The sequence below is a fragment of the Nocardia callitridis genome (assembly GCF_039543305.1).
In the GTDB taxonomy this organism is placed as follows: Bacteria; Actinomycetota; Actinomycetes; order Mycobacteriales; family Mycobacteriaceae; genus Nocardia; species Nocardia callitridis.
On sequence record NZ_BAABJM010000001.1, the window covers coordinates 344,789 to 436,305 of the forward strand.

Genomic DNA, 91,517 nt, shown 5'->3' on the forward strand with positions numbered 1-91,517 from the left:
GAGGACACCTGTTGCACCAGGCTGCGCGCGTGACCGGTGAGCAACACGATGCTGTCCAGCCGTTCCGCGCCGGTGAGCCCGGTGTCGGCCGTCGCGCGCAGCGCCGCGTCCATCCACCCCAGTTCGTTGGGGCCGATCGGGTGGGCGCCGGTGGTCAGTTCGATCGACCAGGGGTGGGCCAGGTAACGCTCGAAAATCGTTTCCGCCCACCGGCGTAATCCCGTGCGCCAGCGTGGCTGCGCGGCCACGTCGAACAGGTCCGGTACCGGACCGAGAGCGCGGTCGAGCATCAGCGAGGTGAGTTCGGCCTTGCCTGGCACGTAGCGGTAGAGCGACATCTTGGTGAAGCCGAGGCGCACGGCCAGCCGCTGCATCGACAGGCTGGCGAGTCCCTCGGTGTCGGCCAGCGCGATCGCCTCGGCGACGATCGCGTCCAGCGAAAGGGCCGGTTTCGGGCCGCGTCGTGGGCGCTGCTGTAACCCCCAGAGCAGCTCGACCGCGGTGGGTGTCGCCATGGTCTTGTCCTAATCCGTTCTGGGAGTGAGCCATCCGGCACGCTCCGTGGTGATGGCCCCGGAGAGTCGATCGTGGCTGGGATGTCGTGCCCGTCCGTGGTGGGCGTGAGCACTGCTTGATCAGGTCACCGTTGGTCCATTCGGGACGTCTTGACTTTGAAACTGTGTCTACCATACTCTAATTTGCGTCCACCGGAAACAGATTCCACCAGACACAGATCCTCAGGAGTCGCCATGCCCATCCGAACCGTGCTGATCTCCGGCGCGAGCGTCGCCGGTCCCGCCCTCGCGTACTGGCTACGGCGCTACGGCTACGCCGTCACCGTCGTCGAACGCGCGCCCGCCCTGCGTCCCGGCGGACAGGCCATCGATTTCACCGGGCGCACCCAGTTCACCGTGCTCGAACGCATGGGTATCCGCACCGACATCGAACAGCGCAGAACCGGGACCACCGATATCCGCTTCGTCGACGACAACGGCACGCGACTGGCCGAACTGACCGGCGAATTCACCGGCGGTGACGTGGAGATCCTGCGCGGTGACCTGGCCAAGGTCATGTACGACCACACGGCGGCGACCTGCGAATACCGATTCGGGGACTCGATCAGCGCACTCACCGAAACCGACGACGGTGTCCTGGTCGAGTTCGAAAACGGCCCCGAGCGCACCTTCGATCTGGTCTTCGGCGCCGACGGCATCCACTCCAGGGTCCGCAAGCTGGCCTTCGGCCCCGAGCACGAATTCGTCGAACATCGGGGGTGGTACTACTGCGTCGCCGGCGCGAACCCGTGGAGCGCGATCGCGCACGGCGAGCGTGAACGAGCGATCGCATACGGATACAACACACCGGGCAGGCTCGCCGTCAGCGGCGGCTCGAAAGCGCAGCAGCTGTACATGTTCGCCGCGCCCGAACTCGATTACGCCCGCGACGACCAGGCCGCACTGCGACGCATCGTGACCGACGCCTACTCCGACGCGGGCTGGGAAGTGCCGAGGATGCTGCGCGAGCTCGCCGAATTCGACGACATCTATCTCGACTCACTCAGCAGAGTGACCATGCGCGACGGCTACACCAGGGGCCGCGTAGCGCTGGTCGGCGACTCCGCGTACGGAAGCACCCTCAACGGCTTCGGAACCGGATTCGCCCTGGTCGGTGCCTACGTGATCGCCGGTGAGCTCGCCCGCGCCGAGGGCGACCACACCGTGGCGTTCGCCCGCTACGACGCGATCATGCGCGGCTACACCAAGATCGCGGGCAACAGCGACGCCGGTCGATTCCTCGCCCCGAAGACCGCGCTCGGTATCCGGGTACGCAACTGGTTTCTGCACTCGTGGGCATTCCGGCTGATGCAGAAGTACGCCGAGCGCGCTCGCGAGGACATCGAGCTGCTGGACTACCCCGCGTTGGTCACCGGCTCGCACACGTCGTGAGCTCGGCGCGCCGATATTTCTTCCACGAATTCGTGATTCGAGGGAACCGAACCGGGGGTGGGTCGCGTCTATACAGATCGAACACCACTGACGGTAAGGGGCGGTGCCATGGTGAAGACCAGTACGGAAGCGGCGACGGCTACCGAGCCGGGGGCGGGTAGTCCCTTCCCCGGCTATACCGATGCCGCGAAGGCGGGGTCGTTGCGGGTGCGCATGGACCCGCAGGGGTTCGTCGATATCGACAAGGCGTGCGAGGAACTCATCGCTCGACTCACCCGCGCGCGCGACGACGCTCGCGCGCTCGGCGCGCAAGCCACCTGGGGACTCGGCGAGCAGAATCCGCGGTTGTTCTCCGCGGTCGAGCTGGTGCGGCTGTTCCGGGACAAGGCATTCGGCGGCGCGAACAACGCGAACGACACGGTCGAGCAATACCTCGCGGTGGCCGAGGACATCAGGGCGATGTTCCACGCGGCCTGCGAAAGCTATCAACGCGTCGACGCGGACTTCGCCGCGCGATTGCGGGAGATCACCGCATGAGTGCCGCGCTGCCCGACCACGGGCCGACCACGACGGGGGAACGAGCATGAGACAGTACGACGACGGGGCGATCACGAATCCTGAGAACGCGCACAGCTTTTCGTTCACCGAGATCGCACGGGCAGCCGACCAGATGAACCCGGCCGACCTCACCGGCGCACTCCAGACATGGTCGACCATCGCGACGACGGTGTCCGACGCGGGAAGCAGATTCGCGGACGCGGTCGGTCGTGTGATGGAGCAACATTGGGAAGGCGTGGCCGCCGACAGCGCCGCCTCGGGGGTGCGCGACTACGCAGCGCGGCTCGGCGAATTCGCCGAAGCGCTCGGCGCACAGGCCGCGCCACTGAGCGCGGCGGCCGCGGCGGCAACGAAATTCAAGGCGGCCATCCCGAATGTCGGGGAATCCTCGGATAACTCGTCCGGCTCACGCAACAGCCGTGAGGAGCAAGCGCGCGACGATATGATTACCCATTACATTCAGCCTTACGGGCAGGTCGCACAGGGTATTCCGTTGCTGCCGCCACCGCTCGGCGGGGGCGAACAAACCACGGTCGCCGGGGTCACCGGTGGTCGCCGCACCGAGGACGGCGCGTCGAACGGGCTGCGGGGTGCGCGCGGGAGTGGTTCGGACACCGACGGTTCCGATACCCAGGGCGCGTTGCTCGGCTCGCGGGCGGGTGCGGCCGCTGACGGGAGTTCGGATACCGAGGGGCACGGTTCGCAACGGGTACGTGGGAGCGCGGGTAGCGGCGACAGGGATGCGCAGGACACCGCGACAGGTTCGTCGAGTACCGGGTCCAAGGATTCGTCGCGGGAGGGATCCGGCAGCGAGAAGACCACGGAGCACACCGGATCCAACAGTCACGGCGACCGGGAGTCGCGAGATTCCGAGTCGGGCAGTGACAAAGCCCTGGGGGGCAAAGGTTCTGAATCACACGGCGATGACGAGGCCACGGACGAGGCATCCGGCGGCGAGTCGAGCACCCGCGGCACCGATGCGGGGGCGGCGAACACCGACGATGATCGCTTCACCGCGCACACGGACGGGTCCGAGAGCGGCGACGATCGGCTCGACGCTGCGCCGGGGTCGACGAAAGACGCCATGCGCGGTGACGCCAACGATGTACCTGGCGCGACCAATACGACAGCGGCAGGTGCTGCGCCGCAACAAGTGTCCGCACTTTCCGGCCCCTTCGCACCGGCGGCGGCACCCGGCGCGGCACCGGGATTCGTCCCGGGCGCGGGCTTCGCGGCGCCGACCTCGATGCCACCGGTAGGTGCGCCGAGCTGGTCCGCTCCGGCGGAGGGCATCGGCGTTCCCGGCGGAGCATCGACACTCGGTGCAGCACCACCGGTGGGCGGGCCTGGCCAATCCGTCGAGCCACAGCCGGGTACCTCACGGTCGGTGCCACCCGGATCGGCCGCGAGTACGCAGGGCAACGCACCGAACTCGACGCCGCTGCGCCCGAACACAACTGGCCCAGCGGGCTATTCGGGTGCGGTCGCGCCGAGTATCCCGCTGAATACGGCCGACGAGAAGCGCAAGGGGCCGAAATTCCTGCGGACCGAGGAACACGCGCGCGAACTGCTCGGCGAAGTGGAACCGACGGTGCCGCCGGTGATCGGCGCCGAATGACGACCGCGCAGTGGACGCTGTCCGCCGAGCAGTTCGCGGCGGCCTGGTTCGGAACGGGCTTGGATCGGTTGCCGTACCCGTTCCGTTTCACCAGCCGATTCCACAGCCGCAACGAATACCAAGAATTCCACCGGCAATTCGCAGCCGACTTGGCGGCCGAACATCGCCGACCACTCCGGCGCGCGATTTCGGTCCTCGCCCAACCGGATTGGCGCATCGAACTGCTCGGTTACCGCTCCGCGGACGGCGGCTCGGAGCTGCGCGCCATCGGCTGCGGAACCCGCGCGGGCTCCGCGATCATCGCCGAACAACGGCCAGCACCCGACGGCGGAAAGGTGCGGTTGCGCCGCTGCCGCGTCGACCAGTTGACCACCGAACTCGCACGCCTGCTCCCGGACACACCACCGGGCGACACCGGCGAAAAACGTTTCCTCCTGGAAGATCTCAACGACGAACGCCCCGACCCGTTCCAGAACGCACCCTCGCGCGAGGTGAAACAACGCTACCGGCGATTTTGGTCGCAACCCCACGACACCAGAGGCACCATCACCGTCCTACCCGGCCCCCGCAACGCCACCCCACCACGCACCGGCCGCCTACGCTGGATCGACACCCCCGACGGCCGCTACTGCGAGGCCCCCGCAAACCGAGCACTGATGATCCGCCCCGCAACCACCGCCGACATCATCCGCTACGTGGACGAGTCGACCGCACGAGCCAAACTCCGGCTAGACGCCTGACTCGCCGATACAGGCGTGGACCAAACAAGATCAGCAGGGCACCAGTGCGGTACCTACCGCATTACTCGCCTGTAGCGTCCTGGTGATCTTGGTTTGGGGCCGCTCAGCCGAGCAGGCGCCAATCCTCCAGACCGTCGTACAGCGGCACCGACTTGGCGAGGGTGCTCACGCGGGAGCGGAGGGTGTCGAGGTCGGCGCCGCCGCCGAGGGCGGTGGCGATGATGTCGGCGACCTCGGTGAATTCGGGGTCGCCGAAGCCTCGGGTGGCGAGGGCGGCGGTGCCGATGCGCAGGCCGGAGGTGGTCATCGGGGGGCGGGGGTCGAAGGGGACGGCGTTGCGGTTCACCGTGATCCCTACCTCGTGCAGCAGATCCTCGGCCTGCTGGCCGTCGAGGTCGGAGTTACGCAGGTCTACCAGCACCAGGTGCACGTCGGTGCCACCGGTCAGCACGCTGACACCCTTGTCCCGCACGTCGGCGCCGGTGAGGCGCTCGGCGAGGATCTTCGCGCCCGACAGGGTGCGCTCTTGGCGGTCCTTGAACTCGGCACCGGCCGCGATCTTGAATGCGACGGCCTTGGCGGCGATCGCGTGCATCAGTGGGCCGCCCTGCTGGCCGGGGAACACCGAGCTGTTGAGCTTCTTGGCGAATTCCTGCTTGGCCAGGATCAGGCCGGAGCGCGGGCCGCCGAGGGTCTTGTGCACGGTGGAGGACACCACGTCGGCGTAGGGCACCGGTGAGGGGTGCAGGCCCGCCGCGACCAGACCGGCGAAGTGCGCCATGTCCACCCACAGGTAGGCGCCGACCTCGTCGGCGATTGACCGGAACGCGGCGAAATCCTGATGCCGCGGGTAAGCCGACCAACCGGCCACGATCACCTTGGGGCGTGCCTCGAGCGCGATCGAGCGCAGCTCGTCCATGTCGATGCGGTGATCGTCCTTGTTCACCCCGTAGGAGTGCACCTCATACAGCTTGCCGGAGAAGTTCAGCCGCATGCCGTGGGTGAGGTGGCCGCCGTGCGCGAGGTCGAGGCCGAGCAGCTTCTCGCCGGGGTTCATCAGCGACATCAGCACCGCGGCGTTCGCCTGCGCGCCGGAATGTGGCTGCACATTGGCGAATTCGGCGCCGAAGAGTTCCTTCGCGCGGTCACGGGCGAGGGTCTCGACGACGTCGACGTGCTCGCAGCCGCCGTAGTAGCGACGACCCGGGTAGCCCTCGGCGTACTTGTTGGTGAGCACGCTGCCCTGTGCTTGCAGCACGGCGCGTGGCACGAAGTTCTCCGACGCGATCATCTCGAGAGTGTCGCGCTCACGATCGAGCTCACCCGCCATGGCGGCGGCGAGCTCCGGGTCGAGCTCACCGAGCGATTGGCTATTGACAGAGGCGGTCGTCTGCGTCACCGCCACAGTCTATTGGGCTGCGGTTCACCGACGATCGGCGGGTTGAGCGGCTGACTACCCGATGGACTCGGCCAAGCACACCCGGGTGCGCCGTGGCCGAGGAACGATCTCGCAGATCACCACCCCGCTCGATGTAATGACCACCCTCCGGCAAGCGGTGTACCTGGTGACCACCCCGTCCAAGGAGGCGATTCCCATGATCCAGCCGACCGTCGTACCGAGCGATCCGATCCAGGCATTACTGCTGAAGCTGTCCGCGCTGGTGTGCGGCCTGTCCTCCGGGCAGGGGTGCTTCACCATTCAGTAGGGCCGCCCCACCGGCTCAGCCATGATCGCGGTACTGAGAGCCGCCCCCATCCCGCATCCCCTCACGAGCCTGCGGTTCCCCGACCCGTCTCGGTCGAACAATCACCGACGATCAATGTGTGGCACAACACACACTATCGAACGCAAAATGTGATTCACATCTCTGGACAATTGAGCCCGACCGTCGAGGAAGACCGGAATTCCCGGCGAGATTTCCACGGCACACAGGTATGCACGGAAACCCCCGCACCGTCACGGAATTCGCTTTTCCGCGCGCGGTCGATGACCGGCACCCACACCGATCACCGCAGCCCACTACCGGTAACGCCATCTGCTACCGGCCGGTAGTGGCACCCCCTTATTCGACGCCGTATGGGCGCGGAGCAGAATTCGGTTATGCGGCGAGAGTTGGATCGAATCCCACAGCGCGGGCAGCGTATCTGTGCGTGTTTGCCGAACGGGAGCGTCGGGTAAATGGCACGAATGAGCGAGCCGAGTCCGTATGTGGAATTCGACCGTAAGCAGTGGCGCAAGCTGCGGAAGTCGACTCCACTGGTACTCACCGAAGAGGAACTGCGCGGCCTGCGCGGGCTCGGCGAGCAGATCGATCTCGAGGAAGTCGCCGAGGTCTATCTGCCGCTCGCCCGGTTGATCCATCTTCAGGTCGCGGCCAGACAGCGGCTTTTCGCCGCAACGGCCACCTTCCTCGGCGAGGCCCACCCCGACAAGCAGGTGCCCTTCGTGATCGGGGTGGCGGGCAGCGTCGCGGTCGGCAAGTCGACCACCGCGCGCGTGCTCCAGGCGCTGCTGGCCCGCTGGGATCATCATCCGCGCGTCGACCTGGTCACGACCGACGGATTTCTGTATCCCACAGCCGAACTCGTCCGTCGCTCGATCATGGAGCGCAAGGGCTTCCCGGAAAGCTACGACCGCCGCAAGCTGTTGCGCTTCGTCACGGAGGTGAAATCGGGCGCCGAGGAGGTGTGCGCGCCGGTGTACTCACACATCTCCTACGACATCGTGCCCGGTGAGCAGCACTGTGTGCGCCAGCCGGACATACTCATCGTCGAGGGCCTCAACGTGTTGCAGACCGGCCCCCGGCTGATGGTTTCGGACCTGTTCGACTTCTCGATCTACGTGGACGCACGCATCGAGGACATCGAAAAGTGGTATGTGAAAAGGTTTCTCGCGCTGCGCGCGACGGGCTTCGCGAACCCGGAGGCACATTTTCACCACTACGCGAATTTCACCGATGAACAGGCCAGCGCCACGGCCAAGGAGATCTGGAACTCCACGAACCGACCCAATCTCGTGGAGAATATTCTGCCGACGCGCCCCCGCGCGACCCTCGTCCTGCGGAAGGACGCCGATCACACGATCAATCGCCTGCGGCTGCGAAAGTTGTGATTACGCTTACATTTTCGATTCAAATACCGAAACGGCGATGTCGCGCGGCGAAGTCACGTAAGGCGCGCAGGAAATCCACCCGCCGGAATTCCGGCCAGTACGCCTCGGTGAACCAGATCTCCGAATAGGCGCTCTGCCACAACAGGAATCCGGATAAACGCTGTTCGCCGGAGGTCCGGATGACCAGATCGGGGTCGGGCTGACCGGAGGTGTACAGGTGCTGCCCGATCGCGTTCACGGTGACCGACTGCACCAGATCCTCGCCGGTCTCCCCTGCGGCGATCTCCTGCCGCATGAGCGAACGCACCGCGTCGGTGATCTCCTGCCTGCCGCCGTAGCCGACCGCGACATTGACGTGGACGCCGTCGCGGCCCTCGGTGTACTCGGCGGCGGTGCGTAGCCGCTTGGCGATCAGCTCGGGGAAGCCCTCGAGCGAGCCGACGATGCGCACGCTCCAGTTCTGCTCCGGCGCCGACAGTTCCTCGACGACGTCGGTGATCACCTCGAACAGCGTCTCGAGTTCCTCGGGATCGCGGCGCAGATTCTCGGTGGACAACAGGTACACGGTGACCATCTCGATGCCTTGATCCGCGCACCACCCCACGAGTTCGGCGATCTTCAGCGCGCCGACGCGATGGCCGTGGCTGACATCGGTGAACCCGTTTTCCCGCGCCCACCGGCGATTACCGTCGCACATCACCGCGACGTGGCGGGGATGCTGACTGCCTACGAGCTGCTTGGACAGCCGTGCCTCGTAGAAGCGATACGGCAGACCCCGCACCTGACTCGGAAGCTCCACGCGGGCAACCCTACGCCCCGCCGAGACGGCCTCGGCGCCGACCGCGTTTCCCGGTAAAGTGAGAACCGTCAGAAACTTACGGTCACGTAACTTACGGAGTAGTAAGTTACTGGCTAGTTCAAACCAGGAGGTAGCTCGTGTCGTCACCGATCGACCACACCGGCGCAAGCCCCATTGACGGAACGAGCACACTCCACCCTTCGGCCGACCCCGCCGATTCGGATTCCGTGCCAACGACCCCCCTCGGCAAGCCGAGCATGCGCGGCTGGATCCACACCTGGGCGGTCGGTATCGCCGCGGCCGCGGTGATCGTGCTGATCGCCGAGGCCGCGACCGTCTCGGCAACGGCGGGATGGTCGACCACGATCTACGGGCTCACCGTCTGCTTCCTGTTCGGTATCAGCGCGGTCTACCACCGGATCACCTGGGCGTCGGTGCGCACTCGCGTCAGGATGAAACGCGCCGACCACTCGATGATCTTCCTGTTCATCGCGGGCAGCTATACCCCTTTCGCGCTGCTGGGTCTACCCGGCCGCACCGGGGTGACACTCCTGATCGTGGTGTGGGCGGGCGCGTTGGCTGGCGTCGCGTTGAAACTGCTGTGGCCGACCGCGCCACGCTGGGTCGGGGTGCCGCTGTATCTGCTACTCGGCTGGGCGATCGTGCCGGTCGTCGGGCGCCTGCTCGACCACGTCGGCCTCGCACCCTTGATCCTGCTGCTCATCGGCGGCGTGATCTACAGCGGCGGCGCGATCCTCTATGCCACCAAGTGGCCCAATCCCTGGCCGACGACATTCGGGCACCACGAGTTCTTCCACGCCGCCACCGTGCTGGCCGCGCTCACCCACTACGTCGCGGTGTGGCTGGTCGTATTGCACTGAACCGTGCGCAATTTCACCTGGCTCCCCGGTGCTGCGCAGGCGCGGATGTCGACCCGCGATACTGTCCTACGACGAGAGGACGAGAGGCAGCGGCCGACGCGATGACGACACCGACGATCGAGCGCGGCGCACGGGCGACAGCGCGGATCCCGGGCGCACCGGGTTCGGGAGCACGCACCGCCGGTGGCTCGCCCCTGCACCGCGGCGGCACGTACCCGGCGTCGCGACGCGTATTCACGGTGTCGCGCAGCGTGTTCGCACCCACACGGCAGGTCGCACGATGATCGCGCGACTGGTGCTCTGGGCACTGAAGGCGCGCGCGGGATTGGCCGCGGTGGTGATCACCGCCAACCTCAGCGGGCTCGCGGTGATCGTCATGCAGCTGTGGCTCAGCGGGTTCCTGAGCCGCCTCGGCCCGGATTGGCTGCGGGCGCTGGCACTGGTCGGGATCTACCCGACGGTGGGGTTCCTGCTGGGTGTCGGTCTGGCGATCCGCGACCGCACCGTGTACTTCGGGTGGCTCGACAGCGGACGTAAGCCGACCGGGGTCGAGGCGCGCCGATTGCTGCGCCTGCCGATCGCCATCACGCTGCGCGCGCTCGCGCTGTGGTTTCCCGGCGTGATCATCGCGACGATCCTGTTCGCGCAGCTCACCCCGGAGAACAACCCCGCGGTGACCGCGTCGTTGTTCACCCTCGGCGCGCTCGAATCGGCGGCGGTGACCTTGCTGATCGTCGATCGCCTGATCCGCCCGACCATCCCGGTGGTAGCCGGGGTGCTCGGCGCGACCATGCACTGGAGTTCGTCGGTGCTGGCCAGGGTCGTTGTCACCTGGGCGGTCGCGGGCGCGCTGCCGATGCTCATCCTCATCGTCGTGCTCGCCGATCCAGCCGCCGCCGCACCCGACCGGATCAGGGCGGCGATCTACCTGTCGGTGGTCGGCCTCGGGGTCGGCGCGCTGGCTACCTCGTTCCTCGCGCGCGCCGTCGCCGCACCGATGCGCACCCTGCGCCGCGCACTCGACCAGATCGCCCATGGTGATCTGACCGTGCGGGTGCCGGTCGGCAGCACCAGCGAGATCGGCCGACTGGAGAACTCGGCCAATGAACTCGCCGCCAATCTGCGTGAGCGCCAACGCATGCGCGATGTGTTCGGCCGCCATGTCGGCGCCGAGGTGGCCGAGCGGGCATTGCGTGGCGGGGTGGATCTCACCGGCGATGTGCGGGTGGTGACCGCACTGTTCATCGATGTCACCGGCTCGGTCGAGCTGTCCTCCGGGCTCACTCCACAGGAATTCGTGGCCAAACTCAACCGGTTGCTCTCGACCGTCATCGCGGCGACCGAGGAGAACCGAGGGCTGGTCAACAAGTTCGAAGGCGACGCGGCACTGTGCGTCTTCGGCGCACCGATCGCCCTGCGCGACAACGCCACCGCCGCCTTGCGCGCGGCCCGCCGCATCCGCGACGAGGTACTGACCACCGGCGAACTCGACATCGGCATCGGCGTCGCCCACGGCCAGGTGTTCGCGGGCGACGTCGGCTCGGAGCTCCGCTCGGAGTACACCGTCATCGGCGACGCGGTGAACGAGGCGGCGCGCCTGACTACCGCGGCCAAACAGGTGCCACACCGGATCCTGGTGAGCGGCGCGGTGATCGACGCCGCGGCAGCGGAAGAACGCGCCGCGTGGCTGCGCTACGACACCCTCGTGCTGCGCGGCATGACCGAGCCCACCGAGTGTTGGACCGACCTCGACGGCCACGCCGCCGCACCCGACGACAAGCCCGGCAGCACCACGAACGGGCCGAGCACGGGGGATAATCCGGTGATCGAAATACGCACCGCGGCAGCGGAAAACGAATAGGTCCTCGAACAACTGTCGACGTACTTCACCACCGGCGAAGCCCGCGACCGACTCCCCCGAGCTGGACTCGAACAACGCTACCGCCAGACGCTGGGGCTCGGACAACGAACGTCGGGCACGCGTGAAACAGCTACCCAGAGATCGGAACTGAAATTCTCAGTCCACCTTCCGGGGACCAACTCACAGAGCCCTCCGCTTACTTTCTCGACAGCGCCACACGCAACTCGTCGACGGTCGTTACCGGGCGATCGCACACCACACCGCGACACACGTAGGCGGCGGCAGCACCGTCGAGCAGTGGTCGATCCGCGAGCATCGGCACCGAATCCGGCACCGCGGCGAGGACGAGCGCGCCGCCCGGCGCGCCGACACGCGCCTCCGACAGCAAGGTCGCGGCCTCGTCGGCGGACTCACCCGTGGCGATCGCCACCTGCACCGGGCCACGCACAGCCGCCTCGGCGACGGTCAACCAGTGTCCCGCCGATCTCGACGCCCGCGCGAGCACCACCGCGCCGCGAGTCAGTGTGTGGTCGGCCAACTCTCGGTATCGCAGCTCCCGTTCGGGGTCGCTGGCGGCCGCGGCGGTGAGCAGGGCCTCCGCCAAGGATGACGCCCCCGAGGGGGTGGCGCCGTCGATCGGGTCGCGCGGACGAGCCACGAGGGTTTCGGCATCGTCGGCGGTGTCGAACCAGTTGCCCGGCGTCTCCTGGTCCGCGAAGCGTGCGATCGCGGTGTCGAGCAGCTCTTGCGCGTCTTCCAACCAGGTTCGGCCACCGGTCGCCTGATGCAGCGCGAGCAGCCCGGTGGCCAACCACGCGTAGTCCTCGAGCACACCGGAGGAGGCGCCCGCGACACCATCGAGCGAGGTGCGGCGCAGACGGCCGTCGATCACGTGCTCGGACAACAGGAAACGCGCACAGCGCGCGGCGGCGGCGAGCCAATCATCGCGCTGGAACACCGCTCCCGCCTCGGCGAGCGCGACGATCGCCATCCCGTTCCACGCGGTAACCACCTTGTCGTCGCGCGCCGGTTGCGGGCGCCGATCGCGCACCTCGCGCAGTCCGGCTCGGACACGGTCGAGACGCGCGAGGTCATCGGGGTCCTGGTAGCGGGTCGGTACCGAGGTGCCGTGCTCGAAGTTGCCCTCGGTGGTGATGCCGAAAACCTCGGCGACCCATGCGCCGTCGGCGGGCCCGAGCTCACCGGCCAACTCGGCGGGCGTCCAGACATAGGTCGCGCCCTCCACCCCTGGCTTACCCGGCTCGAGGTGGGTGTCGGCGTCCAGTCCTGAGGCGAACCCGCCGTGTTCGGTACCGAGATCGTCCAGCAGGAACTGCGCGGTCTCCCGAGTAACCCGGTGCGCCAACGATTCCGCCGCCGACGATGGATTCCGCCGTGCCAGATGGGCGTACACACGCAACAATTGGGCGTTGTCGTAGAGCATCTTCTCGAAATGCGGTACCACCCAGGCGGTGTCGACGCTGTAGCGGGCGAAGCCGCCACGCAGCTGGTCGTAGATGCCGCCGCGAGCCATCGCGTCGGCGGTACGGGCGACCGTGTCGAACACCGTGGCGTCGCCGGTGCGTTCCCAGCTGCGTAGCAGCCCTTCAAGCAACGCTGACGGCGGAAACTTCGGTGCGCCACCGAATCCGCCGTGCGTGGGGTCCTCGTCGCGCAGGATCGCGGCGACGGCCTGGTCGAGCAGCTCGACGTTGATCGTGAACTCGGCGTCGGGCAGTCCTGCGGCCTGCTCGCGTAGCGCGGCGGCGACCTGCGCCGATGCCTGGTCTACCTCGTCGCGACGCTGCTGCCAGGTCTCGGTGACCGCGGTGAGCAATTGGGTGAACGAGGGCATCCCGCCGCGCGGCTGCTTGGGATAATAGGTACCGCAGTAGAACGGCTCCCCCGTCGGCGTGAGGAAGCAGGTCATCGGCCAGCCGCCCTGGCCGGTCATCGCGACGGTCGCGTTCATGTACACCGCGTCCAGATCGGGCCGCTCCTCGCGGTCCACCTTGACGCAGACGAAGTTCTCGTTCATCAGCTCGGCGGTGGCGGTGTCTTCGAAGGACTCGTGTGCCATCACATGGCACCAGTGACAGGAGGCGTAGCCGATCGACAGCAGAATGGGGACATCCCGCTGCTGTGCCTCGGCGATCGCCTCCTTTCCCCATGGCCACCAGTCCACGGGATTGGCGGCATGTTGACGAAGGTAGGGCGACGTCGCGTCGCTCAATCTGCCCATGCGAGCCAGGGTAGACCTGTCGGATCGGGTGCGGGGGCAACGACCTGAGCGGCACCGTCCGCGACTGTCGGCAACCCGCGAAACCTGAGTGCTACTGGGTAGATTGGGTTCATGTCGACCGATCCGATCGTCCACATGCTGCGCTTGTCCGACCTACGATCCTCCGAGGAGGCGATTACCTCCGCATCCCTGGCCACCGAGGGTTTCGTGCACTGTTCACCGGACGAGTCGACGATGCTGCGGGTGGCGAACACGGCCTTGCGCGACGAGCAAGAACCCATGGTGGCGCTGCTGCTCGATCCGGCGAAAATCAGCGCACCGATCCGGCGGGAGCGTGCCGATGCCGCGTCGCTCGCCGGAGACGGTTTGCTGTTTCCGCACGTCTACGGGCCGATCGAGCGTGCCGCGATCATCGAAATCCGCTATGCGCGTAGGGATGTCACCGGCGCCTACGTCGGCCTCGAACACCGCTCGCCGCTGCTCGACTCGCTGGATCTGCTGCCGCATCCCGAGGGCGGATGGTTCCGCGAGACCTGGCGAAGTACCCACACGTTCACCCCCGAGGGTTATCACGGGACGCGCGCGGCGGGGACAGCGATCTACTACGTGCTCAGGCGCGGCGAACAGTCCGCGTGGCACCGCGTGCGCTCCGACGAGCTGTGGTTGTGGCACGCCGGTCTCCCACTCGCCATGACGCTGGGCGGCGACGGCCCACAGCCGAGCGCCTCGGCGCCGCGCATCCTCGGCGGTGATGTACTCGCGGGCCAACGGCCGCAAGTACTGGTCCCGGCAGGCCGGTGGCAGAGCGCCGAGCCGCTCGCTGGCGACGCGGACGAGGCCCTGGTCAGCTGTGTTGTCTCACCAGGCTTCGACTTCGCCGATTTCGAACCGCCGCAACCGACGTGAACAACGGCCGCCGGCGTCAGTTTGCGCGCGGCGTTGGCGTTGCGGCGCGGCATTGGCGTTGCGCCGCAACACCCTCGATTACCGGCCGTGAGCCAGAGCCGAGAAGCGGGTCCGATGGCTGCTGCTCGGTGCACCGGTCCCCGGCGGCGTGATCGACGTCGCTACCAACAGGTGCGCCGATTGATCCAGCCGCCGGGGGGTCGCGCGCTCAGGTCGTCGAGCTCAACAGCGCTCGACCGACGTAAGCCAACAGTCGCCGATGACCGGGATCGCTCGGCACGGCAGGCACTTCGGCGCCGAACAAGCCCGATCCACGGAACTCGTCGATGCCGCCCTCTGCTTGCAAGGTGTCGAGCAGTTCGGCGCACAATGCGTTGTCGGCGAGATCGGGTCGACCGATCGCGATGGCGATATCGACACCGTGCGTTGTCAGCTCCGCCCAATGCAGCAGCGCGGCCCTCGGCGCGGGCAACGTACCCGCGGGGTGCCGGATCACACTGTCGAGCACGTCCGGCCGATGCCAGGCGGCGCGGTCGATCTCGGCGGCCGCGGCGTAGGCGCCGCGTGGGTCACCACCGAGCCAATCGGACTCCCGTTCCGCGCCGGAGTAGGTACCGCTCAGCACGGCCGCGAAGATGTGCATGGTGCCGATGGTGTGGTTGAGCTCGGTACGCACATCCCAGTCCTGGCGCGGCGTCGGCGCATCCAGGTTGCCGCTGTCGAGCGCGGCGACGACGGCACTGTTCACGTCGAGTGCGCGGTCGATCTGTCCGATCACATAGTCCATCAGCATCCTTCGCGTCGAGTGTGTGGCTGCATAGGTAACCACAGCTGGCAGCCACACGGACAGGTGTTATGAAAGCGGAATCGTTCACCGAGAAGCTCAACAGCAGTTGCCGACAGTGTGCTCGCGATCGCCGTTCGATGACGGTAGTCGGCGAGCAACCCGATAGCGACCGCGATCCGCCCCCATCTTCACCCGATAATCAGCAGTTCGGTCGCGGATCAGGGCGAACGCACACCGGCGCGGTTCCACAGGGTGGCCAAGCGCACTCGGGCCGACCCGGAGTAATCGCGCCCTGATGGCGCGACCGTCGCGGTTATCCCCTCTTGACAGCGGATCGCGTGAGCCTGCGTCGCACAGGACCGCCGCGGCACCAACCCCTCCTGCGGAGTCAGGCCGAACCCGCTCGTTTCTCCGGCTCGGCGCTGTCCGCCTTTTCCGCCGTGTCCGCATCACCGCGCACCTCGTCGTCCGGCTCCCGCGCGACGCCGTGCTCGGTGCCCTCGTCGGCCTCCTGATCCGGCTCGGGGTGCTCGGGTTCGAAGGTCTCCGGCAGCTTCTTGATGTGCTTGTTCATCGAACGAACGAGCAGCACCGTCCCTGCCAACAAGATGACGACGAGGACGAGGCCGAACGGCGAGGCCTTGCCGAATTCGGGTCCGGTCGGCTCACCGGTGCCCTGGGCGAGCAGTGTGATCAACATCAGCGGCGCTCGTCTTCGATACCGGCGAACAGGTCGGTTTCGGGTACCAACGACTCCACCGCACCGACCCTACTGACGGCCAGTTCGAACTCCTCGGTCGGCCACAGCCGTTGCTGCAACTCCATCGGAATCGCGAAGAAGACCCCGTTCGGGTCGATCTGGGTGGCGTGCGCGCGCAGGGCGTCGTCACGCTGCGGGAAGTACTTGGCGCAGTCGATCCTGGTGGTCACCCGCGCCGCGGTCGTGTCGCCGCGCTCGGAGCGGTGCTTGCGCACGCGCTCGAGCCATTCCTGCATCGGGAACGGTTCGCCATTGCGTTCGTACTCGCCCGCGAACGCTTCCATCCGCTGTTGGCTGAACCCGCGGTCGTAATACAGCTTCAACGGTGTCCACGGCTCGCCCGCATCGGGGAACCGCTCGGGATCGCCCGCCGCCTCGAACGCCGCGACCGACACCTCGTGGCAGCGAATGTGGTCGGGGTGCGGGTAGCCGCCGGTCTCGTCGTAGGTGGTCATCACGTGCGGCTTGAATTCCCGCACGACACGAACCAACGCTTCGGTGGATTCCTCGAGCGGAACCAACGCGAAACACCCTTCCGGCAGCGGTGGCAGCGGATCACCTTCCGGCAGACCGGAATCCACGAATCCGAGCCAGTGCTGACGGACGCCGAGCGCACTCGCCGCGGCCGCCATTTCCTCGCGCCGGATCTCGTTGATCCGGTCCAGCACACCCGGGGTGTCCATCGCCGGATTCAGGATGCTTCCGCGCTCGCCGCCGGTCAGCGTGACAACGAGAACCTCGTTGCCCTCGTCCGCGTACCGGGCCATCGTCGCGGCGCCCTTGCTGGACTCGTCGTCGGGATGGGCGTGCACCGCCATGAGCCGAAGACCGCTCACGTCTCGTTCACCTCATCACTCACCGTCTTGACCTCATGCTCTCCACCGCCAGGTGTCCGATCGTCGTTCCCTATAGTTCCATCCGACCCGCATTTGTTCCGACATACCCCCCTGGAGCGAAAAGCCATGAGCGATCCCGCGCCGGAAACCGCCGGTGACGTGCACGGCGCCGCCACGACGACGGCGTCGCGCCAGACCGACCGATACGGTGCGCCGCCACCGGTCCGCCGCAGGTGGATCGCCGCGGCGCTCGGCGTGGTCGTGGTGGTCGTCGGCCTCGCCATCGCCTATGTCGGCTACCGCAACTTCGGGCCCAAGCAGATCGAGCCCGAGCAACTCGGCTACACCGTTGTCGATGATTCCACGCTCACCGTGAACATCAAGGTGACAAGGGCCGACCCGCAGCGTCCCGTGGTGTGCCTGGTCCGTGCGATGGACCGGGACAGCAACGAGGTGGGCCGCCGCGAGGTGCTGATCGAGCCGTCGCCCACGAGCACCGTCCAACTCACCACCACCGTGCGCTCCACGTCGCGTCCTTCGGCGGGCGACATCTTCGCCTGCAGCGAGCAGGTTCCGGACTACTTACGCGCGCAGTGATCTGAATTCCTGGGTCGTCCGCGGTCGTCTGCGGTCGTCTGCGGTCGTCCGCACGCGCGCCGCGGAGCCCCCGTCGGGCGGAATTCAGCATCGTCGTCGCGTCATGTCTGGCGAGAAATTAACTCCGACCTGCATATTTATGATTCATGCTAAAATGGCTCCACACACGGTTCCGGGGCTCGGAGCCGTGTTTGCTGCATTGACGGCCAGCGCTGTCGTTTCGGACTACACGAGAGGTTGCCGAGTTCGCCTAGAACACGGTTGTCTCGCGACCGCCCGGAACTAGGGCCTGTCGGGGTTCGCTGAACTTCCCAGGATTGCTCTAGCCGTCGGCTGGCGCGCGTCTGCCTCCGGGTAGACGTCGCGTCGGTGATCAGGAATCCCGGTTCGCCGGGAACAACTACTAGGGAGTGATCGAGATGACCGAGACGCAAGTGACCTGGTTGACCCCGGAGTCGCACGACAGGCTCAAGGGCGAACTCGACGCGCTCATCGCCAATCGTCCCGTCATCGCCGCCGAGATCAATGAGCGTCGCGAAGAAGGCGACCTCAAGGAGAACGGTGGCTACCACGCCGCGCGCGAGGAGCAGGGTCAGCAGGAGGCGCGTATTCGCCAGCTGCAAGAGCTGCTCAACAACGCGAAAGTCGGCGTAGCGCCGACGAAAGCCGGTGTGGCACTCCCCGGTTCGGTAGTCAAGGTCTACTACGACGGCGACGAATCCGACACCGAGACCTTCCTGATCGCCACGCGGGAAGAGGGCTTGAACGATTCCAAGCTGGAGACCTACTCCCCGAGCTCGCCGCTGGGCGGCGCGCTGATCGATGCCAAGGTCGGCGACACCAGGGAGTACAAGCTGCCCAATGGCAATCTCATGAAGGTCACGCTGGTCAGCGCCGAGCCCTACCACAGCTGACACCTCGGGCCGTAGGCGTTCGCCTGGCCCGGTTCTCCCGGAACAACAGCGGCCGCACCGGAGTCTCCGGTGCGGCCGCTCGTTCATCTGGTTCCTCGCCTACTTTCGGGTTACGCCAGCGCTTGCTCGACATCGGCGAGCAGGTCGCTCGCGTCCTCGATGCCGACCGACAGCCGAACCAGGTCGTCGGGGACCTCGAGTACCGATCCCGCAGTCGACGCGTGCGTCATGGCGGCGGGGTGCTCGATCAGCGATTCCACGCCACCGAGCGATTCGGCCAGGGTGAACACCTTGGTTCGCGCGCAGAACCCCTGCGCCGCCGCGGCACCACCACGCAGGCGCACCGAGATCATGCCGCCGAAGCGGCGCATCTGCTTGTCGGCGACCGCGTGCCCGGGGTGTTCGGCGAGGCCGGGGTAGAGCACGTGCGAGATGGCTGGATGCTTGCCGAGGTACTCGACCAGCGATTCCGCATTGTCGCAGTGCCGATCCATCCGCACCGCGAGCGTTTTGGTGCCCCGCAGAGTAAGGAACGCGTCGAACGGGCCGCCGACCGCGCCCGCACCGTTCTGCAGGAACGCGAATGCCGCGTCGAGTTCGGGGTCGTCGGTGATCAGGGCGCCTCCGATGACATCGGAGTGGCCACCGAGATATTTGGTGGTGGAGTGCAGCACGATATCGGCGCCGAGCAGCAGCGGCTGCTGCAAGTACGGGGTCGCGAAGGTGTTGTCGACGACCAGCTTGGCGCCGGCTTCGTGGGCCACCTCGGCCAGTGCGGGGATGTCGCCGATATTGAGCAGTGGATTGGTGGGGGTTTCGATCCACACCAGCTTGGTGTTCGGGCGAATGGCGGCGCGCATTTCATCGACGTCGAAGACGTGGGCGGGTGAGTGCTCGATGCCCCACTCGCTGAACACCTTGTCGATCAGACGGAAGGTGCCACCGTAGGCGTCGTCGGGGATGACGATGTGGTCCCCGGGGCGAAGTAGTGCGCGCAACGCACAGTCGGTGGCGGCCATGCCGGAGGCGAAGCTCCGGCCGTAGCTACCCGATTCCAGCGCGGCGAGGTTGACCTCCAGCGCGGTGCGGGTCGGATTTCCGGTGCGACCGTATTCGAAACCGCCGCGCAACCCACCGACGCCGTCCTGGGCGAAGGTGGAGCTCGCGTAGATCGGCACGTTCACCGCGCCGGTCAACGGATCGGGGTCGAAACCCGCATGCACGGCACGGGTCGAGAATCCCAGCTCACTCATAGCCACAGACTAATTGGCGCGTTTTCGTGACAGCTTCCCGGTGGGGTGATAGCGAATTCGTCGCCGCAAGGGCGCCCCCGAACGCGGGGTTCGGACCTAGGCTGGCGGCATGGTGACTGTCGAAGAATTGTTCGCGATCGATGCCCTGGTGACCGAAGACGAGCGGGAGATCCGCGACACCGTCGCCGCATTCGCGACGCAGCGCCTGCGCCCACACGTCGCCGACTGGTTCGAGTCGGGCATCTTCCCCGCACGCGAGCTCGCACCCGAACTCGGCAGGCTCGGCCTTTTCGGCATGCATCTCGAGGGCTATGGCTGCGCGGGACTTTCCGCGACCACCTACGGACTTGCCTGCCAGGAGTTGGAGGCGGTCGATTCCGGGGTGCGCAGCATGGTGTCGGTGCAGGGGTCGCTGGCGATGACCGCGATTCACAAGTACGGCTCCGAGGAGCAGAAGCAGCAGTGGCTGCCGGAGCTGGCGGCGGGGCGCGCGCTGGGATGCTTCGGGCTCACCGAACCCGATTTCGGTTCCAATCCCGCGGGCATGCGCACCAGGGCCAAGCGCGACGGCGACGACTGGGTGCTCAACGGTTCGAAGATGTGGATCACCAACGGCTCGGTGGCGGACGTGGCGGTGGTGTGGGCGCGCGCCGAGGACGGCGACGCCAAGCCTGCGGTCCGCGGCTTCCTGGTCCCGACCGATACCCCGGGATTCACCGCACGGGAGATGCACCGCAAGCTGTCGCTGCGCGCCTCGGTGACCGCGGAGTTGGACTTCGACGACGTCCGATTGCCCGCCGATGCCGTACTGCCCGAGTCGCGTGGGTTGTCCGCGCCGCTGGGCTGCCTGAGCGAGGCCAGGTTCGGCATCATCTTCGGTGCGCTCGGGGCGGCGCGTGATTGTTTGGCGACCACGATCGAGTACGCGCGGACCCGTGAGGTGTTCGACAAGCCGTTGGCCGCCTATCAGCTCACGCAGGCCAAGCTGGCCGACATGGCGCTCGAATTCGGCAAGGGTCAGCTGTTGGCACTGCATCTTGGCCGGTTGAAGGATCGCGGCGAGGTGAGTCCCGAGCAGGTCAGTGCGGGCAAGCTCAACAGCACGCGCGAAGCCATCGCGATCGCGCGCGAATGTCGCACCATCCTCGGCGCCAACGGCATCACGCTGGATTACCCGGTGTTGCGTCATGCCAACAACCTGGAGTCGGTGCTCACCTACGAGGGCACCGCGGAGGTGCACCAGCTGGTCCTCGGCAAGGCACTCACCGACGCCAACGCTTTCCGGTGAGCATCGGCGCTCGGTGAATCCGCCCTCGGCAGCCGAGTCCTCCCGGTGACCGGGCGTTCACCATCGAGAGCGATTCACCACCAAAGAAACTCGTGCCGAGTATTTGCTGAGCAACCACAGCAACCTCCTTCGAATTGAGTAGAAGATCACAGTTTGATAAATGCTGCGTGATTGCTAGCCTGAGGGCATGTTTATGCTCGGCCCCGCGCTGCTCGAAGTGTCGGCACGCAAGATTCTGAACCGCCTACACGCGACGCACGGGGTTCCGGCTTTTGCTGCCGCTGCCGAGCATCCCGCACTGTCGGCGGCCATCGACCAGCACGCCGCCGCTGTCCGCGACATCTTGTCGATGGGCATCGACGGCGCGACCAAGGTGCCGCCGAATGTGCTGCTCGCCGGTTACGCGCGCGGGTTGCTCGATCAGGCCGACGAGCCTGCCGACGGCAGCGTTCCGGCGCTGCACGACCCCGCACCGCTGGATGTCGACGAGTGGTTGACGACGAACTGGCTGCATCTGCGCCTCGCGGGTGTGTGCCTGCACGCCAGCAGCTACACCACGGGGCGAACCCCGGCTTGACCCAGCTCATCTGAACAAAAGCAGCGCGTCCGCCACGGCTTACCGTGGCGGACGCGCTTGTCTCGCAATGATTCTCGGTTCTCGCGGCTCAGCTCTCGCGACTCAGCGCAGGTCGCCGGGCTCACGGAAGCCGGGGTAGTCGCCCGAACGCGGGTACCCGGACTGCGGGAAGTCGGGCCTCGGGTACTCACCACGCTGACCGGAGGTCCCACCTTCTCGAGTCGGGCCGCCCGGCCGCGACGGGCCGCCTTCCGGCCGCGACGAGCCGCCCTGCTGGTAGCCGCCCTGGGTGTAGCGACCGCTGCCCTGCACGACGCCTTCGTCTTCCCACTGCCTGCCCTGCGCGGGCTGGGCTTGGCCGCCGCGGTTGTGCTGCTCACGCCACAGCTGCTCGCGATCGGCGTCCTCACGGCCACGTTGGAAGGCCTGCGCGTGCCCCTTGACCGCGGGCATCTCCTCTTCCAGCCCGCTGAGCCAGCCTTCCCAGCGCTGCTGCATCGGCCGGATCAGACCGCCGCCGACACCGACGATCATGATGCCGCCGATGGTGGCGAGGACGGTGATGAGAATCGGTGCTGTGACCGAAACGGCCACACCGACCTGGCTCAACGCCGCGATGATGCCGATGCCCCAGATGAACACGGAGGCGATCTTGCCCAGGGTCGCGCCGTAGGACAGGCCGCCGAGCATGCTGCCGACCATCTCGTTGACGGCGTGCGCGATGGCACCCGCGATCACGACGATCAGGAGCGCGACGAACAGCTTCGGCAGCCAGCCGACGATGGCGTTGAGCATGTCACTGACCGGATTGGCCCCGAAGGTGCCGAAGCCCATTTGGAGGGCGATCAGCAGGATCGCGTAGTACACGACCTTGGCGAGGATGTCGGAGGCGTCGTAGTCGCTGCGGTCCAGCGCTCGCTTGATGCCGCCACGCTCGACGAGCCGATCGAAACCGACCTTCGCGAGTACGCGACTGACCAGTGCCGAGACGACCTTCGCGATGATCCAGCCGATGAGCAGGATGATGATGAATCCGACGAGCTTGGGGACGAACGTGGCGATGGAACTCCACGCACTCGATAGCCCCTGCTGGAAATCGATAGCCAAACTGGAGGTGTACATGCCCTTCCCTTCGCTATCCGAATGCGCCATGGCGGTTTGCCGAGGCTACTTCATGGCCGGTTATACCCTTAGCACATCACTTGAACCCACCGTTTGCAGCCAATTTGCTATTTCGATGCGTCGGCGTGCCGCACACGATCACACCGCGACCCGTCGGCGGGCAGCATCGCGTTGAGAACTCGCCGAGTCACCGACGTTCGACTCGTCGTCGACACTGTGATTCAGCTCAGTCCGCACCGGGATTCCCCATGGTGGAGGCATCGATCACAGCCGCGCGCGGCACGCGGCGGCGACGCACGGCGCGGGCGCCGAAGGGCAGTCTGAAATCGCTCCGACGCAAGGCTTTTCGTGGTCGCCGCACCGGCGATAACGGCGCGGGCCGAACCCCTCCCTGCCCTTCGACCGTAATTAGGTGTATGCCAAGCTGGGCGGCATCGCACCTGACGCGGGCCGATGCCGTAGCGCGAACACCCACGTCGCGATGATCGAATCCGGTTGCGGACCGGTCGATTTCAGGTCGATACCGCCATCGATCTCACATCGGGCGTGCCGGAACGAGGAGAAAATTGTTACGAGTTGTCATCGCGGTGCCATCTTCCTGTCACCGAAATGCCGAGATCGAAGGAGCACGCTATCTTCGGATTCGGCATCTGGGCAATGCCTCCCGACAACCACCCCGGAGGTGCACGATGACTGCGCGGACACACGACCCCGTCGCTCGAGCGACGGGCCCGAGTAATTCGGGAGATCGCCGTGTTCGTGCGTGAGCGCATCTCGGGCTCCCCGTCTTTGCCCGCGTCACCCGGTTCTGTCACCCGACTACCGCTGCCCGACCAACGGGATCTGGTCGCCGCGTTCGGCGGCCACCGTTGTGTGCTCGACGATCACCCGATGATCGCCTGGGCGCGCGCGCTCGCCGCGCTACACCGGCAACGCCACGCCGAACCGCTGAGCACCGCCGGAATAGATTGCCGCCGTGCGGAATTGGTCGCCGCGATCGACCGGTGGGTCGCCGGATTGCCACGCCGAGGTGCCACCACACACCTGTGCACCGAGCCGCTCGGCGCCACCGTGGATCGCATGGCCGCCGCGCACGTACACGCCAGCCACCTGCTGCACACCGCGGAAAAGGTCTCCGACGACCGCGTCCATGCCGCCTGGTACCGCCTCGCGCTGCTGGCCGACGAGTGGACCGACATGGTCACCGGCGCCACCCGATCGCAGGCACGGGAAGCGAAGTAGGAACAACTCAGCGCCGCACGCCAGCGATCACGCCGGTGCTCAGAAAACCCAGCAGGTCGTGGCGGGTGATCACGCCGACGGGCTTGCCGTCTTCCACCACCATCAGCGCATCGGTGTCCGACAACGCCTTGGTCGCCGACGAGAGCGGTTCACCGGAACCGATCAGCGGAAACGACGGGCTCATGTGCTGCGCCACGGAATCGGTGAGCTGCGCGCGACCCTCGAATACCGCCGAGAGCAGGTCGCGTTCGGACACACTGCCCGCGACCTCACCCGCCATCACCGGCGGCTCGGCGCCGACGACCGGCATCTGCGAGACGCCGTATTCGCGCAGGATCTCGATCGCATCGCGCAGCGTTTCCGAAGGGTGGGTGTGCACCAGGGCGGGCAACACACCCGACTTGTCGCGCAGCACGTCGCCGACCAAGGGTTCGGCCACCGATCCGTCGAGGCGCTCGCGCAGGAACCCGTAGGAACTCATCCACTTGTCGTTGAAGATCTTCGACAGGTAGCCGCGACCACCGTCGGGCAGCAGCACCACCACCACGGCGTCCGGGTCTCGTCGCGCCACCTCGATCGCCGCGACGACCGCCATGCCGCACGAACCGCCGACGAGCAGGCCCTCCTCGCGGGCCAGACGCCTGGTCATGTCGAAGGAGTCGGCGTCGGAGACCGCGATGATCTCGTCCGCGATGGCGGGGTCGTAGGCCGAGGGCCAGAAGTCCTCGCCGACGCCTTCCACCAGGTAGGGCCGACCGGTGCCACCGGAGTAGACCGAGCCCTCGGGGTCGGCGCCGATCACCTTGACCTTGCCGCCGGAGATCTCTTTGAGGTAGCGACCGGCGCCGGTGATGGTGCCGCCGGTGCCGACGCCCGCGATGAAATGGGTCACCGTGCCGTCGGTGTCGCGCCAGATTTCCGGACCGGTGGTCTCGTAATGGCTTTCGGGGCCGCCCGGGTTGGAGTACTGGTCGGGCTTCCACGCGCCGTCGATCTCGCGCACCAGGCGGTCGGAGACGCTGTAGTAGCTGTCGGGGTGGTCGGGCGGAACGGCGGTCGGGCAGACGACGACCTCGGCGCCGTAGGCGCGCAACACGTTGCGCTTGTCCTCGCTGACCTTGTCCGGGCAGACGAACACGCAGTGGTATCCGCGCTGTTGCGCGACCAGCGCGAGCCCGACACCGGTGTTGCCCGAGGTGGGTTCGACGATGGTGCCGCCTTCGCGCAGCAAACCCTGCTGCTCAGCGGCCTCGATCATCTTCACGGCGATCCGGTCCTTGGAGCTGCCGCCGGGGTTGAGGTACTCGATTTTGGCGGCGACCAGGCCCGCATTCGGACCCACCACCGAGTTCAATCGAACAAGGGGCGTGTTGCCGATGAGGTCGACGACGTGATCCGCGATGCGCATGCCTCCATCGTCGCAGACGCGCCCATCGCGGGTTCACACACGCCGTCTACAGCGCACTTCGGGCAACCGAACTCACCCGGCGGGCCACCGCGACAAGGCGGCGACCCGCGCTTAGGATCCCTGCCATGAGGCAGCCGAACGTCGCTCGTGTCGTAGCGGTCGCAGCCGTCGTGGCCGGATCGGCCATCGCAGCGACCATCGGATCGTCCGCGCAGGCAAGCGCGGCGACCGTCGCGTTTCCCGATGTCCCCACGCTCGCCAACGGCGGAGTGTGCTGGACCACCATCAACAGCTGGGCCGATACTTCCCCCGCGACGCCGGGGCGCGCGATCCTCAATGTCCGGGCGGCGCCGGTCAGCGGTGTCGGGTCGGGCCAGTACCCGTTCGCCCCGCTCTGCGAGGTCCGCACGACGGTGGCTTGGCACAATCTCGACACCGGGGCGGCGGGCCGTTTCGACAACATTGTCGCGACCGGCATCTACGGCAGCATCCAGTACTCGTTGTTCCAGGACACGGGCCCCGGCCGGGTCGAGGTCACCGTGTCCACCGACACCGCCAACATTCCCGCGCACGCCACCTTCGACGTTCCCGGCTGACCTCGCCGATCGCGCCACTTTTGCTTGCCGGAAACCCGCGCAACTGATTTCGTAGAGATATGGGCAATGCGTCGGGTGCACCCGGCTGGTCGGAAGGTTCGGTGCGGTGGTGAACGCGCCGAGAAGCAGGTGGCGTAAGGCCGCGGTCACCGGGGCGGCGACGGCGGTGGCCGGTTCGGGCGCTTACACGGCGTGGTGGGCGGTCACCAAACTGCTGATGGCACAGGCGGGTACGGCGCGCGGCGTCATCGGTCGCGACACCTCGAAGCCGCCGGAAGCCGACGGTATCTACACCAGAGCGTGTGCCGCGCCGCAGCGCTGGCGGACCGGCGAGCAGGCTGACGTGCATCTGATGGTGTTCGGCGATTCCACCGCGGCCGGTGTGGGCTGCCGCGTCGCCGAGGAGGTGCCGGGTGTGCGCATCGCGCGCGGCCTCGCGGATACGTTGGGGTTGCGAATTCGGTTGAGCACCAAGGCCATTTCGGGTGCGACTTCGAAGGGGTTGGCGGGTCAGGTCGACGCGATGTTCGTCGCGGGCCCGCCGCCGGACGTGGCGGTGATTCTGATCGGCGCCAACGACATCACCAAGAAGCATTCGGTGCGCGCCTCGGCGAAGCGTCTCGGATCGGCGGTCGCGCGGCTGCGCGCGGCCGACAGCGTCGTCGTGGTCGGCACCTGCCCGAATCTCGGCACCGTGACCGCCATCGCGCAACCGTTGCGCTCGGTGGTGCACAACTGGAGTGTGCGGTTGGCGCGCGCGCAGATCGTGGCGTGTACGGAGGCGGGAGGACGACCGGTTCCGATGGGGTATCTGCTGGCCCCCGAGTTCCGCGCGCAACCCGAATTATTGTTCTCCGAGGACGGTTTTCACCCCTCGGCCGCGGGGTACGCACTGGCTGCCGCGCAGTTGCTTCCGGTGGTGGTCGCGGAGCTCGGCGAGCGAGCCCCCACTTTCGATCGACCCGTGCGCGACGTAGATTCGATACGAACCCGCAAGTAACAAACCGGTTTCGCACAGTCCGTCCTACAAAGGAGACCTCATGCCTGAGGCCGTCATCGTTTCGACCGCACGCTCCCCGATCGGACGGGCCCGCAAGGGCTCCCTGGTCGACCTGCGGCCCGACGATCTGACCGCTCAGATCGTGCGAGCAGCGCTCGACAAGGTGCCCGCTCTGGACCCGGCCACGATCGATGATCTGATCCTCGGCTGCGGTTCCCCCGCCGGCGAGCAGGGCTTCAATATCGCGCGCGTGGTGGCCGTCGAGCTCGGCTACGACTACCTGCCCGGCACCACCGTGCACCGCTACTGCGCCTCGTCGTTGCAGTCGACCAGGATGGCGTTCCACGCGATCAAGGCGGGCGAGGGTGATGTGTTCCTCTCCGCCGGTGTCGAGGCGGTGTCGCGGTACGTGCACGGTTCGGCCGACAGCTGGCCGGACACGCAGAACCCGCTGTTCGGTGACGCCATCGCGCGCACCGCGAAGACCGCCGAAGGCGGCGCGGGTGTCTGGCACGATCCGAGGCAGGACGGCCTGATCCCCGACGTCTACATCGCGATGGGCCAGACCGCCGAGAACGTCGCGAACTCCACCGGCATCAGCCGTGCGGACCAGGACCACTGGGGTGTGCGTTCGCAGAACCGCGCCGAGGCGGCGATCGCGAGCGGCTTCTTCGAGCGCGAGATCACCCCGGTCACGCTGCCCGACGGGACCGTGGTGTCCAAGGACGACGGCCCGCGCGCCGGTGTCACCTACGAGGCGGTCAGCCAGCTGAAGCCGGTGTTCCGCCCGGACGGCACGATCACGGCGGGCAACTGTTGCCCGCTCAACGACGGCGCGGCGGCACTGGTGATCATGAGTGATACCAAGGCCAAGGAGCTGGGTCTGACGCCGCTGGCGCGCATTGTCTCGACCGGTGTCTCGGGTCTGTCGCCGGAGATCATGGGTCTCGGTCCGATCGAGGCGTGCAAGCGCGCGTTGGCCTTGGCGGGCAAGACGATCGACGACATCGATCTGGTCGAGATCAACGAGGCATTCGCGGTGCAGGTGCTCGGTTCGGCGCGCGAGCTGAAGATCGATGAGGACAAGCTGAACGTCTCCGGCGGCGCGATCGCGCTCGGGCACCCGTTCGGCATGACCGGTGCGCGGATCGCGACCACCTTGATCAACAACTTGCAGACCCACGACAAGCAATTCGGCCTGGAGTCGATGTGTGTGGGTGGCGGTCAGGGTATGGCGATGGTGATCGAGCGACTCAGCTGAGTCCGACCCACACAGAAAATGGCCGCCGCCGGAGTTCCCGGCGGCGGCCATTTTCTGTGTGTGGCGCGCGGTATCAGTTGCGCTGGAAGTAGCTCAGCAGTCGCAGGATCTCGACGTAGAGCCACACCAGGGTGACGGTGAGGCCGAGCGCGACGCCCCATGCCGCCTTCTCCGGCGCCTGGGCACGGATCAGTTGGTCGGCGGCGTCGAAGTCGAGCAGGAAGCTGAACGCGGCGATGCCGATGCAGACCAGGCTGAAGATGATGGCGAGCGGGCCGCCGTCACGCAGGCCGAGGCCGCCGTCGGTGAAGAAGCTGGCGATCAGGTTGCCGAGCATGAGCACGACCACGCCGATCATGGCGCCGACGATCATCCTGGTGAGCCGGGGCGTGACCCGGATGGCACCGGTCTTGTAGACCACGAGCATTCCGGCGAACACACCGAAGGTGCCGAGCACAGCCTGCGCGATCAGCGTGCTTCCGCCGACACCGCCGAATTCGACGTTGGTGAACATGAACGACAGCGCACCGATGAACAGGCCCTCGAACACCGAGTAGGCCAGCACGACGGCCGGATTGTCCATCTTGCGGCCGAAGGTCGCGAACAGCACGAGGCCGAGGCCGATCAGGCCACCACCGATGACGAACAGCGGCGCGAGGCTGTTGTTCATGTCCGTGAGGACGTAGGCGATGACCGCGGAGACGGCGAGCAGGCCGAGCGTCATGGCGGTCTTGGTCACCACGTCGTCGATGGTCATCGAGCGGGTGGCGGGCTGCTGGTAATCCTGGTACTGCTGCGGCGGATACTGCTGGCCGTATTGCTGACCAACCTGACCCGCGCCGGTCATGCCAGACCCGAAGTTCGCGTATCCGGCAGATCCACCGCCTTCCTGCTTGGGCAGGTTCTTGAAGACCGGATTGCTAGTGGTACGCAAGGTCGTCCCTTTCTGGGGTCGTTGCCGCTGTCACGAGTTTTCACGCCTCGTTGTCGCGGTACTCGGATCGCGTGCACTCGAGATCCAACTCATCGGTTCAACGTTCGGCGCAAAGTATGAGTTCCCGGACTCACTACGATCAGCCGGACAATTCGGACTCTACCGTTGCCGGACCTCGCGCAGGCCACGCACCGATCGAGTGACCGTGAATTTTCGGTTGCGACCGATCACCTCGGTGTGCCCGACCAGCCGCTCGACCAGGCTTCGGTAGTTGAGGTGTGAGTTGTAGACGATCCACAATTCGCCGCCCGGCCGAAGCACGCGCCCGGTCTCGGTGAACATCTTGATCGCCGAACCGGTGTGCACGGCGGCGCCGACATGGAAGGGCGGATTGCACAGCACCAGGTCGGCGCTGTTGTCCGCGGCCGAGGACATGGCGTCGTCACGCACCACGCTCACCCGGTCGGCGACGTCATTGGCGCGCACGGTCGCCGCGGCCGATCCCACCGCGGCACTGGATTGGTCGGTGCCGAGGACCTTGATGCCCTCGCGTGCCTTGGCCAGCGCGACGGCCATGATGCCGGTGCCGCAGCCGAGATCGATGGCGTCACGGGCGTCGGGCTTCATCCAACGCAGGTGGCGCAGCAGAAAACGGGTCCCGATGTCGAGCCTGGTGCCGGAGAACGCCGCGCCGTGCGCCACCACCGCTAGTTCGTCGAGTGGGACTCCACCGGCCACCGCGATGCCGAGATCGCGCAGGTGCTCACGCACCGGGAAGGGCGGCGCGTCGTCGACCGGTTTGGGACCGTGGACCAACAGGGTGCGGGATTTCTGTCGGCCTCGGCTCGCGCGGACTTCCGAGAACGATTCGGCCAGTACGTCGTTCATCGATTTGGTGAGATGTTTGTCGCGTCCGCCCGCGAATATCCGCACCTCGGGTGCCGCGTAGCGTGCGATGGCGTCGGCGATCTCGGCGAGCCCGGCCAACGCGCGCGGTAATCGGAGCAACACCACCTGGACACCGTCGAGCAATCGGTGGTCGAGCGGGTAGCTGGTGTAGCGGTCGGTGTATCCGATCGTGCGCGCGTTGTTGGCCAGCGCGCGCTCGCCCGTGAGCAGGTCTTGGTGCACCCGCAGGTCGCGTAGGTGGTGGCGAGCGATCGCGCCGAGGGTGAGCGCACCGTAGCCGTCACCGATAACGGCTACCTTTCCGCTATCGACGGAATCCAGCGCTTCGGCGGCCACGTCGAGGATCAATCGATCGGCGGCATCGACGGCGTAGAGGTTCTGCGCCTCCACATCCGGGTACCGGCGCAATCGACCCAGTACGTCTTCGACTTCTCCCACGCGTCAAGTGTGCTAGATCGTTGCCGTTGCCGTGCAGCGACCCCGCAGTATCGGCGCACGCGACCCCCGTCACGGGCGTATTCGCGCGGTATTACCGTGCCTCGCAGTACTTCTCGAGCAACCACCGAAGCCACACTCCGCCCGCGAACCGTCGCCCGAGACGGTTCCGGCGCCACACCACGGTTGGCGCACCCACGGGTAGGCCACCATCGATCGTCCCGGCCTACCTCGAACAACACGCGACCGTGCAACGACGACGCGATCATCGGCACCGATCTCCCACCCCGTGCTGATCACCGTGGCGTATCCGGCTTTTCGAACCGCGCACCCTGAAATCACCCGCGTTCGCCCCTGATCGGCCGCCCACGCACCGCGCGCAGGCGCCGCCGAGGGCAAACCTCGGGAGAATTTCGCCGACACCGCAAATCCCCGGCGTCGGCTACCGATGCGCCTAGCATCGGCCACATGCGCAAAGCAACGGTGTCCACGGCCGTCTCAGCTCTCGTTCTCACCGCGACGGCGGCATTGCTGACCAGCTGCGGCGAGCAACGAACCCCCACCGAGGCCCCCACGCCGAGCACGACGCAGAGCGGAACACTCGCCGAGGCGCCACCGACCCCGCGCGACGCGCTGACCAAGCGCGGCGACGCCTCCCCCGGCGCTGGCCTCACCGTGTCGAACATCGAGGTCGGCGCGCATCCCGGATTCGACCGTGTCGTCTACGAGCTCGGTGGCACCGGGGTACCGGGTTGGGTCGTGCAGTACACCGACCAGGCCACCCAGGACGGCAGCGGCCGACCCGTCGATGTCGCGGGCCGTTCCGTTCTCGAGGTCAGGATCCTCGGTTCGGCCTATCCGTTCGACAGCGGTGTCGAACCGTATTCCGGCCCCGACCCCGCGACCGGTGCTGACGCGTCCACCGTCGCCGGGGTCTATCGCAACACCGTCTTCGAGGGCACCACACAGTCGTTCATCGGCATCGAGGGCGATCGACCAGGCTTCTCGGTGTCCACGCTCGCCGATCCGACGCGACTGGTCATCGACGTGGCCACCGAGTAGTCCGACCGGTCGAGGCAGTCCCCACGTCAGGAAGTACGGTCGAAATGTCCGGCGTGCCGATTCGTTGTACTGTCCGGGTTTCGTCGAGGGGAAGAGAGACCGAAATGCGACGACGATTCGAGCGCGCTGGCCTGTTCGTGGCCGCGGCCGCCCTCGCTGGCGGAGTGCTGACGGTCGGTGCGTGCGCACAGCAGGTTTCCGGCAATGCCCAGGTCAACACCGCTGATCTGTCGGCATACACCTCCGAGGTGACCGCGTCCTCGATCGCCGCGTCGTCCTCGCGCGCCGCGGCCGTCGAAGACGCTACGGGCGCCGCGTGTGACGCCTTTCTCACCGCGAACGGTAGTTCGGTCAAGGTCTTCAACGAATACATCGACGTGAGCAACAGCAAGGGCCGTGACGACCCGGAAGTGAACACCAAGGCCGACGCCGCCGTCGGGGCATTGCACGACAACGCGAGTTCGGTCGACACCGCCGTCACCCCCGATGTGCCGAGCAATGTCGCCGACCCGCTGCACGCCTACCGCGATGACAGCAACGCGCTGGCCGACACCCTCGGCAGCCGCGCCGACACCGACACACTCAATGTCGCCGTCGACAAGTTCAACGCGACCAAGGACACCGCGCTCAACGCGTGCAAGGGCCACGGCAGCCGCTAGCGGCGTCGGCCCCACCGGGCGGTCAGGAATCGGTGTGCGGAGCTAGCGCGCGGGCCTCGTTCGTCCGTCGCGGTTATTCCTCGCGGGCAATCACCTGCCACGCGGAGGACTCACCGGGAGAGTCGAGTTCGGTGTCCGCGCGGCTGCGTCGACGCTCCAGCGCGATCAGGCCGAGACCACCAGCGAGCGTGACCACCGCGAGTATCCCGAAGACCACGGCGACGCCGACCGCCGAAGACCATCCCGCCACCAGGGTCACCAGTACGGCGACGAAAGCGATGCCGAACAGCACGTAGGCGGCCCAATTCCTGGTGTCGGCCAGGGTTTCTCCCGGCTGTAGCGCCGACTGCCTCGTGATGTCTTGCGCGTCGTCGAGCGGTGGAATCTCCCAGTGCTCATTCGATGTCATCTCATCACCTCACGCCACGGCCCGAGCGACCAACCGGTACCTCATGATCGAGAAGTGCCCGATTCGGCCGCCGCGAAACAACTACGGCGCAGACGTCATCGACGCAGACAGACTCAGTTGTAGGACTTGGTGACTCCGTCGATCAGGTGCTCCAACGTCTCATAGGTGGGCGGGGCAACCACATCGAGCAGGTCGGCGGCCACGGGCACACCGTGTTCGGCGACGACCGCGCCGAACTGCGCGGGATCGCCGGTGCGGAAACCGTGTTCGGCGGCAAGTCGCTGGAGGCCCTTGTCTTCCGACAGCAGTTGTCCGAGCCGGTCGCCGGAGTCACCGAGCGGAATCAGGGTGTGCCGCGACCACACCGTCGGCCCCGGATAGAGCAGCCGCATCTCGGGGGTGGTCTTGCCCTGCGCCGCGGCCTCGACGAACTGCGATTCGTAGATCCATGCCAGCGGTGTCGGCCCCATTCCACCGGCCAGGTAGTTACCGAAGGGGCCTTCGCTGGAGTTCTCCGTGTATCCCTGTCCGACGAAAAGCCTTGACAAGGTGGGTATCACGTCTTGTTCGGCGGGTGTGCCCTGCACGATGGTTTCGTTGTTGGCAACGTAGCTCGCGGCGGCGAGGTACAGGGCTGCGGAGTTGGAGCTGCGCGGGTCGGTGGTGGAGATCAGGATGTTCTTGCCGACGGGATAGGCGGTGTTGCCGGGCAGTTGGTCCCAACGCGTGTTGTTGCCGACCAGTTTCAGGTAGGCACCGACGTCGAGGGTCGGTGTCGGACCGGGACCGACCACACCCGCCCGCGTCAGCACGTCCACGATCGGCGCGAAGGTGGCGATCGCCATCGGCGAGGAGAACGGAATGTAGCGGGTGTTCACCTTGCGCTGGCGCTGGATCTGCTCGGCCGTGATCTCACTGGAGGGAAACGCGAAGTCGTACCGGTCGAGGTCGGTGGAGGTGGCGATCTGACGCGATCCCGCGGGTTGCACGTCGACCTGTAAACCGTTGCGTGCCAGGGTATCCACGACCTTCGGGTCTTGGAAGAACGCCATCTTCTCCGAGCCGACCACCCCGTGCACGACGGTGAGCGCCTGCGCGGGCGCGGCGGTCGGTGCTTCGGCGGCGGGCTTGCGCACCGTGAACCCCACCGCGACCACCACGAGTACGAGCGCCACGATCAGCCCGGTCGATACGAGCCGCCGATTCGCCGACCATGCGGCACCGAGGGCGGCAAGCACCCCGCCGGAATCATCGTCCGAGGCGTGCTTGCCTAGGCCGGGTTTCGTTGCCGTGGTTGATGTTCGGGCGCCGTTGGTGACACCGGTCGAATGACTCGGCACCGCGGGATCGGCCGAATCGACAACACCTTCACTGGCATCCGCATCGATCGAGCCGTGTGCGCCGGCCGGCCCGGCCGCGTGCGACGAACCAGTGTGGTCGCCGACGACAGGCGCTGGCGTCGAATCCGGTTGGGGCGCTTGCTCCGGGACCACCGCGTCGGATGCCTCGGTGGTCGCATTCGGCGAGGCGGACGTAGCGGGCGATCCCACGACCGACCCCACCGCCGAATCCTTCTTGCCCGCAAGTCTTCTGCGGGCGACACGCTCGACCAGGATCGGCACGAATTGCCGTACCGGATGTCCACCGAACTGTTGGCGCGCCACGCCCACCGCGCGTTCCACCTGCTCGACGGAATGGGTATCGGCGAAGTCTCGCACCAGCTGATCGGTCATCTGACGAATCGCCTGCTCTTCGCGGACGGTAGCGACAACCACGACAATCTCCTCGTCCTCGGCGCGCGAGACAGCGGCCAGCTCGCGCCGCCAAACCCTAACGCCGAATTCGCATGTCGCCCCAGCCGCGGATTCGGTCGATACGGTACTGAACAACGTCGATTTCCACTGTCGGCGAGCACTTCTCGCCACCCCATCGACGACCGAGTATTCGCACGTCATAACGCAATCGGAATCGCTGACAGCACCGCGACAACCCCGCCGGTGACCCCACCGACGACCACCGCCGAGACCTCCTGCGTCCCCGAAGAATTCAACCCGTCCTCCACTGCCCGACACCCCACATTGCCCACCTGTTTCCCGGACGCCCAGACGCCGGGCCCGAGATCCGATCATCACCAAGTCGACACCACCACCTCGACCGGCGAACGCCGCTGAGAAACCTCGACACCGCGGGGAGGGGTTAGGGTCGTAGCGGCGGATGGTTGTGGAGGAGAGGGCTATGGTTCGGACTGCGGTGGTGACGGGGGCTTCCTCGGGGATCGGCAAGGCTGTGGCGGCGGCGCTGGTGGCCAAGGGGTATCAGGTGATCGGCACCAGCCGTAAGCCCGAGTCGCTGCGTGACGAGCAGCGCGCGCCCGGAGTCGAATACCGCGCGCTCGATGTGACGGACACGGCGTCGATCTCGACGTTCGCCGCGGGGCTCGACGTGGTGGATGTGCTGGTCAACAATGCGGGCGAGAGCCAGGCGGGGCCGCTGGCGGAGTTGCCAGACGACGCGGTGGCGCGACTGTTCCAGCTCAATGTGCTCGGGCCGGTCGCGCTGACGAGGGCGGTGCTGCCGGGTATGCGGGAGCGCCGGTTCGGGCGGGTGGTGATGGTCGGTTCGATGCTCGGCAGTTTCCCCATGCCGTATCGCTCGTCGTATGTCGCCACCAAGGCGGCGCTGCGCGGGTTCGCGACGGCGGCGCGGTTCGAGGAGTCGCCGTTCGGTGTGTGGATCACCGCGGTGGAGCCCGGTCAGGTGAATACCGGTCTGCGGGAACGCAGGACGAAGTATCTGACCGAGAATTCCCCGCACACCACCGATTTCACCGCCTTCATGGCGAAGCTGGACCAGAAGCAGGGCGAGGGCATTACCCCGGCGAAGGTCGCCGAGACCGTCGTGCGCGCGATCGAGGCCAACCGTCCGAAGCCGCTGTACGCCGTCGGCAGCGCGGCCCCCGTGATGTTCCTGTTGCGCCGAGTCCTGCCCCGCTCTGTGATGGAACGACTCATCGCCCGCAGCTACGGCCTGTCCCGCTGAGTCTTTCCTGCCTAGGACACGCACGCGCCATCACCGCAGGGTGATAGCCGCGAGCAGCCTGCCGACTTCGGTCCGGCCGCGCACGGCAAGCCACGTTCACAGTGACGAAAGTCTGACGGTCCGGCGTGTGCGCTGTGGCCGACCACACCGATCAGGCACGATCGTCGCATGACTTGCGATGTGACCGCCGTGCGCGACGAGTCCCTGCGATGAGCCCTGTGCGGGTATTGCTCACCGGCGCAGCCGGTTTCATTGGCAGCCACATTCATCGGACACTGGCCGGTGCCGGGCACGAGGTGCTCGCCGTCGACACCATGCTGGCCGCCGCGCACGGCCCCGAGGCGCAGCTTCCCGAGGGCATTCAGCGGCTCGATGTTCGCGACGGCGCCGCACTCGACGACGTGTTGCGCGGCATCGATGTCGTGTGCCACCAGGCGGCGGTGGTCGGCGCGGGAGTGAACGCACAGGACGCGCCCGCCTACGCCAGCCACAACGACTTCGGCACGGCGACGCTGCTGGCCGCGATGGATCGCGCGGGTTGCCGCAGGCTGGTGCTGGCCTCGTCGATGGTGGTCTATGGCGAGGGCAGGTATGCCGGGCACAGCGGAGTCCCGGTCGAGGTCGGGGTGCGCGACACCGCCGACCTGGACAACGGGATCTTCGATCATCGCGATCAGCGCACCGGCGAGGTGCTCGACTGGACCTTGGTCGAGGAGAACGCGCCGCTGTGTCCGCGCAGCCTGTACGCGGCAAGCAAATTGGCGCAGGAGAATTACGCCTTCGCGTGGTCGCGTGCGACCGACTCGACGGTGACCGCTCTGCGCTATCACAATGTGTACGGCGCCGATATGCCAAGGGATACACCGTATTCCGGTGTCGCGGCGATCTTCCGGTCGAGCCTGGAAGCGGGAAAGCCGCCACAGGTTTTCGAGGATGGCGGCCAGGCAAGGGATTTCGTGCATGTCACCGATATCGCCTCGGCCAACCTCGCGGCCGTCGAGCAGCCGTTGTCGGGTTTTGTCCCGTTGAATGTCTCCTCGGGCCACCCGATCACGATCGGCGAGGTGGCGGCCACCCTCGCCGCCGCGCGCGGTGGACCGGACCCGGTGGTGACCGGGGAATACCGTTCCGGCGATGTGCGCCATATCGTCGCCGACCCGGCCGAGGCCCGACAGCTGCTCGGTTTCGTCGCGCAGGTCTCCCCGAAGGAGGGCCTCACCGAATTCGCCTTCGCCCCACTGCGTTCTGCGAAGGGCACCGGCGCGCCGACGGTCTAGCGCAGCGCCCCGCAACCCGGCGCAAGGTATCAACGCACGCGAACCTGCTCGAACATTCGCGAAAGCGCCTCGATATCAACCCGATCCACCGCGAGGCGAACCCGCCGTGTTCACCCCCTCGGCACCGCGGCACCCGGCAACGGTTGCTGCGATAACGGCAATCGCACCTCGAACCGGCAACCCTGTTCCCGGTTCTCGGCCGAGATGTCGCCCTGATGGGCCTGCATCAACCCCGCGGCGATCGCCAGACCCATGCCACTTCCGGTGGGGACACCGTCACCTGCGACGGGTGAGCGCGCGGAGGTGCCTCGGTAGGCGACTTCGAAGATGCGTGGCAGGTCGGCTTCGGCGATGCCGGGACCGTTGTCGTCGACCCGTGCCCAGGCGAGGCCGTCCTCGGCGCCCGCCGAGATCGCGATTTCACCGCCGGGCGGGGTGTGTGCGATGGCATTGGAGACCAGGTTGGTGAGCACGCGGGCCATGGCGTGGTCACTGGCCGCGACGACCAGCCGTTCTTCCGGTTGTTCGGCGCGCAGTCCCACCTGCGCGCGTGCGGCGGTGGGGCGGTTGGCGGCCAGCACTTCGTCGATGAGTTCGCGCAGGTCCACCGGTTCCAGCTCCAGCCGCAGCGCACCCGCGTTGATCTTCGACATCTCGAACAGGTCGTCGACCATGTGCGAGAGCCGATTGGTTTCGCTGCCGATCTGCTCGGCGTATCGGGCGACGTCGCGTCCGCTGACGACGCCGTCGGTCAACGCCTCGGCCATCGCCCTGATACCGGCCAGCGGCGTGCGCAGGTCGTGGCTCACCCAGGCGACCAGCTCCCGCCGTGACTGTTCGGCCGCGCGTTCCTGTTCCCTGATCTGCTTCTCCCACACGGTTTTTCGTGCCTGTTCGCGACCGAGCAGGATGGCGGCGGGCACGGTGACGGCGGCGACGACCGCGAGAACCACTGCGGTGCGCTGCAATTCGTGGGTGAACATCAGCCCACTGACGCCGATGATCCCCGCCAACGACGACAGCGTGGGAATGAGGACCAGCACTGCCATACTGGTGGTGAGCGAGCGGTTGCTGGTGGCGCGCAGGATCAGCGCGCCGATGAGCACCACCGGCACCGAACAGGCGAGGGTGAGCGCGATGAGTTGCGCGGTGTCTTCAGGCACGGGTCGCTCCGTTCGCGGAATCGGTACGCGCCCAGGCGTATCCGCGCCCCCATACCGTGTCGATTCGATGTTTGTCGCCGAGTTTCGCACGCAGGCGTTTGATGTGCACGGTCACGGTGGAGAGGTCACCGAAGTCCCACCCCCAGACCTGGGCGAGCAGATCGTTTCGACTGAACACCTCCTTCGGATGACTCAGCAGGAAGGTCAGTAGGTCGAATTCGCGCGGCGTGAGTTCCACTGGGATCGCCTCGACGAGAGCGAGCCGGAACGCGGGCCGCACTTCGATGACGCCGTCGCGCAGTATCTCGCGCCCGGTGTCGGGTGTCACCCGCGCCCGGCGCAACACCGACGCCACCCGTAAGGCCAGCTCGCGGGGGCTGAATGGTTTGGTGACGTAGTCGTCGGCACCCGCTTCGAGCCCGAGCACGCGATCGTCTTCGTCACCCAGGGCGGTGAGCAGGATGACCGGGGTGTCGGGCCGGGGACCGCCGCGGATCACCCGGCAGATCTCGATGCCGTCGGGCTGCGGCATCATCACATCGAGGACGGCCAGCTCCACCTCGTCGTCGGGGTTCGCCAGCGCCGCCAATGTGGTGGCGCCGTCGTCGGTTTCGCGGACGGTGTGGCCGTCTCGTTCCAGGTAGCGGCGCACGACATCGCGCACGACCGGGTCGTCGTCGGCGATCAGAATGCTCATGTGTTCACCAAATCGTCAGTAGCAGATGAATGATCGCGAGCGTGCCGATGCCCTGCACGGCCAGCCAGAACCGTGCGGTGGCGCGTGGGAGGAACGCGGTGGCCACGAGCACCCAGAGGTCGAACGGTAGCCAGATGCGTTCGGTTTCGGCTTTGCTCAGGCCGCTCAGGTCGGCGGCGAGGATGGCGCACACACCGGCGAGGGCGAGCAGTGCGGCGGGGTCGCGGCCGCGCACCACGCTGGGGACGAGCGTGCGGTGTAGGGCGGCGGCGGTGGCGAGGCCGAGCGCGCATACCGTGGCCGCGAGGTTCGCCCAGAACCAGTACGCGTACGGGCGTTCGGAAGCGATGCCCTGGTAGTAGCGCTCGACCACCAGGTGGTAGCCGTCGAACCACCAGAATCCCGCGAGGGTGAAGGCCGCGACCACCAGTAGCGCACCGAGTATCGCCGGGAGCAGCGGTCGGAGGGTCTTGCCCGCGATCAGCACCGCGAGCGCGGGCAGCGCCATCAGCGACAGTCCGTAGTTGAGATACATACCGCAGCCGAACAGCACCCCGGCCGCGACCGCGCTGGCGTAGTGCCGTCCCGGTCGCGTGGCCAGCGCCAGTAGTGCCACCGCCCACGCGGTGACCCCCGCGAACATCGCGTCCGCGGAAACGCCGATCCAGATCGCGGCGGGGGCGAGGGCCAGGAACGGCAGTGCGGCGCGCGCACGGTCCTCGGCACCGAGCGCACGCAACGCGACCGCGACGGCCACCACCGCGCTGGTGCCGATCAGCACGCACGCCAGGCCCGCCCACGTGCTTCCGCCGAGACCGATCCGGTCCAGTGAGACGAAGAACAGCAGCGCGCCGGGCGGATGTCCCGACACGTGGGTGGTCCAGGAGTCGGGTTGGAAGTCGAGGATGCGGTCGGAGAATCCGCGCAGCATGGCGGGGATGTCGGTGACGCCGTCGACCTCGCTGAGGTACTCGTGGCCGTCGGCCAGGCGTGCGACGAATCCTCGTTGCCAGCCGTCGACCATGACCAGCGCGAATGTCCATGCGAGCGCGGTGAGCCACGCGGAAGCGAGCAGCTTCGGCCAGGCGAGTCGTTGCGCCAGTGTTGGTCCCCACGCGACCACCGCGACGACGAGCACGATCGCTGGCCCGGTCCCCCAGCCGACGTGCGGCAACCACCCCGCGTAGAGGGGTGCGGCGGCGGCGTACAGGGTGGCGCGGAACTCGGGAGTGGCCAGTCGTGGCACGACGAAGGCCGCGGCGACCAACAGGGCGGCGACCAGTGCGCCGATGACGTCACCGCGCAGCCGAGTCCGTGGCGGCGCGATGGTCTCGGTGTCGGCGGCATCGGTGAGGTCATGCACCAGACACACGATAGGTCCGCCCTCGGCCACCGAGCACCGTTCCTACCGGCTTTTTCGGCGCCGTCATTGTTTCGTCACAGGGATTCTCCTATTCGCGCAGGAAAATCGGCATAGCGTCGGTGCGGTGACCGAATCTCACATCGAGCAGAACGCGGTAACCGTGGTGATCCCGTGCCGGGACGAGGCCGAGGCGTTGCCGGGGGTGTTGGCCGCGATTCCCGCCGAATATCACGCCCTGGTGGTGGACAACGGTTCCACCGACGACACCGCCGCCGTCGCCCGTGCGCACGGCGCGACGGTGGTGGGCGAGGAACGCCCAGGCTACGGCGCGGCGGTGCAGGCGGGGATCACCGCGGCGGGCACCGAGTTCGTCGCGGTGCTCGACGGCGATGGTTCGATGGACCCCGCGGAATTACCCGGCTTGGTCGAATTGGTTCGCGCGGGTGCCGATCTCGCGGTAGGGCGGCGCAGGCCCACCGAGGCGGGCATCTGGCCGTGGCACGCGCGGCTGGGCAATCAGGTGATCGCGCACCGCTTGCGCAGCACCTATGGGCTGCCGGTGCACGACATCGCGGCGATGCGGGTGGCAAGGCGCGCGACCATGCTTTCGCTCGGGCCGTTGCATCAGCGCTCGGGTTATCCGTTGGCATTGTTGGTCGGCGCGGCGGGCGCGGGATGGCGGGTGGTCGAGCGCGACATCGCCTATCGGCCGCGCGCGGGTGGCACCTCGAAGGTGTCCGGCTCTGCGCTGGGCACATTGCGCGCTACCAAGGATTTCTTGGCGGTGTTGCGATGAGCACTGAGCGTGCTGAGTGTCCTGACAACCCCGGCACCCCGAATACCACCTCGCCACCACACGAGGTGACCCTGCTGGTGATCGCGAAGGCACCGATCGCGTGGTTCGCGAAGACCAGGCTCACACCGCCGCTGGCGCCGGTGGATGCCGCCCGTGTCGCGGCCGCGGCACTGCTCGACACCTTGGACGCGGTGCGCGACTGCACCGTCACCCGCCGGGTGATCGCCTTCACCGGCGACCTGGACCGCGCCGAGAGTGGTGACGAAATATCCAGGGCGATGGAGGATTTCGAGGTTTTCGCGCAGCGTGGCGGCGATTTCGGCACGCGCTTGGCCAACGCGCACGCCGATGCCGCGCGTTTCGGCGCCCCGGTGCTGCAAATCGGCATGGACACACCGCAGGTGGGCGCGAGCACGCTCATCGAGGCGGCGCGTCGGCTCACCGACGCGGGGACGGCGCTGCTCGGCCCGGCGGAGGACGGCGGTTGGTGGGCGCTCGGTCTGCCGAATCCGCAACCGGCGCGGGTGCTCGCGCAGGTGCCGATGTCCACCGCGCATACGGCGACCGCGACCCGAAGCGCGTTGCGCGACTGCGGGTATGGGGTACGTTCGTTGCCGCGGTTTCGGGATGTCGACGACTTCGACGACGCGCTCCACGTCGCAGACCATTCGGGTGGTCGTTTCGCCGAGGTGGTCCGCGCGCTGCGCGCCGGGCTGGTGCCTCGGTGAGCGGCCGGATTTCGGCCGCCACCACGCAGACGGTGACCGATGGGATCGAGATGTTCGACCGCGCGTTGGCGGGTGAGGCCTCGTGGGTGCGCACCTCCGACGGTGCGCGCCGCAGGCTCCCGACTCAGCGGTGGCTCGCCGACGCCGACGCGCTCGCCGATACCGCTATGACCTCCTGTTGCGACGGCCCGACCTTGGATCTCGGCTGCGGCCCCGGTCGCCTCGTCGCGCATTTGTTGCGGCGCGGGGTGGTGGCGCTTGGTGTGGATATATCGCCGATGGCGGTGGCGGTCACCAGGTTTCGTGGTGCGCCCGCGTTGCGCCGCGATCTGTTCGGTCAATTACCCGGCGCGGGACGATGGCATTACGCGTTGTTGGCCGACGGCAATATCGGCATCGGTGGCGATCCGCATCGGATTCTGCGCCGCACCTGCGAGCTGCTCGCGCCGAACGGCACCGCGGTGGTCGAATTCGACCCGCCGGGAACAGGTTTGGTATCGCTGCCGATTCGTTTGGAGTCCGAGACCCGTGTCGGTTCGTGGTTTCCGTGGGCGCATGTCGGCATCGAACGAGCGCGGGAGTTGGCCGAAGCGAATGGTTTCCGCGTGTTGAACACCGAAGAGGTGGACGGGAGGCATTTCGCTTGGCTCGGCCCGACGCCGATGTGATCGGGTTGTCGGTGGCGGTGCGGGACAAGGGATGAGCTCCGGCAAGGCTGTGCACCGGCGTTTCCGGGACGGCACCGGCGATCGAGATTCGAGATTCGGTGCGTGACACCGGTTCTCACGGTGGCGGCATCGGCACCATGCGTCGCGACTCGATCCGCCCGGCGTGCTCGACGAGGGTCGCCGCGGCTCCGGTCGGCGGTGTCGCCCGGCGCCAGATCGCGCGGAATTTCCTGCTCAGGCTCACCGAGTCGGCCACGCGCACCACGCGCAACGCGCCACTCACCAGGTCGGGTGTGGCGATCAGGTTGCTCAGCACCGCGGGCGCCACACCGGCCCGTGCCGCCGCGCTGATCGCCACCGCCGACCCGAGCTCGGCGGCGGGTCGTGCCGGTTGACATTCCGCGCTCAGGATTTCCCACACGGTGTCGCGGGTGCCGGAGCCGGGTTCGCGCCACAGCAGCGGTGTGGTGGCCAATTCGCGCAGGGTCACCGGCTTTCGGCGCCGCGCCCACGCGTGCTGCGGGGCCACCACCACGACCAGGTCGTCGCTGCCGAGTACCTTGCTGCCGAGTCCGGCGGGTGGGTGCGGACCCTCGACGAATCCGAGATCCGCTTCCGCCTCGCGGACCATGGCCTCGACATGCTTGGTGTTGTCGACTTCCAACGCCACCGCGAGGTCGGGATAGGAATCACGTAAAGCGCTCAACCACTGAGGAATTCGATGATCGGCGATGGTTTTGGACGCGGCGACCCGCAGCCTCGGCGCCTCGGCGGCGTGTAACGCGGCCACCTCGACATTGAACGAGCGCGCGGCCTCGAGTACCAATCGAGCGTGGCCGACGACAGCGCGGCCGGAGCCGGTGAGCGCGGAACCGGTGGGTCCTCGGTCGAGTAGCCGCAGGCGTAGTCGGCGTTCCAGGGCGCTGATGCGCATGCTGGCGGCGGGTTGACTGACGCCGTGTTCGCGGGCGGCCGCGCCGAGGCTACCCAGCTCGGCGACGGAGACCAGCAGGTCGAGTACGTCGAGGTCAGGCAGCCGCGTGAGGGAGGTCATCGTTGTCGAGTATGACGGCAGCGCACCAGCGCTTGTCGCCGACCCCATCAGCGCGGCTTATGAGGTCATGTCGATTCGACGGCTACCCATACCCCCGCGCCCCGGCGATTCTCGAAGACATGAACCTCGCCACGCTGATCCCTCGGCACGGCCCCGGCCTCGCGCTCTCGGCGCTCGTGGCTACGGCGGCGACCTTGCTCGCCAAGCTGGTACCGGTGGTAGGCGCGCCGGTGCTCGCATTACTCGGCGGAGTGTTGTTCGGTGCGCTCGTGCGGGGAAAAACCACCGCGACAGAGCTTTTCGCGCCGGGGTTCGAGCTCGCGCGCCATCATCTACTCAGTGCGGCGATCGTTTTGCTCGGGCTCGGGTTGCCCGTGGGCGCGGTGCTGAGTGTCGGCCGCGACACCGCGGTCGTGCTGGTGGGCACGGCGGCGGTCGGCGCGGTGGCCGCGCTGCTGTTGGGTCGGGCGTTGGCGATCGACCCGGATTCCGCGGTGCTGGTCGCCGTCGGTACCACCATTTGCGGCGCCTCGGCCATCGCGGCGGCGACGGCGGTGCTGCGCCCCGAACGTCACCGGGTCGGCTACGCCCTCGGCACGATCTTCTTGTTCAATGTGCTTGCGGTACTGATTTATCCGCCGTTGGGTCACCTGTTCGGTTTGTCGCAGCCCGCCTTCGGCCTCTGGGCGGGTACCGCGATCAACGACACGTCCTCGGTACTGGCGGCTGGCGCGGCCTACGGCGCGGTCGCCGCGCAGTTCGCGGTCATCGTCAAGCTGGTGCGCAGCCTGCTGATTGTCCCGATGTGCCTCGGCCTGCAGCTCACCCGCCGCGACACCGCGACGAAAACCCCGCTGTGGCGGATCTTTCCGCTATTCGTCGTGCTGTTCGTGCTCGCGTCGGTGATCGCGGGAACGGGGCTCGTACCCGTCGCGCTGACCAGCCAGTTGGCCAGCGTCAGCGGCTGGCTGATCGCCGCGGCACTGGCCGCCATCGGTGCCGCCATGAACTGGCATCAGGTCCGCACCGCCGGTCCGCGACCGTTGCTGTATGGCGGCCTGCTCAGCGTAGTTCTCGCGGTTTCCAGCCTGGCACTCCAATTTTTCACCGGGTGGCGGTGAGCGGCGATGCGCGAAACACCCAGCCTGTGCACCCGGCATACTGCTGGGACGTGCGTCGGGCCTGCGCGGCGACCTGGTGCTGCCGATCTCCCGTGAGTGCGAAGAAACCGCTGGCCTCGGCGAGACACCGGCCCATAGGCGCGAACATGCCTTGTGTTCAGAGTTCCGTCGCGGTCGACCACGATTCGTCAGCGACGACGACATGGTCGAGAAATCGTAAGCCGACGATGTGCGCCGCTTCTTGCAGCGAGCTGGTGGCCCTGCGGTCGTCGAGACTCGGGGTGGGTTCGCCGGACGGGTGATTGTGGGCGACGGCGAAGGCCCGCCCATCATGCCGCAGCACGGTATTCATGATCTCGCGGATCGGAACGGCGACCCGATCGACCGCACCCTGGGCGACGAACACCTTGTGCCGCAGTCGGTTCTGCGCGTCACACACCAACACCAGCAGTCGCTCCACCCGCGCACCTTCGAACATCGGCCGTGCGACGGCGGCCACCGCGGCGGAGGACGTCAGCTGGGTGACGGCCAGTGCGCCACCGCGCACACGGGAACCCAACTGGAACGCCGCGATAATCGCCGCCGCCTTCGCCGACCCGATTCCGCTGCGCCGCACCAGCTCCTCGGGTCGGGCCGCCGCGAGCTCGGCCAGCCCGCCGTACTCCACCACCAGTTCGGCGGCGAGATCGAGCGCATTGGCGCCGCGCCTGCCGTGCCGAAGGAGCAGCGCGAGCAACTCCACATCGCTGAGCGCGTGCGGCCCCAGCGCGAGCAGGCGCTCGCGAGGACGTTGTTCGACAGGCACATCGACAAGCGAAACCGGCATCGTTGCACCCCTTGCTCACGGCGACAGTGTCACGCACTCTGCCAGCCGACACCGACAGATTTCGCGACCGCGCACGCGATCCGGTCGTGCCACACTTGACTATGCCGTAGCGGCATAGTGGAGGGTCTTGCTGAATACAGCGATTCGAGGAGGTCACCGTGGCTTGGAGCACTCGTCAGCTCGCCGATCTCGCGGGCACCACGTTGCGTGCCGTCCGGCATTATCACGAGGTCGGCCTGTTGGCGGAGCCGGAGCGAAGCAGCAACGGCTACAAGCAGTACGGCGTCGCGCACCTGGTGCGGCTGCTGCGCATCAAGCGCCTGTCCGACCTGGGCTTCTCGTTGTCGCAGATCGCCGCGATGGGTGAGGCCGACGAGCACCCGGAGGAGGCCGTCGCGGTTCTGGATGCCGAGTTGGCCGCGACGATCGAACGGCTGCAACGCGTTCGCGTCGAGCTCTCCACGGTGCTCGGCAAGCGTTCCCCCACGGATCTGCCGCCGGAGCTGAGCACCGCCGTCGCCGATCTCCCCGCCAACGATCGCGCGTTCACCGTGGTGTTGAGCAGGATCTTCGGGCCGAAGTCGCTGGAGACCTGGCGCAAGATGATGGAGGACTACCACTACACCCCGAACGCGATCGAGTTCGACAAGCTCACCGACGACACCGACGACGCGACCAGACAGCGGATCGCGCAGGCACTGACCACCGAACTCGCGGATCTCACTGCGACGTACCCCGAGGCCGCCCAGCTGGGCATGGACGCTCCCTCTGGCGTGGCGTTCGCGAACGAGGCGATGAACGTCGCGTTGCTCGACCTGTACAACGAAGCCCAGATCGATGTGACGCAACGGGTGGTTCGACTCATTTCGGAGTCGAAGAAGAGTTAACCTTCGACGACTTCGGGTTCGGGGAGGGTGAACCAGGTATCGGCGGCGAGCTTTTCCAGATGGTGCAGTTGGCGCTCGTGCACGACGATGCGCCGCAGCGCCTCGTTGATGGTGGCCTCACTGCTCGACGTGCCCATGATGGCGGCGGCGCTGGCGAGTAGTTCTCGGTCCAGGTCCACCCGCACGGTGGCCCGGCGCGGCACTTCCTGTGCCCACGGCGGGGCCTCTTGTCTCATGCGTCCTCCTTTTTACATTCGCAATCTTGCGGCATGAACCTTTCATTTACCCGGTGAATCACGAAAAAGAGACACCCGAGCGGTATGTCCATATACGGTACGGGGGTATAGTCATCGCCATGGACCACGCCGGACACGACACCGGGAACACGCACCGACCTGCACCGACCAGCTGGCGCATGGCCGCACAGGCCACCGCGCACTGCCTCACCGGTTGCGCGATCGGCGAAGTACTCGGCATGGTGATCGGCACCACATTCGGGTGGAGCAACCTTGCGACCGTGGTCGTTTCGATCGCGTTGGCGTTCCTGTTCGGCTACGCACTCACCATGCGCGGCGTGCTGCGCGCCGGATTACCGCTCGCGGCGGCCGTCACCACCGCACTGGCCGCCGACACCGTCTCGATCACCGTGATGGAGATCGTCGACAATCTCGTCATCCTCGCCGTGCCCGGCGCGCTGGACGCGCAGCTGGACACGGTGCTGTTCTGGGCGACGATGCTCGTCTCGCTCGCGGTGGCGTTCGTGCTCACCACGCCGGTGAACAAAGCGATGATCAGCAGGGGCAAAGGTCACGCGGTGGTGCATTCGCTGCACGGCCACTGACCAACCCGCCGCCCAACTCGGCAATTTGTCTAGCTGCGGCGACCCTGGTTGTCCCGTCGTCGACTCGGTGCTTGCATCGACATATGTTCACCGAGGCTCAGCTGTATTCACCGGTGACCCGCTCCGACCAGGGCGAGGTGACCGTGCACCTGAGCGACGAGCATCCCGGCGTGCACGACCAGCGTTACCGTCGGCGCCGCAATGCCATCGCCGCGCTGGCACTGGACTACCACCGGGGCAAGCCGCTGCCCCATGTCACCTACACCAAGGAAGAGCAGCGGGTATGGCGGATCGTCTCCGCCGAGCTCGCGCGTAAGCACCGTCGGTATGCCTGCGCGGAGGTGCGCGAGTCCGCCGCCCGCCTCGCGCTGCCGACCGATCACATCCCGCAACTCGACGAGGTGTCGGCGGCGTTGGAGCCACTCACCGGTTTTCGGTATGCCCCCGCGGCGGGCTTGGTGCCGTTGCGGGAGTTCTTCGGCTCGTTCGCCGAGCGGATCTTCCATTCGACCCAGTACATCCGCCATCATTCCGCGCCGCTCTACACCCCGGAACCCGATGCCGTGCACGAGGTGATCGGCCACGCCAATCAGCTCGCGAGCCCGCGTTTCGCGCAGGTGTACGCCTCGGTCGGCGCGGCCGTCGAGCGGGTGCACTCGGAGCGCGCCTTGAAGTTCTTGGCGAATGTGTTCTGGTTTTCGATGGAGTTCGGTGTGGTCCGCGAACACGAGCAGACTCGTTGCTACGGCGCGGGATTGCTCTCCTCGTTCGGCGAGATCGAAGAGTTCCGCCACGCCGAGTTACGACCGCTGGATGTCGCCGAGATGGGTCGCGCCACCTACGACATCACGCACTATCAGCCGGTGCTGTACTGCGCGGACTCGGTCGACGAGATCGAGGACGTGATCGGCGGCTTCTTCGAGACCATGGACGACGACACCCCCGACCGCATGGCGGCGGTCAAGGCGAACGGCGCCCGGTAGCTTTTCCGAAAGGCATACCGGCGTCGAGGAACTCGATGACGCGGCCGATGTTCGCGGAGTCCATCACCGAGACGCTCGACACGGCCATTGCCGCGCCGGTGAGCGCGCCGGCAGCGACTCGGATTTCGAAATCGTCGGCCGCCCTGTCGATTCGTTCGGCGATCATGGTCGAGACCATGTCGAAAGTGTGGAGCAGTTGCTGGGTGACGGCCGCGCGCAGTTCGGGCTCGGCGCTCAACAGCGTTTGCCGCTCGTGTTCGAAGGCGGCCTGTTCCTCGGTCAGCGCCTGGAACACTTCGTCGCTGGCCTTGTGAAAGGCCGCCATCGGGGACAGCTCGGGGGGTTGCTCTCGGTAGGCGGCGATCATCAAAGCGTCGAGGTCGTCGGTGATGACCAGTTGCTCTTTGCTCGGGAAGTAACGGAAGAAGGTACTGGGTGAGACCTCGGCGGCGGCGGCGATCTGTTCCACCGTGGTCTCGCCGTATCCCTGTTCTCGAAACAGCCGGAACGCTTCCGTACGAATCGTCCGGCGGGTGCGCACCTTTTTCCGTTCCCGCAGGGGCATCTCATCGGACATGCGACGATTCTGCCGCATCGGGTGCCGGCATCGGCGCGGGCGGCTTCGGCCGCACCAGGAGCGCGGCCAGCGCGGAGGTGATCAGGCACAGTCCGGCACACACCCAGAGCATCGCGCCCATGCCGCTGACGAACGCGCTCTGGACCTGATGCAGCATGCTCGCGTCCCCGGCTCGACGCGCGACGGCGACACCGGCGTTCACACCGTCGGCGATCGGATCGCGATTGTATTCACCCAGGTCGGACCGGTACCGGGTGGCGAGCACCGTACCGAGGACGGCGACGCCGATGGTGCCACCGGCCTGCCGCAGCGCTTGCAGCAGCGCCGAGCCGGTTCCCGAGCGTTCGGCGCTCAGTTCGCCCATGGCCAAGCCCATCGCGGCGGGCATCACCATGCCCATACCTGCGCCGAGCAGCGTCGTCCAGAGCGCGGTGTATCCGTAGCCGCTGTGCGCCGTGGTCAGCGCGCCGAGTACCAGCGCGGCACCCAGCAGCAGGAAACCGCCGGTGATCACGACGCGCACACCCAGTTTCGGCAGGATCGCGTCGACCAGCCTGCTGCCCACCATGAGTCCGCCGATCAGCGGCAGCAGCCGTAATCCGCTACCGAGCGCGTCCACTCCGAGCACCGCCTGAAAGTACTGCGGCACGGTGAAGAACATGCCGAACATCGCGAAGTTGACGACGATGGAAAATGCGGTGCCCCAACGGAATCCCGGCGTCGCGAACAGCGCGAGTTCGATCAGGGGATGCTCGGCCTCGCGTTGCCACCAGACGAATGCGGCCAGCAGGAGCGCTCCGACCGCAACGCTCACCCAGGCGACCGGATCGCCCCAGCCGCTGTCGCCGAAGCGAATGAAGCCGTAGGTGAGCCCGAGCATGCCGAGTGCCGAAGCCGCGACACCGGGGAGATCTATCGGAACGCGTTGCGTACTGCGTGATTCGGGCACGAGCACGAAGACGGCGAGCGCGCCGATGATCACCATCGGCACGTTGATCAGGAACACCGAACCCCACCAGAAGTTGCGCAGCAGCCAGCCGCCGACGATCGGGCCGAGGGGTAACCCGAGCGCGGTGGCGGTGATCCAGATGGTCAGCGCCCGCTGACGTTCCCGCTGATCGGGAAACAGGCTGGGCAGCACCGCCATCGACAGCGGCATCATGGCCGCGGCCGCGACGCCGAGCACCACCCGTGCGGCGATGAGTTGGCCGGCACCGGCGGCGAAGGTGCACGCCACCGAGGCCACTCCGAACAGCACTAGCGCCGCCAGCAGGAATTTCTTTCGGCCGTACCGGTCGCCGAGCGCTCCGGCGGGCAGCATCAGCGCGGCGAGCGCGAGCGTGTACGCGCCGCTGAACCATTGCAGCGCAGCGGTATCGGCGTGCAGATCGACGGCGAGGGTGGGCAGCGCGACCGTGAGCACGGTGACGTCGAGCCCGATCGTCAACATCGCCAGCGCCAACGCCCCCAGCGCCAACCAACGGCGAGAACTTGCTTTCATCTCCCAGCCCTCCAAAATTGATAGTGACTACCAAATGATAGTAACTCTCATTTAGTAGCAGGTGTCAATATAAGATCGCGTGGGTCGCGTGCGTCGGAGAGCTGAGAGCGCGTGGAGCTGCCCTGATGCCGCCGAGCGGGAAGGCGCGTCCGAGTGCCGGGTCCGTCGGGATTTCGTGGCGACCGCCACGTCGCGAGTAGCCCAGCCTGGCCGGCGCGGGTAATCCGCGTACGCCGCGCGGGACGGACCGCGCCGCTCACGGCTGTCGTAACGCTTGCGTGCCGGTAGGGCGCCAACCTTCGCGAAAATTCACCATTCCGGACAAATAGGTCACGAATGTCTTCGGGGCAACTGCGCTGCGCCGCATAACTTTCGGGCAACAGCACCGTCGAGGACATATCAATTGTTCGACCATCCCCAGCAAGACACCGCTTCCCCGGAAATGACAGCTCGCTAACGTTCGAAATTCGGCGATCGCTCGCTAGGCTCGGTCCCGATGAAGATCAGCGAGTTACGCCGCAACGCCGCGCACTGCCTCGTCGCGGTGCTCGCGCTCGCGATGACCGGCATGGTCAGCGCGGCCCCATCGCTCGCACAACCGCCTCCGCCCGGCCCCCCGACGCCGCCGCCGTTCTCCACCCCCAATACCGATGACTGCCCGCAGAAGACGCAGCCGCCACCGCCGATCGACAATTCGGAGGTGCCGGCGCCGGGTGATTCCGCGCCCGCGCCGCTGCCGGTGCCTGACCCGCCGATCGGCGGGGACAGGCTCGGTGAATGCGGAGTCGTGTTGCCCGAGGGCGCGCCCCCGCTGCCGAAGGATATTTCGGCAACGGCCTGGCAGTTGACCGATATGGATTCCGGTGCGGTGCTCGCGGCCAAGGACCCGCACGGCCGGTACCGTTCGGCCAGCACCATCAAGGTGTTGCTGGCGATCATCGCGCTGCGCGAACTCGACCTGGACAAGGTGGTCACCGGCACCAAGGAGGACCAGAGCGTCGAGGGCACGCGCGTCGGCATCGGCCCCGGCGGCCGCTACAGCAACCGGCTGCTCATCCAGGTACTGGTGATGGCGTCGGGTAATGACGCGGCGCACGCGTTGGCCGCGCAACTCGGCGGCGACGAAGCCACCGTCGACAAGATGAACGAGTTGGCGAAGTCGTTGCACGCCTTGGACACTCGCGCAGCGACACCGTCGGGCCTCGACGCGCCCGGGACCAGCATTTCCGCCTATGACCTGTCGGTGGCCTTCCGTGAGGCGTTGACAATTCCGCTGTTCGGTGAGTTCATCAACACCGAGGAAGTGGAGTTCCCCGGCTATCCTGCGGACCCCACGATCCCCGGCGATCGAGATCATCCGAGCTTCCCGGTCGTCAACGATAATCAACTGCTCTACACCTATCCCGGCGCGATCGGCGGCAAGACCGGCTTCACCAACGACGCCAGGCAGACTTTCGTCTTCGCCACCGAGCGCGACGGCCGCAAACTCGCCATCACCCTGCTCAAGGCCGACGTCCTCCCGATCCGCCCGCCACTGCAGGCCGCCTACCTCCTCGATTACGGCTTCGCCCTCCCCCGCGACGCCCACGTCGGCAATCTCCCTGACGAGAACACCGAACCGAACGTCCCCACCCCCGCCGTCGCCTCGCCACCCGGCGCGGACCAGGACAACGCCGATTCCGACGACGGCGCCAGCGCGACCACCCGCAACACCCTCGCGGCGCTGGGTGTCCTCATCGTCATCGGCTTGTTGCTCGCGGCTCGCAAGGCCAGTCAACGGCGACGCTGACCGGACAAGCGGTTCCCGGATCGGTCAGGTATCGCGCGCACCGGGACCGGAAGCGAGCAGGCCACGCGCCGCGAATACGGCGCTGCCACCAAAGCTCAGCGCCAGTCTGAAGTTGCTCAGCGCCAGTCCGAAGTCCTCCGATAGGCTGCCCTGAGGCAGCAGCATATTCCGGCCGGGCCGCGTGGCGACGTCATCCGCCGCGCAACGCAGATCGATTGCGGTACCTCTGCGCTCTTCACCTCTGCGCTCTTCTCCTTGGACCGCGCGGCACCGTCCTGGATCATCGCCTCGCCGCACGCGCCGATTCTTCCACTCCGTCCTCTCCGGATTGATCAGCGGTCACGGGTGGTCGGCCGCGAACGCCGCTGTGTGGCAAGACAAATCGCTCCGACAACGGAGCCTGAATCCCACCGCCGCGCAGCCGAGAACCCTTGCTTGTGTCGGACGTTCCCCCTTGAAGTCGATCGCGCCGCCGACTCAGGTCTTTCACCCGGAGACCGACACCCGCCGCGTGCGCGCCTTCGCCGTACCCGACGCCGACTATTCGCGATCGCTACCCGACACAAACCCAGGCCCCACACCCAGAATGGAACGCAATACCTTGAGCAACAACGGAATTACCGACGGTACCGAACGAGCGGTCCTCGAGAACATGCTGGACCGCAACCGCCGAGAACTCATCGACACCGCGCGCGGCCTCTCCGAGTCGCAAGCTCGGCTGCGGCTCGTCGCGTCACTGACCACACCGATCTCGTTGATCAAGCATGCAGCTGCCGCGGAACGGATTTGGTTCCAACGCTTCTGGGCAGGACTCGAAGAGTCCGAATGCGATGGTTACTCCCGGCGCGACGAAGGCACCTTCACCGTCGCCGACGACGAGACGCTCACGGAGGTTATCGCCGAATACGAACGCGCGAGCGAACTCTCACGCACCATCGCCGCTCGCTTTACCCTCGACGACACCAAGGAAGACCCCGGCGTAGGAATCGTCAGTATGCGCTGGACCCTGCTCATGATGACCCAGGAGTTCGCCAGGCACGCGGGCCACGGCGACATCCTCCGCGAGCAGATCACCGCCCCTGTCAGGCGTTGGCGGGAGCTCTTGACAGGCCTCGGCCGAAAGCGGCGCGGAGTAGGCGAACCCAGGGGGACCAGCGAGCCGGGCGAGCTGGCGGATGACCGACGGCGATAGCGGCATTGTCGAGGAGGTCTTCCAGGAGCGCGTTGTGCATCCATTGGATGGCGCAGTACCAGGCGAGGAAGCCGGATATTCCGCTGGTGGTCGCGGCGGCGCTGTGGCGCAGTTCGCACTCGTTCGAGCCGCGCTCGAGGATCTCGAAGGTGTGCGTGCCTTCGAGAGGTCCTGGCGGGAAGGTGAATTCGACGAGCTTGCCGGGTTGATAGGCGGTGCAGCTGTAGCGGATCGAGCCGTGGCCACCGTCCGCGCCCACTCCGAGTGGACGGCCCAAGACCAGTGGCGGCCAATTCTCGCTCGGCCACAGTGGGTTACCCGGCTCGGCTACTTGTTCGAGCAGAGCGCCGACGCGGTCGGCGGGAACCGGTAGCACGCGACGGTGCGTATTGCGGATCATCACTGACTCCCTTCTAACATACGGTGCCGTATGGAACCTGATCAATACGGTACCGTATGGAGTCATGGCTGCAAAGAGACCGCGTCTGACTCGCGCGGATTGGACCGAGGCCGCATTGGCGGCCCTGGTCGAGGGCGGCGTGGCGGCGGTGGCGATCGAACCGTTGGCCAGCAAGCTCGGCGCGACCAAGGGCAGCGCCTACTGGCACTTCGCCAACCGGGAGGAGTTGCTGCGCGCGACCCTGGAACGCTGGGAACAAGACCGCACCGACGCCACCATCGAACTCGTCGACGCCGAACCCGACCCCGTCGGTCGCCTGCGCGCCCTGTTCTCGGCCGTCTACCACAGCCCCGAGTCCGCCCAGGTAGAGCTCGCCCTACTGTCGGCGGCAACCAACCCGACGGTGCAACAGACTCTCGAACGCGTGACCGAGCGCCGAATCGCCTATCTCGCAGAACAATTCACCCAACTCGGCTTCCCCCTCGACACGGCCCGCCGCCGCGCCGTCCTCGCGTACTCGACCTACCTCGGCAACGCCCACCTACGCCGTTCGGCACCCGCGACCCTGCCCACCGAACCCAGGGATTGGGCCAGCGTCGTAGACGACGCGTTGCACACACTCAGCCACAGATTGACGGAGTAGACGGCGAATAACACGCGACGCTTCAAGATCACCAGGGCATGCCGAGGGGCGCTGCCGCACCCGCGTCCTGACGACCGCCACCGGTCGGGAGACTCGCCGAGGACCCGATCTGGATGCCCGCACGCGCGAAACAACCGAGTTCGCTTGGATTCCGACCTGGTCCGTGAGCAGAACGTCGAAGCCGAAGGCATCGAGATCAGCCCCTCACCGGCCGAGGCGGACCACATCGCCTCCTTCGGTCTGCCGATCGAGGATCTGGATCTCACCGTCCGGTCCTACAACTGCCGCGAGCGCGCGGGTGTGCACACGGTGGGCGAGCTCGTCGCCCGCACCGACTCGGATCTGCTCGACCGCCCGGATTTTGACCGGCCACCGCAGCCACGGCTCGACCCGCCTGGCGGACAGACAACGGACCCCCGATCATGCCGCCCGCTGTCGCCGAAATGTGAAACATTCGATTCCCTGAAACAGGTTACTTCACAATATATTTCCCTGGCGCGATGTTATAGCGAAGGGTAATATCAAGGCATGGGGGAACAATCCAGCACACCGCAGCGCGTAGCCGCTGAGTTGTTGAATGCTGTCACGCAGTTACGCGATCGTGATTGCACAGATCTGTCGGATGAGCAGACGCTGGAACTGTTGCGCGACATCGAAACCGCCGCACGCATGCTGACAGCGATCGGCATCGCGACGCTGGTAGAAGCCTCGGATCGAGGGATTCCCGAACGTGTCGGCGCGAAGACACCGAAGAAACTGTTGACGCAGGCGCTCCGGTTGTCGCATGCCGAAGCGGGTGCACGGGTCGCGGCGGCAAAATTGTTGGGAACCTGGCACGCGCTCGACGGCAGCGCAAGGGAACCCGAATTGCCGCATACCGCTGTCGCGTTGACCGAAGGGGCAATTTCCGCCGTGCACGCCCGCGAAATCGCGGCAATGATGAAACGTATCCCGGCCCTCACTCCGATCACCGATGTGCAAGCGGCGGAGGAAATCCTGGCCGACTTCGCGCGCAACGGCACCCCCGACGACATCTCGACCGTCGGAGAAGCGATCCTGGCTCGCCTCGACCCCGACGGCACCCTCACCGACGACCACGACCGTCAACGCATGCGCGGCATCATCGTCGGCCGCCAACGCGCCGACGGCATGTCCCCCATCCGAGGCGACATCACCCCCACCTTGCGCGCACTGCTCGACCCACTGCTCGCCAAACACGCGCGACCAGGCATGAACAACCCGGACGACCCGGAAAGCCCCCGCAGCTTCGGCACGAACCCCGTACGCGGCAATGGCACGCGACCGGGCATCAACAACCCAGACAACCCCGAAAACCCCCGCAACTTCGGCACGAACCCCGTACGCGACAAAGGCACGCGACCGGGCATCAACAACCCAGACAACCCCGAAAACCCCCGCAACTTCGGCACGAACCCTGCACGCGACAAGGACATCGACAGCGGAGTCGGCAACAATGCCAACCCGAGCACTGACCGCGACGTGCTGGCCGCCGCAGCACGACGCGACCGCCGCAGTGCCGCGCAACGCACCCACGACGCCCTGCTCGCTATCCTGCACCCCGACAACGCGAGTGCCGCTGGTACACCGGGTGATTGGGGTTCGCACAGGGGCGTCCCGGTATCGACGATTCTCACGGTCAGCGTGGCCGACGTGGAGCGGGCCGCAGGAGTCGCGACCACCGCCACCGGCGGTACCGTCCCGATGAGAGAAGCACTCGAGCTCGCCCAGAACTCGCAACCTTTCCTCGCGGTGTTCGACCACGCCGGCGCCCCACTCCATTTCGGACTCGCCAAACGCTTCGCCACCCGCGAACAGCGCATGGCACTCATCGCCGCCGTGCGCGGCTGCTCACGGCCAGGATGTGACGCACCCGCGAGTCTGTGCGCCGCCCACCATATTCGGGACTACGCCAAAGGCGGCCCCACCGACATCACCAACGAAACCCTCGCCTGCGACGCTTGCCACGCGATGATCCACGACGGGCCGGGCGGTTGGAAAACCGTTGTCATGGATCAGAGTTCGGAGTACGCAGGACGAACCGGATGGATCGCACCATCCCATATCGACCCGTCCGGCACACCAAAGGTCAACTCCCGCCACCACACCGGCGAATTACTCGCGGCAGCGGTCACCCGGATTCATCACCGCCACGAACACCGACAACGACAACACCGCCAATGGCTCGAAAAACACCCAACGTCCCGCAGCACCGCAGGGTGAGCCGGGGAAGCATCTCAGCGCGAATACGCAAACACGAGAAAGGCAACGATCCAGACTCCCAACAGCGTCCACAGCGCATAGGCAAGCACCGCTCCCGCGTGCATTCGTGGTTGGGGACCGAGCATCCCGCTCGTGTCTCTGATCAGGGGCGAACGGTAGTAGACGTACGTTGTCCGGCCTTCGGTGACCGGAACCACCGAATGGTTCGACACACGAAACCCCAGGCCGGTGACCCCCACGTAGTGCTCCCCCGGCGGTAGCGGAATGAAATTCATCCCTTTGTCCAGCTCCTGGATCAAGCGGCCGTTCACCCTGACTTCCGCGCCGGAGAGACCGGACAAGTGCTCCACCGCGATCCCGGTTTCCCCCGGCGCACTGGTGTACCCGTCGGTCTGCTCGCGCCGCGGCCACGGCTGCTTGTCGTATGCCTCTGCCATCGGTCTGCTCCTCCCCGAGCTGCACGGCGACCGGCAGCACCGTTCATCGAAATCCCCGGTTACCCCACTGAACCAGCAGAATATTTCTGCGTACAGCCACCAAAACCTCTGGCGCAGTGACACTAGATTCGATCGGATTCGTGGTCCTCAAATGGATTAAGCAACCCTTCCTGGTGCTATGTGCTGGTTGCATGACAATCGGGGATGGGGTCGTGCTGGGTGGTCCGCTGGGGTGGTGATGACGACATCAACGACTATCCGGCGGTGCTTGGCTTCCGGCCTGGGGTCAAGCCGCACACACGCACTGCCAGTTCATGCCTCGCGTGCGGAGCGAAGGCGCCGCGTCATCGGTGCACTCGACGCGCGGTTCATCTGCTCAGTCCGCGCCCTACTCCTAGGCGGTGCGCTACTGCACTCGGGAGCGGGAGCGACCAGCCTCCGAGGCGCAACTGGAAGGGACAACGACTGCGGGACAGGTGAACATCGCGGCGAGGGCGGCAAAGATCCCCGATATAACAAGCAGGACGCCCCGAAACCGCCTGTGTACACACAGTATTCGTACCCACCGTTGCCGATGGGACGCCGTACACACACGCCACCGATCAACGCGGTAGGCGACTTCTTCGCAGTAGCCGAATGTTGCTGCTGCGCTGAGGTTTACTCGTCTACTGAGCGCACAGCAGTGTCGGAGTTGGACAGGAACTTCAACCAGGACAGCTCTGTCGAGAGAGACGGAACTGTCAACTCGCGAGTGCGCCGAGCGTCGTTGCGGTAGTGAAGGTCGGCTCACCCGGCGCGCAAAGGCCAGCATCCGAGCGGGACCAGACGTTCGAACTCAGCTCGGCGCAGTTCACCACTGCGTCGCTGCTGGTTACGGGACCGGTGCGATCGGATGTCGTCAGCGGACGATCGCCGTGGACTCCCAGCAAGGACGGCGGTCGTCAACTGTCGAAGTCGCCGCGTGCTGTTGCTGCGGTAAAGGTTGACCATGCGGTGGGGGTGAAGGTCAGGGCTGGGGCGGAAGGGTTCTTCGAATCGCGTACCGCTACATGGGTATTGGTTAGGAAGGCGACTTCGACACAGTTCTTGTCGCCGCCACTGCGACTACTCTTGAACCACTTCGCATTCGACAGGTCGATCATCAGGCCCCGAACTCCTTCGCCATCTTCCTGAGTAGGGCTCGGCTCGCCTCACGATTCATCGCGCAACGCCGGATGCCCTCGTACGCCTCATGATATCGCCGGATCGCATCCGGTTTCGTGAGATACAAGTCCCCGGTGTAACTCTCGATGTAGACGACTGGCGGCTCGGCGGGGTGCCCCTGCCTATCGTGGCCGAACCCTAGGATGACGAACGGCCCGGCCGATACTCCAAGCGGAAAACCTGCACTGAACGGCAGGATCTGTATCCCGACGTTCGACCGTGTATCCATATCCAGCAGGTACCTCATCTGGGCACCCATAACCTTCGCTCCTCCAACAACCCCACAGAGAGACGATTCACGCAGGATTACATCGAGCGCGGCGGGCTGGTGCTTCCGAGTAATCCTGATCTGTCTACGCATTCGCAGCTTCACCCTGCGCGCGTGCTCATGAGGGTCCTCATCCGGGTAGACGGACCGAATCATCGCGCTGGCGTAGGCAGGTGTCTGTAGCAGCCCTGGAACCAGCTCCGGCTCGTAGGTCGTCAACTGCTGTGCCGACGCCTCCAGTCCGACGTAAAAATCGAAGTTCTCCGGCAACAGGTCGCCGTACTCGTACCACCAATTCTGCTCATTGCCCTGTCTTGCAAGACCTTTCATAGCCACGGACTGCTCCGGACCGAACCCATAAATCTTGCACAAGGCTTCCAGATCAGGCGTGCGGATATGCGCAGCAACTCCCGTCTCCATCCGCTGCAACGTGCTGGCGCTGCGCTCGATCAGCTCCGCAACCTGCTGAAGCGTGAACCCGCACTCCTCCCGCCCATTCCGCAGATACTTCCCCAACTGCCGCCGCGCCAACGTCGACCCATCCTCCGACATGCCCGCCTCCCTTCAGGTTTCATCACCGGCCCCAGCAGACCACGCCACATACCCCCAGCACGACCCCATCCCAGATTCTCATGCAATCAGCACATAACACCAGGAAGGATTGCATATCTGGGCGCAATCAGAGTCAGTTACCCACAGCCACAACCTCGTTCGAGCCCGGCTTCGCCCCACCACCGCGTCCCGAACTACTCCCGACCCAACACTCACCGGTCCACAGACCAACAACGACACCAAACCCCCAGGACCGATCTCATCCGAACCGTTCCCCCATCCCGATGGAACCGATTGCCGCCCCCATGCGTCCAGTAAAGTAACCAGGCGTACGTCACGGGTAGGGCAGGTAGGGGGCCAGCGATGGAAGTGGGACAGTCAGCGGCGAACGCGCTGTACCAGCAGGCCGCCGGGGGAACGTTCCGGATGGACGCCGACGCCGCACGGCGGTGCGCGGAGGTCTACACCAGGTTCCTCGACACGACGTTAGATCCAGAGATCGCACGAGCGGTCCGTTTGAAAGAGCTTGCGGGGTTTGGTGGATTCGGCTCGGCCCAAGAGCTGCAATCAGGATTCGTCAAGAAGGCAAACGAGTTGATGGATGTTCTCACTGGCATGCGAGAGGCCGCGATGAAGATGGCTGCTGCCTACCTCCGTGCAGGCCAGTTAGTCGAGGAGGCGGACACGTTGTACGCGAATTCGATCAGCACGGCAACTGCGGAGGTTCAATAGCAATGCACGTAGCTCGCAGTGCGTTGCTGATCCTGTTGGCAGTGCCGATTACCGCACTCAGCGTGGGTTGTTCGAGCGAAAATACAGGGACAGCGCAGCCAGGTCCAACACAGGACGAAGCGGGCCAGGGCAACACGCAGTCCGCCCGACCGACGCTGACCAATCCGAAACTCCAGCCCCCGCCGCAAGACAAGAAGTCCGCCGTTGACAGCGACCGCCCGCCGGTCGTGTTCGATCCGTGCACGTGGATCAGCGACGAATCTATACAGAGGGCCGGATTCGATCCTAGCTCGCGCAAACGCGGGGACGATCTTGTTGCCGAGTATAGTTTCTTGACCTGCGATTTCTCCTCGCCCGAGCGGAAACTGTTGTTCAACTCAGGAAACGCGACGTGGGACGAGAATCTCGCGAAGGTCGGTTCGTATAGCGAGCCAATCACAGTAAATGGGCGCGATGCTCTGTGGGTTCATGACACCACGCTGCCTCGCACCTGCCAGATCGATGTGCGTACCAAGATCGGGTTCGTGCAGATATCCGCGGTAGGGACGTATCGTGCCCCGCAGTCGGCCGATATGTGCGAAGGACTCCTCGACCTCGCCACCGCGATCGAACCTGAAATCGGCAAGGACAACTAACCATGGCCGATCCCATCGACATCAACCAAAACCCGGCCGCGGTAGGCACCTTCCGGCCGGGCTTCAAACCGGATACCGCGCAACCGAGCCAGTCCTCGCGCGCCGAGCAGCAGGGTGCCGAGTCCGTGACCGTGGATTCGCATGGTCTCGATCCGAACTACATCACCCGCATGGAGCACTTCGAGGGCATCGCGCACGAGGAGATCTACCAGCACGCCCAGGACATGAAACCCGAACTCATGACTGTCGCGGCGGACACGTGGGTCAACATCTCCGCCAACCTCAGCGGCGGCCTGATCGGCGCACACCTGTCAATCCAAAAGGCGCTCGCCGATGGCGTGGAAGGACGGATGGCGGACGCCGCTGTTGCTGCCGCGCAGTCGTTCTACAACCAAGCTTCCGAAGTGGAGCGGGTGATTCTCGCCGTTGGCCATCGGATGCGGGGTGTCGCGCACGCCGCCGAAGTCGTGAAGATGTCCGTTCCGCCACCGGCGGGCCCCTTGAACGGCCCAGGGTCGCCGGACCGGATACAAGGGGTCCAGCTTGTCTTCGCCGCGAGGGAAGCTGGTTTGGCCAGCTCGGCCGACAGCGACGAGGTCTCCTACCAACGCGGCGTAGAAGCGTTGCACCGCACCGCGATCGACACCATGAACAACGCCTACAAACCCTCCTACGGTCCGGCGGGAACCGGCGTCCCCACTTTCGTTGCTGTGCAAGCACCGGGTGAGGACGGCACCACCGTCCCCGGCAACACGACCTTCGGCACGACGGGCACCACCGGCAGTACCGGCGACCAAGGCAGCGCCAACCCACCGGGCGAGGGCGAAACACCCGGCGGCGAACAGCCGACCGACACCACTACGGCGTCGGCGAATACCCCTGGGCAGGAACAGAATCCGACGGTCCAGCAGACCGGTTCACGCGCACCGGAATCGCCCACCACCCCGGTCGGTGCCCCGAACAACACCACGACGGCGGGAGTCACCTCGCCCGGATCGACGAACACCGGAACCCGCTCCGGCAGTCCGGGATCGCCGGGCGGTCCTTCGTCGCCGAATGGCGGTCGTCCCGGCGCACCGCAGCCGGGCAAGAGTTTGCCCGGTCTCGGTCAGCCTGGCGGCGTCAATGCTCCTGCGGCAGCAGGTCTCGGGTCCGCCGCCACGCAAGCAGGTCGCGCGCCGGGCATGATGGGGCCCGGCCCCGGCCCCGGGAAGAAGGACGACGAGTCGAGTCGGCAAACCCCCGATTATTTGATCACCAATCGGGAAGAGGAGTTGCTCGGTAGGCCGGATCCGACTGTCCCGCAAACGATCGGGTCGGACGCACCGTCGAATCATCCTGCTGCGCGGCAACCCGGTGAGCGCTCCTACGATTCGGACCAGCGCCGGTGAAATGGGAGTTCACCCCCGATGAGTTCATGCACCTGTGGAACGAAACCGGTACGGACCGTTACCCTTTCCCGCTGCGGTTGCTGGCCTCGGTGCGGTGGGAGGACGAGTTCGATCGGATTACCAGGGAGCTGAGACAGCGTCTGCCGCTCGGTGACGACCCTGACTTTTCGGCCGCGCTGCGCGTGGCCGCGCACCCGCAGACCACGCTGGCGCTGATCGGCACTCGTCGCCGCCCGGTGCGCGCCTACGGTGCCATCGACAGCGATATCGGCGTCACCTTGGTGCAACGTCCGGGCCCCGAACCCGCTTTCGGCGCCAACGTGGTGATCGAGGTCGGCAGTCCCGGTATCGTCCCGAAGGTGTTCGCCGCGGTACTCGGCAATGTTCCCGCGGGCCGCCACTCCCCCATCTTCGAAGACACCGAACGCCTACGCGAGAGCCTCGAATCCTGGCACGGCACCAAGGAAACCGCCGCAGACCGCATTCGCCGCCTGCTCAACGCCCCTCGCTCCGGCGCGGGCACCATCGAATGCCAACGCTCCCTGCGCGATTCCCCCGAACCCACCACCCAATACCTGAACTGGTTCGACATCGAAGACGACGGCCGCTACACCTACCGCCGCCAATACAACGAATTCCACATCATCCCCTGCGACCAAACCACCCTCACCCAGGAACTCACCCACATGATCCGCCCCTACTGACTCACACCCGCTGTTCGGTACCGGCTCCATGACCGACCTGAATACGGCAGCCCCATTTTCCCCTTTCGGGATCGGAGGCCGCACAATGATTCGAATCAGTAACTAACACCTACGCAACCCGCTCTCGACGGTGAGGACGCCAGTTCGATGTTGCCGCAGCGGCCGCACAAAAACTTGGACGACGATCTGGTCGCCATGGTGCGCAACCGAGTGGCCCAGGATTTCGATCGCCGCATTGTCGCCCACGACCTGAGTCACCTGGATCGCGTTGCGCGCCTGGCCAAGCGGATCGCCGAAGCGGAGGCACACGACACCATCGCGCCTCAACTGGTCGCCTACGTGCACGACTATCACCGCATCGCCGAATCAGAACTCGGCCGACAGGTCGACTCCACCGAGGTGATACCCCGGATCCACGACCTACTCACCGATTTGGCTGTCCCTGCTGACACCGTCACCGAGATCGAACACGCGGTGCTGTTCAACGAGAAGTACACAATCAAAGGCCACCAGTTGAGCGATGGCAGCACGACGGCGAAAATCACCCGTGACGCCGACAAGCTCGACGCGATCGGCGCCATCGGAATAGCCCGCGCCTTCATGTACGGCGGAGCCAGCAGCGCCGAATTATGGGATCCCACCGCAGAATTGCAAGAGACCTACAAGTCCGGCCCCACCACCTCGGTGATCGCCCACTTCTACGAGAAACTGCTCCGACTCCCGAACGAGATGCTCACCAACACCGGAAAACACCTGGCCGAGAAAAGAACCGCCTACCTGATCGATTTCCTACGCCGATTCCACCAAGAGTGGGGCGACGAGTCGAGCGCACCGATCAACCGTGAAGAATTCCGCACGCATCCAACCGCCGCATCATGATCACCAGGACACCGGTGCGGCTACAACCAGCTGTGCGCACCGGCAAGTCCTGGTGACCGTGCCCGACTGCTGTTGTTTCCGGTGAGGGCATCGGGGGCTCGTGTGGGGCGTTCGTCAGCTGCGAGGTTTGCGTAGTCCGACGAGAGCCAGCGCGGCGAGCGCACCCGCGCCGAAGTATGCCGCGCCCGCGCCGGCGGCGACCTCACGAGTGGTCACGCGCGGTGCGATGACAGCCGGTCCAGGCGCGGGGATTTCGGCTTCGGGTTCGTTGTCGGAGGCCGTCGCGGCCCATGCGGTGGCGAACAGCAGGATGCGGTAGGTGGTGTAGCTGAAGACCATGAGGCCGATGACCGAACCGAACGTCGCACCCGCGGGGCTGCTCAGGACCGCGCGCAAGTAGATCGCCGCGACGTATTTGAAGATCTCGAAGAACACCGCGGCCAGGATCGCCGCCTTGGCCGCGCTCCGGAAGGTGACGGGTTCGCGCGGTAGTCGAGCGATGATCCACACGAATACCGCCCAGGATGCCGCCAGTCCCAACACGATCGAGATCAGCGACAGCAGAAGGCGTGCGCCGGGCATATCGCCGAGGCCGATCTTCTCCAGCAGGCGCACTCCGAGCTTGCTCGACGCCACCGCGGACAGCGCGAACGACACGACGAACGCCACACCGAGACCGATCAGCGCGATGAGGTCCGACAGCTTGGTCATGAACCAGTTGCCGTCGGGGCTCTTCTGTTCCCACTGCTCGGTGAGCGCCGCACGCAGGTTCGACATCCACCCTAGGCCCGTGTACAGCCCGGCGAACAAGCCGAGGATGCCGACGGTGCCACGGGATTTGACGGCCTGATCGACGAGGTCGTTCACCTGATCGCCGAACGAGCCGGGGATCTTCTCCACGATCTTGTCCTGAAGTTCGTGCAGCAGATCAGGATTGCGGAACAGCACGAACCCCGCGACGGCGAAGGCCACCATCATCAGCGGAAACAGCGAAAGCACCGTGAAATACGTGATGCCCGCCGCGTAGTAGTCACCGCGTTGGCTTTGGAACCGCGTACCCGCACGGACCAGATGGTCCAGCCACGGCATCGACTCCACACGCCGCTGCAACGCGGCCTTGACATTGTCGATCACCTGCACCGTACGCCCCTTCGACCCACACGTGCCCTCGCAGGTTTCGGCCCTATCGCGTCAAGAACCCGACCCGGTCGTAAACCTGTGCGAGGGTGTTGCCAGCGATCTCCCGTGCCCGCTCGGCGCCTGCGTCGAGGATACGGTCTAGTTCGCCTTGATCCGACAAGTACTCTTGCACCTTCGTCCGCAACGGGGTGACGAAATCCGTCAACACGTCGGCGACGTCGGCTTTCAGGTCACCGTACCCTTTACCCGCGTAATCCGTTTCCAGTGTCGCGATCGGGGTTCCGGTGAGCGCGTTCAGGATCACCAGCAGGTTGCTGACGCCTGGTTTGGCTTCCAGATCGTAGCGGATCTCGCGCTCGGTGTCGGTCACGGCCGAACGCACCTTCTTCGCCGAGACTTTCGGGTCGTCGAGCAGATTGATCAGCCCGGCGGCGCTGGAGGCGGACTTGCTCATCTTCGCGGTCGGATCCTGCAGGTCGTAGATCTTGGCGGTGCCCTTCACGATGTGGGCTTCCGGCACCACGAACGTCTTCTTGTACCGAGTGTTGAACCGCTGCGCCAGGTTTCGGGTGAGTTCCAGATGCTGGCGCTGGTCCTCGCCGACCGGAACCTGGTGCGGGCGGTAGAGCAGGATGTCGGCGGCCATCAGCACCGGGTAGGTGAACAGGCCGACGCTCGCGTTCTCCGCGCCCTGCTTGGCGGCCTTGTCCTTGAACTGCGTCATCCGATTGGCTTCACCGAATCCGGTGAGGCAGCTGAGCACCCAGGTGAGTTCGGCGTGCTGGGGCACCTGGCTCTGCACGAACAGGGTGGATTTCTTCGGGTCGACGCCGACCGCCAGCAGTTGCGCCACGGCTGCCCTGGTGCGCGCACGTAGCTCTTTCGGGTCCTGGGTGACGGTGATCGCGTGCATGTTCGGGATGAAGTACAACGCGTCGTACTCGTCCTGCATGGTTACCCAGTACTGCAACGCACCAAGGTAATTGCCGAGGTGAAACGAGTTGCTGGTGGGTTGGATCCCGGAAAGAACACGCTGCTTGCGCTCAGCGGCCGGGGTCTGCGCAGGACTGGACATACCCCGATCTTTCCATGCCGCTCAAGCGGAATTTCGCTCTGCCCACTTTCGCGGGTCGACCCCCGGCATGCTCGGTCGGCCCGAGCCGACCAGTTCGTGTTCCCGCTCGGAGACCAGCTTGTATACCGGCGCGCTCGGTCCGGCAAGGGTGCCGCGCAGCAGGGGAGGGACCATCGGCGGTGGGGTGTGCGCGGTGCGCACGGCCTGTGCGAGCGCCGAGTAGGCGAGCTGATCGGCCAGGCGCCAACGCATTCCGTACATGTCGCGGATTCGCTTCGGTAGGCTGCCGCGCACCAGGAGGAAGAACGCCGAGGTGACCTGCTGCAACGGCATGCGCTGCGGGTAGGGCACGCGATCGCCCGCGAGATAGGAGCCGACCAGGCGCGCTTCCTCGGTGAGGAAGAGCTCGTCGGAGGCCAGATAGGCGTCGAACGAGGTGCGGAATTCGCGGTAGCTACCCGGCGCGGCATCGCGCGGCATACCGAACAGCTCACCCCAGCGCACGTAGTCCTCGTAGAGGCCCTCGCGTTCGCCGTCGGTCATCGGTTTCACCAGCAGGTCGTACATCACTTCGGCGCTGTCGAAGGTGAAGGCCATGGTCATGTACATCAGGTGCGGGTCGAGCGCGGAGTAGCCGGTACCCGCTGGGTGGTGCGGTCCCGCGTCTTCGGGGAGCGCGCCCAGCACCCTGGCGTGTTTCTTGGTGGTGTAGGCCAAGGCGCGGTCGGCTTCGGCTTTGCTGCCGAGGAACACGGCCTCGAAGAGGTGACCGGTGACCGCGAGCCGGGTGTAGGGCGTCATCCGATGCTCGGTGTTCTCGGCGGTACCCACGTACAGCAGCGGGTGTACGGCCCCGATCACCAGCGCGCGCTGGCCGTAGCTGAGACCGACCGCACGCTTGCTCATCACTCGTCGCGCCATGGAGTGGTCGCTGAAATAACCGGGTTCGGCGCAACGGGCTGACATGGCGTCTCCTCATCGAGCGTGCGTCGCGTCGTCCAACGCATCTGGCAATAGCATCTACCAGATTTGAATATCTGGCAATGGTTCATGCCAAAAATCTCGTCGGCTCGCGAACCGCGCCAGCGCACAGCCACTTTCGAGCACCGCACGTTGCGTGCTCAGCCGTCCAGGCGGCAACCGGCACGATGCTCGAGCGCTACCGCCCATCCATATCAGCGCTGGACGAACGCGCGGATCACCGGTCGTCGGCCACTCAACAGCGCAAAGGCCCGCGACCACGCAAAGCGTGCGGGCTCACTTTCCCAGCTCTCACCCCACGATGGCGCGGACGCTCACCCACCTGGCCGGCCAGTCCGCCTAGAATCAGGCGCGTGGCTGCGCAGCGGACGTACGGCGGGATCTCCGCGGATGAGCGACGCACGCAGCGGCGCGCGGCATTGCTCGACGCCGCGTTGGAGATCGTCGGCACCCAGGGGCTGGCGAAGATGACCGTCTCCGGGCTGTGTGCGCAGGCCGCGCTGAACGAGCGCTACTACTACGAGAACTTCGACAGCCGCGATGCCGTGCTCACCGCGCTGATGGACGAGATCACCGCCGAACTGGCCACGGCTATCACCGAGGCGGTGCGCGGTGCGCCACCCGACTCGCGCGCCACCGCACACGCCGCGATCACCGCCGGGATCCACGTGCTCACCGACGACCCACGCAAAGCGAAAGTCGCGCTCGTCGCCGGGATGGCGACGCCGGAACTGCGAGCGCGCACCACCGACACCATCCGCGCCTTCGCCACCATGGTCGCGACCGAAGGCATCGACTTCTATCGTGTCGCCGACCAACGCCTCGACCCCACCATCGAATTCCGCGCCACCTACCTCGTCGGCGGACTGGTGCAGGTACTCACCAGTTGGTCACAGGGCGAACTCGCGCTCACCAGAGACGAATTGATCGAGCACACCGTGGATGTGTTCGTGCTGCTCGGCGAGGATCTCGCACAGCGCATCGGGGGCCCAGCGGACGAGGGCTGACGAGAACGGCGACCGCACCACCTCCACCGCACCACATCCGCTCACACGAGCGAAGCCGAGAGCGTGCCACACTTCATCGGCACACTCTCGGCTCCGGTCGAGCACACACCTTCCGTGACTACGCGGGCAATTCCAACGTCACCGCACGCAACCCCGCCGGTTCGCCTTGCAGCACAACCCGAAACGCCGTGTCGCGCCGCCACCAGTAATCGGCACCGTCGCCGATCGCCTCGCCGAACCACTCGCGCTGATCGGGGTCGTCGGCCAACAACTGCGCCGAATCACGGATCACCGCAAGATATCCCGTGCTCGTGCCGAGGAAATCGTCCAGATCACGCAGGCATTCGTCGAAAGCGTCCTTGTTCTCGCCGAAGTAGTAGCCGAACTGGAACGCCGCGGCGAACTCGTCGAAAACGCCCGCGACCGTGCGCATCTTGGTGCCACGCAACTCACGCACCAGGTAATCCGACGGTGCCAGCGCACGCAACCCGCTCAGCTGCGCGGCATTCACCGCGAGTGAACCCATCGCGGGTGGCGACTCCGAAGCGGGCAACCCGTCGGACGACCCGCTCTCGGCGGGCCGAGCCAGGAAACGCGACCACCGCACCGTCGCCGTCATCAACGCATCCTGGTGAACGTCTTGTAGTGGTCGCCGGTGTACCACGCGGAACCGTCGCTACCGGTGACGATGCGTTCGGCATCGCGCGACTGTCCCTGAATCTTCGGATTCACATCCCACTCCTGGTAGGTGATCTTCTTGCCCGAATCGTCCTTGGCGGGCAGATCACCACCACGGTTCTGCCAAGGGCCGCCACCCTTGGTGCCCGGCGAATTCGCCGACTCCGGCCAGCGACCGGCATCGATCTCGGTCAAGGTTTTGAAGGCATGGTCGGGAACCCCGTCCACCTGCTTGACCGGTGTGGCAACCGAGCCGGGGTTCGGCCGCGCCGCCGAAGTCAGCGAGGTACCCGACGGTGTCGCGGTCGCCGAGGCGGTGTTGGTGCTGGCGCCGTCGTCACCGAGCAGTGCGAGCACACCCGCGACCACCGCGGCAAGCACCACGGCGCCGACCGCGGTCAACGTACGAAGGATCTTCGGAGAAAGTTTCATCGGTACTGCACCGCCACAGGCGCGTGGTCGGACCAGCGCTGATCGTAGGAATCCGCACGCTCGACCACGGCCTGCTTCGCACGCGAGGCGATCTCACCACGCGCCATCTGGTAATCGATGCGCCAACCAGCATCATTGTCGAACGCCCGGCCACGGTAGGACCACCAGCTGTACGGACCGGCTTCGTCGGGATGTAGTTCACGCACCACGTCCCGGTAGCCCGCGTCGAGCAGCTCATCGATCCATGCCCGCTCTTGCGGCAAGAATCCCGCGGATTTCATATTGCCCCTCCAGTTCTTCAGGTCGAGCTCGGTATGCGCGATATTCCAGTCACCGCACACCACGAATTCCCCGGTGCGCGACTTCAGGTATGGGCCGAATTCGCCCATGAATCGGTACTTCTCGTCCTGGCGTGGCGTGCCGACCTCGCCGGAGGGCACATACACGCTCGCGACGGTGACGCCGTCGAAATCCGCCTCGAGGTAGCGACCGCTGGCATCGAATTCGCCACTGCCACGCTCGATCCCACCGAACTCTCTGCTCTGCCCGAGACCGATCCGCACCGAATCGGGTTCGCGGCGCGACAGAATGCCGACACCGGCCCTGCCCTTCGCCTCCGGCTCGGCATGGGTCAACCACCAACCGTCGGCCAGTGCGGGCGCGAGCGCCTTCGTGGTTTGTTCGTCGGTGGCTCTGGTCTCCTGCAAACAGACAACGTCGGCTTCGGTAGCGGCCAGCCAGGCAAGCATGCCTTTGCCGGTTGCCGCGCGGACGCCGTTAACGTTCACAGTAGAGATGATTGTTGGCACCGCTCGACCGTACAATGCAGTCCAGATGAATTTTTCCGGACATCGGTGTCCAGGAAGGGGGATGGCGATGTCATCCGATCCCACTAAGTCGAAGTCGGCCCCGCGAGTAGGGGTGCGCCCCACCCCGCCGGACGCACACCCGGCGCCGATCACCGCGCTGCACACCGGTTCTGGCGATCCGCTACTGCTCCTGCACGGATTCATGATGTCGCCGCACTGCTGGGAGCAGACCGCCGCGCGGCTTTCCGCACAGTGCGAAGTGTTCGCGCCAGCCTTCCTCGGACACTGGGGTGGCGCGTCCGCCGAGGGGCGGACGGCGGACGTGCACGCGCTCGCTGATCATGTCGAAGCACAATTGGACGAACTCGGTTGGCGCACCTGCCATATCGCTGGCAATTCGCTCGGCGGTTGGGTCGGGGTCGAACTGGCGCGTCGAGGACGGGCGCGCACTCTCACCCTGATCGCACCGGCGGGCGGCTGGCACATCCCCTCGCTGGCGCAGTTCACGATCGCGGCGAAGTTCTTCTCGCTGGTGCCGGTGCTCGCAATCGGCAAGCGGCTGGGTGATTTCGGGATCAAGAACCCGATCGCGCGGCGCTTCGCGCTGCTGTGGTTGAGCAAGAACGCGGCGGCGGTCTCGCGCCGCGACGCCACCACCGCTATCCTCGCCGCGCTGCACTGCGACTCCGTGGTCTCGACACTCCTGGGCAGTATGCGCGGCCCCGAGCAAGCGGACCTGTCCACCCTCACCACTCCGGTACGCCTGCTGCTCAGCGAATACGACCGAGTCATCCCCAACCGCGTGTACGCACGCCGCTACCTCAAAGAACTCCCCCCGTCCGCCGACCGAATCCTGGTGAACAACGTCGGCCACGTCCCCATGCTCGAGGCACCCGACCGCATCGCCACCCTGATCGCGGAACACGTGTACGCCAGTCGAAACAGGTTGCGCGCGGTATAACCACGAGGACAACCGCGGCTACAACCGATCACCGACACCCCGAGCCCTGGTGATCACGAGTTTTCGCTGGTCGCGGGGCGACGCGCGACCCACACGGTGAACGTGAACAGCAGCACGCCGAGGACTGCCAAACCCGCACCGACCATTGCTGGAGCCGTGTAGCCGTACCCTGCCGCGATCACGATGCCGCCGAGCCAGGCGCCCGCGGCGTTGGCGATGTTCAGTGCCGCGTGATTGAGGGCGGCGGCAAGGGTTTGGGCGTCGGCCGCGACGTCCATCAGTCGCGTTTGCAGGCCGGGTGCCAGCGCGGAACCGGTGCTGCCGACCAGGAAGGCACCGACGGCCGCGGCGTAGGGGTTGTGTGCCGCGACGACGAAACCGGCGAGGATCACCACCATCGCGATCATGGCGAGGAAGATCGCGCGGTCCACGCCGCGATCGGCCAGCACGCCGCCGAGGATATTGCCGAACACCATGCCGAAACCGAACAGCATCAACACCAGTGGGACCAGGCCGATCGGCAGTCCCGACACGTCGGTGAGGGTGGTGGCGATGTAGGTGTACACGGCGAACATGCCGCCGAAGCCGATCGCCCCGACCAGCAGCGACAACAGCACCTGCGGGCGGCGCAGCGCACCGAGTTCGGTGACGGGGTTGGTCATGACGATCCCGGTCAACTGCGGCACATAACGCAGGAGCGCGAAGATCGTCGCGACCCCGATCACCGCGACCACCACGAACGCGTTACGCCAGCCGAGGTGCTGACCCAACCAGGTGGCGGCGGGAACACCGACCACATTGGCCGCGCTCAACCCCAACATCACCGCGGCGATGGATTTGGCGCGCTGCCCGGCGGGCGCGAGCGTTGCCGCCGCCAGGGAGGCGACGCCGAAATAGGCGCCGTGCGGAAGGCCGGTCAGGAAACGTGCGGCGATCAGCGTCCCGAACGTGGGCGCGAACACCGTCGCCAGGTTGCCGAGCGTGAAGGCGGCCATGAGCACGATCAGCAGCAGCTTGCGCGGGACCCGCGCACACGAGGCGGCGATCACGGGCGCACCGATCACGACACCGATCGCATACGCCGACACCGCGTATCCGGCGCTGGGTTCGGAGACCTTCATCGCCGAGGCGATGTCGGGGAGCAGACCCATGGTGACGAATTCGGTGGTACCGATACCGAATCCGCCAAGGGCGAGCGCGAGCATGGCCGGGATGTGCCAGGTGGTTCTCGGAGCCTCGTCGGGTGCTGTGGTCACGGTAGTCACGGGGCTGGTCACAAGTGCTTGTAACGAGCGAGTTCGCACAGGTCATCCCATGATTGGTGGTGATCTCGAACACGGACGGCCGCGACCTGCGAAAGGACCGACGAAAACAAGCCGGGCACCCGTTCCCCTCGGGGGGTGCGGGTGCCCGAATTCGTTCGTGCTGAGCGCTGTTGACGCAGCGCAACGCTGTTGGTCAGCGCAGGGCGCGGGCCAGGTTGGTGTCCAGTGCCGCGAGGAATTCCTCGGTCGAGAGGTAGCTCTGGTCGCCACCGACGAGCGCGGCGAGGTCCTTGGTCATCTGACCGCCCTCGACCGTCTTGATCACCACGTCTTCCAGCGTCTGCGAGAAGCCGATCAGCTCGGGGTTGTTGTCGAGCTTGCCACGGTGCTCGAGCCCGCGCGTCCAGGCGAAGATCGACGCGATCGGGTTGGTCGAGGTGGGCTTGCCCTGCTGGTGCTGACGGTAATGCCTGGTGACGGTGCCGTGTGCGGCCTCGGCCTCACAGGTTTGGCCGTCCGGGGTGAGCAGCACCGAGGTCATCAGGCCCAGCGAACCGAAGCCCTGCGCGACGGTGTCGGACTGCACATCGCCGTCGTAGTTCTTGCAGGCCCACACGTAGCCGCCCTCCCACTTCATGGAGGAGGCGACCATGTCGTCGATGAGGCGATGCTCGTAGGTGAGGCCCGCCGCGTCGTACTCGGTCTTGAACTCGGTCTCGAACACTTCCTGGAAGGTGTCCTTGAACATGCCGTCGTAGGCCTTGAGGATGGTGTTCTTCGTCGACAGATACACCGGGTAGTTCTGCTGCAGGCCGTAATTGAGCGAGGCACGCGCGAAGTCGACGATCGACTGCTTGAAGTTGTACATCCCCATGACGACGCCGCCGTCCTCGGGCATCTTCACGACCTCGTGCTGGATCGGTTCGCTGCCGTCGGCGGGCGTGAAGGTCAGGGTGACGGTGCCCTCTTGGTAGACCTTGAAGTCGGTGGCGCGGTACTGGTCACCGAAGGCGTGACGGCCGATGATGATCGGCTTGGTCCAGCCCGGCACCAGGCGCGGAACGTTGGAGATAATGATCGGCGCACGGAAGATGGTGCCGCCGAGAATGTTTCGGATCGTGCCGTTGGGCGAGCGCCACATCTTCTTCAGGCCGAATTCCTCGACCCTCGCCTCGTCGGGCGTGATGGTGGCACATTTGACGCCGACACCGTGCTTCTTGATGGCGTTCGCGGCGTCCACGGTGACCTGATCATCGGTCTTGTCCCGGTATTCGATGCCGAGGTCGTAGTACTCGAGGTTCACGTCGAGATACGGATGGATCAGCTTGTCCTTGATGAACTGCCAGATGATCCGAGTCATCTCGTCGCCGTCGAGTTCTACGACGGTGCCTTCAACCTTGATCTTGGACATGGATCTTCGTGTCCTCCTAGGATGGTGCCCTCGTTGCACGGCCAGGCGAACACGCTTGTGAGCGGACCCCAGCTGTTCCAACAGACAACGTATATGCCCCGCGTTGTCCGCGAGACAGGTGGTGCAAACAAGACAAGCGTACTGCTTCTGCATTCCCCACCGAGCGGGCATCCCCGATTACGAACGTCACAACCCTCATGGCGAAAAACTATTACTGATCGGTAGATTTCAACCGCCCAGGTCAGCACGGGGCCCGAACAACCCAGCCTGCCGCGACGGGACATAATCCACGAAAGTGATCGTCGCCACAATCCCCCGCCCGTGCGACCACCCGTTCCCGCGATGACCGCGCCGCTGGCCGACCGCCCCCACCCACCACCGCGCATGGACCGCGCCGAGATCACAGCAGGGATTTCGAGCGTCGACCCACCCCCGCTATGATGCGAAAAGGTCATGAGTGCCAGCGCCAAGCCCCGGCTCGCTGGCCGGCAACCCTCCAGCAGCGGGTGGGGTGCTCCGGGTGATGACCTGGCTCTCGAAGGTCGGGAGCAAGCGCGCTTGCAGGAGGTTTCCAGCACATGAGCGAATCAGCCACGCCATCGTCCGAGAACGAACCCACCATCGATCCCGCGCAATGGTCGTTCGAGACCAAGCAGATCCACGCCGGGCAGACCCCCGACAGCGAAACCAACGCTCGGGCCCTGCCCATCTACCAGACCACCTCCTACACCTTCCGCGACACCGATCACGCGGCCGCACTGTTCGGGTTGGCCGAGCCGGGCAACATCTACACCAGGATCATGAACCCCACCCAGGACGCGGTGGAGCAACGCATCGCCGCACTCGAAGGCGGTGTCGCCGCACTGCTGGTGTCCTCCGGGCAAGCCGCGGAAACTCTCACCATCCTGAATCTCGCGGCGGCGGGCGACCACATCGTGTCCAGTCCGCACCTCTACGGCGGCACCTACAACCTGTTCCACTACACGCTGCCCAAGCTCGGCATCGACGTGAGCTTTGTCGAGGACCCCGACGACCTCGAGCAGTGGCGCACCGCCATCCGGCCCAACACCAAGGCCCTCTACGGGGAAACCGTCGGCAACCCGAGCAGTTCCGTGTTCGACATTCCCGGCATTGCCGCCGTCGCCCATGCCGCGGGCCTGCCACTGATCGTCGACAACACCGTGCCGACGCCGTACCTGCTGCGCCCCTTCGAACACGGCGCCGACATCGTCGTGCACTCCGCCACCAAGTATCTCGGCGGCCACGGCGCGGCCATCGCGGGCGTGATCGTCGACGGCGGCACCTTCGACTGGACGGTCACCGACCCGTCGGGCCAGCCGCGCTACCCCGGCTTCACCACCCCCGACCCCAGTTACCACGGCGCGGTCTTCGCCGAACTCGGCGCACCGGCCTTCGCGCTCAAGGCCCGCGTGCAACTGCTGCGCGACCTCGGCGCGGCGGTGTCCCCGTTCAACGCGTTCCTGATCGCCCAGGGCATCGAAACACTGAGTCTGCGGATCGACCGACACGTCGCCAATGCGCACGCCGTCGCCGAGTTCCTCAGCGCCCAGCCCGAGGTGACCGCCGTGCATTACGCCGGGCTCTCGACCTCGCCGTGGTACGAACGCGGCAAGCGGCTGGCACCCAAGGGTGTTGGCGCCGTGATCGCCTTCGACCTGCGCGGGGGCGTCGAGGCGGGCAAGAAGTTCGTGGACGCGTTAGTGCTGCACAGCCATGTGGCTAACATCGGGGACGTGCGTTCTCTGGTGATCCATCCCGCGTCGACCACACATTCGCAGCTGACTCCCGAGGAGCAAGTGGCCTCCGGCGTCACCCCGGGACTGGTGCGACTCGCGGTGGGCATCGAAGGCATCGATGACATCCTCGCCGACCTGCGTGCCGGATTCGCGGCCGCGACGACGTGACCGTGAGCATCGAACCAGGCACCGCCCGTTCCGCGGAATCGGCAGCGAGTTTGCTACCCCCGCCCGACGGACGACTCGGCTTGATCGGCATCGGTGATGTCACGCTGGAAAGCGGCGCCGTCGTCCCCGACGTTCATCTCGCGGTCCAACGCTGGGGCGAGTTGTCCCCCGCGCTGGACAATGTGGTGCTCGTAGAGCACGCGTTGACCGGTGACTCGCATGTCGTCGGCATCCCCGACGACATCCACTCGCTGCCCGGTTGGTGGGACGGCATGGTGGGACCGGGCGCACCGGTGGATACCGACGAGTGGTGCGTGATCTCCACCAACGTGTTCGGCGGCTGCCAGGGCAGCACCGGGCCCTCCACCCGCGCGCCCGACGGAAAGCCTTGGGGCGCAAGGTTTCCGGAGATCTCCATCCGCGACCAGGTGACCGCCGAGCGGATCCTGATGGACCGGATCGGCATCGACCGCCTCGCCGCGGCCGTCGGCGGCTCGATGGGCGGCATGCGGGTGCTCGAATGGATGGTCACCACGCCGGAGCGGGTCGCGACGGCGTTGATTCTCGCCACCGGCGCACGCGCTACCGCCGACCAGATCGGCACCCAGGTCACCCAGATCGAGGCCATCACCTCCGACCCCGACTGGCAGGGCGGCGACTACCACGACACCGGCCGCGCACCGACTCGTGGACTCGGCATCGCCCGCCGCATCGCACACCTGACCTACCGCACCGAATTCGAACTCGACCATCGGTTCGCCAACAGCGCACAGGACGACGAGGACCCCCGCGCGGGTGGGCGCTACGCGGTGCAGAGCTACCTGGACCATCAGGCTGAAAAGCTGTGTCGCCGTTTCGATCCCGCCACCTATGTGCTGCTGACCGAGGCGATGAACCGCCACGACGTCGGCCGAGGACGCGGCGGCATCACCGCGGCTCTCGCCGCGACCCCGGTCCCGTGCGTGGTCGGCGGCATCGACTCCGACCGCCTGTACCCGCTGCGCACCCAACAGGAACTGGCCGACCTACTCCCCGGCTGTACCGGCCTGGAAGTGGTGCACTCCCGCTACGGCCACGACGGCTTCCTCACCGAAGCCGACGCGATCGCCAAGCTGCTGACCGACACCATGCGATTGGCACGCAAGGCGGATTAGGTCCCCGTTCAGGTCATCAGGACATGGCCCTGGCCACAATCACCTTGTTGGCGCACCGACACGTCCTGATGATCACGGTCCACCGGGGACCTAGGTCGCCCGTGCCGCGGTGCTCGATAGTCCCCCGTTCGGTCGCGTGGCTCAGCCTGCGATCAGCGGGCCCCACTGCGTCTGATCACCGCCCGATCCGGTGTAGCTCCAGTCAGGCTTGTCTCCAGCGCGTTGTGGGCCGGTCCGACGGCGACGCAGTTGGCTTCAATCCTCGCCGTCACCGAGCCATGCGTCGGCCGAGCGGCGCGCAGGACACCACACGGCAACCTGCGAAATTCGGGGCGCGACCGAAGAACTCAGCTGACGCCGAGTGAGTTGATGGTGGCGGCGATGAAGACTATGGCCGCGCCGAGGGCAGTGAGGGCGCCGACGTCGAATGGTTTGCTGCGCACCGCGAGTAGGCCGACCTGCGCGGTGGGCAGGCACAGGCGGAAGGCGGCGGCCAGCAAGGTCGCCCCGCCGAAGAACAGCGCACCGCGCCGCCACCGCTCGGAGGCGATGAACACCACCGCCACCACGATCACCAGCGCCACCGCCACCATCGGCAGATGACAGCGCAAGAACTGCGCCACCGGTCCGTGCTCGGCGGCCCGCTTCTCGGCGGTGGGGGGTTCGGCGTCGATCACGACACTGATTCTCGCAGACGCAGCCGTGCTGTTCACGATCCCTTCGGCAAATCTCCGTGCCGAAGGGCGAGCGGCTGATCACCGGGCGACGCGCTGCGACAGTCGAACAACGATCGAAAAGCGTGGTGGTGCGGGTTAGTTCACCGTGACGGCCGGTGTGGGATCAGGTTCCAGTGCCTCGTGCAGGTTTCCGATCACCGAGCGGCCGAGGGTGTAGTTGCCGATGCCGCCGACTACCGCGCCTACTCCGGCGGGGATCACCTTGCCGAACATGAGGGCGCCGCGTTTGACGAGGAACTGGGTGAGGAAGCGTTTGAAGGTGGAGTCGTCCATGCTGGAGAGCACGGGAATCTTGTTGGCGAGTGCGGTTTCCCAGTGTTTGGCCGAGCGTCCGGCCTGGCCGAGTGCCTGGGTGCCCGCGTCACCGAGGACGATCGAAGACACCAGGTGGCCGCGACGGGCCTCCAGTGCGCCTTTCTCGATCGTGGCGGCGCCGAGGGCGAGCACGGTGGACGCCTCGATGAACAGCAGGGCGTCGGCACCGGACGCGGCGAGCCCGACCAGCGTGCCGATGCCGGGCACGGCGGCGCTCAACCCGACCACGACACCGCTCGCGGTCACCGCCACCAGGTAGTGCCGTTCGAGCCGTCCGCGAACCTGCGCGGTGGATTCCCCGCGATGGGCGTCGCGAACCCAACCCGCATAGTGCTCGACCAGCGGAGCCTGCACCTCGGCGACCCGGTCGAGCACCGACACGATCCGCTTGTCCATGAATTCACGCAGCATCGAAACACGGCTCCTCTCGATTCCCGCCGCATCCACGGCGAGATGTGGTTCTACCCAGCGATTGACACCGAGGAAGGACAGTAATCACGCGCTCGAGCCTGTGGTACCCACCACCCGCCCCCGCGAATCCGCCTACGTCGCGCCGCGCTGTGCCGCAGAACACCTGATCGACCGGTCATCGAAGATGGCGAGAGGCCACGCTTTGCCCGCCAACGGCACGATCGTGCGCCCGACACCGCAGTAGCCGCGAAACAACAGGGAATCGCACGATGCGTCGGATCGCAAGCGCGGGAGGTCGTTCGACCACTGTGCTCGCCTACTGACCGCCCTCGATCGTGGCGACTGGCGCACACGCTTTCACTCCGCGAGCAGATCGTCCTCGGAGGCGCCCATGCGCCAGTATCCGCGAAAAGTTATGTCGGACTTGGCGATACCACGATCGCGGACCAGGTGGCGACGCATATCGCGGACCGTCTTCGATTCACCGGCGATCCACGCGTAAGGACGGCCTTCGGGCAGGTCGGCCGCACGCACCGCCTCGAGGACGCGACCGCGCGCGGTGGCGCCGTGTACCAGCCAGGTGATGTCGGCGTGCGCCTCGGTCCGCAGGTCGCACACATCACGGTCGGCGGGCACCTCCAGCCAGCACAACACCCTGGTATCGGCGGGCAGCGAGGCCAGGATGCTCGCCGCGGCGGGTAGTGCGGTTTCATCGGCGACGATCAGCACGTAGTCGGTGTGCTCCGGCGGGCGGAAAGCGACGCTACGGTTGTTCGCCTCGACCGGCCCGAGAATCGTGACGCGGTCGCCGGGCCGCGCGGTCGCCGCCCACTTGGTCGCGGGCCCGGTGTCGCCGTGCAGGACGAAGTCGATATCCAATTCGTCCACCCCGGCACCATTGCTCGCGCAGCGGTGCGCACGGGCGGTGTAGGCGCGCATCACCGCGCGCTGTTCGGGCGCGGTGGCACGCCACGCGGTGAACCACTCCTCGCCTTCGGCGACCGGCACCACCGGCTTGTCCTGGTCGGGGCCCGGCAGGAACAGTGACAAGCTCTGATCGCGACCGCCGCCGTTGAACCCGGACAGCTCGGGACCACCGAAGACGATGCGCACCATCGACGGGCTCAGCGCCTCGGTGCGCAGGACCGGCACGTTCTCGAAGAAGTGGAACGGCTTGGTACTGAGCGCGCTCATCGAGGGATTCCTTCCGTCGCGCGTGCCGTGGGGCCGCGCGGACTCGGTACGGTCGTGCGCCACCGGCGTGTGTTATCGGACGACGACCATTAGAACCGCTGAGCGATAATTAGGCAAGCCTTACCAACTATGAGGTCGCTGGCGCTGGGGGATCCGGCGCGATGGACGGTGCGCCCGCACGAGACCCGACGCAACAGGCCGCGCCCACACCCGACCCGACGCAACGGCCAGTGGCCCGCACGCCGCGACGGGCGTGCGGGCTGTGGGTCAGGACCACTCGATCATGAAGCTCGCAGATTCGGGTTCGGGCACTCTCGTCTCAGTCAGGCGACGACCGAACGCTGTGGCACGCCGACGTATTCGCTCAGTGGCCGAATCAGGGCGTTCGATTCCGCCTGTTCGATAATGTGTGCGGCCCACCCGGTGATGCGGCTCATCACGAAGATCGGGGTGAAGACCTCGATGTCGAAACCGAGCAGGTAGTAGGCGGGGCCGGTGGGGAAATCGAGGTTGGGCAGGATTCCGGTCTCGGCGCGCATAGTGCGTGCCAACTCCTCGTACATCCGCACCCACTTGCCGCCGTCAGTGGCCGCCGCGACGTCCAGGAACGCCCGGTGCATCGTCGGCACCCGCGAGTCACCGTTCTTGTAGACGCGGTGACCGAAACCCATCACCTTCTGTTTGTCGGCGAGCTTGGCGCGCAACCACTGTTCGGCGAACACGGGATCGCCGATCGCCAACATGTCGTGCATGACGGCCTCGTTCGCGCCGCCGTGCAACGAGCCCTTCAGCGCACCGATCGCCGCGGTGACCGCGCTGTAGATATCCGACTGCGTCGAGGTGACGACGCGGGCGGCGAACGTCGAGGCGTTGAAACTGTGTTCGGCGTACAGGATCAGCGATACCTCGAACGCCTTCACCAGTTCCTTGGCCGGCACCTTGCCGAAGCACATGTTCAGGAAGTTCTCCGCGAACCCGAGATGGGAATGCGGGGCGATCGGATCCAGATCGTGTCGACGTCGATGATCGGCGGCGACAATCGTCGGCAGCACCGCGAGCATGCGTAAAGCCTTGGCGCGGTTGGCGGTTGCGCTCGCATCCGCTTCGGCGGGGTCTTCCGCACCGAGATAGCTGATCACCGTGCGCACCACATCCATCGGATGACAGCTCTCGGGCATCTTCGCCACCAGCGACAGCAACGAACGGTCCACTCTGCGCGCGGCCCGCTCCTGCTGACAGAAGCGCTCCAGCTGCGCGTCGTCGGGCAGTTCGCCGTGCCAGAGCAGGTAGGCGACCTGCTCGAAACCGCAGTGCGCGGCGAGGTCCTGCACGGCATATCCGCGGTAAGTCAGCGAATTGGTTTCCGGTACCACCTTGGAGACAGCGGTGGTGTCTACGACGACACCGGCGAGACCCTTGAAGATCGTCGGTATGGCGGTATCCGTCATCACTGGTTCCTTCCCAGACTGAAAGTGAAGATGTCGGAGTCGAATTCGTTGTAGCGTTCGTATTCGAGGAGTTCGTAGAGTCGGCTGCGGGGTTGCATGCGATCGAGCAGGCCGGATTGTGTGCCTTCGGCGAAGATCTCCCGTAGACCCGCTTCGGCCGCCCACATCGCCAATCGCAGCGTGGAGACCGGATAGATCACCGCGTTGTAACCCAGCGATTCGAGCGTTTTCGCGGTCAACAGCTCGGACTTGCCGAACTCGGTCATGTTGGCCAGCAGGGGAATCGAGAGCGCCGACCGAAACTTCGCGAAGTCCTTCTCCTCGTACAGCGCCTCGGTGAAGATCAGATCCGCACCCGCGTCGGCGTAGGCTTTCGCCCGCTCGATCGCCGCGTCGATACCCTCGATCCCCGCGGCGTCGGTGCGTGCGCAGATCACGAAATTCGAGTCGCGCCTGGCAGAGACGGCCGCGCGTAACCGCCGCACCATTTCCCCGGTCGGCACCACCGCCTTGCCGTCGAGATGCCCGCAGCGCTTCGGATTCACCTGATCCTCCAGGTGACAGCCCGCGAGACCGGCGTCCTCCAGCATCGTCACCGTGCGCGCCGCGCTCATCGGCTCCCCGAAACCGGTGTCGGCGTCGATGAGCACCGGCAGGTCGGTGACCCGCGCGACCTGCTGACCGCGCCCCGCGACCTCGGTCAACGTGGTCAATCCGATATCCGGCAATGCGAGTTCCGCCGAAACCACAGCGCCGGAAACATAGACTCCCTCGAAGCCGATTTCCTGAATCAGCTTGGCCACCAACGGATTGAAGGCACCGGGAAACCGTTGGATCTCGCGGGAGGTGAGTCCGGCACGGAAGGCGGCGCGCTTGTCGGTGGCCGAGGTCGCGGCGGCGAGCAATCCACTCATCAGAACAGTCCCTTCGACAGGCGCGGTGCGCGGGCGAGTACGTCCTCGGACACCGTGAACGTCAAACCCGACAACTCATCGGCGCTCAATTGCGCTGTGCGTTGGGCGGTTTCGAGGAAACGATCCTGCTCACGCTCCTCGATCACCCCCTCGGAAAGAGTGCGGAACTTCGCGATGTACTGCTCGCGCGCGAACGGGCGGGCACCGAGCGGGTGCGCGTCGGCGACGGCCAACTCGTCGACGATCAACTCGCCGTTCTGCAATGTGATCTCCGCCCGCGCACCGAACGCCTTCTCGGCGGGGTCGCGGGAGTGGTAACGCCTGGTCCACTCCGGGTCCTCGGCGGTGGAGATCTTGCGCCACAGTTCGACGGTGTCGGGTCGCTTGGCACGCTCGGGCGCGTAAGACCGCTCGTGGTGCCAGGTTCCGTCCTGCAACGCGACCGCGAAGATATACATCACCGAGTGGTCGAGGGTCTCGCGGGAGGCGTCGGGGTCGAACTTCTGCGGATCACCGGAGCCGGTGCCGATGACGAAGTGCGTGTGATGACTGGTGTACAAGACGATCGAGGCGATCTGGTCGAGGTCACCGACCCGCTCGCGCATGCGGCGCGCGAGGTCGATCGGGGCCTGGCTCTGATACTCGGCCGAGTGCTCCTTGGTGTAGGAGTCCAGGATCGCCCGCTTGGGTTCACCGGGGCTCGGCAGCGGCACCGAGTACTCGGCGTTCGGACCGCCGAGCAGCCAGGCGATCACCCCGTCCTCACCCTCCCAGATCGGCGCGGGCGCACCCTCACCGCGCAGTGCTCGATCGACCGCCTCGACGGCCATCTTCCCGGCGAACGCGGGCGCGTAGGCCTTCCAACTGGAGATTTCTCCCTTGCGCGATTGCCTGGTGGCGGTGGTGGTGTGCAGCGCTTGGCCGATGGCCTGATAAACGGTTTCGGTGTCGAGCCCGAGCAGCGTGCCGATGCCCGCCGCCGCGGCGGGGCCGAGGTGGGCGACGTGGTCGATCTTGTGCTCGTGCAGGCACATCGCGCGCACCAGGTCGATCTGGATCTCGTAGCCGGTGGCGAGACCGCGAATCAGCTCACGACCGGTGCGCCCCGCATGCTGGGCGACGGCGAGAATCGGCGGAATATTGTCGCCGGGATGGGAGTACTCGGCGGCCAGAAAGGTGTCGTGGAAATCCAATTCGCGCACGGCGACACCGTTGGCCAACGCCGCCCACTCCGGCGAGTAGCGGTTACCCACACCGAACACCGTCGACCCCGGTGTGAACGGATGTGTCTGTGCCTGCGCGCGGGCATTGGCCACCGGACGACGTACCAGTGCCGCCGCGGCCACCGCCGCGTTGTCGATGATCCGATTGATCATCATCTCCTCGGTTTCCCGCGCCACCTCCACCTCGTCGGTGGCGACCTCGGCAATGCGCCACGCCAGATGTTCGGCCCGCGGAAATCGCTCGGCGGAACGGTGTGTGCGAACGAGATGGTGCTTCACCTGGAAATCCTCCATGCCTCGGCTGCGTCGATAATTCGCACGCTACACACTGCGTTATTCCGGGGAAATAGCACACAAATGCCTATTTCTGCGGAAGAGGATCGGTGAATTTGTGGAAGTTGTGAAAGTCGATCGGTGCTAGATTTCACCTATGCAGAAGATGTATGCGGGTGGGCGTCTGCGCGCGTTGCGCGAACAGCGCGGTCTGAGCCAAACCGGCTTGGCGGCGGCGTTGAATCTCTCGGTCAGCTACATCAACCAGCTGGAAAACGATCAACGCCCGCTCACCGTCACCGTGCTGCTGCGCCTGAACTCCACCTTCGATCTGGACATGCAGTTCTTCGCCGCCGACACCGACGCGCGCCTACTGGCCGACCTCCAGGAGGTCTTCGCCGAAGACCCGGAAGGCACCACGATCTCCACCACCGAGATCGATGAACTGGCCTCCCGCATTCCCGCCGCCGCGCGGGTACTGGTGGGCATGCATCGCAGGCTGCGCGGTGCCACCGAACAGCTCGAACGCGTCACCGCCGATCTCGACGCACCCACCACCGGCCGACACACCACCGACGCGGCGACCACCATGCCTTACGAGGATGTCCGCGACTTCTTCTACGACCACCGCAACCACATCCCCGAACTCGATACCGCCGCCGAAGAGCTGTACGCGCGAAGCGGATTCACCCTCGGCGGGATGGATCTGCAACTGACCCGGCTGCTGCGCGAAGAACATGACATCGCGGTCGCGATCCGCACCGATCCGCCCGATCGACCCGGACCTAAACGCAGCTTCGACCCCGGCACCCGAATCCTCACCCTCGCTAGGCGACTCGCGCCGGGACAGCGCGCCTTCCAACTGGCGACCCAACTCGCATTCCGCACGCAGACCGACACCATCGACACGATCATCGCCCGCGCGGAATCGCTCGGGCCACAATCGCGTGGACTACTACGAGTTGGTCTGGCGAATTACTTCGCGGGAGCACTGATCTTGCCCTACACCGATTTTCGCGATCGCGCCGAATCCTTGCGCTACGACATCGACCAGTTGTCGAGCACATTCGAGGTCGGGTTCGAGACCGTGTGTCACCGGTTGTCCACGCTGCAACGCCACGGCAAGCGCGGAGTGCCGTTCCTCTTCGTACGCACCGACAGAGCGGGAAATATCTCGAAGCGGCAGTCCGCGACCGCTTTTCACTTCTCCAGGGTCGGCGGTAGTTGCCCACTGTGGGTGGTGCACGAAGCCTTCGCCACACCGGGACGCATCCGCACCCAGGTCGCCGAGATGCCGGACGGGCGCACCTACCTGTGGCTGGCGCGCACCACCGACGAAGGCACACCCGGCTATCTCTGCGCCAAGCGCGAATTCGCCATCGGCCTCGGCTGCGACCTCACCTACGCGCACAAACTCGTCTATTCACACGGGCTCGCGGTCGACGATCCCGCGACGGCGGTGCCGATCGGGCCGGGATGCAAGGTGTGTGAGCGGACCGACTGCGCGCAGCGCGCGTTCCCGCAACTCGGTCGCCCGATCCGGGTCGACGAAAACGACGCGCTCACCATCCCCTACCCACCTGCCCGCTAGCTCACGTCAAAGGCTTTGCGTCACAGCTAAACTCAATACACCCTTGGCATTGGTGTGCACGGTGGCGTCCACCAGGTAGACCTCGCGCAGCATCTGCTCGGTGATCGTCTCCCGCGGCGTACCGGAGGAATGCACCGACCCCTGATGCAGGACCACGATCTGGTCGGCGAAGCGTGCCGCCAACGCGAGATCGTGCACGGTGATCACCACCGCGGCGGGCTGGGTCCTGGCGATCTGCTGGATCAGGGTGAGGATCTGCAACTGATTGCGCAGGTCGAGATTGCTGGTCGGCTCATCGAGCAACAGCACGTCGGGCTCGCGAATTACCGCCTGCGCCAAGCTGATCAGCTGACGCTGACCACCGGAAAGATCCGAAATCGGCCGCGCGGCCAATTCGTCCATGCGCAACCGCGCGAGCACGCGGCCGACCTGATCGAGCACCTGCGCACTCGCTCGACCCCGCAACTGACCCTGGCGCGCGAGCAGCACGGCCTCGAACACCGTGATGGAACTGGCGGGAGGCGTCTCCTGCGGGGTGTAGAGGATGCGGTCGGTATCGGAGCGGTCACCCGCCAGCCAGCTCCGGAGCTTGCTCCCCGTGGCGGTCGCGCTCCGCTTGCCGTCGATCCGAATCGTTCCGTTCGGCGTGTGAATGCCCGCGATGCACTTGAGCAGCGTGGACTTGCCGGTCGCGTTGGGACCGACCAGCGCGGTCACCTCACCCGATTTCACTGTCGGCAAGGTGATTTCGCGCAGGACCTCGGTGCTTCCGTAACCGAAGCTCAAATCCTCGACGGTGAGACCTAGCTCCACAGTTGCCGCCTCTTGGTCAGGATCAACACCAGAAACAACGGGACACCCACGATCGAGGTGATGATTCCCACCGGCACGATCACACCGGGCACCAGCAGCTTGCTCGCCAGCGAGGCACCACACAACAGGATCGCCCCGCACAGCGCCGAGGCGGGCAGGAAGTGCCGCTGGTTCTCCCCCACCAACATGCGCGCGGCATGCGGACCCACCAATCCGACGAACCCGATCGTGCCCGCGATAGCCACGGCGGTCGCTGCTAGCAGCGACACCGCGATCAGCACCACCATTCTGGTGCGCTCCACCGAAACACCGAGCGCACGCGCCCTGTCGTCGCCGAGACGGAAGGTGGTCAATGTCCATGACGCGCGCCAGAAGATGGGCGTGATCAAGCCCAAAACCACCGCCAACAGGATCACCTGCGGCCAATCCGCGCGGCCCAGGCTGCCCAGCGTCCAGAACACCACCTGCTGCAACTGCGCGTCCGAGGCCACGTATTGCATCAGCGAAAGCAACGCCGAGAACAGGAACACCATCGCGATGCCGAGCAAGATCATGGTCTCGGTATTGGCACCACGCACCGCGCTGAACGCGAGGATCACCCCGCAGGCGATCGCCGCGAAAAGCCACGCGCTACCGGCCATTCCGAGCAGCGGGCCGATGAAAGGAATCGCCGAGGTGCCGACGACCACGCTCAGCGACGCACCGAATCCGGCCGCGGCCGAGATACCGAGGGTGTACGGCTCGGCGAGCGGATTGTTCAGAATCGTCTGCATCTGCACACCCGCCACCGCCAGCGCCGCGCCGACCAGCAGGCCGACCACCGACATCGGCATGCGGATGTTCCAAACGATCTGCAGTACCGTCTCCTGGGCGTTCCACGGCGTGAAGCACGCCTGCAACAGCTCCGTCAGCGTCAAACCACTGCCGCCGACGCCGACATCGGCCAGAAACAACACGACGGTGAGCACGAACAGGCCGAGCACGATCAGCCGTCGCCGCGCCACCATCGAGCGGTAGGCCCGCGTCGCGCCCTCGGCCTGCGCGGCCACCTCCTGCGACGAATCCGAAATCGTTGCCTCGTCCTCGTTTTCCGCCGTCGCGGCGGTCTCGGCGTCCGCCGTCACGGTAGGTCCGCCCAGAAGGTTCCGGTGGGCGCGATCGGCAGGAACTTCTCGTGCAAGGCGCGGAAATCGGCGTCGGGATCGTCGTCGGCGAACAAGTCGGGGTGCATCCACTTCGCGAACCACTGGATGGCGAGGAAGTTGTAGGGCGAATCGTAGAAGTGGTGCCAGGCCACGAAGGTTCGATGATCGCGAACGGCGCTCAGCCCCGAGAAACCCACCTGCCTGTCGACCACCGCGCGCAGTTGCTCTTGCGACTTCGCGTGGTCCTGGTCGTAACCCAGCGGAACGAAGCTGCCGGGGGCGGCCGGGGTGTCCGGCGACCACGCGGCGCCGGTAGCGATCACCACCTGCGGATTGCGCGACAGAATTGTCTCAGGGGAAAGACTGCCCTGCTGACCAGGAAGGAGATCGTCGGCAAGGTTCTTGCCACCCGCGTAGTCGACGATCGCGGCGAGATTCGATTTGGCGAACGAGGAACAGCATTCGAAATAGCCCGGCGCGCGCCACAGGAAGGTGGGAGTCGGCGGCTGCTTCGCCGCATCGAGGCGCTTGCGCACGCCGTCGACGGCCGAGCGATAGTAGGTGGTGAAGTTCGCCGCCTCGGTCTCGCGATCCATCAGCTTCCCGAGCAGTTCCACGCTGGCGACGGTGTTCTTGATCGGGTCGACGAAGTAGTCGAGCACAACTGTGGGAATACCGGCCTTGGCGAGCTTGTCGATGGTGCCCGCGTCCTGCGCCGCCTGGAACGACGACGCGCTGGCGATGAACACATCCGGGCGCAAACGGATCGCCTGCTCCACCGAGAAGGACCCGTCGTAGAGATCGCCGATGGTGGGGATGTCGGCGATCTGCGGGAACTTCTGCTTGTAGGTCTCGAGGGTGCCTGGGTCGTTGTCCTGTAAATCCTTCGGCCAACCGACGATCCGGTCCACGGGGTTGTCCTTGTTCAGCAACGCCGTCGTGTAGAGGTAGCGCGAACCGTCGACCAGGATGCGCGCCGAGGGAACATGCACGGTCACCTTCCGCCCGAGCACGTCGGTGATCTCGACTTCCGGCCCGTTCGTATGACCGTTGGAATCGGCCTCCTGCACGCCCGCGCATCCTGCCACCGCGGCGACCAAGGCCACGATCAGCAGCAGCACCGCATACCGAAAACGTCGAAGACCATGGACAATACGACGCCGCCTCGGCACTGTTGTCGACTGCGGAGAGCTGCTCATATCTACCTTCGTTCAGCATCCGACGGCCGCCCCGCCCGCCAACCCTCGATGTCCGGGCCGTCTAGCAGAATAAGGCGATGCTTCCCTAACTGGCAACAGCGCCGCGACCCACCGACCGACGACGTCCGGTCACCCCGCGCATCCTTTACCTTGAGTTCACTTGATGTTTTACGGTGGCGATCATCCGCTCGAAACAGGAGGAAGCGATGCCCGAACACCGCCCGACCGACGTGATCGTCGCCTACGAATCGGAGTTCAACGCCAACGACGCCGCAGCCATGAACGCGCTGTTCACCCCCGACTGCACGTTCGTCAATTTCGGCGGCGTACTCGTCGACGGCCGCAGCGACCTACTCATCGCACAGAAACTGGTATTCGACGAAGGCGGTGTACTGCAAGACATCTCGGTCACCTACACCGTGGAACGCATCATCGAGCTCACCCCGAACCTCTGCCAGATCGTCGCACAGCAACGCACGAAAGGCAGGGAACAGGCCGAATCAGACCCGATGCACAGCCGACTCGTCCTCACCACCCAATTGATCGACAACACCTGGCGCATCCGCACCGGCCAGAACACGCCCGTCAGCGTCGACTGAGCGCCCCGGATGGTTGCCGACGTTCACACCGACAACCATCCGGACTCAGGCTAATCCGATTCGTGGCTCACGGACGCCGGGCGTCGCGCTATTGCCCCGGCCGACGGCCGCTGCACCACGTTACGAAGTTGGGCTTGCTGATCGACTGCATCCGAGGAACACACCGGAGCGATGACCGGTGCTTCGAACCGAAGATCAAGCTTGATGAGCCGAAATACAGTCAACCCCAGGCTGACTCCGCCCCGGTGATCCCGCAGCACTGTTCGAACGAGCACGGCGAGCCCGACGAACACCGCTGGCAACAAAAGCGAGATCGCTACGATCTGCAAAAAATTAAGCGCCACAACTACTCCCACTCACACAACATTCCCGAGTTTGCTGTCCAGGTTCGAGGTGGACAAGCTACGCGGACCGCAATCGAAGGCATTCCGCCCGGGAACGACAAGATTCTGCGCGCAGCAGAACACGCCCGGAATGCTGCTGCCGAAGCTCGATCGGCAGGAACTCGATATGCGGTCCCGAAAGACCTCATGGCCATAAGTTTCGAGTGAATGCGTTATGTGCGGCCCAGTAGATTTTCGACTCTGCGTATGTCAGATGTGTGTGGGGTTTTTTATGCGCTGCGTATCGTCGTCTGGTTTATGTATCGCATCGTACGTTTCGTATCCGCATCAGTGCGCGCTGGCGAACCAGCTGCAAGCCCAAGACTCTACCCGAGCCAGCTCCAGTTGTGAACAGACCCCCGGATCGGATGCGCCGCGCCCACAGCAGGTCTCGACCGCCTATGCGCAGTCCCATGGTTCTTGCCGGTCGCGCCTGGTACGTGTAGTGAAGGGGGCGTGCGAACACGATGGGTGCGGGTCGTAGTGGTGGTGGGGTTGGCGGTTGTCGCAGTCGCGGCCGCTGGGTGGCTGGTGCTTGTCGCGCCGGGATGGGTTGTCGGCGCCGATGCCGACCTGATGTCGCCCACCGAGCGTGCCTCCGCATTGAACAACGCCCGGGGCCAGTGTCTGACGTTCGTCACCACGATGGGCGGGTTGGTCGTCATCGCCTACGGCGTCAATCGTTACTACCTCGAAAAGGACAAGCAGCATCTCGAGCACGATAAGCAGCGGCTGGACAATGACAAGCACCTGACCGGGTTGTTCGACAGCGCCGCAGCTCGCCTCGCCTCCACCGACCCCACGGTACGAGCGGGTGCGGTGCGCACGCTCGCACGACTGATGGGCGACTCCCCACGCGATCACATGGCGGTGCGGGACACGGTGTGTGATGTATTACGGCACTACGCGCACACATCCACGAGCGCGGGTGGGATCGGTGCGTCCCCCGAGATCGTCGCGGCCGTCGACGCCCTGCGGCAGCGACCGCCACGCGTCGAACCGAGACCACTCGACCTGACCGAGGTCCAGTTGCCGCGCGCGGACCTGATCGGAGCGAACCTCGCCGATGCGATCTTGCCGTGCGCCGACCTCATCGGCGCGAAACTGTCCCGAGCCCAACTCATCCGAGCCGTGCTCACCGGCGCCGACCTGACCGAAGCCACACTCGAACACGCCGATGCCACCGGCGCCGTGTTGGCACGATCCAACATGCCGCGTGCCGACCTCACCGGAGCAATACTGCGAGAAGCCGACCTACGCCGATCGGTCTTGTACTGCGCCACACTGCGGTTCGCCGACTTGACCGACGCCGACCTGACCGACACCGATCTACGCGGCGCCGACCTCCGGGAAACGACCGGACTGACCGAAGCAGCGGTACGCGAGACAATTGTCGACGCCGACACTCGGCTCCCGTCCGGTATCGGACATCCTCGACTGCGCGCCGAGGAGTGAGCGCCCGACCGGGCATCGCCGTCGCGATTCACGACGGCTTCTACGGATGCGGCACCGGCGCCGGATACGCCAACCTCGGATTTCTGCGCACCCTGGTCGATCTGCTGCCCGAAGACGCCCGACTCGCTGTTCTACCGCTGCGCCTCGCCCCCGAAAGTCCTGAGTATCACCAGGATTGGCATGCGCACGTCCTCGACATACTGGATCGCCCCCACGTGTCGATCCACCCGGTGGACAACGGCACCGCGGGCATGGACCGTTGGGGCACCCTCGACAACTTCCGCACCGTCAGCGCGCACACCGGACTGCGGCTGCGTGAAGACCTTGCCGCGCACACCGATCCGCTGCTCATCTTCGCCTTCGACGTACCGTTCTTCGGTCTCCCCGCCGCACTGCCCACCGCGATGCGGACCCAACTCATACTCGTGCCACGTTCCAGCGCGCTCATCCACACACCGGATGACCACGAGCGCGTCGCCTGGGAGCGCACGAATCTGCACACCGGCCTCGGCGCCGGTACGCGAGTCGGCGTGATCTCTCCGTTCATGGGTCGACATCTGCATCAGGACTACGGAATACCACGTCACGCACTGCTCGATATTCCGGACGGACTCACCGTCGAGGACAAAGCGCGCATTGTCGGACCGCATTCGTCCGACATCCCCGACATCAGGCTGCCGGAAGAATTCATCCTGGCGATCGGGCGGGCCGAGCCCTATAAGGGATTCGACGACCTCATAGACGCCCTCGCGATACTGCGGAAGACGAGAAGCGACATTCCGCACCTCATCCTCGCCGCCACCACCGAGACCCCACACCCCACGGAATATCAACGACACCTCGCGCGGCGGATCGAAGAACTCGGCATCGTGGCCACCATGCTGTTCCGATTCAGTCCCTCGGTCACCGCACTACTTCGCACGCCTGGCGTGCGCGCCGTTGTAGTGCCTTCGCGCGCCGAACCGTTCGGGCGGATACCCATGGAGGCATTTCTCGCGGGCGCCGGGCCGGTGATCACCACGACCGCCCATGGTCTGGCCGAGCAAATCGAACCAGGATCGACCGGCTTCACCTGCGCGCCCGGCGCGCCCGAAACCCTCGCTGTCGCGCTGGCATCGGCACTGTGCTTGACCACCGAGCAGCGACGGGCCATGACGCGACGGGCGCGGCGACGGGCAGCGCGCACCTACGATCATGCAACCGTTATCCGCCGCGTGCTCGCCTCGGCGGCACCATGGCTGCGGCTAGGGGCCGCGTCGGATCGGCTACGGTGAACCGAAAGCTCCGATCGTCACCGCAGGGGGTCCTGTGCACGCAAGGCCACCGGTCAAGGTTCCGATCGGGCAACAGGCGCGGCATTGGACAACGATCCGACCGCAGCGCACTGTGCTCGTCGTCGCACATCACGTCACCTCGCTGGTCCGCCTGCTGGACATGCTGACGGTCTTCGATTCAGATCACCGGGTGCAAGTAGTATTCAGCTGCAATGGTTCCGATGCGTTCACGAACGGATTGGACGAATATCTGAATTCGCTCGGAACTGTGGTCATTCCGTGGAGCCAAGCGATCGACACGGAATTCGATCTAGTGCTCGCCGCCAATCACGGTGGGCTGGCCGAAATAACCGGACCACTTGTCATTCTTCCGCACGGCGCGGGCTATACTAAGAATTCTCCCGGA

90 protein-coding genes, 3 pseudogenes and 1 riboswitch (1 of these 94 cut by a window edge) are annotated in these 91,517 nt (G+C 66.0%); of the genes and pseudogenes, 51 read left to right on the top strand and 42 right to left on the bottom strand.

The window, feature by feature from the left end; genetic code table 11:
• A protein-coding gene (locus tag ABEA50_RS01565) for a TetR/AcrR family transcriptional regulator (RefSeq protein ID WP_345493161.1) crosses the window boundary here: on the bottom strand, window positions 1-515 show its 5' portion. It extends 220 nt beyond the left edge of the window; only the first 515 of its 735 coding nucleotides appear in the window; the start codon lies at window positions 513-515; its stop codon lies beyond the left edge, outside the window.
• A 234-nt stretch (window positions 516-749) separates the two neighbouring features.
• Between ABEA50_RS01565 and ABEA50_RS01570 the strand changes: the two genes are divergently transcribed.
• The 4 genes from ABEA50_RS01570 (at window position 750) to ABEA50_RS01585 (ending at window position 4,862) form a co-directional block, all read left to right on the top strand.
• Window positions 750-1,946, top strand: a complete 1,197-nt coding sequence (locus ABEA50_RS01570) for an FAD-dependent monooxygenase (protein WP_345493162.1) — start codon at window positions 750-752, stop codon at window positions 1,944-1,946.
• A 108-nt stretch (window positions 1,947-2,054) separates the two neighbouring features.
• Entirely contained in the window at window positions 2,055-2,483 is a 429-nt protein-coding gene (locus ABEA50_RS01575) for a hypothetical protein (protein ID WP_345493163.1), read from the top strand.
• A gap of 46 nt (window positions 2,484-2,529) precedes the next feature.
• Window positions 2,530-4,122: a PPE domain-containing protein gene (locus ABEA50_RS01580; RefSeq protein ID WP_345493164.1), complete on the top strand. Its 1,593-nt coding sequence runs from the start codon at window positions 2,530-2,532 to the stop codon at window positions 4,120-4,122.
• On the top strand, window positions 4,119-4,862 hold the full coding sequence (locus ABEA50_RS01585; protein WP_345493165.1) for an ESX secretion-associated protein EspG: 744 nt from the start codon (window positions 4,119-4,121) through the stop codon (window positions 4,860-4,862). The genes ABEA50_RS01580 and ABEA50_RS01585 overlap by 4 nt, the downstream gene beginning before the upstream one ends.
• Before the next feature lie 103 nt (window positions 4,863-4,965).
• On the opposite strand, the gene glyA is transcribed toward ABEA50_RS01585, so the two are convergent.
• Window positions 4,966-6,261 (bottom strand): serine hydroxymethyltransferase, encoded by a 1,296-nt coding sequence (glyA, locus tag ABEA50_RS01590; protein WP_345493166.1) that lies wholly within the window; start codon window positions 6,259-6,261, stop codon window positions 4,966-4,968.
• A 61-nt stretch (window positions 6,262-6,322) separates the two neighbouring features.
• Between glyA and ABEA50_RS01595 the strand changes: the two genes are divergently transcribed.
• Window positions 6,323-6,568, top strand: a complete 246-nt coding sequence (locus ABEA50_RS01595) for a hypothetical protein (RefSeq protein ID WP_345493167.1) — start codon at window positions 6,323-6,325, stop codon at window positions 6,566-6,568.
• Window positions 6,569-7,041: 473 nt separating this feature from the next.
• A complete protein-coding gene (coaA, locus tag ABEA50_RS01600) occupies window positions 7,042-7,974 on the top strand; it encodes a type I pantothenate kinase (RefSeq protein ID WP_345493168.1) in 933 nt (310 codons plus the stop codon).
• 19 nt (window positions 7,975-7,993) lie between these two features.
• Here the strand turns inward: coaA and ABEA50_RS01605 are convergent, their stop codons facing one another.
• Window positions 7,994-8,773 carry an isoprenyl transferase gene (locus tag ABEA50_RS01605; RefSeq protein WP_345493169.1) on the bottom strand — a complete coding sequence of 260 codons (780 nt, stop codon included), beginning with the start codon at window positions 8,771-8,773 and terminating at the stop codon, window positions 7,994-7,996.
• 257 nt (window positions 8,774-9,030) lie between these two features.
• On the opposite strand from ABEA50_RS01605, the gene trhA reads away from it, so the two are divergent.
• Window positions 9,031-9,654, top strand: a complete 624-nt coding sequence (trhA, locus tag ABEA50_RS01610; RefSeq protein ID WP_345494604.1) for a PAQR family membrane homeostasis protein TrhA — start codon at window positions 9,031-9,033, stop codon at window positions 9,652-9,654.
• Window positions 9,655-9,934: 280 nt separating this feature from the next.
• The gene (locus ABEA50_RS01615; protein WP_345493170.1) at window positions 9,935-11,515 is read left to right on the top strand and encodes an adenylate/guanylate cyclase domain-containing protein; all 1,581 of its coding nucleotides are present in this window, start codon (window positions 9,935-9,937) and stop codon (window positions 11,513-11,515) included.
• Between the two features lie 196 nt (window positions 11,516-11,711).
• Here the strand turns inward: ABEA50_RS01615 and ABEA50_RS01620 are convergent, their stop codons facing one another.
• Window positions 11,712-13,757, bottom strand: a complete 2,046-nt coding sequence (locus ABEA50_RS01620) for a thioredoxin domain-containing protein (protein WP_345493171.1) — start codon at window positions 13,755-13,757, stop codon at window positions 11,712-11,714.
• A 135-nt stretch (window positions 13,758-13,892) separates the two neighbouring features.
• Between ABEA50_RS01620 and ABEA50_RS01625 the strand changes: the two are divergent.
• Together ABEA50_RS01625 and ABEA50_RS01630 are read left to right on the top strand one after the other, a co-directional pair.
• Window positions 13,893-14,162, top strand: a pseudogene (locus tag ABEA50_RS01625) (DUF952 domain-containing protein); the annotation flags it as partial.
• Window positions 14,163-14,234: 72 nt separating this feature from the next.
• A complete protein-coding gene (locus ABEA50_RS01630) occupies window positions 14,235-14,663 on the top strand; it encodes a cupin domain-containing protein (RefSeq protein WP_345494606.1) in 429 nt (142 codons plus the stop codon).
• Window positions 14,664-14,871: 208 nt separating this feature from the next.
• Here ABEA50_RS01630 and ABEA50_RS01635 read toward each other — a convergent pair whose 3' ends face one another.
• The 3 genes from ABEA50_RS01635 to mca all read right to left on the bottom strand — a co-directional run bounded on the left by ABEA50_RS01635 (window position 14,872) and on the right by mca (window position 17,046).
• On the bottom strand, window positions 14,872-15,450 hold the full coding sequence (locus ABEA50_RS01635) for a TIGR03086 family metal-binding protein (protein ID WP_345493172.1): 579 nt from the start codon (window positions 15,448-15,450) through the stop codon (window positions 14,872-14,874).
• Between the two features lie 388 nt (window positions 15,451-15,838).
• On the bottom strand, window positions 15,839-16,150 hold the full coding sequence (locus ABEA50_RS01640) for a hypothetical protein (RefSeq protein WP_345493173.1): 312 nt from the start codon (window positions 16,148-16,150) through the stop codon (window positions 15,839-15,841).
• Window positions 16,150-17,046, bottom strand: coding sequence for a mycothiol conjugate amidase Mca (mca, locus tag ABEA50_RS01645; protein WP_345493174.1), 897 nt, complete (start codon window positions 17,044-17,046; stop codon window positions 16,150-16,152). Before mca ends, ABEA50_RS01640 begins: the two co-directional genes overlap by 1 nt.
• A 126-nt stretch (window positions 17,047-17,172) precedes the next feature.
• Between mca and ABEA50_RS01650 the strand changes: the two genes are divergently transcribed.
• Together ABEA50_RS01650 and greA are read left to right on the top strand one after the other, a co-directional pair.
• Window positions 17,173-17,643 carry a DUF4307 domain-containing protein gene (locus ABEA50_RS01650; protein WP_345493175.1) on the top strand — a complete coding sequence of 157 codons (471 nt, stop codon included), beginning with the start codon at window positions 17,173-17,175 and terminating at the stop codon, window positions 17,641-17,643.
• A 419-nt stretch (window positions 17,644-18,062) separates the two neighbouring features.
• Complete coding sequence (greA, locus tag ABEA50_RS01655; RefSeq protein WP_345493176.1) at window positions 18,063-18,557, top strand: transcription elongation factor GreA; 495 nt, start codon at window positions 18,063-18,065, stop codon at window positions 18,555-18,557.
• A 110-nt stretch (window positions 18,558-18,667) separates the two neighbouring features.
• Here the strand turns inward: greA and ABEA50_RS01660 are convergent, their stop codons facing one another.
• The gene (locus tag ABEA50_RS01660) at window positions 18,668-19,810 is read right to left on the bottom strand and encodes a cystathionine gamma-synthase (protein ID WP_345493177.1); all 1,143 of its coding nucleotides are present in this window, start codon (window positions 19,808-19,810) and stop codon (window positions 18,668-18,670) included.
• A 109-nt stretch (window positions 19,811-19,919) separates the two neighbouring features.
• Between ABEA50_RS01660 and ABEA50_RS01665 the strand changes: the two genes are divergently transcribed.
• Both ABEA50_RS01665 and ABEA50_RS01670 read left to right on the top strand, forming a co-directional pair.
• Complete coding sequence (locus ABEA50_RS01665) at window positions 19,920-21,098, top strand: acyl-CoA dehydrogenase family protein (RefSeq protein ID WP_345493178.1); 1,179 nt, start codon at window positions 19,920-19,922, stop codon at window positions 21,096-21,098.
• Window positions 21,099-21,285: 187 nt separating this feature from the next.
• Window positions 21,286-21,675, top strand: coding sequence for a DUF6401 family natural product biosynthesis protein (locus ABEA50_RS01670; protein ID WP_345493179.1), 390 nt, complete (start codon window positions 21,286-21,288; stop codon window positions 21,673-21,675).
• 102 nt (window positions 21,676-21,777) lie between these two features.
• On the opposite strand, the gene ABEA50_RS01675 is transcribed toward ABEA50_RS01670, so the two are convergent.
• Window positions 21,778-22,797, bottom strand: a complete 1,020-nt coding sequence (locus tag ABEA50_RS01675) for a mechanosensitive ion channel family protein (protein WP_345493180.1) — start codon at window positions 22,795-22,797, stop codon at window positions 21,778-21,780.
• A gap of 753 nt (window positions 22,798-23,550) precedes the next feature.
• Here ABEA50_RS01675 and ABEA50_RS01680 point away from each other — a divergent pair.
• Entirely contained in the window at window positions 23,551-24,039 is a 489-nt protein-coding gene (locus ABEA50_RS01680; RefSeq protein ID WP_345493181.1) for a DUF4254 domain-containing protein, read from the top strand.
• 7 nt (window positions 24,040-24,046) lie between these two features.
• On the opposite strand, the gene ABEA50_RS01685 is transcribed toward ABEA50_RS01680, so the two are convergent.
• Window positions 24,047-25,447 carry a cystathionine beta-synthase gene (locus ABEA50_RS01685; protein WP_345493182.1) on the bottom strand — a complete coding sequence of 467 codons (1,401 nt, stop codon included), beginning with the start codon at window positions 25,445-25,447 and terminating at the stop codon, window positions 24,047-24,049.
• Between the two features lie 125 nt (window positions 25,448-25,572).
• Between ABEA50_RS01685 and ABEA50_RS01690 the strand changes: the two genes are divergently transcribed.
• The 3 genes from ABEA50_RS01690 (at window position 25,573) to ABEA50_RS01700 (ending at window position 28,304) form a co-directional block, all read left to right on the top strand.
• A complete protein-coding gene (locus ABEA50_RS01690) occupies window positions 25,573-26,043 on the top strand; it encodes a hypothetical protein (RefSeq protein WP_345493183.1) in 471 nt (156 codons plus the stop codon).
• A 109-nt stretch (window positions 26,044-26,152) separates the two neighbouring features.
• On the top strand, window positions 26,153-27,043 hold the full coding sequence (locus ABEA50_RS01695) for an SGNH/GDSL hydrolase family protein (protein WP_345493185.1): 891 nt from the start codon (window positions 26,153-26,155) through the stop codon (window positions 27,041-27,043).
• A gap of 40 nt (window positions 27,044-27,083) precedes the next feature.
• Complete coding sequence (locus ABEA50_RS01700; protein ID WP_345493186.1) at window positions 27,084-28,304, top strand: acetyl-CoA C-acetyltransferase; 1,221 nt, start codon at window positions 27,084-27,086, stop codon at window positions 28,302-28,304.
• Between the two features lie 73 nt (window positions 28,305-28,377).
• Here ABEA50_RS01700 and ABEA50_RS01705 read toward each other — a convergent pair whose 3' ends face one another.
• Window positions 28,378-29,238 carry a Bax inhibitor-1/YccA family protein gene (locus tag ABEA50_RS01705; protein WP_345493187.1) on the bottom strand — a complete coding sequence of 287 codons (861 nt, stop codon included), beginning with the start codon at window positions 29,236-29,238 and terminating at the stop codon, window positions 28,378-28,380.
• A 159-nt stretch (window positions 29,239-29,397) separates the two neighbouring features.
• Window positions 29,398-30,585 carry a class I SAM-dependent methyltransferase gene (locus ABEA50_RS01710; RefSeq protein WP_345493188.1) on the bottom strand — a complete coding sequence of 396 codons (1,188 nt, stop codon included), beginning with the start codon at window positions 30,583-30,585 and terminating at the stop codon, window positions 29,398-29,400.
• A 465-nt stretch (window positions 30,586-31,050) separates the two neighbouring features.
• On the opposite strand from ABEA50_RS01710, the gene ABEA50_RS01715 reads away from it, so the two are divergent.
• Together ABEA50_RS01715 and ABEA50_RS01720 are read left to right on the top strand one after the other, a co-directional pair.
• Entirely contained in the window at window positions 31,051-31,644 is a 594-nt protein-coding gene (locus tag ABEA50_RS01715; RefSeq protein WP_345493189.1) for an AMIN-like domain-containing (lipo)protein, read from the top strand.
• A 104-nt stretch (window positions 31,645-31,748) separates the two neighbouring features.
• Window positions 31,749-32,303: a hypothetical protein gene (locus ABEA50_RS01720; protein ID WP_345493190.1), complete on the top strand. Its 555-nt coding sequence runs from the start codon at window positions 31,749-31,751 to the stop codon at window positions 32,301-32,303.
• Window positions 32,304-32,376: 73 nt separating this feature from the next.
• Here ABEA50_RS01720 and ABEA50_RS01725 read toward each other — a convergent pair whose 3' ends face one another.
• Both ABEA50_RS01725 and ABEA50_RS01730 read right to left on the bottom strand, forming a co-directional pair.
• Window positions 32,377-32,712: a hypothetical protein gene (locus ABEA50_RS01725; protein WP_345493191.1), complete on the bottom strand. Its 336-nt coding sequence runs from the start codon at window positions 32,710-32,712 to the stop codon at window positions 32,377-32,379.
• A gap of 113 nt (window positions 32,713-32,825) precedes the next feature.
• Window positions 32,826-34,487: a three-helix bundle dimerization domain-containing protein gene (locus ABEA50_RS01730; RefSeq protein WP_345493193.1), complete on the bottom strand. Its 1,662-nt coding sequence runs from the start codon at window positions 34,485-34,487 to the stop codon at window positions 32,826-32,828.
• 222 nt (window positions 34,488-34,709) lie between these two features.
• Here ABEA50_RS01730 and ABEA50_RS01735 point away from each other — a divergent pair, with 222 nt between their 5' ends.
• From ABEA50_RS01735 to ABEA50_RS01745, 3 genes are all read left to right on the top strand, one after another.
• Window positions 34,710-34,883: a hypothetical protein gene (locus ABEA50_RS01735; RefSeq protein ID WP_345493195.1), complete on the top strand. Its 174-nt coding sequence runs from the start codon at window positions 34,710-34,712 to the stop codon at window positions 34,881-34,883.
• 64 nt (window positions 34,884-34,947) lie between these two features.
• Window positions 34,948-35,751, top strand: a complete 804-nt coding sequence (locus tag ABEA50_RS01740) for an SDR family oxidoreductase (protein ID WP_345493196.1) — start codon at window positions 34,948-34,950, stop codon at window positions 35,749-35,751.
• A 209-nt stretch (window positions 35,752-35,960) separates the two neighbouring features.
• Window positions 35,961-37,028, top strand: a complete 1,068-nt coding sequence (locus ABEA50_RS01745; RefSeq protein WP_345493197.1) for an NAD-dependent epimerase/dehydratase family protein — start codon at window positions 35,961-35,963, stop codon at window positions 37,026-37,028.
• 110 nt (window positions 37,029-37,138) lie between these two features.
• Here the strand turns inward: ABEA50_RS01745 and ABEA50_RS01750 are convergent, their stop codons facing one another.
• The 3 genes from ABEA50_RS01750 to ABEA50_RS01760 are packed head-to-tail and all read right to left on the bottom strand — an operon-like array spanning window position 37,139 to window position 40,251.
• A complete protein-coding gene (locus tag ABEA50_RS01750) occupies window positions 37,139-38,191 on the bottom strand; it encodes a sensor histidine kinase (protein ID WP_345493198.1) in 1,053 nt (350 codons plus the stop codon).
• Window positions 38,184-38,888 (bottom strand): response regulator transcription factor, encoded by a 705-nt coding sequence (locus ABEA50_RS01755; protein ID WP_345493200.1) that lies wholly within the window; start codon window positions 38,886-38,888, stop codon window positions 38,184-38,186. The genes ABEA50_RS01750 and ABEA50_RS01755 overlap by 8 nt, the downstream gene beginning before the upstream one ends.
• Before the next feature lie 4 nt (window positions 38,889-38,892).
• Window positions 38,893-40,251 carry a hypothetical protein gene (locus ABEA50_RS01760; RefSeq protein WP_425577501.1) on the bottom strand — a complete coding sequence of 453 codons (1,359 nt, stop codon included), beginning with the start codon at window positions 40,249-40,251 and terminating at the stop codon, window positions 38,893-38,895.
• 124 nt (window positions 40,252-40,375) lie between these two features.
• On the opposite strand from ABEA50_RS01760, the gene ABEA50_RS01765 reads away from it, so the two are divergent.
• From ABEA50_RS01765 to ABEA50_RS01775, 3 genes are read left to right on the top strand one after another with little or no spacing between them, the layout of a single operon-like run.
• Complete coding sequence (locus ABEA50_RS01765; RefSeq protein ID WP_345493202.1) at window positions 40,376-41,047, top strand: glycosyltransferase family 2 protein; 672 nt, start codon at window positions 40,376-40,378, stop codon at window positions 41,045-41,047.
• Window positions 41,044-41,775 (top strand): TIGR04282 family arsenosugar biosynthesis glycosyltransferase, encoded by a 732-nt coding sequence (locus ABEA50_RS01770; protein WP_345493203.1) that lies wholly within the window; start codon window positions 41,044-41,046, stop codon window positions 41,773-41,775. Before ABEA50_RS01765 ends, ABEA50_RS01770 begins: the two co-directional genes overlap by 4 nt.
• Window positions 41,772-42,443: a methyltransferase domain-containing protein gene (locus ABEA50_RS01775; RefSeq protein ID WP_345493204.1), complete on the top strand. Its 672-nt coding sequence runs from the start codon at window positions 41,772-41,774 to the stop codon at window positions 42,441-42,443. Before ABEA50_RS01770 ends, ABEA50_RS01775 begins: the two co-directional genes overlap by 4 nt.
• 115 nt (window positions 42,444-42,558) lie before the next feature.
• Here ABEA50_RS01775 and ABEA50_RS01780 read toward each other — a convergent pair whose 3' ends face one another.
• A complete protein-coding gene (locus ABEA50_RS01780; protein ID WP_345493205.1) occupies window positions 42,559-43,497 on the bottom strand; it encodes a LysR family transcriptional regulator in 939 nt (312 codons plus the stop codon).
• A gap of 119 nt (window positions 43,498-43,616) precedes the next feature.
• On the opposite strand from ABEA50_RS01780, the gene ABEA50_RS01785 reads away from it, so the two are divergent.
• Window positions 43,617-44,618, top strand: coding sequence for a YeiH family protein (locus ABEA50_RS01785; protein ID WP_345493206.1), 1,002 nt, complete (start codon window positions 43,617-43,619; stop codon window positions 44,616-44,618).
• 157 nt (window positions 44,619-44,775) lie between these two features.
• Here ABEA50_RS01785 and radC read toward each other — a convergent pair whose 3' ends face one another.
• Window positions 44,776-45,444 (bottom strand): RadC family protein, encoded by a 669-nt coding sequence (gene radC, locus ABEA50_RS01790; protein ID WP_345493208.1) that lies wholly within the window; start codon window positions 45,442-45,444, stop codon window positions 44,776-44,778.
• Between the two features lie 158 nt (window positions 45,445-45,602).
• On the opposite strand from radC, the gene ABEA50_RS01795 reads away from it, so the two are divergent.
• Window positions 45,603-46,331 carry a MerR family transcriptional regulator gene (locus ABEA50_RS01795; RefSeq protein ID WP_345493209.1) on the top strand — a complete coding sequence of 243 codons (729 nt, stop codon included), beginning with the start codon at window positions 45,603-45,605 and terminating at the stop codon, window positions 46,329-46,331.
• Here ABEA50_RS01795 and ABEA50_RS01800 read toward each other — a convergent pair.
• On the bottom strand, window positions 46,328-46,567 hold the full coding sequence (locus tag ABEA50_RS01800) for a type II toxin-antitoxin system VapB family antitoxin (protein ID WP_345493210.1): 240 nt from the start codon (window positions 46,565-46,567) through the stop codon (window positions 46,328-46,330). The two genes, ABEA50_RS01795 and ABEA50_RS01800, sit on opposite strands and share 4 nt — an antisense overlap.
• Window positions 46,568-46,686: 119 nt before the next feature.
• On the opposite strand from ABEA50_RS01800, the gene ABEA50_RS01805 reads away from it, so the two are divergent.
• Together ABEA50_RS01805 and ABEA50_RS01810 are read left to right on the top strand one after the other, a co-directional pair.
• Window positions 46,687-47,172 (top strand): DUF4396 domain-containing protein, encoded by a 486-nt coding sequence (locus ABEA50_RS01805; protein ID WP_345493211.1) that lies wholly within the window; start codon window positions 46,687-46,689, stop codon window positions 47,170-47,172.
• An 83-nt stretch (window positions 47,173-47,255) separates the two neighbouring features.
• Window positions 47,256-48,155 (top strand): phenylalanine 4-monooxygenase, encoded by a 900-nt coding sequence (locus tag ABEA50_RS01810; protein ID WP_345493212.1) that lies wholly within the window; start codon window positions 47,256-47,258, stop codon window positions 48,153-48,155.
• Here the strand turns inward: ABEA50_RS01810 and ABEA50_RS01815 are convergent.
• Both ABEA50_RS01815 and ABEA50_RS01820 read right to left on the bottom strand, forming a co-directional pair.
• Window positions 48,133-48,732: a TetR family transcriptional regulator gene (locus tag ABEA50_RS01815; protein WP_345493213.1), complete on the bottom strand. Its 600-nt coding sequence runs from the start codon at window positions 48,730-48,732 to the stop codon at window positions 48,133-48,135. The genes ABEA50_RS01810 and ABEA50_RS01815 overlap by 23 nt on opposite strands.
• The gene (locus tag ABEA50_RS01820; RefSeq protein WP_345493214.1) at window positions 48,722-50,233 is read right to left on the bottom strand and encodes an MFS transporter; all 1,512 of its coding nucleotides are present in this window, start codon (window positions 50,231-50,233) and stop codon (window positions 48,722-48,724) included. The genes ABEA50_RS01815 and ABEA50_RS01820 overlap by 11 nt, the downstream gene beginning before the upstream one ends.
• A gap of 496 nt (window positions 50,234-50,729) precedes the next feature.
• Here ABEA50_RS01820 and ABEA50_RS01825 point away from each other — a divergent pair, with 496 nt between their 5' ends.
• The 6 genes and pseudogenes from ABEA50_RS01825 to ABEA50_RS01850 all read left to right on the top strand — a co-directional run bounded on the left by ABEA50_RS01825 (window position 50,730) and on the right by ABEA50_RS01850 (window position 56,498).
• On the top strand, window positions 50,730-52,022 hold the full coding sequence (locus ABEA50_RS01825; RefSeq protein WP_345493215.1) for a D-alanyl-D-alanine carboxypeptidase family protein: 1,293 nt from the start codon (window positions 50,730-50,732) through the stop codon (window positions 52,020-52,022).
• A gap of 586 nt (window positions 52,023-52,608) precedes the next feature.
• A pseudogene (locus tag ABEA50_RS01830) lies at window positions 52,609-53,106 on the top strand (DinB family protein); the annotation flags it as partial.
• A gap of 91 nt (window positions 53,107-53,197) precedes the next feature.
• Window positions 53,198-53,587 carry a hypothetical protein gene (locus ABEA50_RS01835; RefSeq protein WP_345493216.1) on the top strand — a complete coding sequence of 130 codons (390 nt, stop codon included), beginning with the start codon at window positions 53,198-53,200 and terminating at the stop codon, window positions 53,585-53,587.
• A 91-nt stretch (window positions 53,588-53,678) separates the two neighbouring features.
• Complete coding sequence (locus ABEA50_RS01840) at window positions 53,679-54,257, top strand: TetR/AcrR family transcriptional regulator (protein WP_345493218.1); 579 nt, start codon at window positions 53,679-53,681, stop codon at window positions 54,255-54,257.
• A 156-nt stretch (window positions 54,258-54,413) separates the two neighbouring features.
• A pseudogene (locus ABEA50_RS01845) lies at window positions 54,414-54,620 on the top strand (DNA-directed RNA polymerase subunit alpha C-terminal domain-containing protein); the annotation flags it as partial.
• 165 nt (window positions 54,621-54,785) lie between these two features.
• Window positions 54,786-56,498: an HNH endonuclease signature motif containing protein gene (locus ABEA50_RS01850; protein ID WP_345493220.1), complete on the top strand. Its 1,713-nt coding sequence runs from the start codon at window positions 54,786-54,788 to the stop codon at window positions 56,496-56,498.
• A gap of 14 nt (window positions 56,499-56,512) precedes the next feature.
• Here the strand turns inward: ABEA50_RS01850 and ABEA50_RS01855 are convergent, their stop codons facing one another.
• The 3 genes from ABEA50_RS01855 to ABEA50_RS01865 form a co-directional block, all read right to left on the bottom strand.
• Window positions 56,513-56,935 (bottom strand): hypothetical protein, encoded by a 423-nt coding sequence (locus ABEA50_RS01855; protein ID WP_345493221.1) that lies wholly within the window; start codon window positions 56,933-56,935, stop codon window positions 56,513-56,515.
• Window positions 56,936-57,876: 941 nt separating this feature from the next.
• On the bottom strand, window positions 57,877-58,077 hold the full coding sequence (locus ABEA50_RS01860) for a DUF397 domain-containing protein (protein ID WP_345493222.1): 201 nt from the start codon (window positions 58,075-58,077) through the stop codon (window positions 57,877-57,879).
• On the bottom strand, window positions 58,077-58,958 hold the full coding sequence (locus ABEA50_RS01865) for a helix-turn-helix domain-containing protein (RefSeq protein WP_345493223.1): 882 nt from the start codon (window positions 58,956-58,958) through the stop codon (window positions 58,077-58,079). Before ABEA50_RS01865 ends, ABEA50_RS01860 begins: the two co-directional genes overlap by 1 nt.
• Before the next feature lie 363 nt (window positions 58,959-59,321).
• On the opposite strand from ABEA50_RS01865, the gene ABEA50_RS01870 reads away from it, so the two are divergent.
• The 5 genes from ABEA50_RS01870 to ABEA50_RS01890 all read left to right on the top strand — a co-directional run bounded on the left by ABEA50_RS01870 (window position 59,322) and on the right by ABEA50_RS01890 (window position 63,299).
• Window positions 59,322-59,690, top strand: coding sequence for a hypothetical protein (locus ABEA50_RS01870; protein WP_345493225.1), 369 nt, complete (start codon window positions 59,322-59,324; stop codon window positions 59,688-59,690).
• A 2-nt stretch (window positions 59,691-59,692) separates the two neighbouring features.
• Entirely contained in the window at window positions 59,693-60,325 is a 633-nt protein-coding gene (locus ABEA50_RS01875; protein ID WP_345493226.1) for a DUF3558 domain-containing protein, read from the top strand.
• Window positions 60,326-60,327: 2 nt separating this feature from the next.
• Window positions 60,328-61,716 carry a hypothetical protein gene (locus tag ABEA50_RS01880; RefSeq protein WP_345493227.1) on the top strand — a complete coding sequence of 463 codons (1,389 nt, stop codon included), beginning with the start codon at window positions 60,328-60,330 and terminating at the stop codon, window positions 61,714-61,716.
• The gene (locus ABEA50_RS01885; protein ID WP_345493228.1) at window positions 61,713-62,420 is read left to right on the top strand and encodes an ESX secretion-associated protein EspG; all 708 of its coding nucleotides are present in this window, start codon (window positions 61,713-61,715) and stop codon (window positions 62,418-62,420) included. Before ABEA50_RS01880 ends, ABEA50_RS01885 begins: the two co-directional genes overlap by 4 nt.
• Window positions 62,421-62,567: 147 nt before the next feature.
• Window positions 62,568-63,299: an HD domain-containing protein gene (locus ABEA50_RS01890; protein ID WP_345493229.1), complete on the top strand. Its 732-nt coding sequence runs from the start codon at window positions 62,568-62,570 to the stop codon at window positions 63,297-63,299.
• Between the two features lie 114 nt (window positions 63,300-63,413).
• Here the strand turns inward: ABEA50_RS01890 and yhjD are convergent, their stop codons facing one another.
• From yhjD to ABEA50_RS01905, 3 genes are read right to left on the bottom strand one after another with little or no spacing between them, the layout of a single operon-like run.
• Window positions 63,414-64,439: an inner membrane protein YhjD gene (gene yhjD, locus ABEA50_RS01895; RefSeq protein ID WP_345493230.1), complete on the bottom strand. Its 1,026-nt coding sequence runs from the start codon at window positions 64,437-64,439 to the stop codon at window positions 63,414-63,416.
• 43 nt (window positions 64,440-64,482) lie between these two features.
• Window positions 64,483-65,514, bottom strand: coding sequence for a tryptophan--tRNA ligase (gene trpS / locus ABEA50_RS01900; RefSeq protein WP_345493231.1), 1,032 nt, complete (start codon window positions 65,512-65,514; stop codon window positions 64,483-64,485).
• Between the two features lie 21 nt (window positions 65,515-65,535).
• Window positions 65,536-66,480, bottom strand: coding sequence for an oxygenase MpaB family protein (locus tag ABEA50_RS01905; RefSeq protein WP_345493232.1), 945 nt, complete (start codon window positions 66,478-66,480; stop codon window positions 65,536-65,538).
• Between the two features lie 368 nt (window positions 66,481-66,848).
• On the opposite strand from ABEA50_RS01905, the gene ABEA50_RS01910 reads away from it, so the two are divergent.
• Window positions 66,849-67,502, top strand: a complete 654-nt coding sequence (locus ABEA50_RS01910) for a TetR/AcrR family transcriptional regulator (RefSeq protein WP_345493233.1) — start codon at window positions 66,849-66,851, stop codon at window positions 67,500-67,502.
• 118 nt (window positions 67,503-67,620) lie between these two features.
• Here the strand turns inward: ABEA50_RS01910 and ABEA50_RS01915 are convergent, their stop codons facing one another.
• From ABEA50_RS01915 to ABEA50_RS01925, 3 genes are read right to left on the bottom strand one after another with little or no spacing between them, the layout of a single operon-like run.
• A complete protein-coding gene (locus ABEA50_RS01915) occupies window positions 67,621-68,121 on the bottom strand; it encodes a barstar family protein (protein WP_345493234.1) in 501 nt (166 codons plus the stop codon).
• Window positions 68,121-68,612 carry a guanyl-specific ribonuclease gene (locus ABEA50_RS01920; protein ID WP_345493236.1) on the bottom strand — a complete coding sequence of 164 codons (492 nt, stop codon included), beginning with the start codon at window positions 68,610-68,612 and terminating at the stop codon, window positions 68,121-68,123. Before ABEA50_RS01920 ends, ABEA50_RS01915 begins: the two co-directional genes overlap by 1 nt.
• Window positions 68,609-69,421 carry an exodeoxyribonuclease III gene (locus ABEA50_RS01925; protein ID WP_345493237.1) on the bottom strand — a complete coding sequence of 271 codons (813 nt, stop codon included), beginning with the start codon at window positions 69,419-69,421 and terminating at the stop codon, window positions 68,609-68,611. Before ABEA50_RS01925 ends, ABEA50_RS01920 begins: the two co-directional genes overlap by 4 nt.
• 67 nt (window positions 69,422-69,488) lie before the next feature.
• Between ABEA50_RS01925 and ABEA50_RS01930 the strand changes: the two genes are divergently transcribed.
• On the top strand, window positions 69,489-70,382 hold the full coding sequence (locus ABEA50_RS01930; protein ID WP_345493238.1) for an alpha/beta fold hydrolase: 894 nt from the start codon (window positions 69,489-69,491) through the stop codon (window positions 70,380-70,382).
• 53 nt (window positions 70,383-70,435) lie between these two features.
• On the opposite strand, the gene ABEA50_RS01935 is transcribed toward ABEA50_RS01930, so the two are convergent.
• Complete coding sequence (locus ABEA50_RS01935) at window positions 70,436-71,587, bottom strand: MFS transporter (RefSeq protein WP_345494608.1); 1,152 nt, start codon at window positions 71,585-71,587, stop codon at window positions 70,436-70,438.
• Between the two features lie 253 nt (window positions 71,588-71,840).
• On the bottom strand, window positions 71,841-73,058 hold the full coding sequence (locus ABEA50_RS01940) for an NADP-dependent isocitrate dehydrogenase (RefSeq protein ID WP_345493239.1): 1,218 nt from the start codon (window positions 73,056-73,058) through the stop codon (window positions 71,841-71,843).
• Window positions 73,059-73,507: 449 nt separating this feature from the next.
• Window positions 73,508-73,619, top strand: a riboswitch (SAM riboswitch).
• A 17-nt stretch (window positions 73,620-73,636) separates the two neighbouring features.
• On the opposite strand from ABEA50_RS01940, the gene ABEA50_RS01945 reads away from it, so the two are divergent.
• Window positions 73,637-74,983 carry a bifunctional o-acetylhomoserine/o-acetylserine sulfhydrylase gene (locus ABEA50_RS01945; protein ID WP_345493240.1) on the top strand — a complete coding sequence of 449 codons (1,347 nt, stop codon included), beginning with the start codon at window positions 73,637-73,639 and terminating at the stop codon, window positions 74,981-74,983.
• Window positions 74,984-74,991: 8 nt separating this feature from the next.
• A complete protein-coding gene (metX, locus tag ABEA50_RS01950; RefSeq protein WP_345494609.1) occupies window positions 74,992-76,137 on the top strand; it encodes a homoserine O-acetyltransferase MetX in 1,146 nt (381 codons plus the stop codon).
• 347 nt (window positions 76,138-76,484) lie between these two features.
• Here the strand turns inward: metX and ABEA50_RS01955 are convergent, their stop codons facing one another.
• The 6 genes from ABEA50_RS01955 to prpD form a co-directional block, all read right to left on the bottom strand.
• Window positions 76,485-76,730 (bottom strand): DUF3017 domain-containing protein, encoded by a 246-nt coding sequence (locus ABEA50_RS01955; RefSeq protein ID WP_345494611.1) that lies wholly within the window; start codon window positions 76,728-76,730, stop codon window positions 76,485-76,487.
• A 219-nt stretch (window positions 76,731-76,949) separates the two neighbouring features.
• Window positions 76,950-77,600: a hypothetical protein gene (locus tag ABEA50_RS01960; RefSeq protein ID WP_345493241.1), complete on the bottom strand. Its 651-nt coding sequence runs from the start codon at window positions 77,598-77,600 to the stop codon at window positions 76,950-76,952.
• 357 nt (window positions 77,601-77,957) lie between these two features.
• Complete coding sequence (locus ABEA50_RS01965) at window positions 77,958-78,794, bottom strand: siderophore-interacting protein (protein WP_345493242.1); 837 nt, start codon at window positions 78,792-78,794, stop codon at window positions 77,958-77,960.
• Window positions 78,795-79,117: 323 nt separating this feature from the next.
• Entirely contained in the window at window positions 79,118-80,242 is a 1,125-nt protein-coding gene (locus tag ABEA50_RS01970) for a bifunctional 2-methylcitrate synthase/citrate synthase (RefSeq protein ID WP_345493243.1), read from the bottom strand.
• Window positions 80,242-81,156, bottom strand: a complete 915-nt coding sequence (prpB, locus tag ABEA50_RS01975; protein WP_345493244.1) for a methylisocitrate lyase — start codon at window positions 81,154-81,156, stop codon at window positions 80,242-80,244. Before prpB ends, ABEA50_RS01970 begins: the two co-directional genes overlap by 1 nt.
• Entirely contained in the window at window positions 81,156-82,658 is a 1,503-nt protein-coding gene (gene prpD, locus ABEA50_RS01980; RefSeq protein ID WP_345493245.1) for a 2-methylcitrate dehydratase PrpD, read from the bottom strand. The genes prpB and prpD overlap by 1 nt, the downstream gene beginning before the upstream one ends.
• A gap of 151 nt (window positions 82,659-82,809) precedes the next feature.
• Here prpD and ABEA50_RS01985 point away from each other — a divergent pair, with 151 nt between their 5' ends.
• Entirely contained in the window at window positions 82,810-84,243 is a 1,434-nt protein-coding gene (locus ABEA50_RS01985) for a short-chain fatty acyl-CoA regulator family protein (RefSeq protein ID WP_345493246.1), read from the top strand.
• A 6-nt stretch (window positions 84,244-84,249) separates the two neighbouring features.
• Here the strand turns inward: ABEA50_RS01985 and ABEA50_RS01990 are convergent, their stop codons facing one another.
• From ABEA50_RS01990 to ABEA50_RS02000, 3 genes are read right to left on the bottom strand one after another with little or no spacing between them, the layout of a single operon-like run.
• Window positions 84,250-85,056, bottom strand: coding sequence for an ABC transporter ATP-binding protein (locus tag ABEA50_RS01990; protein WP_345493247.1), 807 nt, complete (start codon window positions 85,054-85,056; stop codon window positions 84,250-84,252).
• Window positions 85,047-86,180, bottom strand: a complete 1,134-nt coding sequence (locus tag ABEA50_RS01995; RefSeq protein ID WP_345493248.1) for a FecCD family ABC transporter permease — start codon at window positions 86,178-86,180, stop codon at window positions 85,047-85,049. The genes ABEA50_RS01990 and ABEA50_RS01995 overlap by 10 nt, the downstream gene beginning before the upstream one ends.
• Entirely contained in the window at window positions 86,177-87,400 is a 1,224-nt protein-coding gene (locus ABEA50_RS02000) for an ABC transporter substrate-binding protein (protein WP_345493249.1), read from the bottom strand. Before ABEA50_RS02000 ends, ABEA50_RS01995 begins: the two co-directional genes overlap by 4 nt.
• Before the next feature lie 206 nt (window positions 87,401-87,606).
• Between ABEA50_RS02000 and ABEA50_RS02005 the strand changes: the two genes are divergently transcribed.
• From ABEA50_RS02005 to ABEA50_RS02025, 5 genes are all read left to right on the top strand, one after another.
• Window positions 87,607-87,999 (top strand): SgcJ/EcaC family oxidoreductase, encoded by a 393-nt coding sequence (locus tag ABEA50_RS02005; RefSeq protein WP_345493250.1) that lies wholly within the window; start codon window positions 87,607-87,609, stop codon window positions 87,997-87,999.
• A 128-nt stretch (window positions 88,000-88,127) separates the two neighbouring features.
• Window positions 88,128-88,550, top strand: a complete 423-nt coding sequence (locus tag ABEA50_RS02010; RefSeq protein ID WP_345493251.1) for a hypothetical protein — start codon at window positions 88,128-88,130, stop codon at window positions 88,548-88,550.
• Between the two features lie 327 nt (window positions 88,551-88,877).
• The gene (locus tag ABEA50_RS02015; RefSeq protein WP_345493253.1) at window positions 88,878-89,837 is read left to right on the top strand and encodes a pentapeptide repeat-containing protein; all 960 of its coding nucleotides are present in this window, start codon (window positions 88,878-88,880) and stop codon (window positions 89,835-89,837) included.
• Complete coding sequence (locus tag ABEA50_RS02020; RefSeq protein ID WP_345493254.1) at window positions 89,834-91,111, top strand: glycosyltransferase family 4 protein; 1,278 nt, start codon at window positions 89,834-89,836, stop codon at window positions 91,109-91,111. Before ABEA50_RS02015 ends, ABEA50_RS02020 begins: the two co-directional genes overlap by 4 nt.
• Window positions 91,112-91,223: 112 nt before the next feature.
• On the top strand, window positions 91,224-91,517 hold a 294-nt coding region (locus ABEA50_RS02025), incomplete at its 3' end, for a hypothetical protein (protein ID WP_425577502.1).

Bases quoted from the DNA above. Each gene is read 5' to 3' on its own strand.
- ABEA50_RS01770 (WP_345493203.1), top strand. From the start codon at position 41,044: ATGAGCACTGAGCGTGCTGAGTGTCCTGACAACCCCGGCACCCCGAAT.
- ABEA50_RS01715 (WP_345493189.1), top strand. From the start codon at position 31,051: ATGCGCAAAGCAACGGTGTCCACGGCCGTCTCAGCTCTCGTTCTCACC.
- ABEA50_RS01595 (WP_345493167.1), top strand. From the start codon at position 6,323: ATGGACTCGGCCAAGCACACCCGGGTGCGCCGTGGCCGAGGAACGATC.
- ABEA50_RS01985 (WP_345493246.1), top strand. From the start codon at position 82,810: ATGCAGAAGATGTATGCGGGTGGGCGTCTGCGCGCGTTGCGCGAACAG.
- ABEA50_RS01690 (WP_345493183.1), top strand. From the start codon at position 25,573: ATGAGGCAGCCGAACGTCGCTCGTGTCGTAGCGGTCGCAGCCGTCGTG.
- ABEA50_RS01835 (WP_345493216.1), top strand. From the start codon at position 53,198: ATGACCGACGGCGATAGCGGCATTGTCGAGGAGGTCTTCCAGGAGCGC.
- ABEA50_RS01905 (WP_345493232.1), bottom strand. From the start codon at position 66,480: ATGTCAGCCCGTTGCGCCGAACCCGGTTATTTCAGCGACCACTCCATG.
- ABEA50_RS01935 (WP_345494608.1), bottom strand. From the start codon at position 71,587: ATGCTCGCGCTCGCCCTTGGCGGATTCGGTATCGGTACCACCGAATTC.
- radC (WP_345493208.1), bottom strand. From the start codon at position 45,444: ATGCCGGTTTCGCTTGTCGATGTGCCTGTCGAACAACGTCCTCGCGAG.
- ABEA50_RS01780 (WP_345493205.1), bottom strand. From the start codon at position 43,497: ATGACCTCCCTCACGCGGCTGCCTGACCTCGACGTACTCGACCTGCTG.
- ABEA50_RS01575 (WP_345493163.1), top strand. From the start codon at position 2,055: ATGGTGAAGACCAGTACGGAAGCGGCGACGGCTACCGAGCCGGGGGCG.
- coaA (WP_345493168.1), top strand. From the start codon at position 7,042: ATGGCACGAATGAGCGAGCCGAGTCCGTATGTGGAATTCGACCGTAAG.
- prpB (WP_345493244.1), bottom strand. From the start codon at position 81,156: ATGAGTGGATTGCTCGCCGCCGCGACCTCGGCCACCGACAAGCGCGCC.
- ABEA50_RS01745 (WP_345493197.1), top strand. From the start codon at position 35,961: ATGAGCCCTGTGCGGGTATTGCTCACCGGCGCAGCCGGTTTCATTGGC.
- ABEA50_RS01570 (WP_345493162.1), top strand. From the start codon at position 750: ATGCCCATCCGAACCGTGCTGATCTCCGGCGCGAGCGTCGCCGGTCCC.
- ABEA50_RS01685 (WP_345493182.1), bottom strand. From the start codon at position 25,447: ATGCGCATCGCGGATCACGTCGTCGACCTCATCGGCAACACGCCCCTT.
- ABEA50_RS01700 (WP_345493186.1), top strand. From the start codon at position 27,084: ATGCCTGAGGCCGTCATCGTTTCGACCGCACGCTCCCCGATCGGACGG.
- greA (WP_345493176.1), top strand. From the start codon at position 18,063: ATGACCGAGACGCAAGTGACCTGGTTGACCCCGGAGTCGCACGACAGG.
- ABEA50_RS01970 (WP_345493243.1), bottom strand. From the start codon at position 80,242: ATGACGGATACCGCCATACCGACGATCTTCAAGGGTCTCGCCGGTGTC.
- ABEA50_RS01585 (WP_345493165.1), top strand. From the start codon at position 4,119: ATGACGACCGCGCAGTGGACGCTGTCCGCCGAGCAGTTCGCGGCGGCC.
- ABEA50_RS01820 (WP_345493214.1), bottom strand. From the start codon at position 50,233: ATGAAAGCAAGTTCTCGCCGTTGGTTGGCGCTGGGGGCGTTGGCGCTG.
- ABEA50_RS01660 (WP_345493177.1), bottom strand. From the start codon at position 19,810: ATGAGTGAGCTGGGATTCTCGACCCGTGCCGTGCATGCGGGTTTCGAC.
- ABEA50_RS01875 (WP_345493226.1), top strand. From the start codon at position 59,693: ATGCACGTAGCTCGCAGTGCGTTGCTGATCCTGTTGGCAGTGCCGATT.
- ABEA50_RS01930 (WP_345493238.1), top strand. From the start codon at position 69,489: ATGTCATCCGATCCCACTAAGTCGAAGTCGGCCCCGCGAGTAGGGGTG.
- ABEA50_RS01620 (WP_345493171.1), bottom strand. From the start codon at position 13,757: ATGGGCAGATTGAGCGACGCGACGTCGCCCTACCTTCGTCAACATGCC.
- ABEA50_RS01720 (WP_345493190.1), top strand. From the start codon at position 31,749: ATGCGACGACGATTCGAGCGCGCTGGCCTGTTCGTGGCCGCGGCCGCC.
- ABEA50_RS01640 (WP_345493173.1), bottom strand. From the start codon at position 16,150: ATGTTGATCACACTGCTCGCCCAGGGCACCGGTGAGCCGACCGGACCC.
- ABEA50_RS01805 (WP_345493211.1), top strand. From the start codon at position 46,687: ATGGACCACGCCGGACACGACACCGGGAACACGCACCGACCTGCACCG.
- ABEA50_RS01915 (WP_345493234.1), bottom strand. From the start codon at position 68,121: ATGACGGCGACGGTGCGGTGGTCGCGTTTCCTGGCTCGGCCCGCCGAG.
- ABEA50_RS01880 (WP_345493227.1), top strand. From the start codon at position 60,328: ATGGCCGATCCCATCGACATCAACCAAAACCCGGCCGCGGTAGGCACC.
- ABEA50_RS01670 (WP_345493179.1), top strand. From the start codon at position 21,286: ATGTTTATGCTCGGCCCCGCGCTGCTCGAAGTGTCGGCACGCAAGATT.
- trhA (WP_345494604.1), top strand. From the start codon at position 9,031: ATGCGCGGCTGGATCCACACCTGGGCGGTCGGTATCGCCGCGGCCGCG.
- ABEA50_RS01955 (WP_345494611.1), bottom strand. From the start codon at position 76,730: ATGGTGGCGGTGGCGCTGGTGATCGTGGTGGCGGTGGTGTTCATCGCC.
- ABEA50_RS01865 (WP_345493223.1), bottom strand. From the start codon at position 58,958: ATGTCGGAGGATGGGTCGACGTTGGCGCGGCGGCAGTTGGGGAAGTAT.
- ABEA50_RS01800 (WP_345493210.1), bottom strand. From the start codon at position 46,567: ATGAGACAAGAGGCCCCGCCGTGGGCACAGGAAGTGCCGCGCCGGGCC.
- ABEA50_RS01580 (WP_345493164.1), top strand. From the start codon at position 2,530: ATGAGACAGTACGACGACGGGGCGATCACGAATCCTGAGAACGCGCAC.
- ABEA50_RS01965 (WP_345493242.1), bottom strand. From the start codon at position 78,794: ATGAGCGCGCTCAGTACCAAGCCGTTCCACTTCTTCGAGAACGTGCCG.
- ABEA50_RS01855 (WP_345493221.1), bottom strand. From the start codon at position 56,935: ATGGCAGAGGCATACGACAAGCAGCCGTGGCCGCGGCGCGAGCAGACC.
- ABEA50_RS01725 (WP_345493191.1), bottom strand. From the start codon at position 32,712: ATGACATCGAATGAGCACTGGGAGATTCCACCGCTCGACGACGCGCAA.
- ABEA50_RS01850 (WP_345493220.1), top strand. From the start codon at position 54,786: ATGGGGGAACAATCCAGCACACCGCAGCGCGTAGCCGCTGAGTTGTTG.
- ABEA50_RS01960 (WP_345493241.1), bottom strand. From the start codon at position 77,600: ATGCTGCGTGAATTCATGGACAAGCGGATCGTGTCGGTGCTCGACCGG.
- ABEA50_RS01945 (WP_345493240.1), top strand. From the start codon at position 73,637: ATGAGCGAATCAGCCACGCCATCGTCCGAGAACGAACCCACCATCGAT.
- ABEA50_RS01840 (WP_345493218.1), top strand. From the start codon at position 53,679: ATGGCTGCAAAGAGACCGCGTCTGACTCGCGCGGATTGGACCGAGGCC.
- ABEA50_RS02000 (WP_345493249.1), bottom strand. From the start codon at position 87,400: ATGAGCAGCTCTCCGCAGTCGACAACAGTGCCGAGGCGGCGTCGTATT.
- ABEA50_RS01920 (WP_345493236.1), bottom strand. From the start codon at position 68,612: ATGAAACTTTCTCCGAAGATCCTTCGTACGTTGACCGCGGTCGGCGCC.
- ABEA50_RS01810 (WP_345493212.1), top strand. From the start codon at position 47,256: ATGTTCACCGAGGCTCAGCTGTATTCACCGGTGACCCGCTCCGACCAG.
- ABEA50_RS01740 (WP_345493196.1), top strand. From the start codon at position 34,948: ATGGTTCGGACTGCGGTGGTGACGGGGGCTTCCTCGGGGATCGGCAAG.
- ABEA50_RS01890 (WP_345493229.1), top strand. From the start codon at position 62,568: ATGTTGCCGCAGCGGCCGCACAAAAACTTGGACGACGATCTGGTCGCC.
- ABEA50_RS01650 (WP_345493175.1), top strand. From the start codon at position 17,173: ATGAGCGATCCCGCGCCGGAAACCGCCGGTGACGTGCACGGCGCCGCC.
- ABEA50_RS01860 (WP_345493222.1), bottom strand. From the start codon at position 58,077: ATGATCGACCTGTCGAATGCGAAGTGGTTCAAGAGTAGTCGCAGTGGC.
- ABEA50_RS02005 (WP_345493250.1), top strand. From the start codon at position 87,607: ATGCCCGAACACCGCCCGACCGACGTGATCGTCGCCTACGAATCGGAG.
- ABEA50_RS01755 (WP_345493200.1), bottom strand. From the start codon at position 38,888: ATGAGCATTCTGATCGCCGACGACGACCCGGTCGTGCGCGATGTCGTG.
- ABEA50_RS01940 (WP_345493239.1), bottom strand. From the start codon at position 73,058: ATGTCCAAGATCAAGGTTGAAGGCACCGTCGTAGAACTCGACGGCGAC.
- ABEA50_RS01665 (WP_345493178.1), top strand. From the start codon at position 19,920: ATGGTGACTGTCGAAGAATTGTTCGCGATCGATGCCCTGGTGACCGAA.
- ABEA50_RS01785 (WP_345493206.1), top strand. From the start codon at position 43,617: ATGAACCTCGCCACGCTGATCCCTCGGCACGGCCCCGGCCTCGCGCTC.
- ABEA50_RS01675 (WP_345493180.1), bottom strand. From the start codon at position 22,797: ATGTACACCTCCAGTTTGGCTATCGATTTCCAGCAGGGGCTATCGAGT.
- ABEA50_RS01615 (WP_345493170.1), top strand. From the start codon at position 9,935: ATGATCGCGCGACTGGTGCTCTGGGCACTGAAGGCGCGCGCGGGATTG.
- trpS (WP_345493231.1), bottom strand. From the start codon at position 65,514: ATGTCCAGTCCTGCGCAGACCCCGGCCGCTGAGCGCAAGCAGCGTGTT.
- ABEA50_RS01870 (WP_345493225.1), top strand. From the start codon at position 59,322: ATGGAAGTGGGACAGTCAGCGGCGAACGCGCTGTACCAGCAGGCCGCC.
- ABEA50_RS01825 (WP_345493215.1), top strand. From the start codon at position 50,730: ATGAAGATCAGCGAGTTACGCCGCAACGCCGCGCACTGCCTCGTCGCG.
- ABEA50_RS01635 (WP_345493172.1), bottom strand. From the start codon at position 15,450: ATGGACTATGTGATCGGACAGATCGACCGCGCACTCGACGTGAACAGT.
- ABEA50_RS01815 (WP_345493213.1), bottom strand. From the start codon at position 48,732: ATGTCCGATGAGATGCCCCTGCGGGAACGGAAAAAGGTGCGCACCCGC.